Here is a 112,555-nt window from a genome sequence, read left to right as displayed (position 1 = left end):
GGGCGTGCGGCGTCCGGTCGACTTCACGGTGGCACCGGATGAAGACATTTACTTCGCGTTCGAAACGCACCGGGCGAAGGTGAAGCAGCGCACCGGCAAGGATGTCAGCTGCCTGCTGGTGGACGAGGCGCAGTTCCTGACGGAGAGCCAGGTCGATGACCTGCTGCGGATCGCCATCCAGGAGGGTGTTCCGGTGATCGCCTACGGCATCCGCACCGACTTCCAGACGGTTGCCTTCCCCGGAAGCCGACGGCTGCTCGAGGTGTCCCACTCCCTGGAAGAGCTGAAGACGATCTGCCGTTGCGGTCGTAAGGCGGTCTTCAACGCCCGCACCATTGACGGTCAGTTCGTCTTCGATGGCGACCAGGTGGCGATCGACGGTGTGCACGTGGGTTACGAATCATTGTGCGGAGCCTGCTATCTGGAGGAGAGCAACGGCGTGCTGAACAATGGTCGCCGGGCGAAAGCAGATTTCGTCTACGACTCGGCTCCCGACCCGGACTTCACCTGATGCGGGTACTCCTCACCGGTGGCGCCGGCTACATCGGCAGCCACACGGCGGTGGAGCTGGTCGCCGCCGGGCACACACCGATCATCGTCGACAACCTGGTCAACGCAAGCGAAGAGGCCGTTCGCCGAGTCCGTGAGTTGACTGGTTTCGACGTGCCGTTCCACCGGGTAGACCTCCGCGATGAGGCCGGCATTCGCTCGGTCTTCGAGACCGAGCGCCCCGAAGCCGTCATTCATTTGGCCGGGTTGAAGGCCGTCGGCGAGTCGGTCGCCAACCCGCTCGACTACTACCGCGTCAACCTGGAATCGACCCTCATGCTCGCGACAGTGATGAGGGACTACGGCGTGCGCAAGATTGTGTTCAGTTCGACCGCGACAGCGTACGGAACGAAGGTCGAACCTCCGTTCGTGGAATCAAACCCGGGCGGTCAGGACATCTCCCACCCCTACGGCAAGACCAAGTACATGATCGAACAGATCCTGCAGGACCTGTCGGTGGCAGATGACAACCTCGAGGTCAGCCTACTGCGCTACTTCAACCCCATTGGCGCCCATCCAAGCGGGCGCATCGGAGAAGACCCGGCCCAGAAGCCGAACAACCTGGCGCCGTTCATCCTCCAGGTCGCTGTCGGGCGACGGGACCGCGTGCAGGTATTCGGCAACGACTATCCAACCCCCGATGGCACAGGACTACGGGATTACATTCACGTCATGGACCTCGCCGCCGGGCATGTGGCAGCACTGGAGCACCTGTCACCCGGAGCCCACCTCTACAATCTGGGATCGGGTACCGCGACATCCGTTCTCGAACTCATCGCCGCCTACAGTCGCGCCGTCGGCCGCGAGCTCCCGTTCGAGATCGTGGATCGTCGCCCGGGCGACGATCCCGCAACCTATGCGGATGTCTCCCTCGCCAGGCGCGAACTCGGCTGGTCTGCGACCCGAACCATCGACGACGCCTGCGTCGACTCCTGGAACTGGCAATCGTCGAACCCGCACGGCTACGAAAAGCGCTGATGGGCACCCGCTTTCCGGACGCCAACTACTTCATCGCGTCGAGCCGTCTTCGCCCCGGGATGGACGGCGGCTACACCGTCTCCACGCTGCGCCGCGCGCAGCAATTCGCCGAGCACGCCGGGGTGAACCCGGTGCTGCTGACTTTCGACTTCTGGCCAGACTACGACCGGGTGGTCGAAGAGTTCACGGCCATCGGGTTGATGAGCGAAGACACCGTGGTGCGCAACCTGCTGCAGGATGCGCGCGAGATGCCGTCCTTCCTGCGTGAACGCGCGGCCACCAGCGAGATTCCAGCATCCGAAGCCGGGAATGTGGTGCTCGGCGAGCCCGAACTCGACTCGCAGGGGAGGCCCTGGCGGGTTATCGCGACGGATGCGCAAAGCGGCACCATCGTTCACACCGACTTCCTTGATGTGCGCGGTCGCATCGTGCTGCGGGTGCCCTACGTCACCGGACGCGCCGACTGGCACCAGGCCCCCATCCGCATCGTCGTCTTCGGTGAGGACGGGAACCCGGCCGGCTCCCTCGACGGTTTCGGCGAGCTGTACCGCACCTGGATGCAGCATGTGATCGACACCAGCCCGAGTGGTCGGCCATCCGTGGTGGTGTGCGAGTCGCGGCAGGTGGGGGAGTTGCTCGTCGACCTCCCGGCCGACGAACTGCGGATCGTGCACACGGTGCACAACGCGCACACCTCCGCCCCGTACCAATGGGACTCCCCGGTCGACGGCCTGTGGGCCAGCTGGTTCGACGTGATCCACCGGTTCGAGGCCGTCATCTGGCTGACCGAGACGCAGCGGCGCGCGGTCGAACGGCGTTTCGGCGCGCGAGACAACTTCTGGGTGGTGCCGCACGCCGTCGACGTCGAGGCGCGCCCGGAGGTTCAGCGCGATCCCCACCTGGCTGTGATGATCGGCCGGCTGGTGCCGCTCAAACGGCTGGATCACGCCCTCAGAGCGCTTCACACGGTGTTGCAGGCGAACCCGGACGCTCGCCTCGCCCTCTACGGCGAAGGCCCGGATGAGCCGCGGTTGCGGGCGCTCGCCGAAGAGCTGGGCATTCAGGAGTCCGTCGAATTCCGCGGGCACCAGCCGAACGCTGCCGACGCGCTGAACGAGGCCGCCGCGCTGGTCCTCACCGGAACCTACGAGGGCCAGCCGCTGGTGATCCTGGAGGCCCTGGCCCGCGGATGCCCGGTGGTGGCCTACGACGTCAACTATGGTCCGTCCGACATGCTGGTAGACGGCGAGAACGGCATCCTGGTGCCGAACGCCGACGTCGACGCGCTGGCCGGTGCCATCGGGTCCGTGCTCGGGGACCCGGAGCGGGGGGCCGCGCTGTCGGTCGGCGCACTGGCATCCGCGCCCCGACACACGCCGGAGCACTCGATGCGGCGGATGGCGGAGTTGTTCTCGGCAGTCGTGTCGCACCCGCGTCGCCGTTGAGGCCGCGTCTGGGAATGGACGGCTTGCTCCTCAGCTCAGACATTGAGCGATTGGGGCGGACGAAAAGCGTGTCCGCCCCAATCACTCAAAACTCGGCGCCCCGCAACCCATCCACACCCAGCCGCCTGCTCGCGCACACACGTCGAGTTGCTCCCAGACGAGCAACATAGACTTGTGCGGTGATACTCGAAGGTTTAATCGCTGCCCTTTCGCGCGCCCAAACGTTCGAGGATTCCCTTTCCTACTCGTCGCGTGACGCGGACTTCTCCCTGGTCGAGGGCTTGCGAGCGCCGCTCCTCGCGGGGTTGCTCGGCCGGAGGGCGAAGGCGAAGGCGCTGCTCGCGATCGTCGCGACCGGCCGCGAATCCGAGTCGCTGCGGGAAGCATTGGCGTGCGTCGCACCCACCGCCGAGGTCATCGAGTTCCCGGCCTGGGAGACCCTTCCGCACGAGCGCCTGAGCCCCAGCACCGAGACGGTCGGCAAGCGCATCGATGCGCTGCGCCGCCTGCAAGCGTGGTCGGAACGCGAAGCGGTCGAGCCGCAGCATCCGGTCATCGTCGTGGCGAGTGTGCGCGCCGCGCTGCAGCCACTGGCCGACAACCTGACTTCGCTCCAGCCGATCAGGCTGATCGCCGGCGGGCGGGGCTACAACCTGGCAGAGTTGTCCGCCCAGCTGGTCGACCTCGCCTATACGCGAGTCGACATGGTCACCCGCCGTGGCGAGTTCGCTGTGCGCGGCGGCATTCTCGACGTGTTCTCTCCGATCGCCGAGCACCCGGTGCGGGCCGACTTCTTCGGCGACGAAGTGGAGAGCATGCGGTTCTTCTCCGTCTCCGACCAGCGCAGCATCGGCGACGACCTGCCCCAGCTCGACCTGCCGGCCTGCCGCGAGATGCTGCTCAGCCCGCAGGTGCGGCAGCGTGCCCGCGAGATGCAGCACGAATTCCCGAGCCTGTCGCAGCTGCTGACCAAGATCGCGGAGGGCATCCCGGTCGACGGCATGGAGTCCCTCGCGCCTGCGCTGGTCGACCGGCTGGTTCCGATCACGCACTACCTGCCGGCGGATGCGGCCATCGCGGTCGTTGCACCTGAGCGGGTGGCGAGTCGGGCCCTCAGCCTGGTGGAGACCAACCGGGAGTTCCTCGGTGCCGCCTGGAACGCGGCGACCGCCGGCGCCGAGGCGCCGATCGACCTGGACGCCGGCGACTTCCTGTCGGTGAGCGCGCTGAAGGACGCGGCGGGAGACCGCGCCTGGTGGACCCTCAGCTCCTTCGACTCCGGTGCCGCTGACGACGACGACTACATCCGCATCGATGCGACCACCGTGCCGAGCTTCACCGGTCACGCCGACGGTGCCATCGAGCACGTCGCCCAGCGGCTGTCCGAAGGCTGGACAGTCGCCGTTACGGCGCAGGGCACCGGCCTGGTCGAGCGCGCAGCTGAGGCGTTGAGCGAACGAGGGCTGGCTGCCCGAAACGTCGAAGCGTTCCCCGCGCAGGTGGATGCCGGCGTCGCGTACCTGCTGCAGGCATCCGTTGAATCCGGCTTCGAGTCTGCCGAGCTGAAACTGGCCGTGCTCAGCGAGTCGGAGTTCTACGGACGCGCGGTCGGTCACGATGCGCGGCAGGTGAAGAAGCTGGCATCCCGCCGCCGCAACGTCGTCGACCCGCTGCAGCTGAAGGCCGGCGACTTCATCGTTCACCAGACCCACGGCATCGGAAAATTCGTGGAACTGGTGCGCCGCGAAGTGAGTTCGGGCGGGCGGAATCCGGTCAAGACCGAACGCGAATTCCTGCTGATCGAATACGCGCCGTCCAAGCGCGGCTACCCGGGTGACAAGCTGTACGTGCCCACGGACCAGCTCGACCTGATCTCGCGGTACGTGGGCGGCGAGGCGCCGGCCCTCAGCAAGATGGGCGGCAGCGACTGGGCGGCGGCGAAGGGTCGCGCCCGCAAGGCGGTGCGCGACATCGCGGTCGAACTGGTCAAGCTGTACTCGGCGCGGATGGCGAGCAAGGGCCACGCCTTCGGGCCGGACACCCCGTGGCAGCGCGAACTGGAGGAAGCCTTCCCGTTTGCCGAGACCCATGACCAGTTGACCACCATCGACGAGGTGAAGGCCGACATGGAGCGGCCGATCCCGATGGACCGGCTCATCTCGGGAGACGTCGGCTACGGCAAGACGGAGGTCGCGGTTCGCGCAGCGTTCAAGGCGATCCAGGATGGCAAGCAGGTGGTCATGCTGGTGCCGACGACACTGTTGGTGAAGCAGCACCTCGAGACCTTCTCCGAGCGGTTCGCCGGCTTCCCGGTGCACCTGCGCGGGCTCAGCCGGTTCAACACCGAGAAGGAGTCGAAGGAGGTCATCGACGGGCTGGCGGATGGCACGGTGGACGTGGTCATCGGAACCCACCGGCTGCTGTCGAAGGGCATCGTCATCAAGAACCTCGGCCTGGTGATCATCGACGAGGAGCAGCGCTTCGGTGTCGAGCACAAGGACGCCCTCAAGAAGCTGAAGACCAACGTCGACATCCTGGCGATGAGTGCCACGCCGATCCCGCGCACGCTGGAGATGGCGGTCACCGGCATCCGTGAGATGTCCACGCTGGCGACACCACCGGAGGACCGGCATCCGATCCTCACCTTCGTCGGGCCGTACAACGAGAAGCAGGTCGGTGCGGCCATCCGGCGGGAGCTGCTGCGCGAAGGGCAGGTCTTCTTCGTGCACAACCGGGTGTCGAGCATCAACCGTGTGGCCGCCCAGATCGCGGAGCTGGTTCCGGAGGCGCGCATCGCGGTGGCCCACGGAAAGCTGCCGGAGGGTGTGCTCGAGCAGGTGATGGTCGACTTCTGGGAGCGCAAATTCGATGTCCTGGTGAGCACCACCATCATCGAGACGGGGCTGGACGTCACCAACGCGAACACGCTCATCATCGACCGGGCAGACAAGTACGGGCTGTCGCAGCTGCACCAGTTGCGCGGCCGAGTCGGGCGTGGGCGCGAGCGCGCGTACGCGTACTTCCTGTACGACGGCGACAAGCCGCTCGGTGAGGTGGCGCACGACCGGCTGGCAACGATTGCCGCGAACAACGAGCTGGGCGCCGGCATGCAGGTGGCGTTGAAGGACCTGGAGATCCGCGGCGCGGGCAACCTGCTCGGCGGAGAGCAGTCCGGCCACATCGCCGGTGTCGGCTTCGACCTGTACCTGCGGATGATCGGCGAGGCGGTCAGCACGTTCCGCGGCGAGGTGGCGGAGGGGCAGACCGAGCTGCGGCTGGAGCTCCCGGTCGACGCCCGAATTCCCGAGCAGTATGTCGACAGCGAACGATTGCGCCTGGAGGCGTATCAGAAACTGTCAACGGCGTCATCGCCGGCGGCAGCCCCGGATGCCATCGACCACGTTCTCGAGGAACTCACCGACCGCTACGGCGAGCCACCGCAGCAGGTGCTCAACCTGCTGGCCGTGTCCCGCCTTCGCCTGCTCGCCCAGAAGTGCGGGCTGAGCGAAGTGATCGCAGTCGGACCGAACCTGCGCGTAGTCGGTGCCGAACTGCCAGACTCCCGACAGGTGCGGCTGAAGCGGATGTTCGCCGGAGCCCGCTACCTGGCCCAGACTCGTTCGGTGCTGGTGCCGCTTCCGTCACTGCACGGCGAGCGGCTGGAGGATTCGGCGCTGATCGCCTGGGCCGGTGAATTGCTGACCGCGATCTTCGAGCCTGCGCCGGCATCCGTCGTCGTCGCTCCCGTCGACTAACGTCGCGCTGGTGGCGATCGTTATCGCGCTGCCCGTGCTGTCGTTCGGTGTGCTCCAACGGTGACGCGGTGCACGCGGTAGACGACCACCGGAATCAGCACGAGCGAGCGCAGGTCGATGAGCGCGTGCAGCAGTACAGCGATCAGGATGCTGCCGGTCGCCAGGAAGACGGCCATCAGCAGCGTGCCGATCACCAGTGACCCGATCACGCCCCAGACGCCCTGGTAGATGTGCAGGAGCCCGAAGAGGGCGATGCTCGCGGCGACCGCAACGGCGGCGTTGCCCGTTGCGGCGAAAATGAGCACCGGGAAGGCCAGCCGGAACAGCAGCTCCTCGACCACGCCGGCATTCACCGACAGCAGGGCGCCGTAGCGCAGCTCCATCCGGTTGCGGGGCAGGAGCGCGGCGATGTCGCCGATCGCCGGCACCTCGTCGCTGTGGCGGGCCAGGTAGATGCCGACGACACTGCCGACGATGAGAGTGACCGTGAGGCCAATGGCCAGGCCGGGGATGAGCCCGCCGGTGTCGGAGACCAGGTGCCCGAACTCCACGATACTGGGCAGCGCGTAGAACTCGTCGAAGAACAGCGGGATGTGCTGCCAGACCAGCACCGTCACCACCAGCGCGCTGCCGCCGAAGACCAGGAACGACTCGAACACCCACTTGCGGTAGAGCGCCTGGCGACGCTTCGTCGTGCGGTAGCGCTTGAACCTGCCGTACTCGCGGCGGTCCTTCCGAATCGCGCGCACCATCAGCCAGGCCAGCAGCACCGCCAGCACGGCCGCGGCGATGGCGGGAGTGGCGGCGAGGCTGGGGGAGAGCACGCTCCATTCTTTCAGCCCGGGCAGGCCGGCTCCGACGCCCACCTGCGTCACATTGCCGGGTCCATGACGTTCAAGCGGCAACGTGCCGCGGTTTGCAGCCACCGAACGGATGGAATGATGGATGCCATGACTGACACTGCACACCCCAGGCTTGAGGAACTGATCGCGGTGCTGCACAAGCTGCGGGCACCCGGCGGATGCGCGTGGGACCGTGAGCAGACGCACGAATCCCTGGTTAAGTACCTGGTCGAGGAGACCTACGAGCTGATCGACGCGATCGAGAGCGGCAACCGCGACGAGATGATCGAGGAACTCGGCGACGTGCTCTACCAGGTCATCTTCCACTCCGATATTGCCGCACACACCCCGGGCGAGGACTTCACGCTTGAGGATGTCGCGGCCCACATGACGAAGAAGATGATCGGCAGGCATCCGCACGTCTTCGGCGATGAGACGGTGCAGGCCGAGATGAACATCCGGTCGGCGGATGATGTGGTCGCCGCCTGGGATGGGCTGAAGGCCTCAGAGAAGCCGGCGCGAACCAGCGTGCTCGACGGGATTCCGCAGGGCATGCCGGCGCTGGCGCTCGCCGACAAGGTGGTCGGCCGGGCCGAGAAGCTGGGCGTTCTCGACGCGGATGCCGGGGCATCCGTTCCGGTGGCGTCTGAAGACGAACTGGGCGGACTGTTGCTGGCGATCGTCGCATCCGCCCGCAGCCAGGGGCTCGATGCAGAGCGAGCGCTGCGTAGGACGCTGCGCGGGTTGCAGGACGAGATTCGTGAAGCAGAAACTGGCGACCCGTTCGACGCCGGGGTGATCGGGACGGTCGGCTGATTAAAGTGAGGTGCCCTCTCCAACCCGAATGGAGAGGGCACCCAGCCCGGGCCTCATTTTGCTGGAAATTTCACAACAAACGTCTGGCCCCGGCTCTGGCCGGCGATTTACCCGATCACCGGCCATGTTTGAATGAAAGGACGGCGACGTTCTTTCAGGGATTGTGTGCCAGTTCGACTCGGACACGTCAACGAGAGCGGTGCGGCGCGAAGCAAGAATAACATAACGACCGTTAGTGCAAACGACCGTTATGGCGCGCTCACCGGGAGTCCTGAGCATTGGGCGTATGCGACGCATCCTGCGAGAAGGTACCGTCTAGCCATGACGAATTCCACCTTCGACCAACTACTCGCGGACCAGATCGGCAATGAGTTTGAGGCATCTCAGCAGTACATCGCCATCGCCGTCTGGTACGACAACCGCGACCTGCCGCAGCTCGCCAAGCACTTCTACCAGCAGTCGCTGGAGGAGCGGAATCACGCGATGATGCTGGTTCAGTACCGCCTCGACCGCGACATGGGCATCGTCATTCCGGCGGTTCCCGCGGTGCGCAACGACTTCGCCTCGGAGCGTGAGCCGATCGCTCTCGCCCTCGAGCAGGAGAAGCGCGTCACCGCGCAGATCGAGGGCCTGTTCGCTGCGGCCCGCGCGGAGAACGACGCGTTGGGCGAGCAGTTCATGCTCTGGTTCCTGAAGGAGCAGGTCGAAGAGGTCGCCTCCATGGCGACGCTCCTCACCATCATCGAGCGCGCCGGCAACCTGTTCGACGTCGAGAACTACCTGGTGCGCGAGAACGTCGGCAACGGCGGAATGGAAGCGGATGCGCCGCAGGCTGCCGGCGGAGCAATCTAGCCCGTCCAGCATCCGCCCCAACTGGGGTCGCGGCCCAAGGCCTTTCGTGATGAAATATCACGCCCTTGGGCGAACGACTGTTATGTTGATCGCGTGACCCGAGAAGCGGATACCTTGCGCAAGCCTGCGCTGCTTGCCCAGATCCTGGACTACCTGCTGGACAAGCCGCTGGCGACGCTGTCGTTCCGCACGCTCGCCCAGGCGCTCGACGTGAGCACCTTCACGCTCGTCTACCATTTCGGGTCACGTGCCGAATTGCTGAGCGACATAGTGGCTGCAATCGCGGAGAGCGAGCAGGACATCGAGCCGGCACTTCGCGAGGACTACGGCACGGTTGACGCCTACTTCAAGAGGCTGGAGCGATCGTGGGAGTGGTCGGTGGAGCCCCGCAATCAGAAACTTCAGCGGCTGCAGTTCGAGGCCTCCATGATGGAGGTGCTGGATCCCGATCACACCTTCTCCCGAGAGTTGCATGCGGACTGGCTGGCGATCAGCACCCAAGCGCTACGCAGCCTGGGTCTGAGCGAAGCGGATGCCGAATTGGAATCGCGGCTGCTCATCGACACCGTCTTCGGCATCCAGTACGACCTGGTGGTCAACCAGGATGTGGAGCGGGCCACCGCCGCGTTCCGCCACATGATGGCTGCCGTTCGTACCAGGGTCGACGTACTGCTTGCGCAGCCGGGCTCCTCGGCCTGACCATACGTTGCGGCAGTTCGTCTTCGATGACGCCGCTTGCAACAGGCTCATCGAAGACAAGTGACGTCATCGTCGGTGCCAGGCAGGACCAGCTGGACCAGCGAACGACCGAGCTAGAAGATCTCCGCAACACAACAACGCAGCGACCCGCCGGCCACCTCGATGCCGTCCAACTCCACTGACTCGACGCGGAAGCCGGCATCCGCCAGGTCGGCGCGGTGCTGGTCGGTGAGTGCAGCATCCGCACCGGCACTCATCCAAACCACGTCAGGGCTAAGGGAGATCGAGTTCCCGACGAACGCCAGGTGCTCCTCCGGCTCCAGGATGATCGTGTGCGGCGCATACAGCGACGCAATCGCATCCACCACGGCCGGGTCGGCGAACGCGTGCGGACCGATGATCACAGCACGCCCTGCCAGCACAGTCAGCACGACGTTCGTGTGGTACTCCTCCGGAGAGAGGTCGAACATCAGCGTCGCACGCAGGCCGAGCGCCTCATGCATGAGCCGGGCACCCTCCTCGTCGCAACGCTCCGACAGACCGACGAGACCGATACCGCGCGCCCGGTCCACCACGAGAGCACCGGTGAGTTCGCACGCGTGCGGCTGAGTCGACAGGTCGACCTCCTGGTAGCCCAGCACATCGCCGAAGAAGTCACGGATGTCCGTACGATCCGCCTCGGCGCGCCGCACCGGGTGATGCATTCGACCCACGACGTAACGACCGGCCGCCGTCGCAAACACGTTGTTCGGGAACACCGCATCGGGCGTCACCGGGTCACCGGCGAAGGTGATGGTCGGGATCACCGCAGTCAGGGCACGGTGCAACTCGCGATGCTGGCGAGCCGCGCGTGCCGGGTCATAGGCATCCGCCTCGGCCATGTAGCGGTTGTCCTCGGCGGACTCATCGGTACGGACAAAACCGTCGGGGGAGACCAGGAACGCGGCGCGGGCAGTCGCCGGACCGAAGTCGGTGTCGAGTGTGCGGGCGAACTCAAGGAACGCCGCAGAATCGCGGGTAATCACACCGCTGATCATAGAGAGCCGAACGCGCGAAAAAGTGATGATCGAAGCAACAATCTTGCGTCAATCGTCCCGGCGACGACCCCCTCGGCCCGCAACCCAGCAGAACGGGTGTCAGAAGGCGCATCCGGAGTCGCGGTGGACCGGCCCGCCGCACCTGCCAGAATGGGCTCATGGCCTCCCCGGTAAACCCGCCTCGCGGCATGCGCGACTTCCTGCCAGCAGACAAAGAACGACGCGAACGGGTGCTGGGCGTCATCCGGGACGTCTACCGCGCCCACGGCTTCGACGAGATCGAGACCCCGGTCATGGAGGACTCCTCACGACTGCACGCCGGCCTTGGCGGCGACAACGAGAAACTGGCGTTCGGTGTGCTGAAGCGAGGTTTGACTCCCGAAGACCTCCATGCTGCGACGGATGCCCTGCAATTGGCCGACCTGGGGCTCCGGTTCGACCTCACCGTGCCGCTCGCCCGGTTCTACGCCACCCACCGTGCGGAGCTCCCCAGCGTGTTCCGCTCCATCCAGATCGGCTCGGTCTGGCGGGCGGAACGACCGCAGAAGGGGCGCTTCCGGCAGTTCGTGCAGTGCGACATCGACATAATCGGCGAGGCGGGACCGCTGGCGGAAGTCGAGCTGATCACGGCGACCCAGGCGGCACTGACCGCGCTTGGACTCGGCGACTGCAGCATCCGCATCAACGACCGCCGCATCCTCACCGGGCTTCTGAACCACTGGGCGGTGCCGACCGACCTGCAGGAGCGCGCGCTCATCACCATCGACAAGCTGGACAAGATCGGGGCAGGCGGGGTCGCCGCGGAACTGGCCGAGCTCGGCATCAACACCGACGGGCTCTCCGACGCGCTCGAGGTCGGTGGCTGGGACTTGTTGGAGGGCGAACTCGAGTGGCTCGACCGTGACGCCTACCGGCAATTGCTGGACCTGCGCGCAGCCGTTCCCGGCTCAACGCTAGAGTTCGACCCCACCCTGGTGCGGGGTATGGGCTACTACACCGGCACCATTTTCGAGGTCGCGCATCCGTCGCTCGGCTACTCGCTCGGTGGAGGTGGCCGCTATGACGGCATGATCGGGCGATTCCTCGGAACGGATGTTCCCGCCACCGGCTTCTCGCTCGGCTTCGAGCGCCTGGTCGACCTGGTCACGCTCGACTCGACGGAAGACGTTGCGTCGATAGCCCTCCTGCACGACCGCGACGCCGACCCCGCCGCCCTGGTCGCGCTGAAGCAGTCGCTGATCGCCGACGGCAAGCGCGTGCGCCTGGAGCCGCGCGTCAAGAACCTGCGGGTTCTGCTCGACCAGCTGGCAGCATCCGGCTACACCCACTTCGCAACCGTGACGGATGCCACCACCCCCGCCGCCCTCGAACTCAAGCCCCTCGGCTCCTAGAAGTGCCCGTTCCGGAGAGATCCCGTTCCGCGGGGCACATCTGTCCGGAACGGGCACTATTGCACCCGGATAGGATTGGGGCATCCACCCCCACTGCGTTGAAGGAGAACTCCTGTGTCGTTGATCGAGGCCGTCGAAGCTCGCGAAATCCTGGACTCCCGGGGTAACCCGACCGTCGAAGTCGAGGTACTGCTCGAAGACGGCACGGTTTCCCGCGCCGCCGTCCCCTCCGGGGCCTCCACCGGGGCGTTCGAAGCGTACGAGCTGCGCGACGGCGACAAGAAGCGCTACCTCGGCAAAGGCGTGCAGAAAGCGGTCGACGCGGTCATCGACGTGATCGGCCCGGAGCTCGAAGGCTTCGACGCCGCCGACCAGCGACTGGTGGATGCTGCGCTGATCGAACTGGACGGCACAGACAACAAGAAGGCACTCGGCGCCAACGCCATCCTCGGGGTGAGCCTGGCGGTGGCGAAAGCCGCGGCCGACTCCGCCGACCTCCCGCTGTTCCGCTACCTCGGCGGACCGAACGCCCACACCCTCCCAGTGCCGATGCTCAATGTCATCAACGGTGGATCGCACGCCGACAGCAACGTCGACATCCAGGAGTTCATGATCCTGCCGATCGGTGCCGAGACGTTTAGCGAAGGTCTGCGCTGGGGCGTCGAGACGTACCACGCCCTGAAGAGCATCCTGCACGGCAAGGGGCTCAGTACGGGGCTCGGCGACGAGGGCGGCTTCGCCCCGAACCTTGGCAGCAACCGCGATGCGCTCGACCTGCTGGTCGAGGCGATCACCAAGGCCGGTTTCACGGTCGGTACCGACATCGCGCTCGGCCTCGACGTTGCCGCGACCGAGTTCTTCGAGAAGGGCAAGTACACCTTCGAGGGCAAGCAGCTCACGGCTGCCGACCTCAGCGCATACTACGCCGACCTGGTCGCGTCGTACCCGCTCGTCTCGATCGAGGACCCGCTGGCGGAGGACGACTGGGAGGGTTGGGCTCAGCTGACCAGCGAGCTCGGCGACAAGACGCAGATCGTCGGTGACGACCTCTTCGTCACCAACCCCGAGCGCCTGGCGACGGGCATCGAGAAGGGTGCGGCCAACTCGATCCTGGTGAAGGTCAACCAGATCGGCACGCTTTCTGAGACCCTGGATGCGGTTCGGCTGGCCCAGCGCAGCGGCTATACCGCGATCCTGTCCCACCGTTCTGGTGAGACGGAGGACACCACCATCGCCGACCTCGCCGTCGCCACCGACTGCGGCCAGATCAAGACCGGTGCACCGGCACGTTCTGAGCGGGTGGCCAAGTACAACCAGCTGCTGCGCATCGAGGAGGAACTCGACGCTGCCGCGGTCTACGCGGGACGCAGCGCCTTCCCGCGCTTCAAGGGCTGACGTTCGGTTTCAGCTTGCCCAGACCACCTGAGCCTGCCGAAGCCTCGCACCACATCTCGGCAAGCTCGATTGGTCACTTCGACAAGCTCAGTGCAACGCTCGACAAGCTCGACCCGCTGTCCTGCGGTCGTCAGCCGGGTAAGGGGCGGGTCAGCGGCGGTCTCCCGGCTGCCGCAAGTTAGGCTTTTCGCATGACCAGGCGGCCGCGTACCCAGAAGGTTGCCGTCGCCATGCCCGCACCCGGGGCGAGCGCGAACTGGCTGCGTGGCATCCGCCTGTCCGGTTTCACGATCATGACCCTCGCCATCATCGTGTTGTTCATCGTGGTGCTGGCACCGTCGCTGCGCATCTGGGTCGACCAGCGGCAGGAGATCGCTGCCCTCGAGGCGCAGGTGCAGGCTGCGGAGGACGCACTCGACGAGCTCGAAGACCAGCGCGCCCGCTGGGATGACCCCAGCTACGTCGAAACCCAGGCCCGCGAACGTCTCTACTACGTGAAGCCGGGGGAGTTCAGCTACCTGGTGATCGATGACGGCGCGACCGTCGTCACCCCGAACGGTGTTCCGATCAGCGACGAGCTGCAGACGACCGAGGTGGACTGGGTGAAGACCATGCTGTCGTCGGTTCTCACAGCCGGGCTGACCGAGGCTGCTCCGGATGAGATCATCGCCCCGGTCATCCAGGGTGCGCAGTGAGAATAGAACCAGAGAGAACAAGAACGCCGAGACAGGACTTTTCGTGACCACGCCACCCTTCGACGCTCCGACGGATGCCGACATCGCCACAGTGTCGCACCAGCTGGGCCGTCCCGCGCGCAACGTGATCGGTATCGCGGCGCGCTGTGTGTGCGGCGCCCCGACGGTCGTTGCCACGAAGCCGCGCCTCGACGACGGAACACCGTTCCCGACCCTCTACTACTTGAGCCACCCGGCGGCGACTGCAGCCGTCTCCACCCTGGAGGCGACGGGGGTGATGCCTGAGCTGGCTGCACTGCTCGAGGGCGAAACGGCGGTGGCGTACGAGGCCGCGCACCAGGCGTACCTCGCCGACCGCGCCAGCATCGAGGATGTTGCGGAGATCGCCGGCATCTCCGCCGGCGGAATGCCCAGCCGGGTCAAGTGCCTGCACGCGCTGGTCGGGCACTCCCTCGCGGCCGGCCCCGGGGTGAACCCGATCGGCGACCTCGCGCTCGAGCGTTGCGCCTGGTCACCGAGCGTCTGCGAGTGCGCCGACTATTCGGCGAAGGCAAAAGGCCATTCAACAGCTGAGCCGGACAGCAGCGCCGGATGATGAGGCGTTGGCTGGCAGCGCTGGCCTCGTTGGGCATCGTCGCCTCGGTGCTGGTGATTGCCTCCCCGGCGGCGGCCGACTCCATCCGCGACCGCCAATACTGGCTGGACCAGTACGGCATCAGCCAGGCGTGGAACACCACCCGGGGTGCCGGCGTCACGGTCGCGGTGATCGACACCGGTATCGACGGAAGCCACCCGGACCTGACCGGTCAGGTCATTGCCGGAACGGATGTCTCGGGCGTCGGGGCAGCGAACGGCCAGACCCCGGTCGGCGAGTCCAGCAACCACGGGACCATGGTTGCCTCACTGCTCGCCGGGCACGGTCACGGCAACGGGGCCGGCGTCATCGGCGTCGCGCCGGAGGCGAAGTTGCTGGCGATCTCGATGGGGTTCGGTGCGGGAAACGTCAGCTCTGACGACCAGATCGCGACGGCGGTGCGGTGGGCGGTCGACAACGGTGCGGATGTCATCAACATGTCCCTCACCCGCAACACGCTGGAGTGGCCGGAGAGCTGGGACGACGCGTTCCTCTACGCGATGCAGCACGACGTTGTGATCGTCGCGGCCGCCGGCAACCGGGGGAGTGGTACGACGCAGGTCGGCGCCCCGGCCACCATGCCCGGCGTGCTGACGGTTGCCGGTGTCGACCGGAACGGTTCGGCCAGCTTCGACGCATCATCCCAGGGGATCACCATCTCGGTTGCGGCGCCGAGCGAGGAACTGGTGGGTGCCGTGCCGGGTGGCGAGTACGTGCTGTGGAACGGGACCAGTGGGGCGACCCCGCTGGTGGCCGGCCTGGTCGCCCTGGTGCGCTCGGCGCATCCGGAGCTGGATGCCGGCAACGTGATCAACCGCATCACCGCCACCGCGACGCAGGTCGGCGGCGAAAAAGTGAGCCCGATCTACGGGCACGGCCGCATCAATGCCGCCGCCGCCGTGCTTGCCAATGTCGCGCCGGTCACTGACAACCCTGCCGACCAGTTGGAGGAATGGATCCGCCTCTACCGGCGCGCAGACTCGCAGCCTTCCGACGTGCCCACGGAAACCGTCACTCCCACGCCGACGCCCGCCCCGGCTCCGATTGCCGGGCCGGAGAATCCGCTGGGCACGCTGCTGCCGACGGTGGATTCGCTGAGGACGGTTGGCGTGCCGCTCCTGGTCTACGGCACCTTCGGGGGGCTGCTGACGGCATCCGCTGTGGCCGCCGTTCGCTCGTTCAGGCGGGTTCGCGACAGGCGGTAAGCTATAGGTCGTGCCTAAAATCCTGATTGTCGGCGGCGGCTATGCCGGTTTCTACACTGCCCTGAAGCTTGACAAGTGGCTTCGCCGCGGTGAAGCGGAAGTCACGGTGGTCGACCCTCTGCCCTACATGACCTACCAGCCGTTCCTCCCTGAGGTGGCTGCCGGGTCGATCGAGCCGCGTCACGCCGTGGTTCCGCTGCGCAGGCACCTCTCGAAGTCGGCCGAGGTCGTGACCGCGAAGGTCACCGCGATCGACCACGCCAACAAGACGGCGACCATCACCCCCGAGGTGGGCAAGCCGTGGCAGCAGCAGTACGACGTGATCGTCGTGACCGCAGGCGCTGTGAGCCGCACCTTCCCGATTCCGGGTGTCGCCGACGAGGCGATCGGCCTCAAGAACATCGAGGAGGCCGTCGAGATCCGCGACCGCATCCTCACCAACTTCCAGAAGGCATCCAACCTCCCGGCCGGCCCCGAGCGTGACCGCCTGCTCACCTTCGTGGTGGTCGGTGGCGGATTCGCAGGTATCGAGGCGATCGGCGAGATGCGCAGCCTGGCCAGTTCACTGCTGCGCTACTACCCGACGCTGTCGTTCGACGACACGCACTTCCACCTCATCGAGGCCATGGGGCGCATCATGCCGGAGGTGTCGCTGGAGACCAGCCACTGGGTGATCAAGAACCTCGAGTCGCGCGGTGTTGACGTGCACCTCGAAACGCAGCTCACGTCCGCCGTCGACGGTGTCATCGAAATGTCGACCGGTGAATCGTTCGAGTCGGACACTATCGTCTGGACCGCAGGCGTCATGGCCAACCCGGTCGTGCGCAACACGGATCTTCCGGTGGAGGAGCGTGGGCGCCTGCGCGTCGGCACCGACCTGCGCGTCGTGACCGAAGACGGCGAGGTGGTTCCGGATGCCTGGGGCGCCGGTGATGTCAGCGCGGTACCCGACCTGTCGGGTGGCGGCGTTGGCGGCTTCTGCGTTCCCAACGCCCAGCACGCGGTGCGCCAGGGCAAGCTGATGGCCAAGAACATTGTGGCCACCCTCCGCGGCGACGAGCCCAAGGACTACTTCCACAAGAACCAGGGTGCCGTTGCCGGCATCGGCCTGGGTGAGGGTGTCTTCCAGGCTGGCAACCTGGCCATCAAGGGCCTGATCGCCTGGCTCATGCACCGCGGTTACCACGGCCTGGCCATCCCCACCTGGGAGCGCAAGATCCGCGTCTTCGTGGTCTGGTTCCTCAACTTCTTCCTGCGCCGCGACATCGTCTCCCTGGAGGCTCGCCGCTATCCGCGTGCCTCCTTCGAGGAGTTCGCCGCGCGTCCGAAGGCGGCGTCGGCCAAGAAGGCGGCACCCGCGGGGCCGGCGGCATCCGCCAAGGAGAAGGTTTCGGCCGGCAGGTAGCAGCCGTAGTCTGAGCCGCTGTAGTCTGCAACTGCTGTAAGTCCAGGCCGCTGTAGTCTGCAGCTGCCGTAATCTGCAGGGCAGGCTGGTCGCGGGCCCCCATAGCCCAATTGGCAGAGGCAGACGACTTAAAATCGTCCAAGTGTGGGTTCGAGTCCCACTGGGGGTACTCGCACGGAGCACTGGCTCGGTGTACTCGCTCGGCGCCGCAGTGTCAGACGCGGGACACTTCGACGTAGTTGGTCCAGGCCCAGACGGCCACGCACACTGCAGCGAACCCGATGACGGTCAGCAGCGTTGCGAGCATCGGGAAGGTCGGCTGGATGCCGCCCAACAGTACGGCTGCGGCTACCGTGCCGACCACGAGTGTGGCGGCGAACCACGCCTTCGGCGACCACTCGAGCACCACCCGGCCGGGTAGTGCGCCGATCGGGAGCATGAGGATCAGCGCGGATCCGAGTCCGGCAAGGCTCACGGTCGCCAACATTTCGTAGAGAACGGATGCCCAGAATCCTTCGACTGTGCCCATCAGGCTGTGCAACGGCCACGCCACCATTGCCAGCGCAAGCACCCCACCCACCTGGGCGAGGTTGACGAGGGCACGCGGTCTGGCCGGTACCGAGAGCGCGAAGCCGACGCCGATCAGCACGCCGCCGACCAGCGGCGTTTCCATTCCGGTGACGCGGGCCAGCACGGTGGCGATTGCTGCGATGAGCAGGAGGAGCGGGAGGAACCGCAGCCGGCCGGTCACCCCCTGGCCGCGGGAGGCGAATCTCGTGGCGATCGCGACACCGACGACGTTGAGGATTGCCAGCCCCGCGCCGACGGCGAAGAGCAGCCTCAGGTAGCGCACCTCTCCGTTGAGCCCCTGGGCGAGCACGATCAGCCCGGCCGTGGCGGCGAGCGGCACGGCTCCCATCAGCCACGGATTGCGTGGAACCGGCTCTTCAGCGACCACTGCTCCCCGATTGCGTCCGGCGAACTGCGGTTTGCGGAAGGTGAACCTTCCGCGGAGCGTAGTTGCCAGCAGGCGGAGGGGCAGGGCGATGAGCCCGATGAAGGCGATGGCGAGCAGTGGCGCCCACAACCAATTGCCAGTTGTGACCGTCTCCTGCGGGGTGGGGAGGCGCGACCCGAAACCGGTCGACGTGCCCCAATTGGTCAATGCCTCTCTGGCCGTTGGCCCCTCCCCACCCGGCCCCGGGAAGATGGGGCGGTCGAGCCAGGGAAGGGTTCCGGAATCCGCCCGCTCGTCAGGGGTTTGTGACGGTGTGGGCGTGGGAGCCGGCTCTTCCGGGACCACCGGTGCAGACGGGGGGCGGATGGGTGCCGGCGGCGGGATCACCGGGGCCGGGGTCGCGGTGGGCGGCCCCGGGTTCACCACGATGGTCACCTGACTGCTCGGGTTCGAAGTCCTGCCGAAACCACCCATCATCGTGGTCTGTTCTGCCTGGACGTCGTATTCTCCCGGGCCGCCAGCGATGGTGCAGATCCATTTGCCGTTGGGGGCAACCAGGGCATTACAACTCTGAGCTGCCCCGTTCACGAACAGCGTGATGGCCGATCCCGGATATCCCGTACCGGAGGCGACACCGCGTGTCTCCTGGGGGGATGTCGGAGTCAGGGTGGGCGGGCCCAGTACGTGCACGGTCACCGTCGCCTGGCTGGTGCTGTCGTCGGCGAGGGTTTCGGTCGCTGTGAGGGTGAGGTCTGACCCGTTGGGAAGAGTCCCGGAGCAGCCCCAGTCGGTGCTCGCCGGATCGGTCACCGGCATGCTGCAGAAGGTGTTCCCGCCGGCGGTCACGACAACGCTGCTTCCAGCGGACTTCTTCCCGCTGACGGTGGCTGCGTTGCTCGGCAGGAAGTCGTCATCGGCATGCGAGGTGATGGTCACAGCGGATGCAGGCTGGAGCTCTTCCGGAGGCGGGGTGGCTGACGGTGTGGACGTCGGTGGAGGGGTCTCGTCGGCCCATGCCGCGGACGCGCCCACTCCACCGAAGGCGACCGTGAGGGCCAGGGTGGCCATGAGCATCCGGGCACTGCGAAGTCTGGCGTGACGTCTGCGGCGGCAAACGGGACGCGCTGACCTGGCTGCTGTGTGAAGGGACACTGGCATTCAATCTAATGAGCGAAACTGACAGCAGCCAGCGATAGTGCCGCTGGGCGGCGAATATCCATCTAAAGGATGAGGAATCGATACGTAGGGGTCAACCGCCGAGGTTCGCCAGTGCCAGTGCCGCGATCTGCGTCAGGCCGGCGATTCCGGCCTCCTTGTTCCCGTGCACGGTGATCCAGGTGCCATTCGACAACACATCGACGAAGCAGACATTCTCGTCCGTCGCGCATCCGGAGTAGGCCTGGTCGCCCATGCCGCCCAGCGGCGTCGCCGGGTTGCGGTCGGGTCGCGGTTTCGCCCAGGCGGCGTCCCACGCCCACTCCGCGTCGGGCAGTGCCGCGGCACCGACCGGCATGGCCTGGACTGACGAGTACGAGTTGCTCCACGAGCATGCGAGGCCTCCGCTGAGCCCCTCGTTCAGGATGATCGGCATCGACAGTGGGTAGTCCCTCTCAGCGATGCCCTCCATACCGAGCGCAGTGTTGATCTCTTCGGCGGTCAACCAGTCGCCGCAGGCCGTCGGCAATGTCGTGGTCGCGGACCAGGTCGCCTCCACCGGGTCGGCAGCGGCTACCGAGTCGGTCAGGATGCGGATGATCGGGGCGGCGTCTTCCAGGGCGTCCAGGTTCATCACTTCCGCGTGCAGCCAGTTCGCTCCGACCAACACGTCATATGTGCAGGAGCGGTAGTTCGCACTTCCGTCGCAATCGGCGAACCCGGCATCGCCGTGCCCGGCGAACGGCTGGCTCCACGACGCGAGTTCGGACTGCTGGGCTTGCCACGCCTGTGCGGCACCGGGCAGCACGGTCACGATCAGGTAGCGCGCGTAGTCGCCCTGCGGTGCGGCGTCATCGCCCCAATAGCATTCGAGCGCTCCCGCCTGCGCGATTCCGAGTTGACTGAGCGCCCAGGAACCGCCCGGCACCCGCACCGGGTCGGTGCCCGGCTCCACCGAACCGAGGGCCTCCTGCACGGCCGTCAGTTCGATCAGCTCTTCGCAGCCCATGGAAAGGAGTGGAACCGGGCCGATGGCAGTCTCGGCAGCAGTCTCGCCATCCGGTATCGACGGCGGGCCTTCGGTGGGTGCGGATGCGCATCCGGCCAGCAGCAGGCATCCGAGCACCAGCGCGGCACCCGGAAAGTTCACGGTTCTCATCGGCTGTCTCATGATCAGACGACGGATGCGAGCGGCCGGCCGGTTGACAGCACAACCCGTGCCACGCCATTATGAACCAACTCGGTCGACCGTCTTGGACGACTGACCCAGTTTGCTCGCACCGACCTAATTCGCACCAACCTAATTCGCACCGACCTAATTCGCACCGCCGCGACGAAGGGAAGCCATGGCACGCGTGTCATCCGCCGACCGGCGCGCTGCGCTCGTGCAAGCCGCCTTGAGGGTGATCGACCGCGACGGCGTGCACGCCGCCAGCACCCGTGCCATCGTCGCCGAGGCCGGCATGCCGCTCGCGAGCTTCCACTATGCCTTCCGGTCTCGGGACGAGCTGATTCGCGAGGTCGTGGCATCCGTCGTCGAAGGGGAGAAGGCCGCCGCCGTCGACTCCCTCGAGCCCGGAGCCGACCTCGGCACCACGGTGCGCGCCGGTCTTCAGGCCTACTTCGACCTGGTGGTCGCGCGGCCGGCCCACGAGCAGGCGATGTTCGAACTGTTCCACTACAGCCTTCGCACCGACGACCTGGCCGACCTCCCGCGGGCCCAGTACGCGAGCTACCACGCCACCGTTCGCGAGGTGCTAGAGGTGGGAGCGCAGCTCACCGGGATGCGCTGGGCCATACCGGTCGACGATGTCGCCCGGCTCGTCGTCGTCTTCACCGACGGCGTGACCCTCGCCTGGCTGGCCGATCGGGACGCGGATGCCGCCTCCCGCACCCTGGACCTCGCCGCAACCGCCATCACCGCCCTCGCCGTACCCGACCGCAAGGAGACCCCATGATGACCGTCAACGTTGACGTCGCACCGGCCCCGTTCGCTGAACCGACCAGGGCAGTGACAGGCGGGTGGATCGCCCTGTTCGCGACCGCCTGGCTCGGAATCTGGATGGCACAGCTCACCCCGGTGCAGTTGCTGTTGCCGGTGCAGGTCGAGGCGCAGCTCGGCTCCAACTATTGGGTGGACAACGTCGTGGCGTTCGGCATCATCTCCGGAATCGCCGGGCTGTGTGCGCTGGTCGCCTACCCGCTCACCGGCGCGCTGTCCGACCGCACCGTGTCCCGGTTCGGAAGGCGCCGGCCCTGGATTCTCGGGGGAGCGCTGCTGTTCGCCTTCGCCCTGCTCGCCCTCGGCACCCAGAAGTCCATGTTCGGCATCGGGCTGTTCTGGTCGCTCGCGCTGATCGGGTTCTGCATGCTGACGGCGGCGCTCACCGCCACCATCTCCGACCAGGTTCCGGTGAACCAGCGTGGCTTCATCTCCGGCTGGATCTCCGCACCTCAAGCGGTCGGCACCATCCTGGGGCTGATCCTGGTCACCGAGCTCTTCGTCGGGCAGTTTCTCGGGTACGCGGTCATGGCGGCCCTCCTGGTGCTGCTGGTTCTCCCATTCCTGCTGAGGATCAAGGACGAAGTGCTCCCGCTGGAGTACCGCACCGCGCTCACCCTCCGCACCCTGATCCAGGGGTTCTGGATCAGCCCGACCCGGTTCCCCGACTTCGGCTGGACCCTCGCGAGCCGCATCCTGGTCAACTTCGGCAACGCGTTCGGCACCTCCCTGCTGCTCTACTTCCTCGCCTACGGGCTCGACCTGGGAATAGCGGATGCCGAGGGCAGCCTGATCGTGCTGACCCTGATCTACATGGTGTTCGTCATCGCGTCGTCGCTCATCTTCGGCCGGCTCAGCGACAAGCTCGGGCGGCGCAAGATGTTCGTCTTCCTCGCCGGAGCCCTGCAGGCGGTCGCCGCCCTGCTGCTCGCCCTGGTGCCTGACCTCACCGTCGCCATGGTGGCCGCCGGCATCCTGGGCCTCGGCTACGGCACCTTCCTGTCGGTCGACCAGGCGCTGGCCACCCAGGTGCTGCCGGATGCGCAGAGTCGCGGCAAGGACCTCGGGATCATGAACATCGCATCCGCCGTGCCTCAAGCCATCGCGCCGCTGCTGGGTGCATTCATCGTTGCCGCGTTGGCCGGCTTCCAGGGGCTGTTCCTGCTGGCCGGCGCTGTCGCGCTGCTCGGGGCCCTCGCCGTGCTCCCGATCAAGGGCGTGCGCTGATGTCGTTCCCACTCGAACGCCCAACAGCGACACCGTGGGAGCGTCCGGCCGACTATTGGCCGGCGCTGGAGGCGGCCACCACTGAGCTGGATCCGCCGTTCGGGGTGATCTCGCTCGCCGCGCTCGCCCACAACGCCCACTCGATGCTCGACCGGGCGAGCGGAACCACCATCCGGGTCGCCAGCAAGTCGGTGCGGGTGCGGCAGGTCCTTGACGCGGTGCTCGCTCTGCCCGGTTACCGCGGCGTGCTCGCCTACACGCTCCCGGAGGCGCTCTGGCTGGCGGGAGGGAGCATCGCCGACGTGGTTGTCGGCTACCCGACCGCCGACCGCACTGCCATCGCTGCGCTGGCCCGCGACGAGACCCTCGCGTCCAGGGTCACCCTCATGGTCGACTCGCTCGACCAGCTCGACCTCATCGACTCCGTGATCGCGCCGAACGCACGCAACCCGATCCGCGTCTGCCTCGAGCTCGACGCATCCTGGAACTCGCGCCTGCTCGGTCACGTCGGCACCTGGCGGTCCCCGGTGCACTCGGCAGCGGATGCCCGTGCGCTCGCCTCCCGGATCGTGACGCGTCCCGGTTTCTCCCTGGTCGGGATGATGGCGTATGAGGGGCAGGTCGCCGGGCTGGCCGATAGCCCCGCGGGCAAGCCGGTGATGGGTGCTGCCGTCCGCTGGATCCAGCGTCAATCGGTTCGCGAACTGGCCGAGCGTCGTGCGCTTGCCGTGGCCGCCGTACGGGAGCTTGCACAGCTCGAGTTCGTCAACGGCGGAGGAACCGGCTCGCTGGAGACCACCAGCGCCGAGGAGGCGGTGACCGAGATCGCGGCCGGAAGCGGACTGTTCGGTCCGCACCTCTTCGACAACTACACGCGCTTTCGCCCGGCACCAGCGGCCGCTTTCGCGCTCCCGGTGGTGCGGAAGCCGGCGCCTGACAAGGCGACCATTCTCGGGGGAGGCTGGATCGCATCCGGGCCGCCGGCATCCGACCGTTTGCCCCGCCCGGTATGGCCGGAGGGCCTCCGCCTGGTGGCGAGGGAGATGGCCGGCGAGGTACAGACGCCGGTGATCGGTGATGCTGCCGCCCGACTGCAGGTCGGCGACCGGGTCTGGTGGCGCCACACCAAGGCCGGGGAACTGTCCGAGCACCTGAACGAGTTCGCGCTGGTCGATGGTGGCGAGGTTGTCGCCAAGCTGCCAACCTACCGCGGTGAAGGGAAGGCATTCGCATGACGACGACCGGGATCACCGCGACGCCGGGCACGCGCTGGCAGAACTGGGGCCGCAGCGAGAGCATTGTGCCGCAGTACGTCGTCCAGCCGACGAACGTCGGCGAGGTGCAGGCCGCCATCCTCTTCGCACGCGACCTCGGCCTGCCGGTGAAAGCGGTCGGTGCCGGGCACAGTTTCACGTCCATCGCCGCAGCACCCGGCCTGCAACTCGATCTCGCAGGGCTCGACGGCCTGCTCGACGTCGACGCGGCGACCGGTCGCGTCAGGATCGCTGCCGGCACCAACCTGCACCAGCTGCCTGCCCTGCTCGCCCCGCACCGGCTCGCCATGGAGAACCTGGGCGACATCGACACGCAGACCATCGCCGGGGCGACCTCCACCGGTACCCACGGAACCGGGGCCGGCTTCCGCGGGCTGGCCGCGCAACTCGTCGCAGTCACCCTGGTGACGGCGGATGGCTCGGTGCTCACGGTCAGCGAGACGGAGAACGCCGAGCTGCTCCCGGCGGTGCGGCTCAGCCTCGGGGCGCTCGGCGTGATCGTGGACGTGACGGTGCAGTGCGTGCCCGCCTTCCTGCTGCACGCCGTCGAGAAGCCGGAACCACTGGCATCCGTCGTCGACAACTTCGAGGCCCGCGCCGCTGCGGTCGACCACTTCGAGTTCTACTGGTTCCCGCACACCGAGACGGTGCTGACCAAGACCAACACCCGGTTGCCGACGGATGCTGTGCGCCAGCCGCTGGGGGCGACCCGCCGCTGGGTGGACGACCGCCTGCTCGCCAACGGGGTCTTCGCCGTGACCTGCTCAGTGGGGCGGGCAGTCCCGTTCTCCGTGCCGGCCATCAACCGGGTAGCGACACGGCTCACCGGCAACCGCGAGTTCACCGACCTGTCGACGTCGGTGTTCACCACCCAGCGCAGCGTGCGGTTCCGTGAGATGGAGTACGCGCTGCCGCTGGCCGCCGTCCCGCAGGCTGTGCGGGACATCCGCCAACTGATCAGCAGTCGCGGCTGGAAGGTCTCGTTCCCGATCGAGGTGCGCGCCGCGGCATCCGACAACCTGTGGATGTCGACCGCCTACGGCCGTGCGACCGGGTACATTGCGGTGCACCGGTATTGGCGCGAGGACTACCGGGAGTACTTCGCCGCGGTGGAGCGGATCATGCGGCAGTTCGGCGGCAGGCCGCACTGGGGGAAGATCCACACGCTGAACTCGACGACGCTCGGGGAGCTGTATCCGCACCACCGCGACTTCGTCACCCTGCGGGATCGCCTCGACCCCGATCGCGTCTTCGCCAACCCGCACCTGGCCCGCATCCTCGGCCCCTCATAGTGCCCGTTCCGGATGGATGTGCCCGTTCTGCCGGGCACATCCATCCGGAACGGGCACTATGAGGGCTAGGGGGTGCGGCGGCGCAGCGTGATCGACCCGAGCACGACGGCCCCCACCGCGAACGCCGCGATGATGAGCAGCTTGCCGCCGATATACGCGTCATCCTCGCTGCCGCGCGACACGGCATTGAGCGCGTCGATTGCGTGCGATAACGGGAGCCAATCGGAGATGGCATACAGCACATCCGGCATCTGATCGCGGGGGAGGAACACGCCGCCCAGTAACACCTGGGGGAACACCAGCGCCGGCATGAACTGCACCACCTGGAACTCGGTCTGCGCGAACGCGCTCGCCAGCAGGCCGAGCGTGGTGCCGAGCACGGCATCCGCCAGAGCGACCGCCAGCAGCAACCAGAGCGACCCTTCGATCTCGAGGCCGCACACCCAGACGGCGAATCCGACGGCGATCGAAGCCTGCAGGATGGCGAGCAGGCCGAACGCCAGCGTGTAGCCGAGGATGAAGTCGAGCTTGCCGAGCGGCAGTGCGAGCAACCGTTCCAGCGTGCCGTTCCGCCGCTCTCGAAGCGTCGAGATGCTGGTGATCAGGAACATGATGATGAACGGGAACAGTGCGAGCATCGCCGGGCCTACCTGCGCGAACACCGGGGTGTCGTCGAACAGCCAGGCCATCAGCCCGATCAGCAGGCTGGGGACCACCAGCAGCAACATGACGGTGCGCGGGTCGTGGCGGATCTGCCCGAGCACGCGCCCGGCGGTGGCGAATGTTCGGATGACGTTCATGATGCCTCCTCCTGGCTGGCCGCCGCGTGCTTCGGATGGCTCCTGATCAGGGCGAGGAACGCCCCCTCGGCGTCGGCCGCCCCGGTCTTGTCGCGCAGGCCGTCGAGTGTGTCGTCGGCGAGGATGTCCCCGTCACGCATGAGGAGCAGGCGGTCGCAGCGCGTCGCCTCGTCCATGACGTGGCTGGACACCAGCAGTGTTGCACCCTGCTCGGCCAGCCGGTGGAAGATGGTCCACAGCTCGACCCGCAACACCGGGTCGAGACCGACGGTGGGCTCATCGAGCACGAGCAATTCAGGGGAGCCGAGCAGCGCCCCGGCGAGGGAGGCGCGACTGCGCTCTCCTCCGGAGAGCGTCGCCACCAACTGGTTCGCCTGCGGAGTAAGGTCGGTCGCCTCGATCACGCGGTCGACATCCGCCCGGTCCGAGCCGAGGATCGAGCTGAAGTAGGCGACGTTCTGGCGCACGGTGAGGTCGTCATACAGACTCACCTCCTGGGTCATGTACCCGACGCGATGCCGCAGCGACGCCTCGCCGGCGGGTGAGCCGAGCACCGTCACCCGGCCGGTCACCGCGCGCTGCACCCCGACGATGGCGCGCATCAGGGTGGTCTTCCCACAGCCGCTGGGGCCGAGCAGGCCGACCAAGCTTCCGCGCGGGACGCGCACGTCGATGCCGTGAAGCACCTCATTCTTCCCGCGGCGAACCCGAAGCCCCTGAATGTCGACGGCCGCATCCACTGAATTCATCATGCGATGAATTATTCTGCGTGACCAGCCGGATTGTCAATGGAAAGGTCGCCCGGGTACCCCGTGAGGTGCCACTGGATCACCGGTCCGACCCGTCTGGCCACCTCGTCGACCGACTCGGATGCCAGCGGCTCGGCCCTGACCCCGTACCGCACCACCATGAGGCCCACGATCTGGGTGGCCGCGAGGGTGGCCCGAAGCTCGCCGTCCGGAACGCCGAGCCCCTCCGCGATGCGGTGGAACACCTCCCGGAACAGGAACTGCCGCAGCATGGTGGCGGCGAAGTCGTGGCCGAGGGCGGTGCGGATGAGCCCGATCACCCGGTCGCGGGTCTTGGGTGCCTCCATGGTCGACAACAGCATCCGCACCAGGCTGTCGCCGACCTGGTCGCGCGGGCCCTGGAGAATTTGCGAGACGATCTTGTCGGGCCGGATGGGCGCCTGAACCGTCTCGGTGAAAAGCTCGGCCTTGTCTGCGAAGTAATGGTGAACCAGTGCCGCGTCGACGCCGGCCCGACGGGCGATACCGCGGAAAGACGTGGCGTCGTAGCCGTGGTCGATGAACTCCCTGCTCGCGGCCGCAACGATCTCGGCACGCGAATCAGTGCCGCCACCCCGCCTACCGCGGGGACGGGCCGGCTTCGCACCATCTTTCTCCACCGCCACGCTGCGAGCCTAGCTTCTGCCGAGGGCGCGGATGCTTTCACAGTCGAATAGCGGTTCAGGCTCGTTATAGTTATTCTCAGCGTGCAGCGAAGCGCGCCCACCCGAAGCAGGTCCGTGCAGCGCACGGGGAACGCAGCACAGAGGAGCTTTCAGTAATGGAACTACTAATCGTCGTAGGCATCATCGTCCTACTCGTCGTGATTGTCGGCGTGTACCTGTGGACGACGTACAACGGACTGGTCACCCTGAATGTGCGAGTGGATGAAGCGTGGAGCGACATCACGGTGCAGCTGAAGCGGCGTGCTGACCTGATCCCCAACCTGATCGAGACCGTCAAGGGTTATGCGGCGCACGAGAAGGGCGTCTTCGAGGCAGTGACCAAGGCGCGCGCCGAGTCGCTCACCGCGGGCACACCGGCCGAGGCCGGCGTCGCCGAGAACCATATGCAGCAGGCCCTCAAGAGCATTTTCGCCGTCGCTGAGGCGTACCCCCAACTGCAGGCCAGCCAGAACTACCTGCAGCTGCAGGGCGAGCTGGTCGACACCGAAGACAAGATCCAGGCATCCCGCCGGTTCTACAACGGTGGAGTGCGCGAGCTGAACACGAAGATCAAGGTCTTCCCGAACACCCTGTTCGTTCGCGGCCTCGGCTTCTCGGAGCGCGAGTTCTTCGAGGTCTCCGACTCTGCGGCCATCGCCGAGCCGCCCCGCGTGCAGTTTTGATTGAATCCCCAGAATAAATAAGCACAGTTCAATCAGATTGAGTAGCCGCCAGCGGCGTATCGAAATCTTCGATGCGAGATAGGTTCACCCGATGTATAGCGCCATAGCCAAGAACAAGCGCAACACGATCTTCATCATCCTGCTGTTCGTGGTGATCATCGGCGTTCTCGGCTGGGCGGCATCCGTCATGCTCGGTGGCGACCCCTGGTTCATCACCATCGGGACCATCATCGGCGCCGGCGTCTACGCGCTCATCCAGTACTTCGCCGCCGGCCGCCAGGCTGTGGCGATGAGTGGTGCGAAGCAGATCCAGAAGGCGGACAACCCGCGCCTGTACCGGACCGTCGAGAACCTCGCCATCACCACCGGCATGCCGATGCCGAAGGTGTACATCATCGATGACCCGGCACCGAATGCGTTCGCCACCGGACGTGACCCGGAGCACGCCATCGTCGCGGCCACCACCGGTCTGCTCGACCTGATGACCGACTCCGAACTGGAAGGCGTGATGGCCCACGAGATGGGCCACGTCAAGAACTACGACATCCGCGTGACCATGATCGTGTTCGGCCTGGTCGTGGCGATCGGTTTGATTGCCGACATCCTGCTGCGGATGATGTGGTTCGGCGGCGGCAACCGCAATAACAACAACAGCAATCCGATCATGCTGGTCCTCGGCCTCGCCGCAATGATCATTGCACCGCTGGTCGCCACCGTGGTGCAGGCCTCGGTGTCGAGGCAGCGCGAGTACCTGGCGGATGCGACAGGGGCCTTGACCACGCGGCATCCTGAAGCGCTGGCCAGCGCCCTGCACAAGCTCGGCGAGTACGGGCGGCCGATGAAGCGGCAGAACTCCACCATGGCCCACATGTGGATCAGCGACCCGACGAAGCCGGGCATCATCGACAGGATGTTCAGCACGCACCCGCCGCTGCCCGATCGCATCCGTCGCCTGCTGGACAACGCGCCCAAGTTTTAGCCAGCTCGGTGTTCCAGCAGTATCAGTCGGGCAGCAGCGCCCGCTGGCCGAGTTCGGCGGCGACCGCACCGGCGAGGTCGCCCCGCGCCATCACCTCGACCCGCTCGAGTCCCTGCCAGGCGGCGATTTCCCGCAGCAGCGGTGCCAGGCGGGCCGCAGCGTCCGCCGGGGCATCCGGCTCCGTCCAGGAGGCCTGCACTCGTAACACGCTGTTCTGCCGATCGCTCTTCAGGTCGATGCGACCGACCAGCCGGTCATCGATGAGGAGCGGCAGCACGTAGTAGCCGTAGACCCGTTTCGGTTGCGGTGTGTAGACCTCGATGCGGTAGCGGAAGCCGAACATCCGTTCTGCCCGGGCTCGCTCCCACACCACCGGGTCGAACGGGGACAGCAGTGCGGTCGCCTCGATGCGGCGAGGGATTCGCGCGTCCCGATGCAACCAGGCACGCGCCGGGCGACCGGCTCGCTCCCACCCTCGAACGGTGACCGGCAACAGGATGCCAGCGTCCTCCAGCTCCTGCAGGGCAGGCAGGGCGTCCCTGGACTTCAGACGGAAGTAGTCGCCGAAGTCGCTCGCGGTCCCGATGCCGTGCGCGCGTGCGGCATGCTCGACCAGGCGCCTGACCGCATCCGCCCTCAGCACCTGAGTGTTCAGCACACGCGTCGGCAGAACCTGCTCTGGCAGGGCATAGGTGCGCTCGAAGCGGGTGCGGCCACCGCTCACCAGCTCGCCCCAGGCAAACAGCACCTCGAGGCCACGCTTCACATCAGACCATCCCCACCATGGGCCACTGCGCTTGTTGGCGTCGTGCTCGATCGCTCTGGCCGGTAACGGACCCTTGTCAGCAAGCTCGGCCTTGAGCCAGCCGATCATCTGACGGTTGTCGTGTGCCCAGTGGCTGTCGTCGTCGGCAATGCGCTGCCGATAGTCGTCCATCCGCCAGCGCATGAGCGGCCAGTTGTCGACGGGGATCACCGCGGCCTCGTGCGCCCAATACTCGATGTACGGACTCTTCTTCGTGAAGGTCAACCGGTCGAGGGTGGCCTTGTCGTAGGCACCGAGCCTGGCGAACGCCGGCAGGTAGTGGCTCCGCTCGAACACGTTGACCGAGTCGAGCTGCAATAGCCCGAGCCGCTCGATCAGGCTGTTCAACTGGCGGGTGCCCGGCTGGGGCGGGCGCGGTCGGCCCAGGCCTTGGGCGCCCAGCGCGATGCGCCGCGCCTGTGCTGCGGAAATTGTCTCGTGCATCACCTCCGAGAATAGCGAGGGGTGCCGACAATGGGGCTATCGTGGCCGACGGTCGGGGCGACCGTCGCGCTGGCGTCGCGGAAAGGCCAGAAATGGCCTTCCCCTGAGCTCCAGCGCGCTGTATATGCCTGTCTCGGTATGCCGGGCACGTTTAGACTGAACCGGTGCTGATAGGCAGAAGGAGAAGCGAGGCTCGCGCTGCGCGCCAGTCTGCCCCGGAAGAGCTGGTGCCCCGCGGGATGCTCATCGCCGGCGCCTGGTCCTGGCGGATCCTGGCGATTGCCGGCGTCGCAGTATTGTTCGTGTACCTGGTCATCCAGCTGCGCCTCATCCTCATCCCCCTTCTCGTGTCGCTTCTCCTGGCCGCGTTGCTGGTTCCGCTGGTGCAATTCCTGCAGCGCCACCGCTGGCCGAAGTGGCTCGCCGTTACCGTCACCGAACTCGGCCTGATCGGCATCGTCACCGGACTCGTCTACCTGGTGGTGTGGCAGGTCCGCACCGGCATTCCCGATCTCCAGGAGCAGTCGCTTCAGGCCTGGGATGATTTCAAGCAATTCCTTCTCGAGTCACCACTGCATCTGACCGGCGAGCAGCTCAACGCCTACGGCGACCAGCTCTGGGAGGCGATCCAGCGCGACAGCGAGGTGTGGATCAGTGGCGCCCTGTCTTTCGGCTCGACCGCGGGGCACCTGCTCGCCGGCGTTCTCCTCGTCCTGTTCATTACACTCTTCATGCTCATCGACGGCGACCGCATCTGGGCCTGGATCGTCCGCCTGCTCCCTCGCCGGGCACGGCCGGCCATCAGCGGCTCGGGCGACGCCGGCTGGCGCACCCTGACCCAGTTCGTGAAGGTGCAGATCTTTGTTGCGGCGGTGGATGCGGTCGGCATCGGTATCGGGGCCTTCTTCCTGGGGCTTCCCCTGGTCATCCCGATCTCTATTGCCGTCTTCCTGGGGTCGTTCATCCCGATCGTCGGCGCCGTGTTCACCGGGGCGCTTGCGGTCTTCGTTGCTCTCGTCTACAAGGACCTGTTCATCGCGCTTCTCATGCTGGCGATCGTGCTCGTGGTGCAGCAGGTTGAGAGCCACGTACTGCAGCCGTTGGTGATGGGCAACGCCGTGAAGGTGCATCCGGTCGCCGTCGTTCTCGCCGTCGCGGCTGGCAGCTACATCGCCGGGATTCCGGGCGCGCTGTTCGCCGTGCCGTTCGTGGCCACCCTGAACGCGATGGTCCTGTACATCGCGCGGGGAACCTGGCGATCGGATGCGCCGCCGATCCGCAAGGTCGTCATCACCACGAGGGATGGCGATCGCCATGCTTGATGAGCGGATGCCGGAGCGCCCGGTCGTGGCCGGACCCACCCTGCCCGAGTTCGAGGCTGCCCGGGTGCGGGTGGCACAGGTCGCCAAGGTGACCCCTATGGAGAGTTCGCAGTTCCTCTCCGAGGTGGCGGGCGTGCCGGTCTTCCTCAAGTGCGAGAACCTCCAGCGCACCGGCTCGTACAAGATCCGCGGCGCCTACAACCGCATCTCCCAGCTGACTGGCGAGGAGCGCGAGCGCGGGGTCGTCGCGGCGTCGGCCGGAAACCATGCCCAGGGTGTAGCGCTGGCGGCACGCGAGCTCGGCATCAAGGCGACCATCTTCATGCCGGTGGGTGTCGCCCTGCCCAAGCTGCAGGCGACGAAACACTACGGCGCGGAGGTCGTGCTGCGCGGCCACAGTGTCACTGAGCCGCTGCGGGCGGCCGCCGAGTTCGCCCAGTCGAGCGGTGCCGTTCTCATCCCGCCGTTCGACCACGCAGATGTCGTCGCGGGGCAGGGGACACTCGGGCTGGAAATCCTCGACCAGCTTCCGACGGTGAAGACCCTGGTCGTGCCGATCGGTGGCGGCGGGCTCCTCTCCGGGGTTGCCAGCGCGGTCAAGCAGAAGCTCGCCCAGACCGGACGTACCGTGCGCATCGTCGGCGTGCAGGCAGAAGGCGCCGCCCCATACCCACCGTCGCTCGCGAACGGCGTCCCGACCGAGGTCAAGCTGCACCCCACCATTGCCGACGGTATCGCCGTGGCAAAGCCGGGCATCCTGAACTTCGACATCATCAAGCACATGGTCGATGACGTCGTCACGGTCAGCGATGACGACATCGCCCGGGCACTGCTGATCCTGTTGGAGCGCGCCAAGCTGGTGGTCGAGCCGGCCGGTGCCGCGGGCGTCGCCGCAATCCTCAGCGGACAGGTGAAGGCGGACGGTGACACGGTTGTCATCCTCAGCGGCGGGAACATCGACCCGCAGATGATGGAGCGGGTGATCTCGCTGGGGCTGGCGGCATCCGATCGCCACCTGAAGATCAGGATCAAGCTCCCCGACCGCCCCGGCCAGTTGGCGCGCGTCGCCGAACTGGTATCGGAGGCGAACGCGAACGTGGTCGAGGTGCTGCACACCCGTCGTGGGCGCAACTCGTTGATCAGCCAGGTCGAGATCGAACTGAGTGTCGAGACGCGCGGATCCGAGCACGCCCAGCGGGTGCTGGAACGGCTTCAGGAAGCGGGCTACGACCCGCGCGTCGACACCTAGGGAGAGCTACACGCGGTAAGGCTTGACCGCGATGATCTCGACCTTGATCTCTTTGCCGTTCGGCGCGATGTAGGTGGTCTTGTCCCCGACCTTCAGCCCCATGATGGCTTCGCCCAGCGGGCTGCCCTCGCTCCAGACGTCGAGGTCGTCGTCGTCGTTCTCGTCGACGATCTCGCGGCTGCCGATCAGGAACACCTCTTTGTCGCCCTGGATCTTGGCGGTGATCACGGTTCCGGATGCGACGACATCCGAGTTCTCGGGGGCGTCGCCAACCTTGGCGTGGCGCAGCAGCTCGGTGAGGACGCGGATGCGGGCTTCGATCTTGCCCTGCTCCTCCTTGGCGGCGTGGTAGCCACCGTTCTCCTTCAGGTCACCCTCTTCACGGGCCGCCTCGATCTTTTTCGCAATCTCAGAACGGCCTTGGCCGGTGAGGCGCTCAAGCTCGGCAGTGCGACGTTCGAAGGCCTCGGTGGTCAACCAGGTTTCGGTGAGCTCTTGAGACATAGTGCACTCCTAAAAGAAAAGGGACCGTCTGCGCTGGTTGCGGTACGGTCCACGGGCCTGTACGAAGACAGGATAAACAAATGAGACCGGCCCATTGGCCGATCTCCGGATCGAATACGTCAGTCTAGGGCAGCCAACACCGGTAGATCAAGCCGGTGACGCCCAACTGCGTCGTGCGTACCATGTCGGTGAACGCCTGCGTGTAGCTGTCTGAGGCGGCAATATCGACCACTTTCCAGCCGACGATGTTGTGGCTCTCGTTCTGCACCTGGAGTGCGCACCTGGCGCTGGTGCCTGGCGGCATGCTGACGTCGTAGCTGATGCTCACCGTGCGGTCGTCGATCACCTTGTGGCCGATGTCGCGCGAGCCGATGGTGTCGCCAGTGCCGTCGAATGCGACCCACACCACCCAGGCGGTGAACACGAGCACGAAGGCGATTGCCCCGACCCAGGCGATGGTGCGGTCGCGGCGGCTCTTCTGCCTGGTGCGCCCGTAGCGCGCGTCCAGGCCGCCGTCGCCTGCCGGGGCGGCGGATGTCGTCGGGTGGCCCGTCACTGTCGTCTCGTCCCTCTACTCTTGTATCAAGGCTATTCGCATTGGAGGACCTCAGGTGACACTGCGTTTGCTTGCCGTGCACGCGCATCCGGACGACGAGTCGAGCAAGGGTGCCGCAACCTACGCCTACTATGCCGCGCGCGGCGTCGAGGTGATGGTCGTCTCCTGCACCGGTGGCGAGCGCGGCGATGTGCTGAACGAGGGGCTGGCCAATCGCGCTGCGGCCGACCGCGACATGGGTGGTTTTCGTCGCGGTGAGATGGCAACGGCACAGGATGCCATGGGCATCCAGCACCGTTGGCTCGGCTACTTCGATTCCGGGCTTCCTGACGAGGGCGACCCGCTGCCGCCGGATTGCTTCGCCCTGATCCCGCTCGAGCACTCTGCCGCACCGCTGGTGAAGGTGATTCGCGAGTTCCGGCCGCAGGTGCTGGTGACCTACGACGAGAACGGCGGCTATCCGCACCCCGACCACATCCGCACGCATGAGGTGTCGGTGGAGGCGTTCGCCGCGGCTGCCGACCCGAGTCGCTACCCCGAGGCGGGGCCGGCCTGGCGGGTGTCGAAGCTGTACTACGACCGCATCTTCAGCACCAGGCGCATGGAAGCCATGTATGAGGCTCTGGTCGCCCACGACCCGCAGTCGCCGCTGATCGCCGAGTTCGAGGAGATGCGGGGCTGGATGCGAGACCGGCCGTACCTGGCGACGACGCAGGTGCCGTGCGGCGACTTCTTCGAGCATCGCGACCGCGCCCTCCGCGCCCATGCCAGCCAGGTGTCCCCGGACAGCTCGTTCTTCTTCTGGCCGAACGACCTGCAGCGGAAGGCGTGGCCGTTTGAGGACTACGAACTGGTGACAACACTGGTGGAGTCGCCCATACCCGAAAACGATCTCTTCGCCGGGATCACTGACCCCGAGAATGGCACGGTATGACCTTGCTCAACAGCTTTTTCGCGCTCCTGCCGACGTCGGTCCTCTGGGCGGAGGAGAAGCCGAAGTTCGACCCGAACTCGGTGACCCCGGGCGTGATCGGCTTCGTGGCGACGTTCCTCGTCATCGCGCTGGTCGTGCTGCTGGTGACCGACATGGTGCGGCGGATCCGGCGCACCCAGTACCGTGCGGAGGTCAACGAGAGGCTGGATGCCGAGGCCGCCGCCCTGTTCGACCAGGAGAATGGCACGCAGGACCGCCCCACCGATGGGCCGGACGCCGATACACCCGAACGTTGACGCTTGTTGTCGTCGATGACGCCGCAATAAACAGGCTCATCGAAGACGAGCACCGTCATCGTGGAAGCGGGCTCAAGAGAGTACCGGCGGGTTGGTGGCGACCAGCAGGATCGCCGTCCAGTGGCAGAGGAACGCCAGCAGTGTCAGCGTGTGGAAGATCTCGTGGAACCCGAACTTTCCGGGGAACGGGTTCGGGCGCTTCAGGCCGTAGAACACCGCGCCGAGCGTGTAGCAGAGCCCACCGGCGATGATCAGCGTCATCATCAGCGGGTTGGCGTTGAAGAAGTCGACGATGAACATGACGGCTGCCCAGCCGAGCAGCACGTACAACGGCACGTAGAGCCAGCGCGGTGCCCCGATCCAGAACACGCGGAAACCGATGCCGACCAGGGCGCCGCCCCACACCAGGCACAGCAGCAGCACGGCTTTCTCCTGCGGGAGGCTGAGCACGGTGATCGGGGTGTACGAGCCGGCGATCAGCAGGAAGATGTTGGCGTGGTCGAGGCGCTTGAGGACGCGCCGCGATCTGTCGCTCCAGTTGACCCGGTGGTAGAGCGCGGAAACCCCGAACAGCAGGAGGGAAGACGCGACGAAGATCGCCGAGCTCACCTTGGCGGCAGCGCCATCCGCCAGCATGATGAGCACGGCGCCGAGCACGATGGCGATCGGGAAGGTGCCGGCGTGGATCCAGCCGCGCCAAGTCGGTTTCGCCTCCGCATGCGCCACCTCGTCTTCAACGAGCGGAACGTTCGGCAGGTCGCTGCCCGGCTCCGTGCTGACCGAGTCGTTTCCGGTGCGTGCGTCCCCAGCTGCCATGGGTGCGATCCTATTCCAGCGGGGTGCGGAATGTGCTGCACACCGCCCGGCCCGGGAGTGGACTAGCGTAGGCCTGTGCGAAAGCAGGAAGTTCCGTCAGGCCGCGGCATCCTCTATGGCCTGTACCAGAATCGTATCCGTCGGTGGTTGAGCAAGCAGGAGCTCCCCAGGCACGTGGCGATGATCCTCGACGGCAATCGTCGCTGGGCCAGGCAGCGTTCGCTGGACACTGCCGCGCACGGTCATCGCGCCGGGGCGGCGAAGTTCCGCGAATTCCTGGTCTGGTGCGATGACCTCGATATCTCGGTCGCCACCCTGTACCTGCTGTCCACCGACAACCTCACCGGCCGCACCACCGACGAGCTCGACGGATTGTTCGAGATCATCGCCGACCTCGCCGAAGACCTCTCGCACTACCGCGACTGGAAGGTGCAGCACGTGGGTTCCACGGAGGGGCTTCCCGAGCCGCTGGTGCACGTGCTCGAGTCGGCGCAGCGCCGGACGGTCGGCAACAAGGGCCTTCACGTGAACCTGGCTGTCGGCTACGGCGGGCGCCGGGAGATCGCGGATGCGATGCGCAGCATCGTAAATGAGCACGAGCAGAAGGGTGGCACCCTCGATGCCCTGGCTGAGGTGCTCACCCCGGAGATGATCGCCGAGCACCTGTACACCGGCGGCCAGCCGGACCCCGACCTGGTCATCCGCACGTCGGGTGAACAGCGGCTGAGCGACTTCATGCTCTGGCAGAGCGCTCACAGCGAGTTCTACTTCGTCGAGGCACTGGGCCCTGACCTGCGTGAGGTGGACTTCCTGCGCGCGCTGCGCGCGTATGCCACCCGCGAGCGGCGGTTCGGCGGATGATCGGCTCCCGCACGATTGACGACTACATCGGCGGGTTCTCTGACGAACCCGGCTACCTCGACTTCGCCCGTTTCGGCCCGCTCGGCAACGCCGTCATCGCGGAGCAGCACGCGCAGACGGAGGCGTTGAGCCGCGCGAGGTTCGGAAGCCTCGATGTGGCGTTCAACCAGGATTCCCGGGTGCGGGTGGCCGTGGCCCGCCTGATCGGCTTCCCCGAGACCCAAGTGTCATTCCAGCCCAACACCAGCAGCGGGCTGGTCCACGCCATGTTCGGGTTGAGCGGCGTTGTCGCCATGTCTCCCGCCGAGTTCCCGAGCCTTCCGTATGCGGCGACCAGGGCATCCGACGCCCTTGGGCGCCTCGAGATCCGCTGGCTGGAGACCGAGTACGGCCGCGTCACGCCCGGAACGGTGCGCGACCAGCTGAGCGATGACGTGACCGCGGTCGCGGTGAGCCTGGTCGATTTCCGCACCGGCTACCTGGCCGACCTCGAAGGCATCCGGCAGGTGATCGGCGACCGGATGTTGATTGTCGACGCCGTGCAGGGTTTCACGGTCACCGAGGCTGCCTGGGCGGTGGCGGATGTCGTCGTCTCCGGTGGTCAGAAGTGGGCTCGCGCCGGCCACGGCACTGGTTTCCTCGCGCTCAGCGAGCGAGCGGCCGAGCAGCTGGATCCGGTGCTCTCCGGGTGGGTCGCCGACGATGGCGATATGCCACTCGATGAGGTTCGTGACGTGGTTCGCGGGGCGGCGGCGTTCCGGATCACCCACCCGAGCCCGCGCGACCAGGCCTGTTTCGCCGCGGCGCTGGAGGAGGTCGCCGCGGTGGGGGTCGATACGATCAGCGCGGCGGTGGCCGCCGGTGTGGATCAGGTGATCGCCCTCGCAGACGAGTTCGCCATTCCGGTCGTCTCGCCGCGGAGCGCCGCCGAGCGTGCCGGGATCGTGGTGCTCGCGCCGGACAACGACCATTCGACGGTGCTGAGCGCGTCACTGTACAACCACGGTGTGACGGTCACTGCGCGTTCCGGCACGGTCCGCCTGAGTGTGCACGCCAGCACCGACGACGAGACGCTGCAATTGCTGCGCAGCGCATTCGCCAGCTACCTCAGCGCGGCCAGCGCCTGATGCGCGTGCCCCCAAAAGGGGAGTGCTCGCTGATTCTGGCGTGTCGCTGCTGGGCTGTCCGCGGCCTGCACGTAGTTTCAAGTCATCAGGTATGGCGCCTGGTCGAAGCGGCCACATAAGCTCGTTTCGCGTTGATTGTGGCCCTTTGCAAACTGTTACCGCGGCCTGAGTGCCCCGGGGATGGAGCGCACGTGACCGAGTCAGCAATCCAGAAGCAGAAGTCGCCCAAGGCGTCGTCACCGGCCAAGCAGGCCGAGCGCACCTATGTGCTGGACACCTCCGTTCTGCTTTCCGATCCGCGCGCGATCTTCCGGTTCGCCGAACATGCCGTGGTGCTGCCGGTGGTGGTCATCAGCGAACTCGAGGCGAAACGCCACGACCCCGAGATCGGGTACTTCGCCCGACAGGCCCTGCGAAATCTCGACGAGCTGCGGGTGAAGCACGAGCGTCTCGACTTCCCGATCTCCGTCGGCAGTGGAGGGTCGCTGCGGGTCGAGCTCAACCACTCCAGCATGGCGGTGCTTCCGTCCGGCCTGCAGTTGGGCGACAACGATTCGCGCATCCTCGCCGTCGCACTCAACCTCTCCAACGACGGCCTGGCCGTCACCGTGGTCTCGAAGGACCTCCCGCTTCGCGTGAAGGCGGCGTCGATCGGGCTGGCAGCGGAGGAGTATAAGGCTGAGCAGGCTCCGGACTCCGGATGGTCGGGGATGGCGGAGATCGACCTCGGCTCCGACCAGATGGCCTCCCTGTACGAGGATGAGAAGCTCAGCACCCGCGCCGTGGGGGACCTGCCGATCAACACCGGGCTGGTCATCCACTCCGACCGCGGCTCCGCCCTCGGGCGGGTCACCGCTCGCGGCGAGTTGCGGCTGGTGCGCGGCGACCGCGACATCTTCGGCCTGCACGGGCGCTCCGCCGAGCAACGGCTCGCCATCGACCTGCTGCTCGACCCGGAGCTCGGAATCGTTTCGCTCGGTGGGCGGGCCGGAACGGGCAAGTCGGCGTTGGCGCTCTGCGCCGGCCTGGACGCCGTGCTGGAACGCCAGCAGCACCGCAAGATCATGGTGTTCCGTCCGCTGTACGCGGTCGGCGGCCAGGAACTCGGGTTCCTCCCCGGGGACGCCGGCGAGAAGATGAACCCGTGGGCGCAGGCAGTGTTCGACACCCTCGGCTCCGTGGTCTCGCAGAACGTGCTCGACGAGGTGATCGACCGGGGACTTCTCGAGGTGCTGCCGCTCACGCACATCCGTGGTCGCTCCCTGCACGATGCCTTCGTTATCGTCGACGAGGCGCAGTCGCTGGAGCGGAACGTGCTGCTCACGGTGCTCAGCCGGATCGGCCAGAACTCGCGGGTGGTGCTCACCCACGATGTCGCCCAGCGCGACAACCTCCGCGTGGGACGCCATGACGGTGTCGCCTCAGTGATCGAAACCCTCAAGGGCCACTCGCTGTTCGGACACGTCACCCTCACCCGCTCGGAGCGGAGTGCGATCGCCGCCCTGGTGACCGAAATGCTGGAGTCCAACGAATTGGCCTGACCGATTGGGCGCAAAACGTGCCGCGGGGCGCAGCGCACCCCGCGGCACCGCCTAGTCTCGATGTGTGGGGTTCTGGGCAGTGGTGATCGCGAGCGTCGTGTTCGTGTTCCTCTGGGGACTGTTCTCGCCGCGCAGCCAGTGGAAGGTGCTCGCAGCGTGGAGCTACCGCAACCCCCAGGCGGACGAGCCGAGCTCGTTCGCGTTCGCTGTCCAACGAGTGATTTCCGGCATCGGCGTCATCTTCTTCGGCGCTATCGGTGCCGTCGGCGTCGTGCAGTACCTGGCGGAGCTTCCACCGCCACGGCCACCGCTCACCGCCCTGCAGCAGATGTGGGGCGTCGCGCCGGAGCCGCAGGTGGTCAACCGCATCGTCGTGGCCGAGGATGCGGTTCCCGCCGGACTGGTGGAGGCACCGATCGGCGGATACCAGCTGGTCGAGAACGAGGAGCACCAGCCCCGCTACCTGCACCTGCTGAAGCGTTTCGAGCCCGGCGACTTTGCCCGAAGCGGCATGGTCGGCGTTACACCGGGGGAGGACTTCCCGGCGTTGGACAGCGCAGAACTGGTGGTCAACATCCGCACCTGGGGCGACTGCATTCCGCGTGATGCCGTGGTTATTGAAACCGAGACGACCGTGCAGGTCGGCTTCTACGTGGGGATGTCGAACCGGCAGGACGACATCCCGGTCGATCACCTGGCGTGTGACCGACCGGCATTCGTGCAGAACTCACTGCTGATGCCGATCGACCTGGCCGCGGAGGTTGGCGACCGGGAAGTGCAGACCCTCGATGGGACGCCGATCCCCGAGGTGAAGGAAATCCGCCAGTAGCGCGACGAAGTCGTGGGTTGAGTGCTCGCGCAGCGAGCGTAGTTCCCCTGAGTAGGTCGCTTAGCGACCGTATCGAAGGGTCGAAACCAGCCGGCGTATCGAGACTTACGCCTTCGGCGGCACCGTCATGCTGAGCACGTCAAGGTAGGTGTCGAGTTGCTCTTCGGAGACTTCGCCGCGCTCGACGAAGCCGAGGTCGATGACCGACTCGCGGATGGTGATCCCCTTGGCGACCGCGTTCTTGGCCACCTTGGCCGCTGCCTCGTAGCCGATCACCCGGTTGAGCGGGGTCACGATCGAGGGGGAGGATTCCGCCAGTGCGCGAGCGCGCTCCACGTTGGCTACCAGCCCGTTGACCGTCTTGTCGGCCAGCACGCGCGACGAGTTGGCCAGCAGGCGGATCGACTCGAGCAGCGCGGTACCCATCACCGGGATGGCGACGTTCAACTCGAACGAGCCGGATGCTCCGCCCCAGGCGATGGTGGCGTCGTTGCCGATGACACGGGCACACACCATGGCGACCGCTTCCGGAACGACCGGGTTGACCTTGCCCGGCATGATCGAAGAGCCGGGCTGCAGGTCGGGAATGGCGATCTCAGCGAGACCGGTGTTGGGGCCGGAACCCATCCAGCGCAGGTCGTTGACGATCTTGGTGAGGCTGACGGCGAGCACGCGAAGGGCACCGGATGCCTCCACCAGCCCGTCACGTGCGCCTTGCGCCTCGAAGTGGTCGCGTGCCTCGGTGATCGGCAGGCCGGAGTCCGAGGCCAGCAACTCGATGACCCGCTGGGAGAAGCCGGCCGGGGTGTTGATGCCGGTGCCGACCGCGGTCCCGCCCAGCGGAACCTCGGCAACCCGGGGGATCGACGACTGCACACGCTCGATGCCGTAGCGCACCTGGGCGGCGTAGCCGGCGAATTCCTGGCCGAGGGTGACCGGGGTGGCGTCCATCAGGTGCGTGCGGCCGGCCTTGACGACCGTCTTCCATTCGTCGGCCTTCGCCTCGAGCTCGCCTGCCAGGTGGTCGAGGGCCGGTACGAGATCGTTCAGCAGTGCACCGGTGACTGCCAGGTGAACCGATGTCGGGAACACGTCGTTCGACGACTGGGACGCGTTGACGTGGTCGTTCGGGTGCACGTTCTCACCGGCGATGCGGGTGGCGAGCGTGGAGAGCACCTCGTTCATGTTCATGTTCGACGAGGTGCCGCTACCGGTCTGGTAGACGTCGATGGGGAACTGGTCGTGGTGCTCGCCCGAGATGATGGTGTCTGCGGCGGCGACGATCGCATCCGCCAGCTTCTGCTCCAGCTTGCCGAGCTCGGCATTGGCGACGGCAGCGGAGCGCTTGATCCGCGCGAGCGCCACGATCTGGGCGGGCTCGAGGCCTGCGCCGGAGATCGGGAAATTCTCCACCGCGCGCTGGGTCTGCGCGCTGTAGAGCGCATTCGCGGGAACGCGTACCTCTCCCATGGTGTCGTGTTCGATGCGGTATTCGGGGGTGCTGCTCACGGCGCTGCGCTCTCTTCTATCAAGACGGATGTGGGGTTGGGGGCTTCGATGTCTCCGACGACGACGTCAGGCACCACCACTCCTTCGAGCAGGCGGTAGTTCGCGCCCACGATAGCCAGCGTACCCGCGGCCACGGCGGCGCTGATCAGCTCGGAGCCGGTGAGCATGTCGGCGACGGTATCGCGCAGGTGCTCGCGGCCGACTTCGAGCGGGTCGATTGGGGCGCCCTCCACCAGTCGTCCTTTCACCCGCGTCACCGCTGGGGCGATGCAGTCGACGAGCCTGCGGATGTGCGGGGGCAGTGATGGGGGATCCGGCTGGCTCAACTGCACAGCGGCAGCGACGGCGCCACACTCGTCGTGCCCGAGTACGACGATCAACGGCACGTGCAACAGCTCGACGGCGTACTCCAGTGAACCGAGCGCGGAGTCAGAGATGACCTGGCCGGCGTTGCGGATGACGAACAGGTCGCCCAGCCCCTTGTCGAAGATGATTTCTGCGGCCAGTCGCGAGTCGCTGCACCCGAAGAGGGCGGCGTGCGGGAACTGTTGCATGAGCTTGCTGCGCCGGTCGACGTCTTGACGCGGATGCCGCGGCTCACCTGCGACGAAACGCTGGTTGCCCTCCACCATCTCTTCCCAGGCTCTTGCCGGGGTGGTTGGTCCCATGACGGTTCTTTCGATCACTGCTCGCCTTCCTTCAATTCAGCCGACACGGATGCCGCCAGGGTTTCGAACTCGCCAGTCGGCGCGGTTCCGAAGAGGACTACCGTGCTCTCGCCGTGCTCTGTCGTCATGACGTACGCCAGGTTTCCCGGGTCGTCTCGTGCGTCGCGGTTGTCGTAGAGCAGCCAGGTGATTCCGTCGATCGTTGCTTCACCCGTCACCCGCGCAAACTCGAGTTGTGCGGCCAGCCATGTCTCATTGGCGTCGATGCCCTGGCGAATCCCGATGAACTGGGTGCTCGGGGTGATCAGGCCGATGTACCAGCTGGTCACGCCTGACGAGGTTTTCAACTCTGCCGAGTTGGCGGCCCAGGCGTCCGGCAGCTCAGGCCTGAGCAGGGGTGCCGAGACGGTCGGCTGGGCCTGCTCCGCGGCCGCCGCGTAATCGATTGGCTCCCGCGGTTCGGGGTCGGGCCGCACCACAACGAGCACGATCAGGAGCACGACCACCAGGCAGACGATGAGTGCGGCAACCAGGTTCAGTGCGGTCTGGTTCGAGCGGTGCAGCCGGGACCTCTCGGCCTTCCGGTCCGCCGTCTCCTGCGGGGTCTCCGGGCGACCCAGTTCTGCGACGATCGGCCTCTCGGGCGCTCGGTCATTCCCTCGGGACATTACTGCCCGCTGGCGGCGCTGCGTGCCGCATCCAGCCGGGCCTTCGCCCCGATGAGCCACTCCTCGCAGCGTTTCGCAAGTGCCTCACCCCGCTCCCACAACGCGAGCGACTGCTCGAGAGTCGACGAACCCTGCTCCAGCTCTGCCACAACGCGAACAAGCTCGTCTCGCGCCTGTTCGTAGCTGAGGGTTTCTACGTCTACCGGGTTCGCTGCCACCCCTCCACTGTACCGCGCCGCCCTAGACGGATTCGCTGCGCGCCTCAACGGTGGAATGCACTGAACCGTCGGCAAGGGTGAGGAGCAGACGGGTGCCGCCCGGGGCATCCGCTTGCCGTCTGAGCACGCTGCCATCGGGGAGTTGGGCGATCGAATAGCCGCGATTCAGGGTGCCCTGTGGTGACAGTGCCCTCAGCTGGGATCGGAGGTCGTCGACCCGTGCGACCGACCGCTCGATCATCAGGTCGATGAGTTCCTGCCCGCGGCCCACGTAGCGCGAGAGCTCCTCCGCGCGCGAGTCCACCAGCCAGGCGCTCCCGGCCAGCACCGGGCGGGAGCGCAGCTGCTCCAGCCGGTCGATCTCGGTGGAGATCATCCCTGTCATCCGCGTGCCGATCCTGGCTCGGGCCTGGCGCACGTTGTTCAGCTCTTCCGCGACATCGGGCACGACTCGTTTCGCGGCATCCGTGGGGGTGGACGCCCGCAGGTCGGCGACATCGTCGAGCAGTGGCCGGTCGGCCTCGTGCCCGATCGCGCTCACCAGTGGGGTCACTGCCTCTGCCGCCGCGCGAACGAGCGCCTCATCGCTGAAGACCAGCAGGTTCTGGAAGTCGCCCCCGCCTCGGGCGACAATGATCACCTCGACGTCCGGGTCGGCATCCAGTCGGCGGATGGCGGCGATCACCTCGCCGACGGCACGGTCGCCCTGCACAGACGCGTACGCCATCCGGAACTCGACCGCGGGCCAGCGCAGTTGTGCGTTGCGGAGTACGTCTTTCTCCGCGTCGGAGTCCTTCCCCGTGACCAGGCCGATCACGGCAGGGAGGAAGGGCAGGGCGCGCTTGCGACCGGAATCGAACAGGCCCTCCGCCTTGAGTTTCTGCCGCAGGCGTTCCAGTCGTTCCAGCAGGTCGCCGAGGCCGACATGGCGCATCTCGAACACCTGCATGGTGAGGGTTCCGCCCTTGACCCAGTAGTTGGGTTTCACCAGCGCGACGACACGGTCACCCTGTTTCAGGTCGGCGGGCAGTTTGGCCCGCACCGACGACCACACGGTGAAGCCGACCGTCGCGTCAGCCTCGAGGTCTTTGAGCTTGCCGTAGATGTTGCCGCCGGAGACCCCCCATTGGGCGATCTCGCCCTCCACCCAGACAGAGCCCAGGCGGTCGATCCAGCCCTTGATCTTGGCCGACAGCAGGGCGACCGGCCATGGCGTGTCAACCGTGGGCGGGGCATCCGTGTTCGTCATCTGCTGGCTCCCTGCCTCGTGGAAATGTGCTGCCGACGTTCGTGCCCAGCACTCGACCAGCCGGGTCAGCCTAGAATCGGGTATGTGAGCAACATCACCAACGGCGCTCTCGCAGTGCACGTCGAGACGCCCCGAATTCCGGCCGTGCGAAACAGGCTAACGGATACCCCCGTCGCCGGGCACAAGCGTGTGCTCCTTGCCGCGCCCCGCGGCTACTGTGCAGGAGTGGACCGCGCGGTCATCGCCGTCGAGAAAGCGCTCGAGCACTACGGGGCGCCGGTGTACGTGCGCAAGCAGATCGTGCACAACATCCACGTCGTGTCGACGCTGGAGAAGAAGGGTGCCATCTTCGTCGATGATGTCGAGGAGGTGCCGCGCGGCTCGCACGTGGTCTTCTCCGCCCACGGGGTTTCGCCAGCCGTTGTCCAGGGAGCTGCAGATCGCGACCTGCAGGCCATCGACGCGACCTGCCCCCTGGTCACCAAGGTTCACCGGGAAGCGGTGAGATTCGCCAGGAACGACTACCAGATCCTGCTCATCGGCCACGCCGGTCATGAAGAGGTCGAAGGCACCATGGGGCACGCCCCGGAACGCACGACCCTGGTCAACAGTCCGGATGATGTCGATACCATCGTGGTCACAGACCCGGACAACCTGGTCTGGCTCTCCCAGACCACGCTGAGCGTCGACGAGACCATGGAGACGGTTCGCCGACTTCGCGAGCGCTTCCCCAACCTGCAGGATCCGCCCAGCGATGACATCTGCTACGCCACCCAGAACCGGCAGGTGGCGATCAAGAAGGTGGCCGCCGAGGCCGACCTGGTGATCGTGGTCGGTTCCGCCAACAGTTCCAACACGGTTCGCCTGGTGGATGTCGCTCTGGAGAACGGTGCGAAGGCCGCCTACCGGGTCGACTATGCCAGCGAGATCCAGCAGGAGTGGCTCGACGGCGTCGCCACGGTCGGGGTGACCTCCGGGGCATCCGTTCCCGAGGTTCTGGTGCAGGAAGTCCTGGCCGACCTCGCCGACGCCGGCTACACGGATGTCTCGCCGGTCGTCACCGCGGAGGAGGACCTCATGTTCTCGCTGCCGAAGGAACTGCGCAAGGACGTGAACGGCAACCAGGACGAACGCGCCCTCGGCGGCCGGAACCGCAAGCTCGACTGGCAGCTCCAGTAATGGCCGGCGCCGCCGAAACGCCCCGCCCCCGCGCGCAGTACGGCGAGTACGCGACTCCGGAGGAGCAGCAGCGTGCACGCGGTCTGCCCGAGCCGTCGAGCGAGGCCGTTCAGCCGCGGCCTGCCGAAGCGGCAGCACCCGCACCCGCCCCGGTTTGGGACAGCGACTCGCGAGGCGCCGAGCCTGCCGCGCGCCCGGCCGCTACCGGCTCCGCGCACCCGGTGGACCGTGTCGTGACCCTGGTACTCCTCGCCGTCGGGCTGTTCCTGGTACTGAACAGCATCCCCGGCTACCTGGCGATGCCCGAGGCCATGCAAACCGTTTACGACCAATTGGGTGCCGGAACCTACCCCGCAGCGGATGTTGCGGCCAGCCTGGGCATAACCGCCCTGGTGGTGCAGGTGGTTATCTGGGTCGCCACCGCGGCATCCGCCTGGTTCGCCATGAAGCGGGGACGTTTGGCGTGGTGGATCGCGCTCCTCGGGGGAGTTCTGGCCTTCATCGCCATGATGGTCATCGTGTCGGTCGCCCTGTTCGCCGACCCGGGCTTCATCGACAACGTTTCGTCGGAGAACCTGCCGCAGAGCTCGTTCTGATTCCTGCTCACAGCGTGGCTCGTCGCGCCCCGGCGTCCAGCCCGTAGCCTCGCAGTGTGCGCCTGCATGTACCACCACGAGACGTTGCGTCGTTGGTCATCCTGCGTGCCATCACGAAGGCCGGGTGGGCTGCTGCGGCGGTGCTGCTGGTGGCCACGGTCGTGCTGGTGGCGGACGAATTCACGAACCGGGGCCTCGGCCTGGCGGTGATCGCGCCGATCGGGTTCATCTCGGCCCAGCTTGCCGCGCTGATCCTGCTGTTCCTGCGGCCCCGGCCGCGCACCGCGATCATCTACGTGGTGACCAGCGTTGTAGGCATCGCCGGATACCAATGGGCCCTGCTCACGGCCGACCCCACGATCGGGGAGACGTACCAATACCTCCTCAACCGCCCGATCGTCGCGCTCTGCGTCATCGGGGCCGTCACGGCCAGGCCGATCGGCGGCATCCAGTGGACGACCGGCGCGTTGCTGGCAGGAGAGGCGACGAGCGCCCTGGTGCAGCTCGCCCTCGGTCTTCGCGTCGAATTGGGTATCGGACCGCTGCTGGCCGCCCTCCTGATCGTCATCCTGATGCTGTGGCTTCGGCGCAGTGCCACCAACCAGGCGGCGCGGATGCCGGACGGCCGCAGCATCGACGAGGAGACGAAGCGGCTCGACGAGGAGCGCGACGCTGAGGCGAGGGCCGCGGCGATCGTCCACGACACCGTGCTGAGCGACCTGGCCGCGATCGTCCACGGCCGGGTGGTGCTCACCGCCCATGACCGCAGGCACCTGCGTGACAACATCCAGCGGCTCACCTCGGCGATGGCGGGTACCACCGAGCCGACGGCGTCCGGCCGGGTCGATCTCGAGCTGCTCGGTGTGGTGAGCGACCTGCGGTGGCGGGGCCTCACTGTCGAGATCAGTGGTTCCGGTTCCGCCCTGTCGTTGCTGGATGCGCCCAGCCGTTCCGCCGCCCTCAGTGCGATCAGCGCAGCCCTGGAGAACGTGCTCGTGCATGCCGGCACCACGTCGGCCGACGTGTTCATCGACGACAACGCCGACGAGGTGATGATCATGGTCGTCGACCAGGGCAACGGCTTCGAAACGGATGCTGTCGGTGACGACCGCCTGGGCCTGCGGCTCTCGATCGTGAAGCGTATCGAGGACTCCGGCGGGCGAGCGACCCTGTGGTCCAGGCCGGGTATTGGAACGTCGGTGCTGCTGTCACTGCCGAAAACGCCACCGGGCAGTCAAGGAATACCGAGCAGTGAAGGAACACCGAGCAGTCAGGGAACACGGGACAGTCATGGCATCTGACCGGCCGCTGCTGACCACCATCACTCGATCGCCGCAATCGGTGGATCCCCTCAGCTGGTTCATCAGGCCATTCCTCCCGGTGACGTTCGCGCTGGCGATGGCGGTCTCCGGTGGCGTCTTCGTCCTCGGCACCGCGCAGGAGTTCGATAGTCCGGTGCTTCAGCTCACCGCCGTGCTGTGCTTTGTGCTGGCCTGCCTGACGATCCATCGTCCGGCGAAGCCCAGGCTGAATCCGTTCCTGATTCGACATGCCGCGTTGCCGCTGGCGCTGGCGTGGCTGGGTGTTGTCACTTCCGGGCTGGGGGTGGGCTCTGGCGATGTCGGGCGGTGGTGGGCGCCGCTCGGGATGGCGCTGGTGTTGGCTGCCCTGGCGCCCTTCAACTCCGCTGTGCTTCTGACCGTATTCGGCCTGCTGAGCACAGTGGTCTGCTCCGTTGTAGGGGTGATGGCCTTCCATCCGAGCGCCGACGCCAAGTCGCTGGTCTCGATCGTCGTGATCGCCGCGCTGGTTCCGGTGCAGGCCACGACCGCGACCGCGATGTTCAGCGCGTTCGTCGTCGAACGGGTGGTGCGCTGGTCGACGTTGCCGATCCAGGCCGAACTGTCGACCAATCGCACGCTCGATTTCTCGCAGTGGAATGCCGGCCGCGGTGAGTTGAAGCTGCTCAGCGACCGGGTGATCCCGTTCCTCGAACAGATGGCGCACGACGGGTTCATCGCCGCGCGTGACCGTACCCTCGCCGCGGAGTTGGGCCGGGAGGTTCGAGACGCGTTGCTGGAGACAGTGGACCACAGTTGGCTGGAGTCGCTCGCCTCAGAGCACGGGCTGCGGGTGGTGGATCCGGGCAATCGTGCGGGTCGCCTGACCCAGGCGCAGCGTGGCGCCGTGCGAAGTCTCATCGTTGCCGTGCTCGACAGTGCGGCACTCATTCCGGACACGCTGTCCATCGAGCTTCGTGACAGCCCCGAGGGTGGGGTCGCCGTCGGGTTGACCATGCGCCTGGACTTGCCGGAAGGCAAGCGGATGATGTTGCTGGCTCCGTATTACCTCACCCTGCGCGCAACGGTCGATGACCTGACCTGGGATGATCGCGACGAGCTGAGCATGCGATTCCGGATTCCCGCGCCGGATCGCAACCAGGACTAGCCGATCGACTTGCCAGCGGAGCCCAGCTGGGTGGCTGCCTCGACGACGCGCGCGGCCATCGCCGTCTCGGCCTTCTTGCCCCAGGAGCGCGGGTCGTAGACCTTCTTGTTGCCGACCTCGCCGTCGACTTTCAGCACCGAGTCGTAGTTCGTGAACATGGTGTCAGCGATGTTGCGTGTGAAGGCGTACTGGGTGTCGGTGTCGACGTTCATCTTGACAACGCCGTTGGCGACCGCGGTGGCGATCTCCTGGTCACTCGATCCTGACCCGCCGTGGAAGACCAGGTCGAGGGGCCGCGGGTCGGTGCCGTACTTGGCGGCCAGCCCATCCTGGATCTCCTGCAGCAGCTCCGGGCGCAGCTTGACGTTGCCCGGCTTGTAGACGCCGTGCACGTTGCCGAAGGTGAGTGCAGCCATGTAGCGGCCGTTCTCTCCGAAGCCGAGCGCCTCGACGGTGGCGATCGCGTCTTCGAGAGTCGTGTACAGGTGCTCGTTGATGTCGTGGCTGACGCCGTCTTCCTCGCCGCCGACCACGCCGATCTCCACCTCGAGGATCGAGTGGATGGCCTTCATTCGGGGGAGAAGGGTCTTTGCAATCTCCAGGTTCTCGTCGAGGGGAACCGCTGAGCCGTCCCACATGTGCGACTGGAAGATGGGTCCACGCCCCGCCTTCACCTCAGCCTCGGAGGCTTCGATGAGGGGGATGACGAAACCGTCGAGGGCGTCCTTCGGGCAGTGGTCGGTGTGCAGCGCAACCGTGACGCCATAGTTCTTGGCGGCCTCCGTAGCGAACGCCGCGAAGGCGAGGGCGCCGGATGCCCGCGCCTTGACGCTCTGCCCGGCGAAGTAGTCTGCACCGCCGGTGGAGACCTGGATGATGCCGTCTGATCCGGCCTCGGCCAGGCCCTGCAGGGTGGCGTTCACGGTCTGCGACGACGACACGTTGATCGCGGGGTATGCAAAGCCTTCACGCTTGGCCTTGTCCAGCATTTCGGCGTACTGCTCGGGGGTTGCGATGGGCATGTCGTCTCCTCTGGCGGTTCTTCTCGTACTTCGTGCGGGGGCTTGTGGTCAGTCTACCGAGAGGCCGGGCCAGTGTGACGGAGCCGCCCGCCGATAGGATTGAGCCCGGATGCCCCGGCTTTCGGGAGTGCATCCCCGCCCGGCCAACCTCCAACGAAGGACGACTCGTGGTCACCACTGACACCGCATCCATGTACCTGCAACCCGACCGCAACCTGGCGATGGAGTTGGTGCGAGCGACGGAGGCTGCCGCCATCCGCGCCTACCCGTTCATCGGTCGCGGTGACAAGAATGCTGCCGACAAGGCGGCGGTGGATGCCATGCGCAAGTTCCTGGGAACCGTCGACTTCGACGGGGTGGTCGTCATCGGTGAGGGCGAGAAGGACAAGGCGCCGATGCTCTACAACGGCGAGCACGTCGGCAACGGCCACGGCCCGTCGTGCGATATCGCCGTTGACCCGATCGATGGCACGTCGCTCACTGCGGCCGGCCGGCAGAACGCGATCTCGATGATCTCGGTCTCCGATCGCGGCTCGATGCTGGACGCGTCATCCGTCTTCTACATGGACAAGCTGGTGACCGGTCCGGAGGGCGTAGGAGTGGTCGACATCCGCAAGCCGATCGGTGAGAACCTGCGGGCGCTGGCCAAGGCGTCGGGCAAGGATGTGACCGACCTTCGCGTCGCCGTGCTCGACCGGCCGCGCCACGCGCAATTGATCGACGACATTCGCGCGGCCGGCGCTGGGACCAGGCTCATGCTCGACGGCGACGTGGCCGGCGGGATCAACGCCGCCCGCTACGAGAGCCGCATCGACATGTGTGTCGGCATCGGCGGCAGCCCGGAGGGTGTTGCCACTGCTGCGGCGCTGAAAGCGTTGGGCGGGTTCTTCCAGGGCAGGCTGGCGCCTGGCTCAGATGAGGAGAAGCAGCGCGGGATTGACGCCGGGCTCAAGTTCGACCACGTGTATGAGGCCAACGACCTGGTCAGCGGCGACAACACGTTCTTCGTCGCCACCGGGGTGACGGATGGCGAGATGGTTGCCGGCGTGCGACGCAAGGGCCCGATCATCCGCACCGAGAGTATTGTGCTGCGCTCTCGTTCCGGCACGATCCGTCGCGTCTCGGCGGATCACCTCATCGAGAAGTGGCTCGACGAGTAGCCGCTATTCTCGCCCGGCGAACGCTTCGTCGTCGAGCAGCTGGCCGTCGGTCATTTGATCATCGAAGGCGCTGTTGAGTTCCGTCAGTTCGCGCAACTCGTGTAGTTCAAGCGGCTCGTTGGATTCCGTCGAGCCGTTAGAGTCGCCATCCTCCGTCATCTCAGCCGACGTCAGTTTGCGCGGGGTGTCGTGAATAGCGGCGGGTTCGGTCATGAGCGCGATCTTGGTTTCGTCGATCCCTGGGAACTGCCGGGCAGTCACCAGCACGCGAGTCTCCAGCGAGTTGGCGAACTTGTTGTAACTGTCAACAGTGCGCTCGATGGCCTTGCGCATTCCCTCAGCGTGTCCGGCGAGGGTTCCCAGACGCTGATAGAGCGTGTTACCTAGATCGAAGAGCTTCTTGGCTTCGTCGGTCACGGCCTGCTGCTGCCACGTGAAGGCGACTGTCTTCAGCACCGCCCACAGATTCACCGGCGAGGCCAGAGCGACGCGCTTGCTGAACGCGTACTCGAGGAGGGAAGGATCGGCCTCCAGCGCCGAAGACAGTAGCGACTCACTGGGGATGAAGGCGATGACGAACTCAGGGCTCGCATCCAGTCCCTCCCAGTAGGTCTTCTTGGCCAGGGCATCGATGTGGCTCCGCACGGCTTTCACATGGCGATCGATGAGTGCCGTCCGCCGAGATCCCTCTTCGCCGGTAGCGGAGAGCGGAATTTGGCTGGCCTCGATGTAGTGCTCGAGAGGCACTTTCGCGTCGATCGCGATGGATTTGCGACCAGGAAGCCTGATCACCATGTCGGGCCGTCCCGCCCCGGCATCGGTGGAGATGCTCGTCTGGGTGTCGAAGTCCACATACTGGGCCAGCCCGGCCGCCTCAACCACCCGGCGCAGCTGCGTCTCCCCCCAGACACCGCGTGTGCTGTTGGATCGGAGGGCGCTTGCAAGTGATTCGGTAGTTGCACGCAATTGCTCGTCGGACACTTGCGCCTGTTTCAACTGCTCGGCAATCGAGCCGTACTGGGTCGCTCGATCCTTCTCCAACTCGGTCACCTTGTGCTGCATGGTGCGAAGACTTTCCTGCACGGGCGTGAGGGCCTGGAGTACTTTGCTTTCTGCGCGCTCCCGCTCGGTCAGGGCCACCTGCTCAGCTCGCTGACGCTCGATCAGGCCACGGTTCTGTTCCTGTAGCTCGGCCAGCCGCTCCCGAAGGCTCGATTCGGTCGCCTGCACGGCAGAGAGTTCCGCAGCGAGCTCCGACCTGGCGGCTTGTTCGAGTGCCCGAACCTCGCTGAGCGCGACCTGGTGGCGTGCTTCGAGCACCGCCGGGTCGACGCCATCGACTGCTGTCTTGCGGCTTCGGGCGACGAGCATGCCGATGATGCCGCCGAGGGCGACGCCGACGAAAAGGCCGATGAGCAGTGCGATGAACGGGTCCATGCATCCAGTGTCGCAGCGACCGCAGACATCCCGTCGCGCACGCGCCGCCCGCGCGGGGAGTGAGGCTAGCCGAGCGCCATCGCGCGAGCATCCGCCGCCGCAGCGCCGATCGCGCCGACCCTCAGACCGAGGATGGTGGCGAGGTGCTCCAGTGAGTCGGCCGCGTGCCGCCGTGCCGCGTGCACCATGATCGCCGCGCAGGCCTCGGAGTCGGCGAGCGCGTCGTGGTGGTTGAAGTCCTCGAAACCGGCGGCCATGGCGGCGACCGGCAGTCGGTAGGAGTCCAGGTGGTACGTCTTGCGGGCGACCTGGAGGCTGCACAGGTAGTTGAAGTTGGGGGTCTCGATGAAGCTCGCGGCGCACGCTCCGGAGATCACTCCCATGTCGAATCCGGCGTTGTGGGCGACCAGGTGGTCGCCGTCGGCGAAGGCGACCAGGTCGGGAAGTTGTTCGCTCCAGAGCAGGGCGTCCGCGACATCCGCCGCCATGATGCCGTGGATGCGCGTATTCCATTCGGTGAACGCGTCGTGACCGAGCGGCGGGCGGATGAACCAGCTCGCCTTGTCAACGACGGCACCATCGCGCACTTTCACCAGGCCGACCGAGCACGCCGAGGCGCTGGAGGAGTTGGCTGTCTCGAAGTCGATCGCGGTGAAGTTCAGTGCCATGCGTCGCATCGTCTCACGCACATCCGACGCCAGATCGGAGCGCGCCCGGTCTGTTGCGAAACGGGACGACCTCGAACTGGTCGCCGCGCCGGCGTCGCGGATCGCGTTCCACCGCGCACGGTACCCTTGACTCTCGTGGCTCTCACTATCGCAATCGTCGGACTCCCCAATGTGGGCAAGTCCACCCTCTTCAACGCCCTGACCAAGAACTCGGTGCTCGCCGCGAACTACCCGTTCGCGACGATCGAGCCGAACGTCGGCGTGGTGAACCTTCCCGACCCGCGACTGGGGAAGCTGGCTGAGATCTTCGGGAGTGAGCGCATCCTGCCCGCCCCGGTCTCGTTCGTCGACATCGCCGGAATCGTCAAGGGCGCGAGTGTGGGCGAGGGACTCGGCAACAAGTTCCTGGCGAACATCCGTGAGGCGGATGCGATCGCTCAGGTCATCCGCGGATTCAGCGATGCGGATGTGGTTCACGTCGATGGCGAGGTCAACCCGGCCAGCGACATGGAGACCATCAACACCGAGCTCATCCTCGCCGACCTGCAGACCCTCGAGAAGGCGGTCGAGCGGTATGAGAAAGAGGTCAAGACGAAGCGGGCAGAGCCGATCGTGCTGGAGACCGCGAAGGCTGCCGTCGCCTGGCTGAACGACGGGCATCCGCTCTCCTCGAATTCGAAGCTCGACCTGGAGCCGATTCGTGAGTTAGGGCTGCTCACCGCGAAGCCGTTCATCTACGTGTTCAACGTCGATGAGGACGTTCTCGGCAACTCCGCCAAGCTCGCGGCGCTCGCCGCTCTGGTGTCGCCGGCGAAGGCCGTGTTCCTGGACGCGAAGCTCGAGTCCGAGCTGATCGAGCTGGATGAGGCGGATGCTGCGGAGCTGCTGGCCAGCACCGGCCAGGAGGAGAGCGGTCTCGACCAGCTCGCCCGCATCGGGTTCGACACCCTTGGCCTGCAGACCTACCTGACCGCCGGCCCGAAAGAGTCGCGGGCATGGACGATCCCGAAGGGGGCCAAGGCGCCGCAGGCGGCGGGTGTCATCCACACCGACTTCGAGAAGGGCTTCATCAAAGCCGAGGTGATCGGCTTCGACGACCTGGTCACGACCGGCTCCATTGCGGAGGCGCGCGCCAAGGGCAAGGCCCGCGTCGAGGGCAAGGACTACGTCATGCAGGACGGCGACGTGGTGGAGTTCCGCTTCAATGTCTGACGCGCTGCCGGCCTGCCCTGAATGCCAGGAGGCGTTCACCTACGAGCAGGGTGCGCTGCTGGTGTGCCCCATGTGCGGCCACGAGTGGACCTCCGGCTCGGCTCCGGACGAGAGTGCGTCCGACGCGAGTCAGATCAAGGATTCCGTCGGTAATGTGCTCGCTGATGGTGACACCATCACGATTGCCAAGGATCTCAAGGTCAAAGGCGCGGGCGGCGGCGTCGTAAAGGTCGGCACGAAAGTGCGCGGCATCCGGCTCATCGAGGATGGCGTGGGCGACCACGACATTGACGCCACCGTTCCCGGGTTTGGGCGGATGCAATTGAAGTCCAGCGTGGTGAAAAAGGTTCTCTGAGCGGTCGGCGCTGGCATCGCGCGTGCTCATAGGGCTTCCTTCCGAGCAACCCTCAGACGAGAGATCCCAGATCGAGCGCGTAGTGCACTGTTTCCTGCTCGGCGCCGTTCTGCAAAACGGATGCTGGGCGCCCGGCGATTTCGACGAACCCCGACCGTTCCAACACCCTCCGAGATCCGACATTGGTGAGTGTGGTCATAGCTGTGATCATCTCTAGTCCGTAGTCCCGGGCAAAAACGGTCGCGAGTTTCACTGCGCGGCCAGCGTGGCCGACGCCGGTGGCTTTCTGTGCGATGCGGTAGCCAAGTGAGGCGGACCTGTGCGTGGCGTCCACCAGATTCACCCGGCCGACTAGTTGGTTGGATTCGTCGCGGACGACGAAGAAGAATGACCCTTCCGCCGATTGTTCGTCCAAGAGCGCCTGATTGCGCGTTTGGAATTGCGTGAAGTAGTCGTCCCCGCGGTCAGGTACCCACTCAGCGAAGTAGTCGCGATTCTCTCGCTCGAATTGGAGAAGTTCGGCGAGGGCTACCGTGTCCAGCATTTCTATCGTCGTCTTGGCTTGGGATTCGGCTCGCACGTCAGCATGCTATCTCGCGTCGAGAGGATGACTAGCTGGGGGATCCATCATGATTACTCGGCGCCGTAGCTCAGTCGAGTTTCGCTTCAACGTGTAGTCAGGTTCCGGTTCAATGGGGTGCATACAGCGCCGGTGCGGGAAACGCCGCAGATGAGATCAGCAAGCGGCTCGTTGCGGTGAAGGCAGCGAACGCCGTCACCACGTCGGCCGGTGCTGCCGCGGCACGAGCCGTGGCGCCGGCCTCCTGTCACGTGGCATCCTCGGCATGACGATCCGGGAGATCCAAGCGCAGATCAGCGCGCCGTCGCCCGGGCAGCGTTGATGCGGCTCGAGAGAGTCGGCGCATAGACTGGATGTCGGCAGGGATGGGGTAGACGTGCGGATCATAATTGGGGCTCCCGGCAATGGTGCGGCGTTGAAAGACGAGCTGAAGTCGCTGCTCGAGGCAGACCCCCGAGTCAGTGGCGTGGTGGACCTATCGACCGCGGAAATCACCTATCCCGACGTGTCTTTCCAGGTGGCAGAGGCCATCCGCGACGGGAAGGCCGACCGAGGGCTCCTCGTCTGCGGCACCGGCGTCGGTTCGGCGATCGCAGCGAGCAAGGTGGCCGGTGTGCGGGCAGCCACGGCTCATGACCTGATAACGGTCCGAGGTGCGGTCGAGAACTACGACGCCCAGGTGCTGTGCATGGGTCAGAACGTGATCGCCCCCGCGGCGGCCAAAGCCCTGGTGGATCTGTGGCTGGATCTGCGCCACGACCCGTCGAGCGCCTATGGCCAGAAACTCGCAGAGATCACCGCCTACGAATCGCGCTGAAGGAGCCACTGGCATTAAGAAGGCTGCCCCTGGTTCTTCCCCGCCCAGGGGTCGTAGTCGACCTCGAGTTCCGCCTGTTCCGGCCGCTCGTCTTCGGGCACGTGCTGCAGGTTCACTCGGATGCGATACCAGAGCGAACTGGAGCCGCGCATCCCGTCGACCAGCACGTCGGCCGGCTCCAGCAACTTCACGACCTTCGGGTGTTTCGACTTCCACCGTTCAAGCGCCTCGAGAGCTTCCGGCTTGGTCTTCGCCCTGGCGATCTCGATGAGGGGCATCGTTGACGCCCGTCTTCCTGATCCGTCCGATGATTTCGGTGGTTTCTCGGCCGGGCCGAGGTCGTCGGCCAGGGCGAGCAGCGCATCCAGGCTGCCGACGGCGTCATCGATTCCGGATGCCGGGTCGCCCCGTTCCGCGAATCGCTCCAGGACAGTGCGCACGGTGAACTCCTCCGGCCGGCATTTCGGCATCTCCTCCCAGTCGAGCGGCGTCGACACGCGGGCATCCGGAAGCGGACGCACCGAGTAGGCGGATGCCACGGTGCGGTCCTTCGCGTTCTGATTGAAGTCGACGAAAACGCTTTCGCCGCGTTCTTCCTTCCACCACCTTGCGGTTGCCAGGCCTGGCGCTCGCCGTTCGACTTCTCTGGCGAGCGTTTCGGCGGCGAGGCGCACCTCCCGGTACTTCCAGCGAGGTTCGATTCGTGCGTAGATGTGGATGCCACGAGAGCCGGATGTCTTCGGCCAGCCGAGCAGGCCATGGTCAGTCAGCACGTCGCGGGCGATCATTGCCACATCCACGATCTGTCGCCAGTCGACGCCCGGCATGGGGTCGAGATCCACCCGGAGTTCGTCCGGGTGGTCGAGGTCGTCGGCGCGGACCGGATGCGGGTTGAGGTCAATGCATCCGAGGTTCACGACCCAGGCCAGCGCCGCGGCATCCCGCACGACAACCTCCTCGGCGGAGTTGCCCGATGCGTAGTGCAGTGTGGCGGTATCGATCCACTCTGGCCGCTTCTCGGGTGCGCGCTTCTGGAAGAACGCCTCCTCCTCAATGCCTTTTACGAAGCGCTTCAGCACCATCGGACGACCCGCGACACCTCGGAGAGCGCCGTCCGCGACGGCTAGGTAGTACTGCACAAGTTCGAGCTTCGTGATGCCCGGCTCAGGGAACACCACTTTGTCCGGGCTGGAGATCCGCACCTCGCGCCCATCGATCTCCAGCACCTCGGCCTTACTCGCAGTGGGGCTCATGCTCACAACGTAACCGTGTCAACGTTCGACCGACAGGTCTACGGCCACCCGTCCGATGATGCGCCGGAACGGTTCGCCGAGCCATTCCCAACGGGATGGGCGGGTCGTATGCTGGGCTCCCACAACTCCCGAACGATCTCCGAACAGAGAACGAGGAACAGCGAATGCCGGAGAAAACTACACCAGAACTGCTGGTGGATTTCATCATCACGCTCGATGGATACGCATCCGGCGAAGGCTGGCCAGGTTGGTGGGGGCTCCAGGGGCCGGAGTACCTGCGCTGGCTCGATGAGCAACCCGAGAACGAGTACACCATCCTGATGGGGGCGAATACCTATCGACAGATGTCTGGCTTCAGCGCACAACTCGACAAGGCGGATTCCGGGTTCACCTCGGAGGAGGAAGCCAGCATCGACGGCCTGGCCAAGTCTGACAAGGTGGTCTTCTCCTCCACCCTGCAGCCACCGTATGCCTGGCCCAACACGGAGGTCATTGGCGGAGATGCGGTGGATGCCGTCGCCGAGTTGAAACGGAGCGGCACCAAATCGTTGCGCACCATCGGCAGCCTGAGCTTGTGCCGCTCACTGATGGCGGCCGGGTTGGTGGACCGGTTCCGCGTGGTCCTCTTCCCCGTGATCACCGGCAAATCCGGGAGCGAACGGATTTATGACGGCTACCAGGATTACGCACTCGACCTCGTCGAGGCACGTACCTTCGACGGTCGGCTGCAGTTGCTCGAGTACGTGCCCACCCCGATCGACGGCCCGCCACTGACATCAACATCCTGATGCCATGAGGCAAGTGGCTATCATCGGAGTCCCCTTTGACGGTTACGGCCGCCCGGGGCATCAGGCCTCGGCCGCGCAGGCGATGAGGGACGCCGGCATTGCGGATGCCTGGTCTCCGCTGCGCGTGGTTTCGGATGAAGACGTGCTGCTTCCCGCGCAAACCTCCGAGCGCGGGAGGGACACCACCCTCATGAACGAGGCAGCCATCATTGCCATGACTCAGGACCTCTCTGTCCGGGTCGCTGAAGCCGTGGCATCCGGTGCTTTCGCCTGTGTGATCGGCGGCGATTGTTCTTCGTTGCTCGGCATCATGGCGGGGGCACGGGACCATCCGGGCGGAGTCGGGCTGGTGGCGTTCGACGGGCACGAGGACAGCATCCCGTTGGACGCTTCGGAGGATGGCGAAGCTGCCAACACGGAGATCGGACTGCTCCTGGGTGTGACTGGGAGATCCATGCAGGGTCCGCTACCTGCCTTGCTGCGAACCATTTCGCCAGAGAGTCTCGCCATCATCGGACCTCGAGATGACGCGTGGCGGCAGCGGTTCAATGTCGCCTCGGTCGCCGGTCTCGGTGCCTACGTTCGTGACGCATCCGCCGCGTCCTCGGATCCCAAACGGGTTTCGCGCGAAGCGGTCGCATCCGTCACCCACACGAATCGGAGCTGGTGGCTGCACATCGACCTCGATGTGCTCGATCCCGAATATTTCCCTGCTCAGGGGCTCCCCGACGTACCCGATGAGCCAGGCGGTCTCACTCCTGACCAACTTGGTACGGCCTTGGCATCCGCCGGCCAGCATCCCGGGCTCATCGGCCTCAGCATTGCCATCTACGACCCCGCCCAGGACGTTGACCAGACGTGTGTGCGCACGATCAACGCCTTGGTTAGCCAGTTCGCCCAGGCGCTGGCCGGGTGAAGCTAGCGTCGATCTCCTGAACAACACCTAGCAGTGCAATGTACCTAGAACTGTTAGGTATACACTGGACCTCCGAGGAGGTCCCATGAACATCGACAAAGACCTGGTCGCCGCCATGGCGACGCCGCTGGTGCTGGCGATCCTGGTGGAGGGCACCAGCTACGGCTATGCCATCCTCAAGCGCGTCCGCGAGCTGTCCGGGGGCGACCTGGAATGGACCGACGGCATGCTCTATCCGCTCCTCCACCGCTTGGAGCGACTGGGATACATCCGCGCCGAGTGGGGAGTCTCCCCTGAAGGACGCCGCCGTAAGTACTACGAGGTCACGGATGCCGGACGCGGCCAGCTAGCCGAGCAACGCAAGCAATGGGAGACCGCCAACCGAACCCTCGGCGGACTGTGGGGCATGGCCCCAACGACGGCAGGAGCACCAGCATGAGTACCCTCGAGGCCCAGATCGGCCAGTGGCGCGCCGCCATCCTGCGCGGGGGTGCCGTCGATGAGGCGGATGCCGATGAACTCGAGGGCCACCTGCGCGAGCAGATCGCCGACCTTGAGGCATCCGGCCTCGCCGACGATGAGGCGTTCCTGATCGCGGTCCGGCGCCTGGGGCAGGTAGACCTCATCACCGCCGAGTTCGCCCGCGAACACAGCGACCGGTTGTGGAAGCAACTGGCGATGACCCACCAGGCGGATGACCGGCCGCGTCCGGTGCTGCTGATGCTCGGGTTCGCGGTGCTGACCGCGGTACTCGTGCAGGTAGCGCGCATCCTGGCCGGCTTCCCGGAACAGAGCAGCCCCTGGTTCCTCCGCGACGTCAGCCTGTTCGTCCTGCCCGTGCTCGCCGCCTACTTCGCGTTAGTCAGGCGAATGTCGCTGTCGCGCTGCCTCGCGCTCGCCGGTGTCGTCGTCGTGCTGGCGCTCGCCGTCAACCTGTTCCCCTTCCCGCCAGGGTCGAGCACCGACCTGCTGGTGGCCATTCACCTCCCTGTCGTGCTCTGGTTCGTGGTGGGCGCCGCCTACGTTGGTGGCGATATCCGATCATCCGCCGCCCGGATGAATTTCATCCGGTTCACCGGGGAGTGGCTGATCTACTACGCATTGATCGCCCTGGGTGGTGGGGTGCTCCTCGGCCTGACCGGCCTGGTGCTCTCGCCGATCGCACCCGACGCAGTAGAGGAGGTGTTCCTCTGGGTGCTGCCGTCCGGGGCCGCCGGCGCGGTGATCGTCGCAGCCTGGCTGGTCGAAGCGAAGAAGAGCATCATCGAGAATCTCGCACCCGTGCTGACCGCGATCTTCACCCCACTGTTCGCTGTCATGCTGCTGGTGTCCGCCGTCGTCTACACGATCGGTGGGATTGGGCGCGAATTCGACCGCGACCTGCTGATCGTGTTCGACGTGCTGCTCCTCGTCGTGCTTGGTCTCGTCGTCTACGGCATCTCCGCGCGGGACCGCACCAAACAGGCCGGGCTGGCAGATGCCCTCCGCCTGGTCGCAGTCGGTGCTGCGATCATCCTGGACCTGCTCGTCCTCGCCTCGATGTTCGCCCGAATCGGCGAGTTCGGTTTCACACCCAACCGGGTTGCCGCTCTCGGACTGAACGTCCTACTGCTGGTGAACCTCGCCGTCGCGGCCTGGCTCATCGCGCGGATGCTGGCGGGCCGGTCCCCGGCGATCCGCCTCGAGCACTGGCAGACCGGTTACCTGCCCGTGTTCGCCGGGTGGGTCCTGCTGGTGGTGCTCGCCATGCCCCCACTGTTCGGCTTCGCCTGAAGACGGCGGATGGGACGGTGCTGGACGCGAGGTACCGCACGCTCCTACTGTTGGCATGACACCGAATGGGAGGCAGCGTGACGATCAAAGACCAGGGCGTTGAGCCAGGATCGGACCTCGACCTGGCCATTGAGCGTGCGCTTGAAGCCGCGAACCTCCGCGCCGGAGATTCGCTCGGCATCTCAACAGCAACCATCGTCGACGACTGGGAGCCGACCGCGGCGGAGGCCGGCGACATCGGCGCCGGGCTCGACGGCGACTGACTTCAACGATGACCAAGTTCGTCAACGATGATGCCGTTTGGATCGGGCTCATCATCGACAAACCCCGTCATCGTCGCAGGTAGTCAGCCGAGCATCCGCCGCATCAGGATTCGCGGGATGCCGCCGGAGACCGAGTCGGTGTCGGCCACCTTTGTGAAACCTGCCCGCTCGAACATGGCACGGGTGCCGACGAACGCCATCGTCATGTCGACCCGCTGGTCGCCGTTGTCCACCGGGTAGCTCTCGACGGCCGGAGCACCGCACGCACGCGCGTACTCGACCGCGCCGTCGATGAGCGCACTCGTGATTCCTCGCTTGCGGTACCCGGGCCGCACGCGCACGCACCAGATCGACCACACCGGCAGGCCATCGACCTGCGGGATCTTCCTCGAGTTCGCAATCGGATAGAGCTCAGCGCGCGGAGAAACGCCCGCCCACCCGGCCACCTCGCCGTCCAGGTAGGCGAGCACACCGGGAGCGTGGTCCCGAGCCGCGAGATCCCGAACCTTGTCTGCCCGCCCTGTGCCCGTGAGCTCCCGGTTCTCCTTCGAACTCAATCTCCAGGACAGGCACCAGCACACCGAAGACTCCGGTTTCTTCGGCGCGAACATGGTCGCCAGGTCGTCGAAATCGTGTGCTGGTTTCACCTGGATCGCCAATTCGCCTACCCTCTGCTGCCGGCTCTGCTACCGCGGTAGAGCACCTCGATGGGTGCCACGTCGACGAGCTCCCGCGCGCTCGCGGCGAGCTTCTCGTCGAGGGTGATGAGGGCATCCGCCTGAAGCTTCGTCACCGCGATGTACTCCGCGTCGAACGTCTCGGTCCAGCCTAGCTGGTCGGCGATTTTCCAGGCGACGCTCTGCAGCACCCGGTCGCCGAGCAGGCGGATGTTCATGGTCCTGATGCGCGCGAGCAGGCCCTGCGCCTCAGCTTCGGTCAGCTCACCGCGCATCGCCGCCTCGTGAAGCGCCGACAGTGCCTGCGACCGCAGAAGCGCCGGTGCGACGAGGTCGTGCTCGGCGGGGATAGTGACATCGTCCTGGGCTAACCGGATCGCCACGCCTGCATCGATGCCGTACCTGGTCATCCGCGACCTCCTCCTGTGCGGGTGCGCCTCAGTGTACGAGCACTGCGCATCCTGCAGGAAGCGCTCGAGGAGCACGGCCTCAGCCTCGGCTGAACGGCCGCGCCCCGCTAGGCTCGATGGGGCGCGATGCACCGTCGCGCTCCGGCCACGGACAGGGAGTTTGTGAGCGCAGAGTGAAGCTCTTTCGTCGCACGAAGCGGCGGCGCAGGATGACGCCGTTCGACGAGTCGACGCTGCCATCGGCGGCACCGGCAACCGTGGAGGAGTCCACCTCTGAGGGCCTGATGCTCGCCGAGTACGCGAGTCGCATGCGGGTGAAGAACGAGATCATCGTCGGCGTGCTCACCCGGCGCGACGCCTACAACTCCGGCGATTACGTCGGGGCGGCGGCGGATGCCCTGGAGCACCTGGCCTCGGAATTCGCGGGTGCCGCCGAGCGCATCTCCAAGGAGATCTCCTCGATCGCCCACCTGCGAGGCAGTGCCGTGCACGCCCACGACTATCGGTCGGGCGATGCGGCCAACCTTCGGCACCGCGAGGCCGTGCTCGACTCCCTGGTTGGCGCCCTCCGCACCCGCCGCGACGATGACGCGTATCTTCTCAACCTGGTCGAGTCGGCGCGGCAGGACGCCTGGAGCGACATCGCCCGTGCCATGGGGGACTCCCTGGACCGTTCGACCATCGTCGTCGACGAGAACTACCTGAAGGAACGTGCCAGGCGGATGCGCCAAGTCTCAAGGGACCTGGCCAGGCTGGCCGCCAACTCCGCCGAGTGAGCGCGATGCGATAGCGGATGCCGTGGATGGTTTGACGAAGTTCCGTACCGCCGTGCTCGAGTGGGCGGCAGGCGGCCCTGGGGCGCCCGGAGCCGAGGCGAGCGCGCGGGCCATCGCGGCCGACCTGCCCGTCCGTCTCGTCGTCCTGGTGGAGGGGGTCAGTGACCAGGTCGCGGTGGAAACCCTGGCAGGTCGCCGTGGCGTTGACCTCGCCGCGCGGGGGATCGCCGTTCTGCCTCTTGGCGGCGCCACGAGTGTTGGCAGGTTTCTCGACATCGTCGGTCCGCCGGGGCTGGGCATCGACCTGGCCGGGCTGTGTGATGTCGGCGAGGAGCGCCACTTCATCCGAGGCCTCGAGCGCCTGGGGCTGGGTAAGGGGCTTACGCGGGCCGACCTGCAGCAACTCGGGTTCTTCGTCTGCGATACAGACCTTGAAGACGAACTCATCCGCTGCCTCGGCGTCGACGCTGTGCAGAGGGTGATCGAAGAACAGGGCGACCTCAGGTCACTGCGCATCCTGCAACGGCAGCCGGCTCAGCGCGGGTGGACGGTCGACCAGCACCTTCGACGCTTCATGGGTTCCATCGGAGGACGGAAGGCGCGCTATGCGAGGGCCCTCATGACAGCACTCGGCGACAACCCTGCGCCGCGACCGCTGGAGCTACTCGTCGAACATCTCGGAAGCGGTGATCTTCCGCGAGGCGTCGGCCGCTAGCCGAGCGCCGCCGCGTCGAGCGCGAAAAGGTCCCGTGAGCCGGCGGTTGCCGCGCCCAGCAGACCGCCGCTCGCGGGAAGTAGTTGCTCGGCGTAGAACCGCGCCGTCACCAGCTTCTCCTCTGCCACCGCAGCGTCGCCGCTTGCGGCGCCCGCAACCGCGGCCTTGGCAAGCAGCCAGCCGCCCAGGCAGAGGCCCCACATCCGCAGGTAGGGCACTGATCCGGACAACACGGCGTCCGGATCCTGCATCCCGGTGCGCAGCATGTAGATCGTCGCGTTTTCGAGTGCGTCGAGCTGGGTGGCAAGTTCGGTGCGGATGCTCGAGAACTCGTCGCCGGCATCCGCCAACTCGCCGTCGATCTCGCGCATCTGGGCAATGAACTCACTGAAGGACGAGCCCATGCGCACGCCCAGCTTGCGACCGACCAGGTCTGCCGCCTGGATGCCGTTGGTGCCCTCGTAGATGGCGGCGATCCGCACGTCGCGGTAGTGCTGTGCGGCGCCGGTCTCCTCGACGAAGCCCATGCCGCCGTGGATCTGCAGCGCGATGGAGGTGAGCTCGTTGCCGAGGTCGGTGCCGAACGCCTTGCAGATCGGGGTGAGCAGGCCGACGATCTCGTCGGCGCGGGTGCGCTCCGCTTCGTCGGTGGCGTTGGTGCTGTGGTCGACATAGATGGCGTTGAGCAGCATGAGGTGGCGGAGCGCCGCCAGGTACGCCTTCTGGGTCATCAGCATCCGGCGCACGTCCGGGTGGTCGATGATCGCGGAGTCCTTGCCGGATGCGCCGATCGCCAGGCCCTGCCGGCGCTCCTGCGCGAACGCGAGCGACTGCTGGTAGGCGCGCTCACCAACGGCGAGACCCTGCATGCCGACGGAGAGCCGGGCACTGTTCATCATGACGAACATGATGCGCATGCCCTTGTTCTCTTCGCCGATCAGGTAACCGGTCGCATCCTCGTAGCTCATCACGCAGGTGGGGGAGCCGTGGATGCCCAGTTTCTCCTCAATGGAGAGGCACTCGACGGCGTTGCGCTCGCCGAGCGAGCCATCCTCGTTCACCAGGCGCTTCGGCACGATGAAGCAGGAGATGCCCTTCGTTCCGGCGGGTGCGCCGGGGGTGCGAGCCAACACCAGGTGAACGATCTGCTCACTCAGGTCGTGCTCGCCGAAGGTGATGAAGATCTTCTGGCCGGTGATCCTGTAGCTGCCGTCGTCCTGCGGCACGGCGCGGGTGGTGAGTGCGCCGACATCCGAACCGGCATGCGGCTCGGTCAGGTTCATGGTGCCGGTCCATTCGCCGGTGACCATCTTCGGCAGGTAGCGCTGCTTCTGCTCATCGTCACCGTAGTGGAGAAGCGCCTCGATCGCGCCCTGGGTGAGTAGCGGACACAACGCGAAGGCCATGTTGGCGGATGTCATCATCTCCTGGATGACGAGCCCCACCGTGCGCGGGAACCCGCCACCGCCGAACGCCTCAGGCAGCGGTACGCCGCCCCAGCCCGCATCGACGTAGCCCTGGTACGCGCTCTTGAACGAGTCCGGCGTCGTCACGGCGCCGTCCGGCTGGCGCTGCGCGCCCACCTGGTCGCCGTCGCGGTTGGTGGGGGCGACGACTTCCGACATGAAATCGGCGCACTCGGCGAGCACTTCGCGAACAGTGTCGAGGTCGGCGTGCTCGAACCCGGGAAGCTCGGCGACGCCGGGGTAGCCGACGACGTGCTCGAGGGAGAACAGGATGTCATTCATGGGGGGTCGGTAGTCAGTCACGCTCGCCAGCGTAGTGTCAGCCGCTGTCGGGTCTGAAGGGAGTTGTTCCGAACCTCAGCAGATGCACGCCACGGTCAGGTTTTTGTTGTGGATGATGCTGCACCGAGGACAATGGTTCCACCATGGCCGAACTCGCCCTCCCGATCGTGACCGAGCGCCTCGTCATCCGGGCGTTCAGCGTTGACGACACGGATGCTTATTACGCGTACCAGCAACTGCCGGAGGTGGCCCGCTACCTGTACCGGGCACCGCACACGCGTGACAAATGCCGGGAGGTCGTGGAGCAGGCGGCGACGCTCGCCTTCGAAGAAGACGGCCAGGTCCTCGCTCTGGCCATTGAGGGAGCGGATGATGGAGCCCTCCTCGGGGAGGCCGTGCTCAAGCTTGCCAACCGGGCTGCCGACCAGGGTGAGGTCGGCTACACGCTCGCACCATGGGCATCCGGTCGCGGGTACGCGACGGAGGCAGCGCGCGCGATGCTCCGGCTCGGCTTCGAGACGTATGGCTTCCACCGTATCTTCGCCCGCATCGACGAAGAGAACACCGGGTCAGCGCGGGTCGCGGAACGGCTCGGGATGAGACAGGAAGCGCGTCTGGTCGAAAGCGACCTGCGCGAGGGGCAACGGGCGACCGAACTCGTTTTTGCGATGCTCTGCTCGGAGTGGCGCGATGTTGTCGGACCAGCAGGACGAGGCGCCCTCGCGTAGGCTGTCCACATGGGCAAAGTCGCTGATGGCGTCCGCAAGTTCGCCAACAAAATGGGGAAGTCGCTTCACTGGCCTCGACGTAAGCCGACGGTACCGAAGAAGCAGATCGATCGCTGGGAGGACGAGGGCGGCTCGCTACCCCCCGAAGAGCTGGACCACCGGTAGTGCTTCCGCTGTTCCCGATTCCGGCGCCGCCGGGAACGCCGCCCTGGATCAACGTGGTCTTCGGCCTCGCCGCCATCACCGTGTTCGTGGTGATCGTCTGGCAGGCGGTGCGTTACTTCCGGGACCACCGCGACGACTGAACCCAGCGATAAGCCGGCGCCGTTCTTGCTAGGCTGAGCGGACAACCGAATACGGCCGCAAAGGCGATGCGGGAGAGCCTGACGAAGACAGTCGGGCACCGAAGGAGCAATTCTCTCCACCAATCTCTCAGGTACGCGTACCGCATCGATGAGGCCACTCTGAAAAGCGATTCGCTTCGCGAATCGGATTGAGCTCGTCGAAATCATTTGGCACTCGATTCGAGCAACGAAGGCAGAGTCCGCCCATGGTGAAAGCCGACCTACCGGTCGACGAAACTCTCAGGCTCCATGACAGAGGGAGAGTTCCCGCGTCGACGACGCCTATTTGGAGAACTCTTGACTGACAACGCCGTACCCGCCAGATTCAGCCCGCTGCACCAGGTGCACGTGGATGCCGGTGCCAGTTTCACCGACTTCGCCGGCTGGCAGATGCCCGTCCGCTACAGCAGCGAGTTGGAGGAGCACCACGCCGTTCGCAACACGGCCGGCCTCTTCGACCTCTCGCACATGGCTGAGATCATCGTCACCGGCGCGCAAGCCGCCGCCTTTCTCGATTACGCGCTCTGCGGCAAGATCTCTGCCATCGCGATCGGCCAGGCGAAGTACAGCCTCCTGCTGTCCGAAGAGGGTGGGATCATCGATGATGTCATCGTCTACCGCACCCACGAGAACCGCTACGGGGTGGTCGCCAACGCCGGCAACCGGTTCCAGGCCGCCGGGGCGCTGGCCAGCAGGTCGGCGAACTTCGATACCACGGTCGTGGATGAGAGCGACCAGCTCGCCCTCATCGCCGTGCAGGGCCCGGGCTCCCGGGCCATCCTGGAAGCCCTCCCCGGGCTCGAGCTGCCCAGCCCCCTCGCAGAGCTGAAGTACTACTGGAGCGTGCTCGGAGAGTACGACGGCGGTGAGGTGTTGGTGGCCCGCACCGGCTACACCGGCGAGGACGGCTTCGAGCTTTATGTGCTGGCGAGCCAGGCCGTCGCACTCTGGAACAACCTGATGACGGTCGGCGCCGATCACGGCCTGGTGCCTGCCGGGCTCGCCTGCCGCGACACTCTCCGCCTCGAGGCGGGCATGCCGCTGTACGGGCATGAACTGTCCGTCGACATCTTCCCGGCCCAGGCGGGTCTCGGCCGCGTCGTCGCGCTGAAGAAGGAAGGCGATTTCGTCGGTCGCGCCGCCAGCGAGATCGGCCCACCGGAGGGTGCCCGTGTTCTCGTCGGCCTCACCTCGGAGGGTCGTCGCGCCGGCAGGGCCGATTATCCGATCTTCGCAGGCGAGGCGGATGGCGACACTGAAGTCGGCATGATCACCAGTGGCGCCCTCAGCCCGACGCTCGGTCACCCCATTGCGATGGCCTACGTTGACCCGTCACTCACAGAACCCGGCACCGAATTGTTCATCGACGTACGCGGGAAGAGAATTCCGGCATCCGTCACCGCTCTCCCCTTCTACAAGCGAAAGGCCTCAGAATGACCGAGCTCAAATACACCGCGGACCACGAGTGGATCCGCGTCGAAGGCAATGTGCTGACCGTGGGAATCACCGCGTATGCCGCGGACAAGCTGGGTGAGATCGTCTTCGCTGAGCTCCCCGCCGTTGGTGCGAGCGTGGAAACCGGGAAGGTCGTCGCTGAAGTGGAGTCGACCAAGTCGGTCGGCGAGGTGTTCGCCCCCGTCTCCGGCACGATCACCGAGGTCAATAACGACGTCACCGACAACCCCGACTTCATCAACGACTCCCCGCTCGAGAAGGGCTGGTTGTTCAAGGTCGAGGTGGCCGACGTTGCCGTGCTCGAGGGTGACGGATTCCTCACCGTCGAGGCGTACAACGCACTGGTCGGCGAGTAATGGCCAAGGCCACACCCTCGAAGACCGCACCGCTGTTCGACCCGTCTTCTTTCGCGAGCCGGCACATCGGCACCGAGGCGGATGCCCAGAGGACGATGCTCGACGCGCTCGGCTATACCTCGACCGAGCAATTGGTGGAGGCGGCTGTACCCAGCTCCATCCGCGCCCAGAAGCTCGCCGAATCCTCCTTGCCGCCGGCAGCGACCGAGCGAGAGGCGCTCGCAGAGCTTCGTGCTTTCGCACGGCAGAACAAGGTCAACCGTTCCCTGATCGGTCTCGGCTACTACGACACGATCACGCCGGCAGTCATCAAGCGCAATGTGCTCGAGAACCCGAGCTGGTACACCGCCTACACGCCGTACCAGCCGGAGATCTCCCAGGGCCGCCTTGAGGCGCTGATCAATTTCCAGACCATGGTCTCCGACCTCACCGGGCTGACGACTGCCAATGCATCGATGCTGGACGAGGGCACCGCTGTCGTCGAAGGCATGCTGCTCGCCCGTCGGGCATCGAAGTCCGAGTCGAACGTCTTCATCGTCGACGCCGACTCCCTGCCGCAGACGAAGGCGCTGCTGTACAACCGCGCCGAGGCGGTGGGCATTGACCTGGTCGAGTTCCCCCTGGCGGACCTCGCCGAGAACCCGGGTGAGCTCCCCGCGGCCTTCGGTATCTTCGTGCAGTACCCCGGGTCTTCCGGCTGTGTCTGGAATCCGGCCAAGGTCATCGCCACAGCGAAGGATGCCGGCGCCGTCGCCGTCGTCGCGGCCGACCTGCTGGCACTCACTCTCATCCAGAGCCCCGGCGAGCTGGGAGCGGATGTCGCCGTCGGCACCAGCCAGCGCTTCGGCGTCCCCATGGGCTTCGGCGGCCCTCACGCCGGCTACATGGCGGTGCGTGCCGGCCTGGAGCGGCAGCTCCCCGGCCGTCTGGTCGGAGTGTCGAAGGATGCTGACGGGCACGCCGCCTACCGCCTCACCCTGCAGGTGCGCGAGCAGCACATCCGCCGGGAGAAGGCCACCAGCAACATCTGCACCGCGCAGGTGTTGCTCGCCATCATGGCGAGCATGTATGCCGTCTACCACGGGCCAGTCGGGCTGAAGCGCATCGCCGAAGAGACCACTCGCCGCGCCCGTTACCTCGCCGAGGCGGCAACCGACGGCGGTCATACGGTCGTCTGCGGCAACTACTTCGACACCGTGACCCTGGAGACCGACCGCGATGCCGACCGGCTGATCGCGGACGCCTACCGCGCCGGCTTCCTGATGCACAAGGTCGACGACAACCGCGTTCAGTTCTCCGTCGATGAGACCACCAGCGACGACGACGTGGCCGCCATCGCCAAGGTGCTCGGGGCGGAGCGTGAGTATGCCGCACGGGAGGAGATCAGCGCTTGGATCCCGGAGCGGATCCTGCGCACCTCCGACTACCTGACGCATCCGGTGTTCAACACGCACCGTTCAGAGACCAGCATGATGCGGTACCTCAAATACCTGGCCGACAAGGACTACGCGCTCGATCGCGGCATGATCCCGCTCGGCTCCTGCACCATGAAGCTCAACGCGGCCACCGAGATGGAATCCGTGACCTGGCCCGAGTTCGCTGGGCTGCACCCGTTCGCGCCTGAAGCGGATGCGACCGGTTACCTGGGCCTCATCGAACAGCTGCAGACGTGGCTGGCCGAGGTCACCGGGTACGACACGGTCTCGCTGCAGCCGAACGCCGGCAGCCAGGGCGAACTGGCCGGCCTGCTGGCGATCAGGGGTTACCACCGGGCCAATGGCGCCACCGAGCGAACGGTCTGCCTGATCCCGTCGAGCGCCCACGGCACCAACGCCGCCAGCGCGGTGCTGGCCGGCATGAAGGTCGTCGTCGTGGCGACCAACGAGCTGGGCAACGTCGACCTCGACGATCTGCACGCGAAGATCGAGCAGCACCGCGACCAGCTGTCCGCCCTGATGATCACCTACCCGTCCACCCACGGGGTGTACGAGCACGAGGTCACCGACATCTGCCAGGCGGTGCACGACGCCGGCGGGCAGGTCTACGTCGATGGGGCCAACCTCAACGCGTTGCTCGGCTACGCGCGGTTCGGCGAGTTCGGCGGCGACGTGTCACACCTCAACCTGCACAAGACGTTCTGCATCCCGCACGGTGGTGGTGGTCCCGGCGTCGGTCCGGTGGCGGCCAAGGCGCACCTGGCGCCCTACCTGCCGGGCCATCCGCTCGCGCAGCGCCCCAACCCGTTCCCGGTCCAGGGTCCGTCGCACAAGAATGCCGTCTCGGCCGCGCCGTACGGAAGCCCGGGCATCCTGCCGATCACCTGGGCGTACATCCGCATGATGGGGTCCGAGGGTCTCAAGCAAGCCACCGGTGCGGCCGTGCTCGCGGCGAACTATGTCGCTGTTCGGCTGCGCGACCACTTCCCGGTGCTCTACTCGGGTGATAACGGGCTGGTCGCCCACGAGTGCATCCTCGACCTCAGGCCGTTGACCGCAGCAACCGGCGTCACCGTCGACGATGTCGCCAAGCGGCTCATCGACTACGGGTTCCACGCACCGACGATGAGCTTCCCAGTGGTGGGAACTCTCATGGTGGAGCCGACCGAGAGCGAGGACCTCGTCGAGATCGACCGCTTCATCGACGCGATGATCGCGATCAAGGCGGAGGCGGATGCTGTGGCATCCGGAACCTGGCCGACCGACGACAACCCGCTGCGGAACGCGCCGCACACCGCACGCTCGGCGATTGTGGGGGAGTGGGAGCACTCGTACACCCGCGAACAGGCGGTCTACCCGCTGCCCGGCGTGCTGCGGAACAAGTACTGGCCGCCGGTGCGGCGCATCGACAATGCGTTCGGCGACCGCAACCTGGTCTGCTCCTGCCCGCCGCCCGAGGCCTTCGAGTAAGCCAATAGTGCCCGTTCCGGCGGATAGTGCCCCGCGGAACGGGAACTATCCGCCGGAACGGGAACTATCGCAGGGGAACAAGCGACCTGCAATCAGGCGAAGAGGGTGGGGAAAGCGGTGTACGCCCACGGGTATCCGATGAAGATGACGGCGTCGATCAGCACGTGCGCGATCACGAGCGGCAGCAGCCTGCCGTAACGGTCGTACAACCAGCCGAACAGGATGCCCATGGCCACGTTCCCGACGAACGCGCCGAACCCCTGGTACAGGTGGTAGGTGCCGCGGAGCAGCGCTGCGCTGAGGATGATCTGCCAGCGCCCCCAGCCGAGGTCCCTCAGGCGGGCGAACAGGTAGCCGACCACGATGACCTCTTCGGTGACCCCGGCGCGCACTGCGGACAGCAGCAGGATGGGGATCGTCCACCATGCAGCGTCGAGGGCCGTGGGTACCACGTTGACCGTCACCCCCCATGCGCGACCGCCGAAGTACAGGGCAAGCCCGGGCAGCCCGATCACGAGCGCCAGCCCCAGCGCCCAGAGCGCATCCTTCCCCGGGCGCCGGAAGTCGATCCCGAGTCGTCCCAGGTGCGGGCGCGAGGCACTCCAGAGCAGGTAGGCGATCAGGACGACGGGTACCAGGTCGAAGAAGATTGCGAGGAATTGGTAGATGAGGTCGAACACCGGGCGCTCGCTGAGCGACGGGTTCAGCGTCGCAGTTTGCTCCCGGAGTGCCTGCTCCCGCGTGAGCCGGTTGGCGATGGCAACGACGGAGTAGACAGCGGATGCTCCGAGTGACAGCCCGAGCACGATGGCGATCTCGACGCGGATCGTTCGAGGCGGCGCAGCCATCGCAGTCAGCGCAGTGGTCCCCGGGGCACGAATCACCACCCCATGCTACGCGGATGAGCAAGTGTTGCCCGGGTCACAAAGTGCGTCGGAGCGGCGTATAGTTGCAGCCGCACTCTCACAGCGCACGATTACGCACCTTCACACAAACTTTTGTCCACTTTTGTTGCCGCTCGGTAACTATTCGGCCAATTGATTTGGTGAGCGGGTTGGGCCCTGTTTAGGGTACAGATACACACATGACGAGACTCAATCCGGTCCCGCCATGTATTCCACTTGCACAGGAGGAAAATTGAAGAGATCACGCATTGGCGTTGGTGCCCTTGCGCTCGTGTCGGCAAGCGCACTCGCGCTCACCGGCTGCGCGCCTGGTGCCGATGAGCCTGCAGGCGGCGACAGCGCCGCCATCATCACGGCGAACGGCAGCGAGCCACAGCAGCTGCTGATTCCGACCAACACGACTGAGACCGGTGGTGGCAAGATCCTCACCTCGATCTTCGCCGGATTGGTGTCATACGACGAGAACGGCGACATCCACAACGAGGTCGCGGAGTCCCTGGAGTCTGACGACGCCCAGAACTGGACCGTCACCCTCGAAGAGGGCTGGGAGTTCACCAATGGCGAGCCCGTAACCTCCGAGTCATTCGTGAAGGCGTGGCAGTTCGGCGGACTCCTGAGCAACGCTCAGAGCTCCTCCTACTTCTTCGACAACATCGAGGGCTTCAGCTACGACGAAGAGTCTGAACTGACCGGCCTCGAGGTCGTCGACGAGAAGACCTTCACGGTCGCCTTGAAGACTCCTGAGGCAGACTTCCCGCTGCGTCTCGGTTACACGGCGTTCATGCCGCTGCCCGAGGCCGCCTGGGAAGACATGGATGCCTTCGGCGAGAACCCGATCGGCAACGGCCCGTACATGCTGGCCGAAGAGGGCGCGTGGGTTCACGACCAGGGTATCGACCTCATCACCAATCCTGACTACGACGGAAATCGCAAGCCGGTCAACGGTGGCCTGACCTTCACGTTCTACGCCACACAGGATGCTGCATACGCGGATGCCCAGGCTGGAAACCTTGACGTTCTCGATGCTGTCCCGGACTCCGCGTTCGAGACCTTCGAGGCCGACTTCGGTGACCGCGCTGTGAACCAGCCGGCAGCCATCTTCCAGGCGTTCAACATGCCGTACTACCTCGAGCACTGGAGTGGCGAGGAAGGCGAACTGCGTCGCGCCGCCATCTCGATGTCGATCGACCGCCAGGAGATCACTGACGTGATCTTCCAGGGCACCCGCACGCCGGCAACAGACTTCACGTCGCCGGTTATCGCTGGTCACTCCGATGACCTCGAGGGCTCTGAAGTCCTCGATTTCAACCCGGAAGAAGCCGTGGCACTGTGGGCTGAGGCCGACGCGATCTCACCGTTCGGTGACACCGTGTTCGACATCGCGTACAACGCCGACGGCGGCCACCAGGCCTGGGTCGACGCTGTTGCGAACAGCATCGCCAACACCCTGGGCATCCAGGCAGTCGGAAAGTCCTACCCCACGTTCGCCGCGTCACTGGACGACCGTGACAACAAGGTGCTGACCGGCGCGGTTCGTGCTGGATGGCAGGCGGACTACCCGTCGCTGTACAACTTCCTCGGCCCGCTCTACGTTGAGGGTGCCGGTTCCAACAAGGAAGGCTATGCAAGCGCCGAGTTCGAGGCACTGCTTGCCGAGGGCGCCAGTGCGCCTTCGGTCGAAGAGGCAACTGCCAAGTACCAGGAAGCACAGGAACTCCTGCTGAAGGACCTTCCGTCCATCCCGCTGTGGTACTCCAACGTGACCGGCGTGTCCGCCGAGACCGTTGACAACGTGGTATTCGGCTGGGACTCCGTCCCGCTGTACCACGCGATCACCAAGGAGTAGTCGTAACCGACTAACCCAGAAGGATCAACTCAATGTGTGATGTCCGGGGCATGGAAATGCCCCGGACATTACACTGAGTAGGCACACTTAGCGATTGTGATTTTTATGCTTATTCGTTCCAATGAGGGAACAACCTGATGCTGTGGTACACAGGCAGGCGCGTCCTCCAGATGATCCCCGTCTTCATCGGGGCGACATTCCTGATCTACGCCATGGTCTTCCTGCTACCGGGCGATCCGATCGCGGCACTCTACGGAGACCGCCCTCCGGCACCGGGCGTCATTGAACTTGTCCGGGCCGAATACAACCTGGACAAGCCGTTCATCATCCAGTACCTGCTTTACATCGGCGGACTGTTCCAGGGCGACTTCGGAACCACCTACTCGGGCCGGCCGGTCGCAGACGTTATGGCCCAGGCCTTCCCGATCACCTTCCGCCTGGCCATGCTGGCCCTCGCCTTCGAGGCGATCGCCGGCATCGTGGTCGGTCTCATCGCCGGACTCCGCAGGGGAAAGCTGTTCGACACCAGTGCCCTGGTGGTCAGCCTGCTGCTCATCTCGGTGCCGACCTTCGTCATCGGCTTCGTCGCACAACTCGTGTTCGGCGTCCAGCTGGGCTGGGCGCGAACCACCGTGAGTGGCGCCGCCCCGTGGAACGAACTCATCCTGCCCGCGCTGGTGCTGGCATCCGTCTCGTTCGCCTACATCGTGCGGTTGACCCGGGCAAGCGTCGCCGAGAACCTGAACGCCGACTTCGTTCGAACTGCGACAGCAAAGGGGCTGTCACGGCGCCGTGTGGTCACGGTGCACGTGCTGCGCAACTCGCTCGTGCCGGTCGTCACCTACCTCGGCGTCGATGTCGGGGCGCTCATGGTCGGCGCCATCGTGACGGAGGGCATCTTCAACATCAACGGTGTCGGTGGAACGGTCTACCGGGCAATCAACCTCGGTGAGGGGCCGACCGTCGTATCCTTCGTGGCCGTCATGGTCATCATCTTCGTGTTGGCCAACCTGCTCGTCGACCTGCTCTACGCCGCGCTCGACCCAAGGATCCGCTATGCCAAATAACACGCCGATAGCCAACAACAGAACCGCTGGGCGAACGCGCACCGGTCAGGAGCACTACATCGCCCCACTGGAGGAGACTCCGGTCGCGGCGATCGACAAGCTGGATGAGACCGGCAAGGCCCGCAGCACCTGGGCGGATGCCTGGGACTCGATGCGCCGTCGCCCCATGTTCTGGATCTCCTCGGTGATGATCCTGATCATCCTCGTCGTCGCAGCGTTCCCGTCCTGGTTCGCCTGGGCCCCGCCGAACTCGGAGTGCTTCCTGTCCAACAGCAACGGCGGGCCGCAGGCCGGCCATCCGCTGGGCTTCACCCGCCAGGGCTGCGACATCTACTCCCGCCTGATCTTCGGCACCCAGGCATCCGTCACGGTCGGTGTGCTGACCACAGTGCTGGTTTCCCTGTTCGGTGGAATCGTCGGCGCCCTCGCCGGGTTCTACGGTGGATTCTTCGACGCACTCGTCTCCCGCATCGGCGACATCTTCTTCGCGGTTCCCACCGTTCTCGGTGCCATCGTGTTGATGTCGGTACTTCCGGTTCGCAGCGCCGCGACCGTCGCCCTGGTGTTGTCGCTGTTCGCCTGGCCGCAGATCGCCAGGATCATGCGCGGAGCCGTGCTGACCGCGCGGAACTCCGACTATGTGACGGCATCCATCGCGCTCGGGGTCTCGAAGTTCAAGATCCTGATCCGCCACGTGATTCCGAACGCGATCGCCCCGGTGATCGTCATCGCCACCGTGTCCCTCGGAATCTTCATCGTCGCCGAGGCGACACTGTCATTCCTGGGTATCGGGTTGCCCACCAACGTCATGTCCTGGGGCAACGACATCAGTCAGGCACGCACGTCGCTGCGGACTGAGCCTCAGGTGCTGCTCTACCCGTCGGCCGCCCTGTCAATGACGGTGCTGTCGTTCCTCATGCTGGGCGACGTCGTGCGTGACGCCCTCGACCCGGAAGCGAGGGCACGCCGATGAGCCAGGCCACTACGGAGACTGTGAACCAGAACACTCTGAACGATAACGCTCCGCTGCTGCAGATCCGCGGCCTCGAGGTCGCCTTCGAAACCCAGCGGGGTTTGATTCCGGCAGTACGCGGCGTCGACCTGACGTTGTATGCGGGCCAGACCCTCGCCATCGTCGGGGAGTCCGGGTCCGGCAAGACGACGACGGCACAGGCGGTCATCGACCTGCTGCCGGGCACGGGAAAGGTCACGGCCGGGGAGATCCTGTTCGGGGGCCGCGACCTGACCAAGCTTTCGGCGAAGGCTATCCAGGATGTCCGTGGCAACCTGATTGGGTATGTCCCGCAAGACCCGATGTCGAACCTCAACCCGGTCTGGAGCATTGGTTTCCAGGTCGAGGAGGCGATCAAGGCCAACAACGTGGCCCAGGGCAAGGAGGCGCGCAAGCGCACCATCCAGGTACTGCAGGAGGCCGGGCTCAGCGATGCGGGAGACCGACTCAAGCAGTACCCGCACCAGTTCTCCGGCGGTATGCGCCAGCGGGTTCTCATTGGGATCGGCCTGTCGGCCAGGCCGAAGCTGCTGATCGCCGATGAGCCGACCTCAGCCCTCGACGTGACCGTGCAGCGCACCATCCTCGACCACCTGGGCACCCTCACGCGTGACTACGGCACCTCAGTACTGTTCATCACGCACGACCTCGGCCTGGCTGCCGAGCGGGCAGAACAGCTGGTCGTCATGTACAAGGGCAAGGTGGTGGAGTCCGGGCCCTCGCAGGAGATCCTGGCCAACCCGCGGCATCCGTACACCCAGCGTCTGGTCGCGGCAGCACCGAGCCTCGCCTCGCGGCGCATCCAGGCGGCGAAGACGGCAAAGCCCGAAGATGACGATGCAGCGATCTACTCCGGCGGCTCGATCGACGACAAGTTGATCGCCCGGGCGAGTGAGCGGGAGACTGCCGATACCGGAAACCTCATCTCCGTGAAGAACATCACGAAGAAGTACCGCATCCGCAAGCAGGGGTTCAAGTACGACGAGCTGCTCGCCGTCAACGACATCTCTTTCGACGTCAAGAAGGGCACCACCACCGCGCTGGTGGGGGAGTCCGGTTCCGGCAAGTCGACGGTGGCGAAGCTCATCCTGCAATTGGAGAGCATCACCAGCGGTTCGATCGCCTTCGACGGCAAGGACGTCGCGGGGTTGAAGGGCGCGGAGCTGCTGAAGTTCCGTCGCCGGGTTCAGCCGGTATTCCAGGACCCGTACGGATCGCTCGACCCGCAGTACAGCGTGGGCAACACCATCGCCGAGCCACTCGTGGCGCACGGCGTCGGCAATGCCAAGGAACGCTTCGCGCGGGTGACCGAACTGCTCGATCAGGTTTCGCTTCCTTCTGCCACCCGGTATCGGTACCCGAGCGAGCTGTCCGGTGGGCAGCGCCAACGCATCGCCATTGCGCGAGCGCTCGCGCTGAAGCCTGACGTGCTCGTGCTCGATGAGGCGGTATCCGCCCTGGACGTGCTGGTGCAGGGACAGATTCTCAACCTGCTCACCGAGCTGCAGACCGAACTTGACCTCACCTACCTGTTCATCACGCATGACCTCGCGGTGGTGCGTCTGGTGGCGGACAACGTCTGCGTCATGCAGCGCGGCAAGGTCGTCGAGGCCGCCACGACCGACGAAGTGTTCGACAACCCCCGCGAGCGTTACACGCAGGAGCTGCTCGAAGCCATCCCCGGCGGAAACTTCGTCTTCGGGCGGTAACCGTCGTTCTGAGTCCTGCCTCCCGTCCCATCCGCGTCGGCATGGTCGCCGCACTGGCGGCCATGCTGGCGCTGGCCGGCTGCACCCCGCTGTCCGAGGTGGTCGAGGGGACGTCGGTGACGGTCGCCGTCGACCAGGGAATGACGTCGTACAACCCGAATACCGGGTTCGGCAGTGCGACAGCGACCAATGCGAGCGTCTTCGCCGCGACCAACTCGTCGTTCGCCTCGTACGACGACGTGCCGAAATTGACCAAGGACACGTCGTTCGGCAGCTACGAGGTGGTGAGCACGGAGCCTCTGGTGGTCACCTACACGGTTGCCGACGGCATCCGCTGGTCTGACGGCACGCCCATCGATGCAGCCGACCTGCTGTTGGCCTGGGCCGCGAACTCGACCAGCCTGAACGACCCGGAGTTCGACCCGGCCGGGTTCATCGACCGGGACAGCGGCAGGTTCTCCGACGAGTTCCCGCGCGACGTGGTCTACTTCGACGGGTTCACCGGCAACGGGTTGCAACTGGTCACGCAGACCCCGGCCGTCGGCGAGGACGGCCGCTCGATCACCATGACCTTCGACGAGTACTTCGCCGACTGGGAACTGGTGTTCGACCTGGGGCTGCCGGCTCACGTGGTGGCCGGGAATGCCCTGCGGATCGACGAACCGCAGGAGGCGAAGGATGCGTTGCTTGCCGCTATCCAGGACGAAAACCGCGCGGATCTGGCGGCGATCTCCCGGTTCTGGAACTCCGGTTTCAACCTCTCAGAAGACGGGATAGACGAAGACCTGCTGGTGGGCAGCGGACCATACGTGATCAGCGCGGTAGAGCCGGGGGAGCAGGTGACACTCACCGCGAACCCGCAGTACCGGGGCGAGCAGTTGCCGCACTTCGAGGAAGTGATCGTCACCTTCATCAGCGACCCGCTGCAGGCGGTCACGGCGCTTGAGGCCGGCGAGGTCGACGTGATCGCGCCGCAGACGACCGCGGATGTGCTGACCGCCCTCGATGAGCTGGATGGCGCAGGGGTAGAGCACGGTTTCTCCGGCACCTGGGAGAGGCTCGATGTGCAATTCGCGCAGAGCAAGAACGGCTACGTCGAAAACCAACTGGTGCGCCAGGCGTTCCTGCACACGGTGCCGCGGGAACGCATCCTGGACACGCTCATCCGCCCGATCAGCCCGGATGCCGAACTCCGCGACTCCCACATCTTCCTGCCCGGCGCGAAGGGCTATACCGACGCGATCGAGGAGAACGGCTCGAGCGACTATGCCGATGTCGACATCGTTGAGGCGAAGCGGATGCTGGCCGAGGCAGCAAAGATCGCGCCCGCCCTGGCGACACCGACGGTGTGCCTGCTGTTCGACCCGGCAAACCCGCGGAGGGTGGCCGAGTTCCAGCTCATCCAGGAGTCGGCGGCGATGGCCGCCATCACCGTCACCAATTGCTCCAGCCCGGACTGGCGCAACCTGCTGGGAACTCCGCACAGCTACGACGCCTCCCTCTACGCACTACGGGAGACGAACCTCGCCGTTTCGGCCGCCCGGGCGAGTTTCGCCAGCGACTCGGAACTCAACAACAACGCCCGTTACGCGAATCCCGTCGCGGACTCCCTGCTGGCGGATGCCACGGCGCCGGCCAGTGCTGCAGAACGCCGGGACCTGCTGGTCGAACTCGATCGACAGCTCTGGGAGGACGCCGCAGGTCTCCCGCTCTACCAGTTCCCGACGCTGACCGTGACGAGCGGCCAGGTGGCCGGCGTCATTCGCTCGCCGTTCGCCGGAACAGCACTGTGGAACCCGTGGCGGTGGGAGCCGGTCCTGGCCGACTGATCGCATGGGAGCCGGCTGAACGGGCCCGGTTTCCGCGAAGAGTACACTTGACGTGTAAGGGCACCATTGACGTGACCTTTCTCACACTCCCCATTTCTGTGCAAGGACACTATCCCTATGGCAATTGCCACCCGTAACGACCTGCGAAATGTGGCTATCGTCGCCCACGTTGACCATGGCAAGACCACACTGGTCGACGCCATGCTCCGCCAGACGAACTCTTTCAGCGCCCACGAACACCTCGAAGAGCGCGCGATGGACTCCAACGACCTCGAGCGCGAGAAGGGCATCACGATTCTCGCCAAGAACACGGCGGTCTCGTACAACGGCATCCACGCCGGCGATTCTCCGATCACCATCAACGTGATCGACACCCCGGGCCACGCCGACTTCGGCGGCGAGGTCGAGCGTGGGCTGAGCATGGTCGACGGCGTCGTGCTCCTGGTCGACGCCAGTGAGGGCCCGCTGCCGCAGACCCGGTTCGTTCTGCGCAAGGCACTCGAGGCGAAGCTCCCGGTGATCCTCCTGGTCAACAAGACGGACCGGCCGGATGCCCGCATCGACGAGGTCGTCTCGGAAAGCCAGGACCTGCTCCTCGGCCTCGCCAGCGACATGGCCGACGACGTGCCCGACCTCGACCTCGACCTGATTCTCGACGTTCCGGTGGTGTACGCCTCCGGCCGCAACGGTGCCGCCAGCTGGAACAAGCCCGAGAACGGCTCCCTCCCCGACAATGACGACCTCGAGCCGCTCTTCGACGCCATCCTCAAGCACATTCCGGCGCCCACCTTCGATGACGAGCATCCGCTTCAGGCACACGTCACCAACCTCGACGCCTCGCCGTTCCTCGGCCGCCTCGCCCTCCTCCGTGTCTTCAACGGCACGATCAAGAAGGGCCAGACCGTCGCCTGGGTCAAGTACGACGGAAGCGTGAGCAACGTTCGCGTGACCGAGCTGCTGATCACCAAGGCACTCGACCGCTACCCGACCGACAGCGCCGGCCCCGGTGACATCGTCGCCGTTGCCGGTTTCGAGGACATCACCATCGGCGAGACCCTCGCCGACCCCAACGACGTGCGCCCGCTCCCGACCATCAAGGTCGACGACCCGGCTATCTCGATGACCATCGGAACCAACACCTCGCCGCTGATCGGCAAGGTCAAGGGCCACAAGCTGACCGCGAGAATGGTCAAGGATCGCCTCGACCGCGAGCTGGTCGGCAACGTCTCGCTCAAACTGGTCGACGTGGGCCGCCCGGACGCCTGGGAGGTGCAGGGCCGCGGCGAATTGGCACTGGCCATCCTGGTCGAGCAGATGCGCCGCGAAGGCTTCGAGCTGACCGTCGGCAAGCCGCAGGTTGTCGTCAAGCAGGTCAACGGCAAGGTCCACGAGCCGTACGAGCACCTGACGATCGATGCTCCGGAGGAGTACCTCGGCGCGATCACCCAGCTTCTCGCTGCTCGCAAGGGCCGCATGGAGGGCATGGCCAACCACGGCACCGGCTGGGTACGCATGGAGTTCATCGTTCCGTCGCGTGGCCTGATCGGCTTCCGCACCGAGTTCATGACCATCACCCGCGGCTCCGGCATCGCCAACGCCGTCTCGCACGGCTACGAGCAGTGGGCCGGCGAGATCGTGACGCGCACCAACGGCTCGATCGTCGCCGACCGCGCCGGCTCGGCAACGCCGTTCGCCATGGTCGCGCTGCAGGAGCGCATGTCGTTCTTCGTCGAACCCACCCAGGAGGTCTACGAGGGCATGGTGGTCGGCGAGAACTCCCGCGCCGACGACATGGACGTCAACATCACGAAGGAGAAGCAGCTGACCAACATGCGCCAGTCGACTTCCGACACCTTCGAGCGGATGACGCCGTCGCGCAAGCTGACCCTGGAGGAGTGCCTCGAGTTCGCCCGTGAAGACGAGTGCGTCGAGGTCACCCCGGAGTTCATCCGGATCCGCAAGGTGGAGCTGGATGCGAACGCCCGCGCCCGCAAGACCTCGCGCCTGAAGAAGCAGAACGCTTAGCAGCGCTAAGTCCCGTCAACCTTTTCGGGTGCGCGGAACGTCGCTAGAGTGTGACCACCCCTGCATATCCACGATCGGAGAGCCGTGATGAATCGCACCCTTGACGCCCATTCGCCGGTGCGCCGCAGGCGCGTCTGGGCTGCCGTCATCGCGGCATCCGTGTTGATCGCCCCAGCGGTCAGCGGATGCTCGTTCAACCCCCTCGAGTCGGCAATCGAAGGGGTCACCGGGGGCAACGTCGACGTCGGAGGTACTTCTGTGCCGGATGACTTCCCGTCCGAGATTCCTCTAATCGAGGGTGAAGTCGCCGCTGCGTTCGCTGTCGGAAAGGCACCGGAGAAGATCTGGAACGTCACCATCAAGGTGCCGGACGCATCCGCCCTGGACACGATCAAGACCCAGCTGGAGGGTGCCGGGTTCACCAATGACGTCGATGATGCAGCGGTCGGCGGAATCACCGGCGGCATGTACTCGAACGGCAACTACGCGGTGCTCGTCGTGGTCGCGGAAGACGGCAACGGCGGGTGGGCTGCCGCGTACACGGTGACGCCGGCCGTCGAATAGTCTTGCCGGATGCGCAGCATTTCCCGGCACGTACTGTTCGTGCATGCGCATCCGGATGATGAGACCATCGCCACCGGCGGAACCATCGCGACGCTGGTCGATGCCGGCATCGGCGTGACGGTGCTCACCTGCACCAGGGGTGAACGAGGCGAAGTGATCCCGCCGCACCTGGCACACCTCGAGGGTGATGGACCGAGCCTGGCCGAGCACCGTGTCGGCGAGCTGGCCGACGCGATGCGGGTGCTCGGCGTCACCGACCAGCGCTACCTGGGGGAGCCGGATGCCCGGCTTCTCGAACTGGAACCGCGCCGGTACCTCGACTCGGGCATGGTCTGGGGCGAGGCCGGGCCGGAACCGGTCACGGATCCCGATGAGGAGTCCCTCTGCGCGGCGCCGCTGGACGAAGTGGTGGGCGACATCGCATCCGTCATCGCCGACGTGCAGCCGAGCGCAGTGGTGAGCTATGACGCGAACGGCGGCTACGGGCATCCCGATCACGTGAGGGCGCACGACGCCGCCAGGGAGGCCGCCGCCGCCATGGCGGTCCCGTTCTTCCAGATCGAGTCGCCGGCCGCTGGGGCGCGGCCAGGAGGCTTCAGTGTCGACGTGACCGCCGTGCTCGACCGGAAGACCCGGGCGTTGCAGGCGCACCACACCCAGATCACGGTCGACGGCGGCCACTACGCGCTGTCGAGCGGCCCCAGCATGACGATACCGGCCGAGGAGTCGTACCGTCGGGTCGAGGCATCCGTGGTGCCGTTCAGGCAGCAGTCCCTGGGCTCGCGGGTGCTGGCCTGTGTCGTGTCGCTGGTGCTCGGCCTCGGCGTGGGACTGCTCGGCACCGTCACCCATCCGGCGACGATCACGGTGGCTGGTGCGGACCTGCCCACCGGCCTTGTTGCAGCGATGGTCGTGGTTGCCGCATTGATGGTGGGTTTGCGCCTGGTGTTCGGCAGCCGGGCCCCATCGACGTTCGCCGCACTCGGCCTGGTCGGGGTGCTGCTGGTTTTCGCCCAGCCCGGCCCCGGCGGTTCCGTCCTGATCCCGGCGAACGTGCCGGGCTACCTCTGGACGTTCGGCGTTCCGCTCATCGCGGCGCTGGTGATCGTGTGGCCCAGGCTCCACGTTCGGCCGGGCGGCTAAGCTGGGACTCCAGAGACCCGTTGTGGAAGGAACCTCCTCGTGACCTACGTCATTGCGCTGCCGTGCGTCGATGTCAAGGACCGTGCCTGTGTCGACGAGTGTCCGGTCGACTGCATTTACGAAGGCGACCGGATGCTGTACATCCATCCGGACGAATGCGTCGACTGCGGCGCGTGCGAACCGGTGTGCCCGGTCGAGGCGATCTTCTACGAAGACGACACCCCCGAGGTGTGGGCGGAGTATTACAAGGCGAACGTGGAGTTCTTCGACGACGTGGGCTCCCCGGGTGGGGCGGCCAAGGTGGGCATCATCCACAAGGACCATCCCATCGTCGCGGCACTGCCACCGCAGCTGACTCCCGCAACCCCCTGAGCTCTTCGTGGTGAGTAGCTAGTTCTGTGGGTTGAGTAGCTCGCTCAGCGAGCGTATCGAAACCATTAGAGGTTTGCCCCAACAACTGGTGGCATCCTTTGGCGGTTGCGTCGATGACCCTTTCCCCCAATTAGGCTGTAGAGGTGAACGACGCTGCCAACTCCTCTGCCGACAAGGCCACCCTCACGTTTCCCGGTGGCTCCGCCGACTTCCCCATCCTGAGGGGAACCGACGGGGCGGACAGTATCGACCTGTCGTCGCTGACCAGGCAGACCGGCTACACGGCACTGGACAACGGCTTTGTGAACACCGCTTCGACGAAGAGCGCGATCACCTTCATCGACGGGGAGAAGGGCATTCTGCGCTACCGCGGATACGCCATCGAAGACATCGCCAAGAAGTCGAGCTATCTCGAGTCGGCCTGGCTGCTGATCCACGGTGAGTTGCCCACAGCATCCGAGTTGGCGGAATTCGAAGAGAAGGTGCGTCGCCACACCCTGCTGCACGAAGACCTGCGTAGTTTCTTCTCCGCACTGCCGCACGACGCGCACCCGATGTCTGTGCTGTCCAGCGCGGTGTCTGCGCTCTCGACCTATTACGAGGACTCGCTCGACGTGCACGATCCGGAGCAGGTGGAGATTTCGACCATCCGCCTTCTCGCCAAGCTGCCGACCATTGCCGCGTACGCACACAAGAAGAGCCTCGGTCACGCGTTCCTGTATCCGGACAACAGCCTGAGCTTCTCCGAGAACTTCCTGAAGATGAACTTCGGCAACATGGCGGAACCGTACGAGGTCGACCCGATCCTCGCCTCCGCGCTCGACCGCTTGCTCATCCTGCACGAGGACCACGAGCAGAATGCGTCGACGTCCACCGTGCGCTTGGTGGGGTCGACCGAGGCGAACCTGTTCGCATCCGTTTCCGCCGGCATCAATGCCCTCTACGGTCCGCTGCACGGCGGGGCGAACGAGGCCGTGCTGACGATGCTGGCCAAGATCCGCGACTCCGGCGAGGGCGTCGAACGCTTCGTGGAGCGGGTGAAGAACAAGGAAGACGGTATCCGCCTGATGGGCTTCGGCCACCGGGTCTACAAGAACTTCGACCCGCGCGCGACCCTGGTGAAGGAGAGCGCGCACGAGGTGCTCGCCGCGCTCGGTATCAAGGACGACCTGCTCGACCTCGCGCAGGAGCTCGAAACAGTCGCACTCGCCGACGACTATTTCATTGAACGGAAGCTGTACCCCAACGTCGATTTCTACACCGGCGTGATCTACAAGGCCATGGGCTTCCCGACGCGGATGTTCACGGTCCTGTTCGCGATCGGCCGCCTTCCGGGCTGGATCGCCCATTGGCGCGAGATGAATGAGGATTCTACGACTAAGCTCGGCCGGCCTCAACAGCTTTATGTCGGTGCACCGGCAAGGGAGTGGCCGACCGGCCGCTAACCGGGCGTCCCCCGTTATGAGGTCGGTCTTGTACCCCAATTGTGGGCACAAATCGGCCTTCGGTCTTTCTGCGGATTGCGCGGACTGGCATAGTTGCACCACAGTTGTGCGCGGTTCGCCGCGCATGACGCTCCGCCGCCCCCGCGGAGGGCGCGTCTGGCCCGGCCCCCGCGGCCAGACGCGCCGCGCCTGCTTCTCGGCCTCCTGCTGCAGCGCTGTGCTTTCAGCGGAACGCTGCCGCATCCGTCCCCGCGATCCCCTGAAAACACCGCGCAGCGGCAGACTAGTGCAGCGCGGCGTTGAGCTCGGCACCCGAGCCGGAACGCGGGAGCACCTCGACGGCGCCCGTCTGCGAGTTGCGGCGGAAGAGCAGGTTCGGCACGCCGGACAGCGCCTCCGCCTTGACGGTGGTGCGGGCATCCCGCCCTTCTTGACCATCAGCACCGCCGATGACGACGACCTTCGTGCCGGCCGTCACGTACAGGCCGGCCTCGACGACCGAGTCGTCGCCGATCGAAATGCCGACGCCGGAGTTGGCGCCGAGCAGGGCGCGCGCCCCGATCGCCACCCGCTGCGTACCTCCGCCACTGAGCGTGCCCATGATGGATGCTCCGCCTCCGATGTCCGAGCCGTCACCGACCACGACACCCTGGGAGATGCGACCCTCCACCATGGAGGAGCCGAGCGTGCCGGCGTTGAAGTTGACGAAGCCCTCGTGCATCACCGTCGTGCCGGGAGAGAGATGCGCGCCGAGTCGCACGCGGGAGGCGTCGCCGATCCGCACACCGGCCGGGACGACGTAGTCGACCAGCCGCGGGAACTTGTCGACGCTGTGGGCGACGATCCCGGCGCGCTGCAGGGTCGGGCGCAGCCGCTCGAAGTCGGCGGCCAGCACCGGGCCGGCGTTCGTCCAGGCCACGTTCGCCAGCTGGCCGAACACCCCGTCCAGGTTGATGGTGTTCGGCTTCACCAGAAGGTGGCTGAGCAGGTGGAGCCGCAGGTAGGCATCCGGGGTGGAGGCTGGCGCCGTATCCAGGTCGATGTCGACGGTCACGAACTCGACGGTCACGTTTCGCCGATCATCCGCCCCCGTCAGGGAGTCCAGCGCGGCAGGTGCGATCCACGGGTCGATGGTCGTCGGCCGGGCGCCCAGTTGCGGAGCAGGAAACCAGGTGTCGAGCACTGTACCGTCGGCGGCGGTGGTGGCCAGTCCCTGGCCCCAGGCGGGTGAAGTCATGCCTCAAGGCTACCGACGAATAAACTCGGGGGATGTCTCCCACCGCGCCTCTCGACCTCGCCGGGTCATCCATCGACCTCACCCGTCAGCTGTGCGACATCGAGTCGGTGTCCGGCAACGAGACCGGGATAGCGGATGCGATTGAGGCCAGCCTTGCCGGATGCGCGCACCTGGAGGTCATCCGCGACGATGATGCGGTGATCGCCCGCACCAACCTGGGCCGGGCGCAGCGGGTGGTGATCGCCGGCCACATCGACACCGTTCCGCTCAACAACAACCTGCCGACGCGCTTCGAGACCATCGACGGCATCGACTACCTCTGGGGCCGCGGAACCGTGGACATGAAAGCCGGCGTCGCAGTGCAGCTGAAGCTCGCCGCCGAGCTGACGGCGCCATCCGTCGACGTGACCTGGATCTGGTACGACCACGAGGAGGTCGCCGAGTGGGAGAACGGCCTCGGCCGCGTCGCCCTGAACCGGCCCGACCTGATGCTGGGCGACTTCGCCATTCTGGGGGAGCCCACGCGGTCGGAGATCGAGGGCGGATGCAACGGCAACCTGCGCGTCGAGGTGCGCACCTTCGGCCTGCGGGCGCATTCGGCCAGGGCGTGGGTCGGGCACAACGCCATCCACGATGCGGCGCCGATCCTCGGGCTCCTGGCCGACTACCAGCCGCTGGAGGTGGAGGTCGACGGCCTCGTCTACCGCGAGGGGCTCAATGCGGTCGGCATCTCCGGGGGCATCGCCGGCAACATCATCCCGGACGAGTGCATGGTGCATATCAATTACCGTTTCGCCCCGAACAAGACGGCGGATGACGCCGAGCGCTACCTGCGGGAGGTTTTCGACGGCTACGACGTCACGGTCGTCGACAAGGCGGAGGGCGCGAGGCCGGGCCTCACAGCCCCGCTGGCGGCAGGATTCCTGGAAGCGGTCGGCGGGGAGGCCAAGCCGAAGTACGGGTGGACGGATGTCGCCCGCTTCTCTGCGCTGGGCGTCCCGGCGGTCAACTACGGCCCGGGCGACCCCCTGAAGGCACACGCCGATGACGAACGCGTCGAGCTGACCCAGATCACCGATTGCGAGCGCGGCCTGCGTGCCTGGCTGACCGCCTGACCGAGTTGCAATAGTGCCCGTTCCGGAGAGAAGTGCCCGGCGGAACAGGCACTTCTCTCCGGAACGGGCACTTTCGCGGGACCTGAGGTGCGGCAGCGGGTCCCTTAGGCTGGTCGCATGGTGAGCGACGGGCTGCTGAGACGGCCGGTCTCCCTCACCGTCTGGTACCGGCTCACCCCCTGGTGGGTGCGGGTGATCGCCATCTGGGTGGCGTCCCGCATCGTCACCACCGGCCTGCTGCTGTGGTTCGCCAGCCACCAGGCGAACAACGCCTGGACGGATGCCCAGCCGGACTACTTCTCGTTCGCCTCCCTCTGGGACGGCACCTGGTACTACGTCATCGCCGTCTCCGGGTACCCGTCGGAGTTGCCGGTCACCGCAGACGGGCACATCGCCGAGAACGCCTGGGCGTTCATGCCGGTCTACCCGATGTTCGTCCGTGGGCTGATGTTCGTGACCGGATTCTCCTGGCACGAGATGGCGGTGATCGTGTCGTTCGCCTTCTCGCTCGCGACCGCGATCGTCTTCTACAAACTGATGCGGCAGGTACTGCCTGAAGGCAACTCCCTCTTCGCGGTCGTGCTGCTCTGCGTCGCCCCGCTGACACCGATCACCCAGGTGGCGTATGCCGAGTCGATGCACGCGTTCCTGCTGACGGCCTCGCTCTACCTGCTGCTCAAGCGCCGGTACTGGACGCTGTTCCCTGTCGTCGCCATCATGGCGCTCACCCGTCCCACCGGACTGGCTTTCGCCCTCGCCCTCGCCCTGCACGTCGGGTATCGCTGGTTCACCCGGGATCGTGACCCGTTCCCGATGCGCCAGCGCTGGGCATCCGTCGGCCTCGCCTTCTTCAGCGGACTGATGGGGCTCGCCTGGCTGCTGATCGCCTGGGCGGTCACCGGCTCGCTCACCGCGTACACCGACACAGAACTGGCCTGGCGTGCACCATACATCGGCTACCGGGAGCTCATCCCGTTCACCGCGTGGCCGCAGGGGGCGGCATTCTGGTTCGGCGGCGCTCTCGGGCCGATCGTGCTGGGTATCGTCGCCGTCGGATTCATCCTGTTCATGGTCACCCCGTGGGTGCGCCGGCTCGGCTTCGACCTGCGGGCCTGGGTGATCAGCTACGTGCTGTACCTCGCAGCCGTGTTCTTCCCGCAATCCAGCACCTTCCGGCTGCTGATGCCGATCTTCCCGCTGCTGGGAGCGCTCGCCGTACCGCGGTCCCGAATCTTCCGGATCGCCCTGGTGATCGCCTCGGTTGCCGGCCAGGTGCTGTGGCTGCACTGGTGCTGGTGGGTCGACGGATACGACTGGACGCCGCCGTAAGCGGATACCAGAAATCATCACGATTTATGGGATTGGCTCGCATACGGGATAATGGAAGGACATCCACGAAAGGGGACCACTCATGGCGGCCATGAAACCGAGGACCGGCGACGGACCAATGGAGGCTGTTAAGGAGGGTCGGCTCATTATTGTGCGTGTTCCGCTCGAAGGCGGTGGCCGCCTGGTCGTGTCGGTGAACGACGCAGAGGCGAAAGAGCTTCACGACGCGCTCGCCGGAGTCGTCGCGGGCAGGTAACCCCCGAGCGATGCGGGGGTTAACCCCCGCCAGAATCGACTGCTGACCGGCTCACCCGGCTGGTACGGATGCCCGTACGGTGAACCTGTGAGAAATAAGCCAATCCGAAACCACGCTGCGTTCTTGTGGGCATCGACGATCGACCTCCTGATCGACTCGGTGCTCGCAACGCTGTGGTTCACCGTCATCATCACGCTGATCACCACCGGGATCTTCACCGTGCCGGCACTTGGCATCGGCATCATCCTGCTGCTCGCGGCCAGCGCGCTGACCAGGGCCAGCGGCTGGGTGGAACGGCACCGGGCGATGGCACTGTACGAGGTGACCATCGCGCCGCCGGTTCGCCGGCAGACCAGGCAGACCGGTGGCATCCGCTATGTGGCCCAGGCGTTCGTCGACCTCGTCGACCCGGTGACCTGGCGTACCGTGCTGCACCACTTCCTCAGCATGCTGCTCGGGTCGTTGATGGTCGCGCTGTGGGGGCTCGGCATCCGCCTGGTCACGATCACGGAGGGCGGCTTCGCCTGGCTCGTCGGACTGGCCTTCCTGGCCGTCCTGCTCGGCTACATCTACTGGGCCGGCCGGCTCGACCGGCGGATGTCGGTGGCGTTGCTCGGCCCCAGCTCCAACGCCGTGCTGCTCGAGAAGGTGGACACCCTCGCGGATGCCCGTCAGGGCGCTGTCGACGCGGCCAGTATCGAGCGTCAGCGCATCGAGCGCAATCTGCATGACGGCGTGCAACCGCAACTTGTCTCCGTCGCGCTCACCCTGGGCATGGCGCGCAGCAAGTTCGACTCCGATCCTGAAGCGGCCAAAGCACTCCTCGAGCAGGCACACACCGAGGCGAAGGCGTCGATCACCGAACTGCGCCAACTGGCCAGGGGCATCCACCCGGCCGTGCTCACCGATCGCGGGCTGGACGCCGCCCTGTCGGCCGTCGCCTCCCGCTGCCTGGTCCCCACCACCATCTCAGTCACCGTTCCCGGGCGTGCGGCGCCCGAGGCCGAGGCGGTCATCTACTTCGCCGTCGCTGAGGCGCTCACCAACGTCGCCAAGCATTCCGCGGCATCCGAGTGCACGGTCACCGTCGTGCAGGAGGGCGCGGATGCCGAGGACTGCCGGCTGATTGCCCGCATCCGCGACAACGGCGTCGGCGGTGCCCAGATTGGCGACGGTCTCGGCCAGGGTGGCCTGGCCGGCATGCGCGACCGAGTGCGAGCTGCCGGCGGAACCATGCTCATCGAGTCTCCGAACGGCGGACCGACCCTCATCACCGTGGAGGTACCATGCGCATCGTAATTGCCGAAGACTCCGTACTGCTGAAGGCGGGGATCGAGCGGCTGCTCAGCGACGCCGGCCACCAGGTAGTGGCCGCGGTGGAGAACGCGGAGGACTTGCTTCAGGCGGTCACCGAGTTCTCTCCAGATCTCGCGATCGTCGACGTGCGGATGCCGCCCACGTACACCGATGAGGGCATCCGGGCGGCGGTACTCATCCGCGCCCAGAGCTCCACCGTCGCGGTGCTGGTGCTCTCGCAGTACGTCGAGGAGCGCTACGCCGGTGAATTGATCGCCGACAACTCGAGCGGGCTCGGCTACCTGCTGAAGGATCGGGTGGCCGACGTCGACGAGTTTTTGGCAGCGGTCGCTGAGGTGGGCGCAGGTGGAACCGTTCTCGATCCAGAGGTGGTAGCCCAGATCGTCATCCGCTCCCGGCGGGGCGATGACCTGGGCGCGCTGACCACCCGGGAGCGAGGCGTGCTGCAGCTGATGGCTGAGGGACGCTCCAACAGTGCCATCGCCAAAGAACTGTTCATCGCCGAGGGCTCGGTCGAGAAGCACATCTCGGCCATCTTCGCCAAACTCGGCCTCCCGATCGAAGACAGCGGCAACCGCCGCGTGCTGGCGGTGCTGCGCTACCTGAACAGCCAGCCCGACCGCACCTGACCTACCCGAATCCCCAACTCACAGACCAAGGACAGAACATGACTACGCAAGACCAGACCGCGCCCTCCCCGGCACCCGCTCCCCGGCAGCCGAACACCCTCCGCACCGTGCTGCTGGTGGTCGGATCCATCGTGCTGGCGATCATCCTCGTCGGCACGGTTGCTCGGGTGGCGTTCTCACTGAACCGCGATGACACCTCCGGCACCTTCGCGGTCGAGGACGCCTTTGACACGGTCGAGCTCCGTACCAGCGCGGCCGACGTCAAGGTGCAGTACACCGACGTCGACGAGCCGCAGATCCGCTTCGACCAGGGCGGGACGAACCTGAGGCTCGACTACGAGGTCTCCGACGGCGTATTGAACGTTCGCGTCGGCCACCCCGGCTGGGGCTGGTGGGGCTGGGGCTTCGACGGCTGGGGCTGGAACGACGACGCGAAGGTGAACATCTCCCTCCCGGCCGCGATGGAACGCGACGGCATCCAACTGGCCATCGAGACCACCGCCGGCGACCTGAACCTGTCCGGCGACTACGGCGATGTGACGGTGGATTCGACGGCGGGCAACCTGCGGATGTCCGGGGCAACCGACGACCTGCAGATCTCCACGACGGCCGGCGACGTACGGCTGGACGATGTCGCGGTGAACGGGTCGTTCCGCAGTGAGAGCACCGCGGGCGACGGCACCTTCGAGTTCCGTTCGCTGCCCGACAGCATTGAGGTGACCTCCACTGCCGGTGACGTTCGGGTGGCGCTGCCGAGCGGCAGCTACCGCATCGAGACGGACACCACGGCCGGCGAGGTGCGGCAGAACGTGTCGAGCGACCAGAACTCCGACCGCGTCTACCGCTTCGAAACCACGGCCGGCAACATCGAGCTGAACGAGCGTTAGCCGCGGATGCGAGCTACTCAACCCGCAACTTCTGTGGGTTGAGTAGGTCGCGAAGCGACCATATCGAAACTGCGCGCCATCGGTGGCTAGCGCTTCACCAGCTGAAGCAGGCCGTCGCCGACCGGTGAGAGCGAGCTGAGCACGGCATCCGATGCCGCCACCTCGTTCAGCAGCGTGCGGAAGCCGGTGACCACGTCGTCGCGTTTCACCGGGTCGGCGACGCGGTCGCGCCACAGCACGTGCGGCACCAGCACGGTGCCGCCCGGCCGCGCGAGGCGAAGACCGTGTTCGACGTTCTCGATGACCGACAACGGGTCGGCATCGACCAGGACGAGGTCGTAGGACTGCTCGTTCATGCGCGGGAGAACATCGTGCGTGCGACCGGTGATCAGCCGGACGCGATTCGCGGGCACGCCGGCGTCGCCGAACGACTTGCGGGCAGCCTGCTGGAAGTCGGGCTCGATGTCGATGGAGGTCAGCGTGGCCTGCGGTGCTCCGGCGAACAGCCACAGCGCGCTGACCCCGACGCCGGTACCGATCTCGATCACATTGCCGGCTGCGGATGCGGCGGCCAGCACGGCAATTGCGGCACCTGTCGCAGGGGAGACCGCTTCGACCCCGAACTCGATCGACTGCGCGCGGGCAGCCGAGATGGCATCGCTCTCGGAGACGAACTCTTCGGCGTACTTCCAGGCGGATTCCTTGTCAGGCACGGGCAACTCCTTGTTCCCCTCAACGATAGAGGTGATGACCTGTCTTACCGGTTAGCATGAACGAGTGTTCGGCCTGACTATCGACAAGATCCTCCTGATCGGAGTCATTGCCGTCTTCCTGCTCGGCCCGGATCGGCTTCCGCACTACGCCGCGCAACTGGCGAGGCTGACCAGGTCGCTGCGCGACATGGCGAACGGCGCCAAAGACCGGATGCGCGACGAGCTCGGCCCCGACTTCGACGACGTCGACTGGAAGAAGCTGGACCCCCGGCAATACGACCCGAGGCGCATCATCCGCGAGGCCCTGGTCGATGAGCCGGAGCCGGTGGTGAGACCGGTGATCGAATCGGCGTACGCCAGGCGCAAGCGGCAGTTGGCCGAAGGCGCGCCGACCCCGTTCGACTCCGAGGCGACCTGACCGGTTCGGTCAGGCCGTCGTGGCGTGCTGCGGTTCCGGCTCGCTGTCGGCTTCGGCTTCTTCTACCGCTGTCGAGCCTGCGGCTGTCGGCTCAGCGTCGACCGGCGGCTGCGTGGCGGCCGTAGGCGCCGGGATGTCATCGACGCGCTCGGAGAAGTCCGGTGCTGCTGGTGTCGCCGGGGCGGCAGCCTGCGTCGGACGACGACGGCGGAAGAGCACCAGGTGCACGACGTTGAGCACCACGAGGGCGACCAGCGCGAGGCCGAAGTCGTGCATGATGACCGGCACCAGGCTCATTTCCACGGGAATGTTCCCGGTGAAGAACATCACCAGGTGTGCACCCATGACGGCGACGCTCGCGCCGACGCTGAGGCTCAGCCGGTAGTGGCGGCGGCGCCTGGCGAAGGCGAGGTGGATCAGCAGGATGGTTCCCGCCCAGATCGCGTAGTAGATGCCGCTCAGGGCCATCAGGCTGTCCATGCCGAGGAGGGCGGAGAACGCACCGATGATGACGGCCAAGGTGGCGGTTATCGTGACGACGGCTTCCAGTCCCGCGCGAACCAGCTTGCTCATGTCGGGTGTCCTTTCCTTCGGGCAGAAAGACTTGGGTGAGCAGAGTTTAACCGCGACGGAACAACTTAAGTGCGAAAAGCAGCGCGATCATTACCCCAGTTAGGGTCGCAAACTCTTTGCCGAACCTCGGCAATTGCACCAATCCAGTGGCCTCGGCGATGGTGCGTGAGTCGACGAAACGCAGCAGGCCTTCCGGTCCGTTGCGGCGTCCGAGACCCGACTGCTTCATTCCGCCCATCGGCGCATCGATGGAGGAGAAGCTGGCCCGGTAACCCTCGTTGATATTGACACTGCCGGCGGCGAGCGCTGATGCGACGCGTCGTGCCCGCTTCCTGGACGCACTGAAGACGGATGCGTTCAAACCGAAGTCGGAATCGTTCGCCGCAATGACGGCCTCCTCTTCGGTGTCGACGATCGTGATGGCGACCAGTGGCCCGAACGTCTCACCGCGTGCGCACTCCATGTCGTCGGTCACTCCGGTGAGCACCGTCGGCTGGAAGAACAGCGGCCCGAGGTCTGGGCGCGGCTTGCCGCCGGTGAGTACGGTCGCGCCCTTGGCGACGGCGTCGTCGATATGGCGATTCACGTTGTCCAGTTGGCTCGCCAGTGTGAGGGAGCCCACGTCTGTCGAGTGGTCGAACGCGCCCCCCTGCACGAGCGCGTCTGTTGCGGCAACGAACTCGCGGATGAAGGCATCCGCCACCGTGCGCTGAACGTAGATGCGCTCCATCGAGACGCACAGCTGGCCGAGGGCGGCGAAGCTCGCGTACACCGCGCTGCGGGCAGCCTTGCGAGGGTCGACGTCGTCCAGCACGATCATCGGGTTCTTACCGCCCAGCTCGAGCGATGCCCCGCGCAGGGCGGATGCTGCGCGCTCGGCAACCGAGCGACCGGTCGCCGTCGACCCGGTGAAGCAGACGTAGTCGGAGACATCGTTGACCGCAGTGCCGATGACGGCACCATCTCCCGTGACGACCGCCCAGACCCCCTCGGGCACCCCGGCCTCAATGAACGCGCGCCGGGAGGCCAGGATGGTGAGCGCACCCTGATGGTCGGCCTTCTGCACGACGGCGTTGCCCGCGGCGAGGGCGGGGATGACATCCATGACGGACAGGCTGAGGGGGAAGTTCCACGGGGTGATGACGCCGACCAGGCCCTTCGGCCGATAGCCGACCCTGGTCTGGATGACGAACGGGATGCCGGCGCGACGACGGCGAGTGCGCAGGGTTCCGCGCGCCTTCACCGCGTAGTAACGGGTCGCGTTCGCGGCCTGGAAGACCTCCTCGAAGGCCTGCCCGCGGGTCTTCCCCGTCTCGGACTGCACCGCATCCAGCAGCAGTTCGCGCCGCTCCAGCAGCAGGTCGTGCGCTTTCAGCAGCACCGCCCGGCGATGAGCGAAGCCGGCATGGTGCCACGCAAGCTGGGCGAGCCGGGCGCGCGCCGCGGCATCCTCGACATCGCGAACTGTGCTCAGTGGGAGGTCGTGCAGCACCTCACCGGTGAAGGGGGCGACGACGGATGCTGTTGTGCCGCTCGACGCCGTCAGGTCACGGTCGAGGTCATCGGCGATGGCAGGCGGGATAAGGGAACCGGACATGGTGCTCATCCTAGGTGCAGCGTGCCCCGGCGCTCCGGGAGCGTCGGCTCCGGCAGCTGCACGACGTGCGCTACGCTCACGAAATGGTCAATGCGGACCCCACCCTCGATCCGACCCGGCCGGCGCCCGAGCCGCTCACCCGGACCACTGTCGCGCGCTACGCGCTCGGCTCACTCGGCACCGGCGGTTTCGCCACACTGCCGGGGCTGGTGCTGGTGTTCTACCTGACGGACACCCTCGGGGTCGCGGCGCTGGCCGCCGGCCTCATCGTCACTGCCGCCAAGGTCTGGGATGTGGTGATCGACCCGATCCTGGGGAGTCGAAGCGATCACGCTCAGGCGACCACCGGCACTCGTCGCCGGGGAATGGTGCTCGGCTCGTTGCTGCTGCCGGTCTTCTTCATCCTGACCTTCGCCGTGCCTGCTGGGATCGGGCCGCTGCTCTCCGGCCTGTGGGTGCTGGTGGCGTTCCTGCTGACCGCGACGGCGTTCAGCCTGTTCCAGGTGCCGTACATCGCCCTCCCCGCCGAGATCGCCGTCGGGTACGACCAGCGCACCCGCCTGCTGACCTGGCGCGTCGTCGTGCTCACGGTCGCGATCCTGCTGTTCGGCGCCGGAGGTCCGGCCCTGCGCGACATCACGGCTGACGAGAACCTCGGCTACCTGCTGATGGCGGTCGTCGCCGGGCTTGCAATCGGTGCCGGGATGCTCGGCTCGAGTTTTTCCGCACCGAAGATCGGCGCTCCGGCCGGCGCCCCGGTGGCTCGCGCTTCCATCGCCGCGCAGTACGCGGATGGTGCACGCATCCTGAAGCGGAGCGCCGCCTTCCGCGCACTGCTGCTGACCTTCGTGCTTCAGGGGCTGGCGACCGGGATGATGCTGGCCGGTGCCCAATACGTTGCCAAGTACGTGCTGCACAGCCAAGGCGCTGTCACCTTCCTGTTCCTCGCGCTGATCGCGCCCGCAGTGTTCTTCGCACCGGTGTGGCAGGCCGTCTCGCGCAGGGCGGGCAAAGAGCGCGGGTTCGCCCTCGCATCCGCCGTGTTTGCTCTCGCTGCCCTGTCGATGACGGCACTGATCTGGGCGCCGGGGGAGTGGGTCTACCTGCCGGTCGCTGTTGCCGGGGCCGCCTACGCCGGCATGCAGTCGCTTCCGATGGCAATGCTGCCGGACGTCATCTCCCACGATGCCGCCAGCCACGGGGACGGCCAGGCCGGCATTTTCGGCGGGGTGTGGACGGCGGGCGAGACCACCGGGATGGCGCTCGGTGCGACTGCGCTAACCGTCGTGCTCGCCGTCACCGGGTACGTGGCGACGACCGGCAGCGAGTTGGTGGAGCAGCCCGCCGCTGCGGTCGCAGGCATTGTCGTGAGCTTCAGCGTGGTGCCGGCGGTGCTGATCGGCGGGAGCTTGCTGTCACTGGCACGCTATCGCTTGCGGCGAGCCGACATCGACGATTCGCGTTCTGTGGGTTGAGTAGGCCCGCCAGGGCCGTAGTTCCCCTGAGTGGGCGCTTAGCGCCCGTATCGAAGGGTCGAAACCGTCGGCGTGCAAGGTTTCGATACGCGCTGGCGCGCTACTCAACCCGCAGTACGGGCCTGATCACCGCAGCGTGAGCGGCAGCTTGCGCCCGGCCAGGCCCCGACCGCGGGTGGCCAGCTGGGCGGCGATCGCGTCGATGGCGACAGCCGCAGCATCCGTGGGCCGCTCGAGCACGACCGGCCGTCCGGAGTCGCCGCCCTCGCGTAACGCGACGCTCAGGGGAACCGAACCGAGTACCGGAACCCCGAGCCGCCTGGCAACCTCCTCGCCGCCGCCGGTGCCGAACAGGTCGAGCACCGTGCCGTCATCCTGAACCAGTCCGGCCATGTTCTCCACGATGCCGAGCACCTGCTGGCCAGTCTGCCGGGCGACCAGCCCGCTTCGTTCGGCGACCTCCGCGGCGGCCGCCTGCGGTGTCGTCACCACGATGACCTCGGCCTGCGGCAGCAGCTGGCCGACCGAGATCGCCACGTCCCCGGTGCCGGGAGGCAGGTCGAGCAGCAGCACGTCGAGGTCGCCGAAGTACACATCGGTCAGGAACTGCTCGATGGTGCGGTGCAGCATCGGCCCGCGCCACGACACCGCCGTGCGCTCCTCCACGAACATGCCGATCGAGATCACCTTCACCTCGTGGGCGATCGGCGGCAGGATCATCTCGCCCACCCGGGTGGGCTTCGCATCCGGTATGCCCAGGATGCCCGGAATCGAGAACCCGAAGACATCAGCGTCGATGAGTCCGACCTTCAGGCCCCGCGCCGCCAGCGCGACCGCCAGGTTGGCGGTGAGGGTGGACTTGCCGACACCACCCTTGCCGCTGGTGACCGTGAACACGTGGGTGAGCGAGTCCGGCCCGAACTGCATCACCCGGCCGGTGCCGCGGAGCTTCTCGGTGAGGGCGCGGCGCTCCTCCTTGGTCATGATGGTCACGTCGACCGCGGTGCTCGTGACGCCGGGCACGCCGGCGACCGCACCCAGGACGTCACGTTCGATGGTGTCCGCCGCGGGGCATCCGATGATCGTCAGCTTGATACCCACCGTGGCGGCGCCGTCTGCGCCGACCGCGATGGAGCCCACCATGTCGAGGTCGGTGATCGGCTTGCGGATCTCCGGGTCGATGACGCGGGTGAGGGCGCGGTGGATGAGCGTGGGTAGATCCTGGTCAGTCAACCCGATCAGGGTCCTTGTCGGCGTCATCCCTGTTCAGCTCTTCGAGCAGTGCCCGAAGTTCAGCGCGGATGAAGTCCTTGCTGGCGACATCCTTCATCGCCAGGCGCAGCGCCACCACCTCGCGGGCCAGGTACTCGGTGTCGTTCAGGTTGCGTTCGGCACGCTGGCGATCCTGTTCGATCTGCACCCGGTCGCGGTCGTCCTGCCGGTTCTGCGCGAGCAGGATCATCGGGGCCGCATACGACGCCTGAAGCGACAGGATGAGGGTGAGCAGCGTGTAGTTGAGCGCGCGCGGGTCGAACTGCGCCTCTTCGGGCGCCCACGTGTTGTAGGTCAGCCAGGCGACGCAGAACAGGGTCATGCCGACCAGGAACCACGGCGTGCCCATCCCGCGGGCGAACGCCTCCGAGAAGCGGCCCATGCGGTCCTTGCGCCCACCGAGGAACGGGACGAACGACGTCCTCAGGCCCTTGGGCGAATCCAGTCCTCGTTCAGTTCGGCGTGCCACTGACGTTCCTCCTTCCGGTGGGGATGATTATCGGCTGCGGGCGGGTGTCGGCTGAAACCGTCACAACGCCGGGTTCATCGTCGTGACTTCGCCAGTCGTCCGGCAGCAGATAATCGAGGACATCGTCAATTGTCACCACCCCGACCAGTCGGTGGTTCTCGTCGACGACCGGGACGGACACCAGGTCGTAGGTGGCGAGGATGCGCGCGACCTCGGCCGCTGAGGCGTCATCCTGGACCGGTTCGAGCTTGAGGTCGAGCAGCGTGCCCAGGCGTTCGTTCGGCGGGTACCGCAGCATCCGCTGGAAATGCACCATGCCGAGGAATCGGCCGGTCGGTGGCTCGTACGGCGGGAGGGTGACGCAGATAGCGGCGCCCAGCGCCGGCGCGGTCTCGTGGCGGCGGATCAGGGCGAGGCCCTCGGCCACCGTCGCGTCGGCGGAGACGATGATCGGGTCGGTGGTCATCAGGCCGCCGGCGGTGTCCGGCTCGTAGAGCAGCAGCATCCGCACGTCTTCGGCCTCTTTGGGCTGCATCAGCTCGAGCAGGGCCTCCCGGCGCTCCTGGGAAAGCTGGGCGATCAGGTCGGCCGCGTCATCCGGCTGCATCTGGTCGAGCACGTCGGCGGCGCGGTCGTCTTCGAGCTGGTTCAGGATGCCCACCTGCTCGATTTCGGGCATCTCCTCCAGGACGTCGGCCAGGCGCTCGTCGCTCAGCTCTTCTGCGACCTCCAGCATCCGCTGTTCCGGCAGGTCGAGCAGGGTGTTGGCGAGGTCGGCGGGAAGCAGGTCTTCGTAGGTGGCCAGCAGTTGGGCGGCCGACTGGGCCTCGCCACCTGCGGTGTCCTCCCGAACGGATGCCCACCGGGCGAACATGGTGTGGCCTTTCGCGAAGGGGGAGGCGCTGGTCTTGGGCCGGCGGAGGAACAGCTCGGACACCTGCCACTCGCCAGGGCCGTTCTGCTCGATGGCGACGTCCTCGATGGTGGCCGTGCCGGAGCCGTCGACCAGGCTCACCTTGCGGCCGAGAACCTCCGCGATCACGCGCACCTCGCCGCCGCGCTGCTCGAAACGGCGCAGGTTGATCAGGCCGGTCGTGATGATCTGGCCTGAGCCGATGCTGGTGACCCGTCCGATGGACAGGAACACGTGGCGGCGACCGGAAACCTCGACGATCAATCCGACAACGCGAGGCGACTGTTTGGCGCGGTAGACGACCAGGACATCGCGTACCCGGCCGACCTTGTCGCCGGCGGGGTCGAAAACGGAGCACCCGGCCAAGCGGGCGACGAAGACTCTGGTCGCGCTCACACTAACAACCCTAGCCGCCGCATGGGAGAATGGCCTGGTGAGCAACCAGAGTCCTTTTTCGCGTCGTGGTCAGGTATTTCCGAGCCTCCCCAAGGGTGAGGTGCTGGGAACCTACGACACCTACCTCGAGGCGCAGGCGGTCGTCGACCGGTTGTCGAAGGCCGAGTTCCCGGTCAAGCAGCTGGCGATCGTCGGCAACGACCTGAAGACGGTCGAACGGGTCACCGGCAAGCTGACCTATGCACGCGCGGCAGGGGCGGGTGCCGCCAGCGGCGCCTGGTTCGGCCTCTTCTTCGGGCTCATCCTGTTCCTGTTCACCAGCAACCCGAACTCCCTCGCGTTCGTCGGGGCTGCGGTGCTGATCGGTGCCGGTTTCGGAATGATCTTCGGCATCGTCAGCTACACGATGAGCCGTCGTCGCCGGGACTTCACCTCGATCCACCAGGTGCTGGCCAGCAACTATCAGATCATCATCGATCCGGGCCAGCTGGTGCGGGCGCAGGAACTGCTGGCCCGCCCGGCGCCCACCGAGTAGCCGGCCGCCACCGGGGCGGCTGTGCTTCAACTGAAGGAGCAACGATGAGCGACAACATCGAACCATCCGACCGCCAATACATGCGCAACTACAAGACGGCCAGCCCGGACCTGCTCAAGGCATACACCGACTTCAGCGGCGCGGTGTTCGCGGAGGATGGGCGCGAAATCCCCAAGAAGTACCGCGAGCTGATGGCCGTGTCCGTCTCGATCTCCATGCAGTGCCCGTACTGCATCGAAGCGCACACCAAGGCCGCGGTGAAGGCTGGCGCGACCGAGAAGGAGGTCGCCGAGGCCATCTGGGTCGCGTCGGCTATCGGCGCAGGGTCGTCGTACACGCACGGCAGGCAGGCGTTCAAGCTCGTGCCGCACGAACACTGAGCCGCCGCAAACACTGGGCCGCCGCAAGCTCTGAGTTTACTGAAGCGCTAGCATGAGTGCTAGCATGCTTGCATGGGTCAGGTCAGTTGGCGAGCAGCGGATGCACTTGTGGAGCGGGTGCAGAAGACGGCTGCCGCCCAAAAGCGCAGCATGAACGATTTCATCACGCAGGTTCTCGAGGTCGCTACGTCTCCCGACGCTGTGGATCCTGAGGAGGTCCGCCTGCGGGGGCGGTTGGAGCGCGCCGGGCTACTCGTCGTGCCAATGCACTGGGACCAGGTTGTTCCCAGCGCCGCGGAGGTCGAAGCCGCCCGTAAGGAGGCCGGCTCGGGTACTGCACTCTCCGACCTGGTCTCGCACGATCGCCGGTGAGTGTCTACGCCGACTCGTCGGCGCTGGTGAAGCTATACGCCGACGAAGAAGGTTCGGAGACCATCCGAGCCCGCACAGTGTTCGCTGTCTCCGAGATCGCGCGAGTCGAAGTGTGCGCCGCCTTCTGGCGTAAACATCGAATGGGAGAACTGTCACTCGGGTCGGTCGGCACCCTTGTGCGCCTGTTCGAGGGAGACTTCGCCGGACACGCCTTGACCGGCACAGTGCTTCTCCCGGTAGCCGTCACCAGTGACATCATCGTTGGTGCAACCCGACTGCTGGCCAGCACTGGGTTGCGCGCTTACGACGCGGTGCAACTCGCGAGCGCGCACGCAGCCAGAGACGCTGATCCCGAGTGCTCAGTATTTGCCGCTTTCGACGACCAATTGCGAACTGCTGCCGCGCAGAGCGGCTTCACGCTGCTGCCGTGAACGCAGCGCTCGCTCCCTTCCGACACCGCCGATCGGTGCTGGTCCTTGGGCCGAGGCTCGACAAGCTCGCCTGGTCACTTCGACAGGCTCAGTACAACGCTCGACAAGCTCGACCCGCCTAGGGGCTCGACCCGCCAAGAAGCGCGAACCGGTCAGCGCAGCCAGGCCTCCACGTCGTCGGCGGTGCGGGGAATGCCGACCGACAGGTTCTCGGCGCCATCCGCCGCCACCAGGATGTCGTCTTCGATGCGCACACCGATGCCGCGGTACTCCTCCGGCACGGTCAGGTCGTCGGGCTGGAAGTACAGCCCTGGCTCGATGGTGAACACCATTCCCTCTTCGACCACCCCGTCGATGTACAACTCGCGACGCGCCTGGGCGCAGTCGTGCACGTCGATGCCGAGGTGGTGGCTGGTACCGTGCACCATGTAGCGGCGGTGGTACTGGTTGTCCGGCTTGAGCGACTCCTCGGCCGACACCGGCAGGATGCCCCACTCGGCTGTCTTCTCCGCGATGACCCGCATCGCCTCAGCGTGCACTTCGCGGAACCGGATGCCAGGACGCACGATCGCGAACGCCGCATCCGCCGCCTCCAGCACGGCCTCGTAGATCTTCCGCTGGATCGGGGTGAAGGTTCCGCTGATGGGCAGTGTGCGGGTGATGTCTGCGGTGTAGTAGCTGTCGAGTTCGATGCCGGCGTCGAGCAGGATCATGTCACCGTCACGCACCGGTCCGTCGTTGCGGGTCCAGTGCAGCACGCAGGCGTTCGGCCCGCTCGCCGCAATCGTGTCGTAGCCGACCGTGTTGCCGTCGGCGCGTGCTCGCCGGTTGAAGGTGCCCTCAACGAGTCGCTCACCCCGCGGATGCGCGACGATGGCCGGCCGGTCGGCGATGACGTCGTCGAAGCCCTTCTTCGTGGCATCCACCGCCCGCCGCATCTGCTCGATCTCGTAGGTGTCCTTGACGAGACGGAGCTCGGAGAGGTTGCGGCTGAGCTCGGCATCGCCGGCGTGGTCGTCGAAGGAAGTGGTTTCCCTGTCGCTGGCGATGAGGCGAGCGCTGTCGACCTGCTCGGTCACGTTGCGGTCGGCGTCGCGCACGATGAGCGTGTTCAGATCGGTGGAGGAAAGTACGCTCTCCAGCTCTGCGACCCCCCGGGTGGCCAGGCCCAGGTCGCCGGCCACCTGAGCGAGCGACGGGCGGGCTCCGATCCAGAACTCACCGATCTCCGGGTTGGCGTAGAACTCCTCCGAGTCGCGACCGGCGCGCTCGCGGAAGTACACCGTCGCCTCGTGGCCATCGGCGCTCGGCTCCATCACGAGCACCGCACCTGGCTCGGAGTCCGAGCCCCAGCCGGTGAGGTGGGCGAAGCCGGAGTGCGCGCGGAACGGGTAATCGGTGTCGTTGGAGCGCACCTTCGCCGAGCCGGCCGGGATGATCAACCGCTGGCCGGTGTGAAGCGCGGACAGCTTTGCCCGCCGGTCGACCGCAAACCGGGCGTGTTCACGGGTCTCGGGGACGACGTCCGTTCGCTCGGCCCAATTCGATCCGATGTAGTCCTTGAACTGCTCGGACGCCGGGGTGGTGGACCGGTTCGAGGTGGCGCGGGGAGCTTCGGTGGGGAGGTCGGTGGAAGACATGCCTCTATTGTCCCCCTGATCGCTGGGCAATGTTCCACTCCTCTTTCTCGCCGGCAGTACGAGCGGATGGGGCTGGCCAGAAATGTGCATGCGCGTGCGAAAGCCATGGCGCGGATGCTCATCCAGCAGTTCCGCGACGCCGGCTGAACCGAAAGCTAGTCCCGCCTGGTCAGCTGGGCCACCACCGGCCGGTGGTCGCTGCCGTTGTCATCCAGCGACTGGATGACCTCCATGCCGCTCACGGTCCAATCGGATGTTGCCATCACGTGATCGATCGGCGCGCCCAGGATGGCGGGCAACCGGGTCGGCCACGTTCCCAGGGCGCCATTGCCGGTGACCATGGCAGCATCCGTGCACTCGCCCAACGTCTTGCCCGGTTCGGCGCCGAGGCCGGTCATGTGGTCGATGGTGGCGTTGAAGTCGCCGGCCATGATCACGTTGGGACCGCTGCAGAACCCGGCAAGCAGTTCGAGGTCGGTCCGCCAATTGTCGAACTGTTCGACCAGGGGTGCGACCGCGTGAACGGCCACGATGGTGGGGCCGTTGCCGTCGCGGGGAGTTGCGACGACCGTTGGCAGCACGGCAGTGGTCTCGGCGAGGCTGTCGTAGTCGTATTCGCCCAGGGCAGCACTGGTGAGCACCGACGTGGACCGGGCGGGGGAGATCTGGTCGTAGGCGAGTGTGTGTGCCCACATCGGGCTACCTCCCTCTCGCATCAGCACGGCCACTTGGGTCGCGTTCTCGAGGATCGTCTCGGGCAGCACCACGACGTCGGCCCCGGTGTCGAGTGCAAGTTCCGCAATGACCTCAGGGGTGGTAGCCGGACCGAGCGTGTTCCAGGACAGCACGGTGAGCTCCGCGCTGTCGGAAGCCTGGCCGCTCACCGGCTGGTCTCCTCCGAAGCCCCGCGTGGAGAGCACCGCGGCGTTGACCAGCACGAACGCGATCAACATCACCGCCAGGGATGCCGCCATACTGCGGAACCCGCGGCCGAGTGTCGCGCCCACCACCACAAGAAGCAGAAACCCTATTGCCACACAGGACGCCATGGCGCGAAACGAGACGGCATGCGCGACCAGCGGTGTTCGCTGCAGCCCGAGTAGTTGGGGCCAGGCCGCCACGAGCAGCACCGCAGCCACACCGAGGATGAACACTGCGGCAAGGAGACGACGAATCATGGCCTAGCAACCCTAACCGGTGAGCCCCCGAGCTTCCGCCTAGAGTTGCATCATGCCTGGAGCAATCGACCTTCACACTCACTCGAGTGTGTCGGACGGAACGGAAACGCCCGCGCAATTGGTGCGGGCCGCTCTCGCGGCGGGGCTCGGCACGATAGCGATCACCGATCACGACTCGACGGCGGGATGGCACGAGGCGGCGGCGGAAGCATCCGGAACCGGTCTCACGGTGATTCCCGGGATGGAGCTCAGCACCCGGTACGGCTGGCAGAGCGTTCACCTGCTCGCCTACCTGCTCGACCCGATGAACGCCGACCTGATTGCGGAGACGGCGCGGATTCGCGCGGCCAGGCTGTCCCGGGCGGAGAGCATCGTGGGGCGGATCGCAGCCGACTACGACCTCACCTGGGAGGACGTGCTCGCCCAGACAGCGAATGGGGCGACCGTCGGGCGGCCGCACATTGCGGATGCCCTGGTGGCCAAGGGGCACGTGCCGACGCGGAGCGCCGCGTTCGCGAGCATCCTGCACCCGAGCACTGGGTACTTCGAACCGCACTACGCACCCGACCCGCTGACGGCTGTCAAGCTGGTGCGGGCAGCCGGTGGCGTGCCGGTGCTCGCCCACCCGGCAACGCACGGGCGTTCAGGGGTGATCCCAGAGGGACGCCTGTCCCAGCTGGTGGACGCCGGGCTGTTCGGCCTGGAGATCGAGCATCGCGAGAACACCGAGGACGGCAAGAAGCGGCTGCGGCAACTGGCCGACCGGTTCGGCCTGGCCGTTACCGGATCGAGCGACTACCACGGCGCAGGCAAGCCGAACGTGCTCGGCGAGAACACCACATCGCCCGAGGTGCTGGAGCAGATCATCGCCGAGGGCACCGGTTCGCAGCCGTTCGCCTCGTAGGTAGTCCACGGGCGGCTGGGTGTGGATGGGTTGCGGGGTGTCGAGTTTTGAACGATTGGTGCAGCCACGCTTTTCGGCTGCACCAATCGTTCAATGTCTGAGCTGAGGAGCAAGCCGTCCATTCCCAGACGCAACCTGCTAGCGCTCGGCGTCGCGCCGGCGGTCACGCTCGGCGTCCGCCGCTGCAGCCTCGGCCGGGGTCGGCGCTGTGCCGCCGAGGTCCCGAGGCTGCCACCACTGGCCGGTGCCGTCGACCGGGTAGGCGCGCTGGCACTCGTCGGTCAGGTGCTGCAGTCCATCCCTGAGCACGCTGGTGGCCTCGCGGACATCCGCCCCAGGCTCCACGCGGATGGCCCCGCCGAACGCGAAGCTGACCGGCATGCCGAACCGCTCGCCGAACCGAATCTTGCGGTTCTTCGTCATCAGCCGGTGGCCACCCCAGATGGCGACCGGAACGATCGGGACGCCGGCTTCAGCAGCGAGGCGGACCGCCCCCGATTTCAGGTCGCGGACGGAGAAGGATGCGCTCACTCCGGCCTCCGGGAAGACCCCGATCAGCTCGCCGGAACGCAACGCGTCGACTGCTGCTCGGTACGCGTCAGCGCCCGCCTTCATGTCGACCGGGATGTGCCGCATTCCCCGCATCAACCAACCGACGACCGGCTTGTCGAACACGCTCTTCTTCGCCATGAAGCGGATGCGACGCTTGTTGTGCAGCCAGGTCGCCCACTCGACCAACGCGAAGTCGAGGTAGCCGAAATGCGTCATGGCGACGACCGCCCCGCCGGAGGCAGGAATGTTCTCCGCTCCGGTCACCACGCGCTTGACGCGCCAGAAGCCGAACAGCGCGCGCCCGGCCACAATCGCAGCGGTGTAGATGGGCTCGCGGCGGCGTTTCATGGTCGGGTCAATCGGTTACGCGGCTGGTGGTGGCGGCGTGTTTCCGGTGCTCGGGCGGCGGGTACGGTTGCGGCGACGGCGCGCGGGGCCGGCTCCGTCGTGGGTGCCCGAGCCCTCAGGACGCTCTCCGCCTTCCGAGCGGGGCGCATCCGCCGACCCGGTGCGGGTGCGGCTGCGCTGACGGCCACCCTCTGAGCGGCCGCCCTCTGGACGTCCGGCCTCCGGACGTCCACCGCGGTTGCTGTCGCGTCCGCCGCGGGACACACCAGCCGTGGCAGAACGCGGCTCGCGCTCGCGCGCTGGCCCGGCCGTCTTGAGGCGGCCCTTGGTTCCTTCCGGGATGTCCAGGTCGGTGAAGAGGTGCGGTGACGACGAGTAGGTCTCCACCGGCTCCGGCTGGCCGAAGTCGAGCGCCTTGTTGATCTGGACCCACTTGTGCAGGTCGTCCCAGTCGACGAAGGTGACCGCGATGCCGGTCTTCCCGGCGCGACCGGTGCGGCCTGCGCGGTGCAGGTAGGTGTCGTGGTCATCCGGAATGGTGTGGTTGATCACGTGGGTGACGTCGTTGACGTCGATACCGCGGGCCGCGACATCCGTTGCGATCAGGATGTCTTTCTTGCCGGCCTTGAAAGCGGCCATGGCGCGCTCGCGCTGCTCCTGGTTGAGGTCACCATGCACGGCGGCGGCGTTGAAGCCGCGGTCATTGAGCTCCTCCACCAGCTTGGCGGCGGCGCGCTTGGTGCGGGTGAAGACCACGGTCTTGCCTCGGCCCTCGGCCTGCAGGATGCGGGCGATGATCTCGTCCTTGTCCATGTTGTGGGCGCGGTAGATGACGTGCTTGATGTTCGCCTGCGTCAGGCCCTCATTGGGGTCGGTGGCGCGGATGTGGATCGGCTTGTTCATGAAGCGGCGCGCGAGGGCCACGATCGGCCCGGGCATGGTGGCCGAGAACAGCATGGTGTGGCGGGTCGGGGAGGTTTGGGCGAACAGCTTCTCGATGTCGGAGAGGAACCCGAGGTCGAGCATCTTGTCGGCCTCGTCGAGAACCATGACCTTCACGTCTTTCAGCGACAGCATCCGCTGGCTGGCGAGGTCAAGAAGACGACCCGGGGTGCCGACGACCACCTGGGCGCCGGCCTTGAGCTGCTCAACCTGGCCCTCGTACGCCTTGCCGCCGTAGATGGCCGCGACCTGGGTGCCACGGTTGGATGCGGCGAGGACGAGGTCTTCCGCAACCTGCACGCACAGCTCACGGGTCGGAACGACGACGAGCGCCTTCACGCCCGGTTCGGGGTTCAGCCCGAGGGACTGGAGGAGGGGGAGACCGAACCCGAGCGTCTTGCCGGTTCCGGTCTTCGCCTGGCCGATGATGTCCTGCCCGGCGAGCCCCATCGGAATGGTCTGAGTCTGGATCGGGAACGGCGAAAGGATGCCCTTGGTCGCCAATGCGTCGACCATGTCCTGTTCGATCCCCAGGTCGGAGAAGGAGCTGGATTCGACCGGTTCGTCCAGCGGCAGGTCGGCGGGAATGGTGGTTTCTGAAAAAGTCAAAGTGATTGTGCCCTGTCTAACAGCGAGTACGCCCGCTTTCACCTGGGGCGTAGAAGCCTCCACCAGAAATGGGAGGCGTTGCGGCCAGTTTAGTCGAAGTACCTGAATGAGCCGACATTAAAGGGGTACGGGCCTGCCCCGCTACGCTAGTGCACGTGTTCAAGCTATTCGGTCGGCCCAGAAAAGCGGTCGTTGCACCCAAGCTGAAACCGCGTGCGGCAGCGGCAACTGCGGTGGGAGTAAACCGGGTGGCGCTGGCCGAACTCACCCCGGTGCTCTCGCGTTACCTGGGCCAGGCGACCTGCCTGCAGCTCCTCAATTTCGAGAACCTGACCGGACTCATCGCTTCGGCGCCCACGTTGGAGAACAAGACCGCGCTGGCCAGGGTGGCCTCCCTGTCGCTGGAGAAGTACGAGGGACTGGTCACCGAGATCGAAGTCGCCGGGGGAACCGCCGCCGGCTACCTGGAGCCCTTCGCGCCGCGCATCGAGAGCTTCCAGCAGGCGACGCAGGGTGGTGACTGGTACGAGGGGCTGGTCACCAGCTACGTGACCGCCGGCATCCTGGACGACTTCTTCATCGCGCTGGCCGAGGGGCTTCCGGATGGCCCGGCCACGCGCATCCGCACCCTTCTGTCCGGCAATGAGGGTAGCCGCATCATCGTGGAGCAGTTGAGTGCTTCGACTGCCACCAACCCGCGACTCGCGTCCCGCCTGGCGTTGTGGGGGCGGAGGCTGGTCGGCGACACGCTGCTCATCGCTCGGTCGGCGCTGGCCGTTCCCGAGGACCAGCACCCGGATGAGGCCCGCCTCGAGCCGGTCTTCACCGAACTCATCGCAGCACACACCCGCCGGATGGATGACCTCGGGCTGACCGCCTAGCTCTTCAAGTCCCGGCGATTCAGCGCCACCACGGCAATCAGGACCAGCACTGCGGCCAGACCGTACAGCAAGGCCAGCCCGCCCCAGTCGGCGCCATTGGCCAGGGGGGATTCGCCGAATGCCCAGTGGTAGGGCGACCAGGTATGCAGCGCCTCAAGTTCTTCGCTCTGGTTCGCCACAGCGTTGATGGCGTAGCCGAGCACCGCAATGCCGGCGCCGGCGGCTGTGGCGTACAGGCGCCGCCCGGTCAGGGCACCGACGGCGACGGCGGTCGTTCCGGAGAGCAGGGTGAGCCCCACGATTGCTGCGGCGCCGGCGAAAGCGTTCACAGGCAAGATGTCCAGTTGTGCCGTTTCGTTCATCGCAATCACGAGCAGGGCGCTCAGCACGCCGAGCCACGCCAGGCGGATGACCAGGGCGGCACTGCGTTCAAGGACCACCTGGGTTCGGCTGACGCCATGGGCGAGGGTCAACTCAAGGGAGCCGGTCTCTTCGTCTCCGGCGACAGCGGCGGTGCCCCAGGACGTCGCGGCTATGGTCAGCAGCACAAAGCCGATCAGCCCATAAAAGGTGGACTGCGCATAGCCGGAACCGGTGGAGATCTGGTCGTAACCGAGCGCGTTCACCAGCTCTGGAGGAAGGCTGTTCAGCAGCTCCTGCATGTCCGGGTTGCCCCCGAGGGAGGGGAACAGCGGCAGGTACAGCATGATGGCCGCGACGACGCCGAGGCTCCAGGCGATCAGCGAACGCCACGTGTCGGCCAGGGTGCGCCGGAACAGGGGGAGGCTACTCATTGCCGGACTCCTCTTCCGTCGGCCCGTACAGGCGCAGGACCGACTCCTCCAGGTCCGGTTCCTCGACCACGAGGTCGTTAACGTGGAAACGGGCGACCGCCTTGATGAACGGGTCGATGTCGCCCTCGATGGTGGCGCTGACCCTGGCTCCGTCACCGTTCGTCACCCGCAGGTCGGTTACTCCGGCGAGCGGGGCGATGGCGGCGTGCACGGCTTGCGCCGTGGCATCCACCACCCCCACCCTCACCCGGCGGATGGCGGTCAATCGCAGTGATTCGACGTCGCTGACGCTGACAACCCGCCCGGCGCGGAGGATTGCCACGGTGTCTGCCGCCTGCTGGATCTCGCTGAGCACGTGCGAACTGAGGAACACGGTTTGGCCCTCGGCGCGTGCCTCCCGCAGCATGGCCAGGAACTCTTGCTGCACCAGCGGGTCGAGCCCGCTGGTCGGTTCGTCGAGGATCAGCAGCTTGGGTCGATGCATGAACGCCTGCACCAGGCCCAGCTTCTGTTTGTTGCCTTTCGACAGGGTGCGCACCTGGCGGCCGAGGTCGAGGCCGAGGCGGTCGGCCAGCGCGTCCACCGCCCGTGGTGCGACCGGCCCGCTGATGTCGGCGTAGTGGCGCAGTAACTGGCGACCGGTGACGCGTCCCTCCAGCCGCAGTTCGCCGGGAAGGAAGCCGATCTGGCGACGCATGGCGGGGCCGGCCCGCCGGGGGTCCTTCCCGAGTACCTGCGCCGACCCTGAGGTCGGGCGGATGATGTCGAGCAGCAACCGCATGGTCGTGGTCTTCCCGGCGCCGTTCGGCCCGATCACACCGAACACGGTGCCCTCCTCGACGGACAGGTCCAGCCCGTACAGGGCGGGATGCTTGCCGTAGTGCTTGGCCAGTTGGCTTGTCTCTATGGCGAGGCTCATGCCGTGTTCCCCTGTTCTGTGTTGTCTTCGGTGCTGTCGAATGCGGCACGCGCGGCGTTCAGGAAGGTGTCATCGGTGTAGAGGCCGTGAGTGTAGAGCTCGAGGGTGGGGACGGTCATCCGCTTGATGACCTGCCTGGGTTGTCCCTCAGCGCCGAGCACCCGGCCGATGTGGCGCTCGAGGAGGAGCGGCACGAGGCTCTGACTGGCGACGAGCACCGCGGTCATGCGAGGGTCACTGCTGGCGTGCATCCGCCCGAGTTCCACTTCGTCGCCGATCATCTTCTCGGTACGGTCGACGAGCAGGTCGAATAGCTGGTCGCCGAGCGCGGAACCGTCGGTCAACATCCGCGTCAGGTAGTCGAGTGTGACCCGGTGGGTGTCGACGTCGGCGAGCCAGCGCTGCATGGTGGAGGCCAGCGCGTCGCTGCTCTGGTCGGGGTCGAGGTCGGTGGTGCGTCCGAAGATCTCGGTGACCACGTGCTGGTCACACTCCTGACGGAGGTTCTCTTTGGACCCGAAGTGGTGGATGACCAGTCCGGGACTCACCTGGGTCTGAACGGCGATGGCGCGGATGCTCGTGGGAGTGTAGCCGTTGTGGCCGAATAGCTCGATGGCGGCATCCCGGATTCGCGACCGGGTGGTCGCATCCGCTGCCGGTATTGAACGCATGTTCAGAATACTAAACACTTGTTCAGCCTGCGTCAAGATGGTGTGTTTGCATCGCAATGCGGGGCAGGATTGAAGCATGATCCCGATGAAGACGCTCAACGACGGACACCAGCTGCCGGCCCTCGGTTTCGGCTCCTACAAGCTGCGCGGCGATGAGGGGATCGACGCGATCGTTTCGGCGCTGGAGACCGGTTACCGCCTGCTCGACACTGCGCTCAACTACGAGAACGAGCACGAGGTGGGGGAGGCTGTCAGGCGTTCGGGTATCCCTCGCGAGGAGATCTTTGTCACCACGAAGCTGCCCGGACGTCACCACGGTTTCGACGAGACGCTGCTCAGTTTCGAGGAGTCGCGGATGAACCTGGGGCTGGACTACGTCGACCTGTACCTGATTCACTGGCCGCTTCCCCGCGTTGACAAGTATGTGGAGACGTTTGGCGCGATGATCGAACTGCGGGAGGAGGGGCTGGTGCGTTCGGTGGGCGTCAGCAACTTCACCGAGGCGTTCCTGACCCGGGTCATTGATGAGACCGGGGTCACTCCGGCGGTCAACCAGATCGAACTGCACCCCCGCTTCCCGCAGGGCCATCTTCGCGAGTTCCACGCTCGGCACAACATTGTCACCGAGAGCTGGAGCCCTCTCGCCCGCGGTAACGATGTGCGGGAGGAGCCGGTTGTGACCGCGATCGCGGAAGCGCACGGGGTCACCCCGACGCAGGTGGTCTTGAGGTGGCACGTGCAGTTGGGGGCGGTGCCAATCCCGAAATCCTCGACGCCGGAACGGCAGCGGGAGAACTTCGATGTGTTCGGGTTCGAGCTGTCGCACGCCGAGATCGCGTCGATCTCGTCGCTCGAGTCGGGTCGCCTGTGGGATGGGGACCCGGAGACGAACGAGGAGTTCTGAGGTACCTCCCTCTCGCCCGTTGAGCTTGAGATGCACTGAGCTTGTCGAATTGTCGAAACCCGCCGTGTTGAACGGGGTCAATGCGCTCCGCTGGTTGAGCTCGTCGATACCCGGCCGCTGCTGGTTGAGCTCATCGGAACCCGGCCGCTGCTGGTTGAGCTTGCGGTGTACTGAGCTTGTCGAATTGTCGAAACCCGCCAAGACTGTCGAGGCCCGCGCGTTGTGGGGCAGAGTTCTACTCGGTGAGCGGGATGCGTTCTTGTTCTCGCCCGTCTCGGTCTTG

General features: G+C 66.2%; 111 protein-coding genes, 1 tRNA gene, 1 pseudogene and 1 riboswitch (1 of these 114 cut by a window edge). Of the genes and pseudogenes, 74 read left to right on the top strand and 39 right to left on the bottom strand.

Annotated elements, in window-relative coordinates; genetic code table 11:
* The 4 genes from ACX3PH_RS00565 to mfd form a co-directional block, all read left to right on the top strand.
* Positions 1 to 511 carry the 3' portion of a thymidine kinase gene (locus tag ACX3PH_RS00565; RefSeq protein WP_459088296.1) on the top strand. The gene continues 155 nt to the left of window position 1, outside the view, so the window shows 511 of its 666 coding nt (coding positions 156–666); the start codon falls outside the window, past its left edge; it ends in the stop codon at positions 509 to 511.
* Complete coding sequence (galE, locus tag ACX3PH_RS00560; protein ID WP_459088294.1) at positions 511 to 1,527, top strand: UDP-glucose 4-epimerase GalE; 1,017 nt, start codon at positions 511 to 513, stop codon at positions 1,525 to 1,527. Before ACX3PH_RS00565 ends, galE begins: the two co-directional genes overlap by 1 nt.
* A complete protein-coding gene (locus ACX3PH_RS00555) occupies positions 1,527 to 2,972 on the top strand; it encodes a glycosyltransferase (RefSeq protein WP_459088292.1) in 1,446 nt (481 codons plus the stop codon). Before galE ends, ACX3PH_RS00555 begins: the two co-directional genes overlap by 1 nt.
* 179 nt (positions 2,973 to 3,151) lie before the next feature.
* Positions 3,152 to 6,727: a transcription-repair coupling factor gene (gene mfd, locus ACX3PH_RS00550; RefSeq protein ID WP_459088290.1), complete on the top strand. Its 3,576-nt coding sequence runs from the start codon at positions 3,152 to 3,154 to the stop codon at positions 6,725 to 6,727.
* Between the two features lie 20 nt (positions 6,728 to 6,747).
* Here the strand turns inward: mfd and ACX3PH_RS00545 are convergent, their stop codons facing one another.
* Positions 6,748 to 7,653: a CPBP family intramembrane glutamic endopeptidase gene (locus ACX3PH_RS00545; protein ID WP_459088288.1), complete on the bottom strand. Its 906-nt coding sequence runs from the start codon at positions 7,651 to 7,653 to the stop codon at positions 6,748 to 6,750.
* Positions 7,654 to 7,677: 24 nt separating this feature from the next.
* Here ACX3PH_RS00545 and ACX3PH_RS00540 point away from each other — a divergent pair, with 24 nt between their 5' ends.
* From ACX3PH_RS00540 to ACX3PH_RS00530, 3 genes are all read left to right on the top strand, one after another.
* Positions 7,678 to 8,385: a MazG family protein gene (locus ACX3PH_RS00540; RefSeq protein ID WP_459088286.1), complete on the top strand. Its 708-nt coding sequence runs from the start codon at positions 7,678 to 7,680 to the stop codon at positions 8,383 to 8,385.
* Between the two features lie 321 nt (positions 8,386 to 8,706).
* Complete coding sequence (locus ACX3PH_RS00535; protein ID WP_459088284.1) at positions 8,707 to 9,237, top strand: ferritin; 531 nt, start codon at positions 8,707 to 8,709, stop codon at positions 9,235 to 9,237.
* Positions 9,238 to 9,330: 93 nt separating this feature from the next.
* The gene (locus tag ACX3PH_RS00530; protein ID WP_459088282.1) at positions 9,331 to 9,936 is read left to right on the top strand and encodes a TetR/AcrR family transcriptional regulator; all 606 of its coding nucleotides are present in this window, start codon (positions 9,331 to 9,333) and stop codon (positions 9,934 to 9,936) included.
* 113 nt (positions 9,937 to 10,049) lie between these two features.
* Here ACX3PH_RS00530 and ACX3PH_RS00525 read toward each other — a convergent pair whose 3' ends face one another.
* Complete coding sequence (locus ACX3PH_RS00525; protein WP_459088280.1) at positions 10,050 to 10,961, bottom strand: arginine deiminase-related protein; 912 nt, start codon at positions 10,959 to 10,961, stop codon at positions 10,050 to 10,052.
* Between the two features lie 170 nt (positions 10,962 to 11,131).
* Between ACX3PH_RS00525 and hisS the strand changes: the two genes are divergently transcribed.
* The 7 genes from hisS (at position 11,132) to ACX3PH_RS00490 (ending at position 17,867) form a co-directional block, all read left to right on the top strand.
* Positions 11,132 to 12,364, top strand: coding sequence for a histidine--tRNA ligase (gene hisS, locus ACX3PH_RS00520; RefSeq protein WP_459088278.1), 1,233 nt, complete (start codon positions 11,132 to 11,134; stop codon positions 12,362 to 12,364).
* 114 nt (positions 12,365 to 12,478) lie between these two features.
* On the top strand, positions 12,479 to 13,759 hold the full coding sequence (eno, locus tag ACX3PH_RS00515; RefSeq protein WP_459088276.1) for a phosphopyruvate hydratase: 1,281 nt from the start codon (positions 12,479 to 12,481) through the stop codon (positions 13,757 to 13,759).
* A 191-nt stretch (positions 13,760 to 13,950) separates the two neighbouring features.
* On the top strand, positions 13,951 to 14,454 hold the full coding sequence (locus tag ACX3PH_RS00510; RefSeq protein ID WP_459088274.1) for an FtsB family cell division protein: 504 nt from the start codon (positions 13,951 to 13,953) through the stop codon (positions 14,452 to 14,454).
* 43 nt (positions 14,455 to 14,497) lie between these two features.
* Positions 14,498 to 15,049 carry a DUF501 domain-containing protein gene (locus tag ACX3PH_RS00505; RefSeq protein ID WP_459088272.1) on the top strand — a complete coding sequence of 184 codons (552 nt, stop codon included), beginning with the start codon at positions 14,498 to 14,500 and terminating at the stop codon, positions 15,047 to 15,049.
* Positions 15,046 to 16,293: a S8 family peptidase gene (locus ACX3PH_RS00500; protein ID WP_459088270.1), complete on the top strand. Its 1,248-nt coding sequence runs from the start codon at positions 15,046 to 15,048 to the stop codon at positions 16,291 to 16,293. Before ACX3PH_RS00505 ends, ACX3PH_RS00500 begins: the two co-directional genes overlap by 4 nt.
* 10 nt (positions 16,294 to 16,303) lie before the next feature.
* Positions 16,304 to 17,698 (top strand): NAD(P)/FAD-dependent oxidoreductase, encoded by a 1,395-nt coding sequence (locus ACX3PH_RS00495; RefSeq protein ID WP_459088268.1) that lies wholly within the window; start codon positions 16,304 to 16,306, stop codon positions 17,696 to 17,698.
* Positions 17,699 to 17,793: 95 nt separating this feature from the next.
* A tRNA-Leu gene (locus tag ACX3PH_RS00490) sits at positions 17,794 to 17,867 on the top strand.
* Positions 17,868 to 17,912: 45 nt separating this feature from the next.
* On the opposite strand, the gene ACX3PH_RS00485 is transcribed toward ACX3PH_RS00490, so the two are convergent.
* Together ACX3PH_RS00485 and ACX3PH_RS00480 are read right to left on the bottom strand one after the other, a co-directional pair.
* Entirely contained in the window at positions 17,913 to 19,724 is a 1,812-nt protein-coding gene (locus tag ACX3PH_RS00485; RefSeq protein ID WP_459088266.1) for a hypothetical protein, read from the bottom strand.
* Positions 19,725 to 19,905: 181 nt separating this feature from the next.
* A complete protein-coding gene (locus ACX3PH_RS00480; RefSeq protein ID WP_459088264.1) occupies positions 19,906 to 20,970 on the bottom strand; it encodes a hypothetical protein in 1,065 nt (354 codons plus the stop codon).
* A 187-nt stretch (positions 20,971 to 21,157) separates the two neighbouring features.
* On the opposite strand from ACX3PH_RS00480, the gene ACX3PH_RS00475 reads away from it, so the two are divergent.
* The 4 genes from ACX3PH_RS00475 to ACX3PH_RS00460 are packed head-to-tail and all read left to right on the top strand — an operon-like array spanning position 21,158 to position 25,606.
* Positions 21,158 to 21,769 (top strand): TetR/AcrR family transcriptional regulator, encoded by a 612-nt coding sequence (locus ACX3PH_RS00475; RefSeq protein ID WP_459088262.1) that lies wholly within the window; start codon positions 21,158 to 21,160, stop codon positions 21,767 to 21,769.
* Positions 21,766 to 23,040: an MFS transporter gene (locus ACX3PH_RS00470; RefSeq protein WP_459088260.1), complete on the top strand. Its 1,275-nt coding sequence runs from the start codon at positions 21,766 to 21,768 to the stop codon at positions 23,038 to 23,040. Before ACX3PH_RS00475 ends, ACX3PH_RS00470 begins: the two co-directional genes overlap by 4 nt.
* Positions 23,040 to 24,275, top strand: a complete 1,236-nt coding sequence (locus ACX3PH_RS00465) for an amino acid deaminase/aldolase (protein ID WP_459088258.1) — start codon at positions 23,040 to 23,042, stop codon at positions 24,273 to 24,275. Before ACX3PH_RS00470 ends, ACX3PH_RS00465 begins: the two co-directional genes overlap by 1 nt.
* Entirely contained in the window at positions 24,272 to 25,606 is a 1,335-nt protein-coding gene (locus ACX3PH_RS00460; RefSeq protein WP_459088256.1) for a D-arabinono-1,4-lactone oxidase, read from the top strand. Before ACX3PH_RS00465 ends, ACX3PH_RS00460 begins: the two co-directional genes overlap by 4 nt.
* A gap of 65 nt (positions 25,607 to 25,671) precedes the next feature.
* Here the strand turns inward: ACX3PH_RS00460 and ACX3PH_RS00455 are convergent, their stop codons facing one another.
* The 3 genes and pseudogenes from ACX3PH_RS00455 to ACX3PH_RS00445 form a co-directional block, all read right to left on the bottom strand.
* Positions 25,672 to 26,406: an ABC transporter permease gene (locus ACX3PH_RS00455; protein ID WP_459088255.1), complete on the bottom strand. Its 735-nt coding sequence runs from the start codon at positions 26,404 to 26,406 to the stop codon at positions 25,672 to 25,674.
* A 256-nt stretch (positions 26,407 to 26,662) separates the two neighbouring features.
* Positions 26,663 to 27,155: pseudogene (locus tag ACX3PH_RS00450) on the bottom strand (ABC transporter ATP-binding protein); the annotation flags it as partial.
* An 11-nt stretch (positions 27,156 to 27,166) separates the two neighbouring features.
* Positions 27,167 to 27,820 carry a TetR/AcrR family transcriptional regulator gene (locus ACX3PH_RS00445; RefSeq protein WP_459088254.1) on the bottom strand — a complete coding sequence of 218 codons (654 nt, stop codon included), beginning with the start codon at positions 27,818 to 27,820 and terminating at the stop codon, positions 27,167 to 27,169.
* A 155-nt stretch (positions 27,821 to 27,975) separates the two neighbouring features.
* On the opposite strand from ACX3PH_RS00445, the gene ACX3PH_RS00440 reads away from it, so the two are divergent.
* Positions 27,976 to 28,542: a LemA family protein gene (locus tag ACX3PH_RS00440; RefSeq protein ID WP_459088253.1), complete on the top strand. Its 567-nt coding sequence runs from the start codon at positions 27,976 to 27,978 to the stop codon at positions 28,540 to 28,542.
* A gap of 91 nt (positions 28,543 to 28,633) precedes the next feature.
* Positions 28,634 to 29,521 carry a M48 family metalloprotease gene (locus tag ACX3PH_RS00435; RefSeq protein WP_459088252.1) on the top strand — a complete coding sequence of 296 codons (888 nt, stop codon included), beginning with the start codon at positions 28,634 to 28,636 and terminating at the stop codon, positions 29,519 to 29,521.
* Between the two features lie 22 nt (positions 29,522 to 29,543).
* Here ACX3PH_RS00435 and ACX3PH_RS00430 read toward each other — a convergent pair whose 3' ends face one another.
* Positions 29,544 to 30,770 carry a winged helix-turn-helix domain-containing protein gene (locus ACX3PH_RS00430; protein WP_459088250.1) on the bottom strand — a complete coding sequence of 409 codons (1,227 nt, stop codon included), beginning with the start codon at positions 30,768 to 30,770 and terminating at the stop codon, positions 29,544 to 29,546.
* A gap of 164 nt (positions 30,771 to 30,934) precedes the next feature.
* Here ACX3PH_RS00430 and ACX3PH_RS00425 point away from each other — a divergent pair, with 164 nt between their 5' ends.
* Together ACX3PH_RS00425 and ilvA are read left to right on the top strand one after the other, a co-directional pair.
* Complete coding sequence (locus ACX3PH_RS00425; RefSeq protein WP_459088248.1) at positions 30,935 to 32,092, top strand: AI-2E family transporter; 1,158 nt, start codon at positions 30,935 to 30,937, stop codon at positions 32,090 to 32,092.
* Positions 32,073 to 33,341, top strand: a complete 1,269-nt coding sequence (gene ilvA, locus ACX3PH_RS00420) for a threonine ammonia-lyase (RefSeq protein WP_459088246.1) — start codon at positions 32,073 to 32,075, stop codon at positions 33,339 to 33,341. Before ACX3PH_RS00425 ends, ilvA begins: the two co-directional genes overlap by 20 nt.
* Positions 33,342 to 33,347: 6 nt before the next feature.
* On the opposite strand, the gene greA is transcribed toward ilvA, so the two are convergent.
* Together greA and ACX3PH_RS00410 are read right to left on the bottom strand one after the other, a co-directional pair.
* The gene (gene greA / locus ACX3PH_RS00415) at positions 33,348 to 33,845 is read right to left on the bottom strand and encodes a transcription elongation factor GreA (RefSeq protein ID WP_459088244.1); all 498 of its coding nucleotides are present in this window, start codon (positions 33,843 to 33,845) and stop codon (positions 33,348 to 33,350) included.
* 124 nt (positions 33,846 to 33,969) lie between these two features.
* Positions 33,970 to 34,401: a DUF4307 domain-containing protein gene (locus tag ACX3PH_RS00410; protein ID WP_459088242.1), complete on the bottom strand. Its 432-nt coding sequence runs from the start codon at positions 34,399 to 34,401 to the stop codon at positions 33,970 to 33,972.
* A 55-nt stretch (positions 34,402 to 34,456) separates the two neighbouring features.
* On the opposite strand from ACX3PH_RS00410, the gene mca reads away from it, so the two are divergent.
* Both mca and ACX3PH_RS00400 read left to right on the top strand, forming a co-directional pair.
* Positions 34,457 to 35,335 carry a mycothiol conjugate amidase Mca gene (gene mca, locus ACX3PH_RS00405; RefSeq protein ID WP_459088240.1) on the top strand — a complete coding sequence of 293 codons (879 nt, stop codon included), beginning with the start codon at positions 34,457 to 34,459 and terminating at the stop codon, positions 35,333 to 35,335.
* Positions 35,332 to 35,631 (top strand): hypothetical protein, encoded by a 300-nt coding sequence (locus tag ACX3PH_RS00400; protein ID WP_459088238.1) that lies wholly within the window; start codon positions 35,332 to 35,334, stop codon positions 35,629 to 35,631. Before mca ends, ACX3PH_RS00400 begins: the two co-directional genes overlap by 4 nt.
* A gap of 72 nt (positions 35,632 to 35,703) precedes the next feature.
* Here ACX3PH_RS00400 and trhA read toward each other — a convergent pair whose 3' ends face one another.
* Positions 35,704 to 36,447 (bottom strand): PAQR family membrane homeostasis protein TrhA, encoded by a 744-nt coding sequence (gene trhA / locus ACX3PH_RS00395; RefSeq protein WP_459088236.1) that lies wholly within the window; start codon positions 36,445 to 36,447, stop codon positions 35,704 to 35,706.
* 75 nt (positions 36,448 to 36,522) lie between these two features.
* On the opposite strand from trhA, the gene ACX3PH_RS00390 reads away from it, so the two are divergent.
* The 4 genes from ACX3PH_RS00390 (at position 36,523) to ACX3PH_RS00375 (ending at position 40,805) form a co-directional block, all read left to right on the top strand.
* Entirely contained in the window at positions 36,523 to 37,308 is a 786-nt protein-coding gene (locus ACX3PH_RS00390) for an isoprenyl transferase (RefSeq protein ID WP_459088234.1), read from the top strand.
* Complete coding sequence (locus tag ACX3PH_RS00385; protein ID WP_459088232.1) at positions 37,305 to 38,435, top strand: aminotransferase class V-fold PLP-dependent enzyme; 1,131 nt, start codon at positions 37,305 to 37,307, stop codon at positions 38,433 to 38,435. Before ACX3PH_RS00390 ends, ACX3PH_RS00385 begins: the two co-directional genes overlap by 4 nt.
* Positions 38,436 to 38,641: 206 nt before the next feature.
* Entirely contained in the window at positions 38,642 to 39,976 is a 1,335-nt protein-coding gene (locus ACX3PH_RS00380; RefSeq protein WP_459089804.1) for a PhoH family protein, read from the top strand.
* Between the two features lie 64 nt (positions 39,977 to 40,040).
* Positions 40,041 to 40,805, top strand: coding sequence for a cytochrome c oxidase subunit II (locus tag ACX3PH_RS00375; RefSeq protein WP_459088230.1), 765 nt, complete (start codon positions 40,041 to 40,043; stop codon positions 40,803 to 40,805).
* 105 nt (positions 40,806 to 40,910) lie between these two features.
* On the opposite strand, the gene ACX3PH_RS00370 is transcribed toward ACX3PH_RS00375, so the two are convergent.
* The 5 genes from ACX3PH_RS00370 to xseA are packed head-to-tail and all read right to left on the bottom strand — an operon-like array spanning position 40,911 to position 45,117.
* Entirely contained in the window at positions 40,911 to 42,314 is a 1,404-nt protein-coding gene (locus ACX3PH_RS00370; protein ID WP_459088228.1) for a class II fumarate hydratase, read from the bottom strand.
* On the bottom strand, positions 42,311 to 42,982 hold the full coding sequence (locus ACX3PH_RS00365) for a carbonic anhydrase (protein ID WP_459089802.1): 672 nt from the start codon (positions 42,980 to 42,982) through the stop codon (positions 42,311 to 42,313). Before ACX3PH_RS00365 ends, ACX3PH_RS00370 begins: the two co-directional genes overlap by 4 nt.
* A gap of 14 nt (positions 42,983 to 42,996) precedes the next feature.
* A complete protein-coding gene (locus tag ACX3PH_RS00360) occupies positions 42,997 to 43,650 on the bottom strand; it encodes a DUF4245 domain-containing protein (RefSeq protein ID WP_459088226.1) in 654 nt (217 codons plus the stop codon).
* Positions 43,650 to 43,976, bottom strand: a complete 327-nt coding sequence (locus ACX3PH_RS00355) for an exodeoxyribonuclease VII small subunit (protein WP_459088224.1) — start codon at positions 43,974 to 43,976, stop codon at positions 43,650 to 43,652. The genes ACX3PH_RS00360 and ACX3PH_RS00355 overlap by 1 nt, the downstream gene beginning before the upstream one ends.
* Entirely contained in the window at positions 43,891 to 45,117 is a 1,227-nt protein-coding gene (gene xseA, locus ACX3PH_RS00350; RefSeq protein WP_459088222.1) for an exodeoxyribonuclease VII large subunit, read from the bottom strand. Before xseA ends, ACX3PH_RS00355 begins: the two co-directional genes overlap by 86 nt.
* A gap of 84 nt (positions 45,118 to 45,201) precedes the next feature.
* Between xseA and ACX3PH_RS00345 the strand changes: the two genes are divergently transcribed.
* The 4 genes from ACX3PH_RS00345 to ACX3PH_RS00330 are packed head-to-tail and all read left to right on the top strand — an operon-like array spanning position 45,202 to position 49,340.
* Positions 45,202 to 46,296 (top strand): 4-hydroxy-3-methylbut-2-enyl diphosphate reductase, encoded by a 1,095-nt coding sequence (locus ACX3PH_RS00345; RefSeq protein ID WP_459088220.1) that lies wholly within the window; start codon positions 45,202 to 45,204, stop codon positions 46,294 to 46,296.
* Positions 46,296 to 46,892 (top strand): DUF6264 family protein, encoded by a 597-nt coding sequence (locus ACX3PH_RS00340; RefSeq protein WP_459088218.1) that lies wholly within the window; start codon positions 46,296 to 46,298, stop codon positions 46,890 to 46,892. The genes ACX3PH_RS00345 and ACX3PH_RS00340 overlap by 1 nt, the downstream gene beginning before the upstream one ends.
* Positions 46,893 to 46,948: 56 nt before the next feature.
* Positions 46,949 to 48,193 carry an ATP-binding protein gene (locus ACX3PH_RS00335; RefSeq protein ID WP_459088216.1) on the top strand — a complete coding sequence of 415 codons (1,245 nt, stop codon included), beginning with the start codon at positions 46,949 to 46,951 and terminating at the stop codon, positions 48,191 to 48,193.
* On the top strand, positions 48,183 to 49,340 hold the full coding sequence (locus ACX3PH_RS00330; protein WP_459088214.1) for a hypothetical protein: 1,158 nt from the start codon (positions 48,183 to 48,185) through the stop codon (positions 49,338 to 49,340). Before ACX3PH_RS00335 ends, ACX3PH_RS00330 begins: the two co-directional genes overlap by 11 nt.
* On the opposite strand, the gene fbaA is transcribed toward ACX3PH_RS00330, so the two are convergent.
* Positions 49,337 to 50,362, bottom strand: coding sequence for a class II fructose-bisphosphate aldolase (fbaA, locus tag ACX3PH_RS00325; RefSeq protein WP_459088212.1), 1,026 nt, complete (start codon positions 50,360 to 50,362; stop codon positions 49,337 to 49,339). The two genes, ACX3PH_RS00330 and fbaA, sit on opposite strands and share 4 nt — an antisense overlap.
* A gap of 191 nt (positions 50,363 to 50,553) precedes the next feature.
* Here fbaA and glpX point away from each other — a divergent pair, with 191 nt between their 5' ends.
* Positions 50,554 to 51,522: a class II fructose-bisphosphatase gene (glpX, locus tag ACX3PH_RS00320; RefSeq protein ID WP_459089800.1), complete on the top strand. Its 969-nt coding sequence runs from the start codon at positions 50,554 to 50,556 to the stop codon at positions 51,520 to 51,522.
* 3 nt (positions 51,523 to 51,525) lie between these two features.
* On the opposite strand, the gene ACX3PH_RS00315 is transcribed toward glpX, so the two are convergent.
* Positions 51,526 to 52,959 (bottom strand): DNA recombination protein RmuC, encoded by a 1,434-nt coding sequence (locus ACX3PH_RS00315; RefSeq protein ID WP_459088210.1) that lies wholly within the window; start codon positions 52,957 to 52,959, stop codon positions 51,526 to 51,528.
* 65 nt (positions 52,960 to 53,024) lie between these two features.
* Positions 53,025 to 53,627 (bottom strand): exonuclease domain-containing protein, encoded by a 603-nt coding sequence (locus ACX3PH_RS00310; RefSeq protein WP_459088208.1) that lies wholly within the window; start codon positions 53,625 to 53,627, stop codon positions 53,025 to 53,027.
* Between the two features lie 135 nt (positions 53,628 to 53,762).
* On the opposite strand from ACX3PH_RS00310, the gene ychF reads away from it, so the two are divergent.
* Positions 53,763 to 54,839, top strand: coding sequence for a redox-regulated ATPase YchF (gene ychF / locus ACX3PH_RS00305; RefSeq protein WP_459088206.1), 1,077 nt, complete (start codon positions 53,763 to 53,765; stop codon positions 54,837 to 54,839).
* Positions 54,832 to 55,194 (top strand): zinc ribbon domain-containing protein YjdM, encoded by a 363-nt coding sequence (locus tag ACX3PH_RS00300; protein ID WP_459088204.1) that lies wholly within the window; start codon positions 54,832 to 54,834, stop codon positions 55,192 to 55,194. Before ychF ends, ACX3PH_RS00300 begins: the two co-directional genes overlap by 8 nt.
* Before the next feature lie 52 nt (positions 55,195 to 55,246).
* On the opposite strand, the gene ACX3PH_RS00295 is transcribed toward ACX3PH_RS00300, so the two are convergent.
* Positions 55,247 to 55,774, bottom strand: a complete 528-nt coding sequence (locus tag ACX3PH_RS00295) for a GNAT family N-acetyltransferase (RefSeq protein WP_459088202.1) — start codon at positions 55,772 to 55,774, stop codon at positions 55,247 to 55,249.
* A 376-nt stretch (positions 55,775 to 56,150) separates the two neighbouring features.
* Here ACX3PH_RS00295 and ACX3PH_RS00290 point away from each other — a divergent pair, with 376 nt between their 5' ends.
* Positions 56,151 to 56,591 carry an RpiB/LacA/LacB family sugar-phosphate isomerase gene (locus ACX3PH_RS00290; protein ID WP_459088200.1) on the top strand — a complete coding sequence of 147 codons (441 nt, stop codon included), beginning with the start codon at positions 56,151 to 56,153 and terminating at the stop codon, positions 56,589 to 56,591.
* 14 nt (positions 56,592 to 56,605) lie between these two features.
* On the opposite strand, the gene ligD is transcribed toward ACX3PH_RS00290, so the two are convergent.
* Positions 56,606 to 57,844 (bottom strand): non-homologous end-joining DNA ligase, encoded by a 1,239-nt coding sequence (ligD, locus tag ACX3PH_RS00285; RefSeq protein ID WP_459088198.1) that lies wholly within the window; start codon positions 57,842 to 57,844, stop codon positions 56,606 to 56,608.
* A 164-nt stretch (positions 57,845 to 58,008) separates the two neighbouring features.
* Between ligD and ACX3PH_RS00280 the strand changes: the two genes are divergently transcribed.
* The 5 genes from ACX3PH_RS00280 (at position 58,009) to ACX3PH_RS00260 (ending at position 61,584) form a co-directional block, all read left to right on the top strand.
* Complete coding sequence (locus tag ACX3PH_RS00280; RefSeq protein ID WP_459088196.1) at positions 58,009 to 58,632, top strand: dihydrofolate reductase family protein; 624 nt, start codon at positions 58,009 to 58,011, stop codon at positions 58,630 to 58,632.
* A 4-nt stretch (positions 58,633 to 58,636) separates the two neighbouring features.
* On the top strand, positions 58,637 to 59,548 hold the full coding sequence (locus ACX3PH_RS00275; protein WP_459088194.1) for an arginase family protein: 912 nt from the start codon (positions 58,637 to 58,639) through the stop codon (positions 59,546 to 59,548).
* 85 nt (positions 59,549 to 59,633) lie between these two features.
* Positions 59,634 to 59,987 (top strand): PadR family transcriptional regulator, encoded by a 354-nt coding sequence (locus ACX3PH_RS00270; RefSeq protein WP_459088192.1) that lies wholly within the window; start codon positions 59,634 to 59,636, stop codon positions 59,985 to 59,987.
* A complete protein-coding gene (locus ACX3PH_RS00265; protein ID WP_459088190.1) occupies positions 59,984 to 61,321 on the top strand; it encodes a permease prefix domain 1-containing protein in 1,338 nt (445 codons plus the stop codon). The genes ACX3PH_RS00270 and ACX3PH_RS00265 overlap by 4 nt, the downstream gene beginning before the upstream one ends.
* Positions 61,322 to 61,398: 77 nt before the next feature.
* A complete protein-coding gene (locus ACX3PH_RS00260; RefSeq protein ID WP_459088188.1) occupies positions 61,399 to 61,584 on the top strand; it encodes a hypothetical protein in 186 nt (61 codons plus the stop codon).
* An 83-nt stretch (positions 61,585 to 61,667) separates the two neighbouring features.
* On the opposite strand, the gene ACX3PH_RS00255 is transcribed toward ACX3PH_RS00260, so the two are convergent.
* Both ACX3PH_RS00255 and ACX3PH_RS00250 read right to left on the bottom strand, forming a co-directional pair.
* Positions 61,668 to 62,231 carry a GNAT family N-acetyltransferase gene (locus ACX3PH_RS00255; protein ID WP_459088186.1) on the bottom strand — a complete coding sequence of 188 codons (564 nt, stop codon included), beginning with the start codon at positions 62,229 to 62,231 and terminating at the stop codon, positions 61,668 to 61,670.
* A 17-nt stretch (positions 62,232 to 62,248) separates the two neighbouring features.
* The gene (locus ACX3PH_RS00250) at positions 62,249 to 62,671 is read right to left on the bottom strand and encodes a type II toxin-antitoxin system VapC family toxin (RefSeq protein ID WP_459088184.1); all 423 of its coding nucleotides are present in this window, start codon (positions 62,669 to 62,671) and stop codon (positions 62,249 to 62,251) included.
* A gap of 209 nt (positions 62,672 to 62,880) precedes the next feature.
* On the opposite strand from ACX3PH_RS00250, the gene ACX3PH_RS00245 reads away from it, so the two are divergent.
* Both ACX3PH_RS00245 and ACX3PH_RS00240 read left to right on the top strand, forming a co-directional pair.
* Positions 62,881 to 63,447, top strand: a complete 567-nt coding sequence (locus ACX3PH_RS00245) for a hypothetical protein (protein WP_459088182.1) — start codon at positions 62,881 to 62,883, stop codon at positions 63,445 to 63,447.
* A gap of 22 nt (positions 63,448 to 63,469) precedes the next feature.
* A complete protein-coding gene (locus ACX3PH_RS00240) occupies positions 63,470 to 64,162 on the top strand; it encodes a TOPRIM nucleotidyl transferase/hydrolase domain-containing protein (protein WP_459088180.1) in 693 nt (230 codons plus the stop codon).
* Here the strand turns inward: ACX3PH_RS00240 and ACX3PH_RS00235 are convergent.
* Positions 64,159 to 65,910, bottom strand: coding sequence for an acyl-CoA dehydrogenase (locus tag ACX3PH_RS00235; RefSeq protein ID WP_459088177.1), 1,752 nt, complete (start codon positions 65,908 to 65,910; stop codon positions 64,159 to 64,161). The two genes, ACX3PH_RS00240 and ACX3PH_RS00235, sit on opposite strands and share 4 nt — an antisense overlap.
* Before the next feature lie 143 nt (positions 65,911 to 66,053).
* On the opposite strand from ACX3PH_RS00235, the gene ACX3PH_RS00230 reads away from it, so the two are divergent.
* The 6 genes from ACX3PH_RS00230 (at position 66,054) to gcvP (ending at position 71,699) form a co-directional block, all read left to right on the top strand.
* A complete protein-coding gene (locus ACX3PH_RS00230; RefSeq protein ID WP_459088175.1) occupies positions 66,054 to 66,638 on the top strand; it encodes a GNAT family N-acetyltransferase in 585 nt (194 codons plus the stop codon).
* Positions 66,639 to 66,647: 9 nt separating this feature from the next.
* On the top strand, positions 66,648 to 66,803 hold the full coding sequence (locus ACX3PH_RS00225; protein ID WP_459088173.1) for a hypothetical protein: 156 nt from the start codon (positions 66,648 to 66,650) through the stop codon (positions 66,801 to 66,803).
* Positions 66,803 to 66,943: a hypothetical protein gene (locus tag ACX3PH_RS00220; protein ID WP_459088171.1), complete on the top strand. Its 141-nt coding sequence runs from the start codon at positions 66,803 to 66,805 to the stop codon at positions 66,941 to 66,943. Before ACX3PH_RS00225 ends, ACX3PH_RS00220 begins: the two co-directional genes overlap by 1 nt.
* A 59-nt stretch (positions 66,944 to 67,002) precedes the next feature.
* Positions 67,003 to 67,096, top strand: a riboswitch (glycine riboswitch).
* 183 nt (positions 67,097 to 67,279) lie between these two features.
* Entirely contained in the window at positions 67,280 to 68,419 is a 1,140-nt protein-coding gene (gcvT, locus tag ACX3PH_RS00215; protein WP_459088169.1) for a glycine cleavage system aminomethyltransferase GcvT, read from the top strand.
* Positions 68,416 to 68,793: a glycine cleavage system protein GcvH gene (gene gcvH / locus ACX3PH_RS00210; protein ID WP_459088167.1), complete on the top strand. Its 378-nt coding sequence runs from the start codon at positions 68,416 to 68,418 to the stop codon at positions 68,791 to 68,793. Before gcvT ends, gcvH begins: the two co-directional genes overlap by 4 nt.
* A complete protein-coding gene (gene gcvP, locus ACX3PH_RS00205; RefSeq protein ID WP_459088165.1) occupies positions 68,793 to 71,699 on the top strand; it encodes an aminomethyl-transferring glycine dehydrogenase in 2,907 nt (968 codons plus the stop codon). The genes gcvH and gcvP overlap by 1 nt, the downstream gene beginning before the upstream one ends.
* Positions 71,700 to 71,791: 92 nt before the next feature.
* On the opposite strand, the gene ACX3PH_RS00200 is transcribed toward gcvP, so the two are convergent.
* Positions 71,792 to 72,547, bottom strand: a complete 756-nt coding sequence (locus ACX3PH_RS00200) for a CPBP family intramembrane glutamic endopeptidase (protein ID WP_459089798.1) — start codon at positions 72,545 to 72,547, stop codon at positions 71,792 to 71,794.
* Between the two features lie 289 nt (positions 72,548 to 72,836).
* Here ACX3PH_RS00200 and ACX3PH_RS00195 point away from each other — a divergent pair, with 289 nt between their 5' ends.
* From ACX3PH_RS00195 to ACX3PH_RS00150, 10 genes are all read left to right on the top strand, one after another.
* A complete protein-coding gene (locus ACX3PH_RS00195; RefSeq protein ID WP_459088163.1) occupies positions 72,837 to 74,450 on the top strand; it encodes a peptide ABC transporter substrate-binding protein in 1,614 nt (537 codons plus the stop codon).
* Positions 74,451 to 74,587: 137 nt separating this feature from the next.
* Positions 74,588 to 75,517 carry an ABC transporter permease gene (locus ACX3PH_RS00190; RefSeq protein WP_459088161.1) on the top strand — a complete coding sequence of 310 codons (930 nt, stop codon included), beginning with the start codon at positions 74,588 to 74,590 and terminating at the stop codon, positions 75,515 to 75,517.
* Positions 75,507 to 76,490 (top strand): ABC transporter permease, encoded by a 984-nt coding sequence (locus ACX3PH_RS00185; protein WP_459088159.1) that lies wholly within the window; start codon positions 75,507 to 75,509, stop codon positions 76,488 to 76,490. The genes ACX3PH_RS00190 and ACX3PH_RS00185 overlap by 11 nt, the downstream gene beginning before the upstream one ends.
* Positions 76,487 to 78,238 (top strand): dipeptide ABC transporter ATP-binding protein, encoded by a 1,752-nt coding sequence (locus tag ACX3PH_RS00180; protein WP_459088157.1) that lies wholly within the window; start codon positions 76,487 to 76,489, stop codon positions 78,236 to 78,238. The genes ACX3PH_RS00185 and ACX3PH_RS00180 overlap by 4 nt, the downstream gene beginning before the upstream one ends.
* Positions 78,239 to 78,279: 41 nt before the next feature.
* Positions 78,280 to 80,067 (top strand): ABC transporter family substrate-binding protein, encoded by a 1,788-nt coding sequence (locus ACX3PH_RS00175; protein ID WP_459088155.1) that lies wholly within the window; start codon positions 78,280 to 78,282, stop codon positions 80,065 to 80,067.
* 117 nt (positions 80,068 to 80,184) lie between these two features.
* A complete protein-coding gene (typA, locus tag ACX3PH_RS00170; protein ID WP_459088153.1) occupies positions 80,185 to 82,092 on the top strand; it encodes a translational GTPase TypA in 1,908 nt (635 codons plus the stop codon).
* A gap of 87 nt (positions 82,093 to 82,179) precedes the next feature.
* A complete protein-coding gene (locus ACX3PH_RS00165) occupies positions 82,180 to 82,656 on the top strand; it encodes a hypothetical protein (protein WP_459088151.1) in 477 nt (158 codons plus the stop codon).
* A 9-nt stretch (positions 82,657 to 82,665) separates the two neighbouring features.
* Positions 82,666 to 83,799 (top strand): PIG-L family deacetylase, encoded by a 1,134-nt coding sequence (locus ACX3PH_RS00160; protein WP_459088149.1) that lies wholly within the window; start codon positions 82,666 to 82,668, stop codon positions 83,797 to 83,799.
* A 39-nt stretch (positions 83,800 to 83,838) separates the two neighbouring features.
* Complete coding sequence (gene fdxA, locus ACX3PH_RS00155; RefSeq protein ID WP_459088147.1) at positions 83,839 to 84,171, top strand: ferredoxin; 333 nt, start codon at positions 83,839 to 83,841, stop codon at positions 84,169 to 84,171.
* A gap of 143 nt (positions 84,172 to 84,314) precedes the next feature.
* Entirely contained in the window at positions 84,315 to 85,616 is a 1,302-nt protein-coding gene (locus tag ACX3PH_RS00150; RefSeq protein ID WP_459088145.1) for a citrate synthase, read from the top strand.
* Positions 85,617 to 85,899: 283 nt separating this feature from the next.
* On the opposite strand, the gene dapD is transcribed toward ACX3PH_RS00150, so the two are convergent.
* Positions 85,900 to 86,853: a 2,3,4,5-tetrahydropyridine-2,6-dicarboxylate N-succinyltransferase gene (dapD, locus tag ACX3PH_RS00145; protein ID WP_459088143.1), complete on the bottom strand. Its 954-nt coding sequence runs from the start codon at positions 86,851 to 86,853 to the stop codon at positions 85,900 to 85,902.
* A gap of 32 nt (positions 86,854 to 86,885) precedes the next feature.
* Here dapD and dapE point away from each other — a divergent pair, with 32 nt between their 5' ends.
* The 6 genes from dapE (at position 86,886) to ACX3PH_RS00115 (ending at position 92,386) form a co-directional block, all read left to right on the top strand.
* Positions 86,886 to 87,968, top strand: a complete 1,083-nt coding sequence (gene dapE / locus ACX3PH_RS00140) for a succinyl-diaminopimelate desuccinylase (protein ID WP_459088141.1) — start codon at positions 86,886 to 86,888, stop codon at positions 87,966 to 87,968.
* Positions 87,969 to 88,085: 117 nt separating this feature from the next.
* Positions 88,086 to 89,297, top strand: coding sequence for a hypothetical protein (locus ACX3PH_RS00135; RefSeq protein ID WP_459088139.1), 1,212 nt, complete (start codon positions 88,086 to 88,088; stop codon positions 89,295 to 89,297).
* Positions 89,298 to 89,379: 82 nt separating this feature from the next.
* Complete coding sequence (locus ACX3PH_RS00130; RefSeq protein ID WP_459088137.1) at positions 89,380 to 89,553, top strand: DUF3117 domain-containing protein; 174 nt, start codon at positions 89,380 to 89,382, stop codon at positions 89,551 to 89,553.
* Positions 89,554 to 89,640: 87 nt separating this feature from the next.
* A complete protein-coding gene (locus ACX3PH_RS00125; protein ID WP_459088135.1) occupies positions 89,641 to 90,852 on the top strand; it encodes a sensor histidine kinase in 1,212 nt (403 codons plus the stop codon).
* Complete coding sequence (locus ACX3PH_RS00120; RefSeq protein ID WP_459088133.1) at positions 90,840 to 91,499, top strand: LuxR C-terminal-related transcriptional regulator; 660 nt, start codon at positions 90,840 to 90,842, stop codon at positions 91,497 to 91,499. Before ACX3PH_RS00125 ends, ACX3PH_RS00120 begins: the two co-directional genes overlap by 13 nt.
* A 38-nt stretch (positions 91,500 to 91,537) precedes the next feature.
* Positions 91,538 to 92,386, top strand: coding sequence for a DUF4097 family beta strand repeat-containing protein (locus tag ACX3PH_RS00115; protein ID WP_459088131.1), 849 nt, complete (start codon positions 91,538 to 91,540; stop codon positions 92,384 to 92,386).
* An 86-nt stretch (positions 92,387 to 92,472) separates the two neighbouring features.
* Here the strand turns inward: ACX3PH_RS00115 and ACX3PH_RS00110 are convergent, their stop codons facing one another.
* Complete coding sequence (locus ACX3PH_RS00110; protein ID WP_459088129.1) at positions 92,473 to 93,099, bottom strand: O-methyltransferase; 627 nt, start codon at positions 93,097 to 93,099, stop codon at positions 92,473 to 92,475.
* A 64-nt stretch (positions 93,100 to 93,163) separates the two neighbouring features.
* On the opposite strand from ACX3PH_RS00110, the gene ACX3PH_RS00105 reads away from it, so the two are divergent.
* Positions 93,164 to 93,517 (top strand): sec-independent translocase, encoded by a 354-nt coding sequence (locus ACX3PH_RS00105; protein ID WP_459088127.1) that lies wholly within the window; start codon positions 93,164 to 93,166, stop codon positions 93,515 to 93,517.
* Positions 93,518 to 93,526: 9 nt separating this feature from the next.
* Here ACX3PH_RS00105 and ACX3PH_RS00100 read toward each other — a convergent pair whose 3' ends face one another.
* Together ACX3PH_RS00100 and ACX3PH_RS00095 are read right to left on the bottom strand one after the other, a co-directional pair.
* Complete coding sequence (locus ACX3PH_RS00100; protein ID WP_459088125.1) at positions 93,527 to 94,090, bottom strand: hypothetical protein; 564 nt, start codon at positions 94,088 to 94,090, stop codon at positions 93,527 to 93,529.
* Between the two features lie 46 nt (positions 94,091 to 94,136).
* The gene (locus tag ACX3PH_RS00095; RefSeq protein WP_459088123.1) at positions 94,137 to 95,687 is read right to left on the bottom strand and encodes a succinic semialdehyde dehydrogenase; all 1,551 of its coding nucleotides are present in this window, start codon (positions 95,685 to 95,687) and stop codon (positions 94,137 to 94,139) included.
* Positions 95,688 to 95,770: 83 nt separating this feature from the next.
* Here ACX3PH_RS00095 and ACX3PH_RS00090 point away from each other — a divergent pair, with 83 nt between their 5' ends.
* Positions 95,771 to 97,162: an MFS transporter gene (locus ACX3PH_RS00090; protein WP_459088121.1), complete on the top strand. Its 1,392-nt coding sequence runs from the start codon at positions 95,771 to 95,773 to the stop codon at positions 97,160 to 97,162.
* Positions 97,163 to 97,288: 126 nt separating this feature from the next.
* Here the strand turns inward: ACX3PH_RS00090 and ACX3PH_RS00085 are convergent, their stop codons facing one another.
* Genes ACX3PH_RS00085 through ACX3PH_RS00075 form a run of 3 tightly spaced genes read right to left on the bottom strand, consistent with a single transcriptional unit; the run spans position 97,289 to position 100,212 of the window.
* Positions 97,289 to 98,422 (bottom strand): Mrp/NBP35 family ATP-binding protein, encoded by a 1,134-nt coding sequence (locus ACX3PH_RS00085; protein WP_459088119.1) that lies wholly within the window; start codon positions 98,420 to 98,422, stop codon positions 97,289 to 97,291.
* A complete protein-coding gene (locus ACX3PH_RS00080; protein ID WP_459088117.1) occupies positions 98,388 to 98,903 on the bottom strand; it encodes a DUF1003 domain-containing protein in 516 nt (171 codons plus the stop codon). The genes ACX3PH_RS00085 and ACX3PH_RS00080 overlap by 35 nt, the downstream gene beginning before the upstream one ends.
* Positions 98,887 to 100,212 carry a magnesium transporter MgtE N-terminal domain-containing protein gene (locus ACX3PH_RS00075; RefSeq protein ID WP_459088115.1) on the bottom strand — a complete coding sequence of 442 codons (1,326 nt, stop codon included), beginning with the start codon at positions 100,210 to 100,212 and terminating at the stop codon, positions 98,887 to 98,889. Before ACX3PH_RS00075 ends, ACX3PH_RS00080 begins: the two co-directional genes overlap by 17 nt.
* 37 nt (positions 100,213 to 100,249) lie before the next feature.
* On the opposite strand from ACX3PH_RS00075, the gene ACX3PH_RS00070 reads away from it, so the two are divergent.
* The 4 genes from ACX3PH_RS00070 (at position 100,250) to ACX3PH_RS00055 (ending at position 101,930) form a co-directional block, all read left to right on the top strand.
* On the top strand, positions 100,250 to 100,747 hold the full coding sequence (locus ACX3PH_RS00070; protein WP_459088113.1) for a general stress protein: 498 nt from the start codon (positions 100,250 to 100,252) through the stop codon (positions 100,745 to 100,747).
* A gap of 44 nt (positions 100,748 to 100,791) precedes the next feature.
* Positions 100,792 to 101,127: a carboxymuconolactone decarboxylase family protein gene (locus tag ACX3PH_RS00065; RefSeq protein WP_459088111.1), complete on the top strand. Its 336-nt coding sequence runs from the start codon at positions 100,792 to 100,794 to the stop codon at positions 101,125 to 101,127.
* 72 nt (positions 101,128 to 101,199) lie between these two features.
* On the top strand, positions 101,200 to 101,499 hold the full coding sequence (locus tag ACX3PH_RS00060) for a hypothetical protein (RefSeq protein WP_459088109.1): 300 nt from the start codon (positions 101,200 to 101,202) through the stop codon (positions 101,497 to 101,499).
* Positions 101,496 to 101,930, top strand: coding sequence for a type II toxin-antitoxin system VapC family toxin (locus tag ACX3PH_RS00055; RefSeq protein WP_459088107.1), 435 nt, complete (start codon positions 101,496 to 101,498; stop codon positions 101,928 to 101,930). The genes ACX3PH_RS00060 and ACX3PH_RS00055 overlap by 4 nt, the downstream gene beginning before the upstream one ends.
* Positions 101,931 to 102,082: 152 nt before the next feature.
* On the opposite strand, the gene ACX3PH_RS00050 is transcribed toward ACX3PH_RS00055, so the two are convergent.
* Both ACX3PH_RS00050 and ACX3PH_RS00045 read right to left on the bottom strand, forming a co-directional pair.
* Positions 102,083 to 103,570 (bottom strand): aminopeptidase P family protein, encoded by a 1,488-nt coding sequence (locus tag ACX3PH_RS00050; RefSeq protein WP_459088105.1) that lies wholly within the window; start codon positions 103,568 to 103,570, stop codon positions 102,083 to 102,085.
* 155 nt (positions 103,571 to 103,725) lie between these two features.
* The gene (locus ACX3PH_RS00045) at positions 103,726 to 104,748 is read right to left on the bottom strand and encodes an endonuclease/exonuclease/phosphatase family protein (protein WP_459088103.1); all 1,023 of its coding nucleotides are present in this window, start codon (positions 104,746 to 104,748) and stop codon (positions 103,726 to 103,728) included.
* A gap of 52 nt (positions 104,749 to 104,800) precedes the next feature.
* Between ACX3PH_RS00045 and ACX3PH_RS00040 the strand changes: the two genes are divergently transcribed.
* Complete coding sequence (locus ACX3PH_RS00040; protein ID WP_459088101.1) at positions 104,801 to 105,652, top strand: PHP domain-containing protein; 852 nt, start codon at positions 104,801 to 104,803, stop codon at positions 105,650 to 105,652.
* A 138-nt stretch (positions 105,653 to 105,790) separates the two neighbouring features.
* Here the strand turns inward: ACX3PH_RS00040 and ACX3PH_RS00035 are convergent, their stop codons facing one another.
* On the bottom strand, positions 105,791 to 106,552 hold the full coding sequence (locus ACX3PH_RS00035) for a lysophospholipid acyltransferase family protein (RefSeq protein WP_459088099.1): 762 nt from the start codon (positions 106,550 to 106,552) through the stop codon (positions 105,791 to 105,793).
* Positions 106,553 to 106,567: 15 nt separating this feature from the next.
* On the bottom strand, positions 106,568 to 108,010 hold the full coding sequence (locus tag ACX3PH_RS00030; protein ID WP_459089796.1) for a DEAD/DEAH box helicase: 1,443 nt from the start codon (positions 108,008 to 108,010) through the stop codon (positions 106,568 to 106,570).
* Between the two features lie 248 nt (positions 108,011 to 108,258).
* On the opposite strand from ACX3PH_RS00030, the gene ACX3PH_RS00025 reads away from it, so the two are divergent.
* On the top strand, positions 108,259 to 108,984 hold the full coding sequence (locus ACX3PH_RS00025) for a ferritin-like fold-containing protein (protein WP_459088097.1): 726 nt from the start codon (positions 108,259 to 108,261) through the stop codon (positions 108,982 to 108,984).
* On the opposite strand, the gene ACX3PH_RS00020 is transcribed toward ACX3PH_RS00025, so the two are convergent.
* Genes ACX3PH_RS00020 through ACX3PH_RS00010 form a run of 3 tightly spaced genes read right to left on the bottom strand, consistent with a single transcriptional unit; the run spans position 108,981 to position 111,368 of the window.
* Positions 108,981 to 109,778 (bottom strand): ABC transporter permease subunit, encoded by a 798-nt coding sequence (locus ACX3PH_RS00020; RefSeq protein WP_459088095.1) that lies wholly within the window; start codon positions 109,776 to 109,778, stop codon positions 108,981 to 108,983. The two genes, ACX3PH_RS00025 and ACX3PH_RS00020, sit on opposite strands and share 4 nt — an antisense overlap.
* Positions 109,771 to 110,697 (bottom strand): ABC transporter ATP-binding protein, encoded by a 927-nt coding sequence (locus ACX3PH_RS00015; protein ID WP_459088093.1) that lies wholly within the window; start codon positions 110,695 to 110,697, stop codon positions 109,771 to 109,773. Before ACX3PH_RS00015 ends, ACX3PH_RS00020 begins: the two co-directional genes overlap by 8 nt.
* A complete protein-coding gene (locus ACX3PH_RS00010; protein ID WP_459088091.1) occupies positions 110,694 to 111,368 on the bottom strand; it encodes a TetR family transcriptional regulator in 675 nt (224 codons plus the stop codon). Before ACX3PH_RS00010 ends, ACX3PH_RS00015 begins: the two co-directional genes overlap by 4 nt.
* A 76-nt stretch (positions 111,369 to 111,444) precedes the next feature.
* Between ACX3PH_RS00010 and ACX3PH_RS00005 the strand changes: the two genes are divergently transcribed.
* A complete protein-coding gene (locus tag ACX3PH_RS00005; RefSeq protein WP_459088089.1) occupies positions 111,445 to 112,272 on the top strand; it encodes an aldo/keto reductase in 828 nt (275 codons plus the stop codon).
* The last annotated feature ends 283 nt before the right edge of the window (positions 112,273 to 112,555 follow it).

It is taken from the genome of Homoserinimonas sp. A520 (assembly GCF_054489245.1).
Note: the sequence above shows the minus strand (reverse complement) of the source record. Positions and strands in the feature narration are given on the sequence as shown.

Coding starts and splice junctions, on each gene's coding strand:
- galE (WP_459088294.1), top strand. CDS start 511: ATGCGGGTACTCCTCACCGGTGGCGCCGGCTACATCGGCAGCCACACG.
- ACX3PH_RS00555 (WP_459088292.1), top strand. CDS start 1,527: ATGGGCACCCGCTTTCCGGACGCCAACTACTTCATCGCGTCGAGCCGT.
- ACX3PH_RS00540 (WP_459088286.1), top strand. CDS start 7,678: ATGACTGACACTGCACACCCCAGGCTTGAGGAACTGATCGCGGTGCTG.
- ACX3PH_RS00535 (WP_459088284.1), top strand. CDS start 8,707: ATGACGAATTCCACCTTCGACCAACTACTCGCGGACCAGATCGGCAAT.
- hisS (WP_459088278.1), top strand. CDS start 11,132: ATGGCCTCCCCGGTAAACCCGCCTCGCGGCATGCGCGACTTCCTGCCA.
- ACX3PH_RS00510 (WP_459088274.1), top strand. CDS start 13,951: ATGACCAGGCGGCCGCGTACCCAGAAGGTTGCCGTCGCCATGCCCGCA.
- ACX3PH_RS00500 (WP_459088270.1), top strand. CDS start 15,046: ATGATGAGGCGTTGGCTGGCAGCGCTGGCCTCGTTGGGCATCGTCGCC.
- ACX3PH_RS00485 (WP_459088266.1), bottom strand. CDS start 19,724: ATGGCCACCCTGGCCCTCACGGTCGCCTTCGGTGGAGTGGGCGCGTCC.
- ACX3PH_RS00480 (WP_459088264.1), bottom strand. CDS start 20,970: ATGAGAACCGTGAACTTTCCGGGTGCCGCGCTGGTGCTCGGATGCCTG.
- ACX3PH_RS00475 (WP_459088262.1), top strand. CDS start 21,158: ATGGCACGCGTGTCATCCGCCGACCGGCGCGCTGCGCTCGTGCAAGCC.
- ACX3PH_RS00470 (WP_459088260.1), top strand. CDS start 21,766: ATGATGACCGTCAACGTTGACGTCGCACCGGCCCCGTTCGCTGAACCG.
- ACX3PH_RS00465 (WP_459088258.1), top strand. CDS start 23,040: ATGTCGTTCCCACTCGAACGCCCAACAGCGACACCGTGGGAGCGTCCG.
- ACX3PH_RS00460 (WP_459088256.1), top strand. CDS start 24,272: ATGACGACGACCGGGATCACCGCGACGCCGGGCACGCGCTGGCAGAAC.
- ACX3PH_RS00455 (WP_459088255.1), bottom strand. CDS start 26,406: ATGAACGTCATCCGAACATTCGCCACCGCCGGGCGCGTGCTCGGGCAG.
- ACX3PH_RS00440 (WP_459088253.1), top strand. CDS start 27,976: ATGGAACTACTAATCGTCGTAGGCATCATCGTCCTACTCGTCGTGATT.
- ACX3PH_RS00435 (WP_459088252.1), top strand. CDS start 28,634: ATGTATAGCGCCATAGCCAAGAACAAGCGCAACACGATCTTCATCATC.
- ACX3PH_RS00430 (WP_459088250.1), bottom strand. CDS start 30,770: ATGCACGAGACAATTTCCGCAGCACAGGCGCGGCGCATCGCGCTGGGC.
- ilvA (WP_459088246.1), top strand. CDS start 32,073: ATGGCGATCGCCATGCTTGATGAGCGGATGCCGGAGCGCCCGGTCGTG.
- greA (WP_459088244.1), bottom strand. CDS start 33,845: ATGTCTCAAGAGCTCACCGAAACCTGGTTGACCACCGAGGCCTTCGAA.
- ACX3PH_RS00400 (WP_459088238.1), top strand. CDS start 35,332: ATGACCTTGCTCAACAGCTTTTTCGCGCTCCTGCCGACGTCGGTCCTC.
- trhA (WP_459088236.1), bottom strand. CDS start 36,447: ATGGCAGCTGGGGACGCACGCACCGGAAACGACTCGGTCAGCACGGAG.
- ACX3PH_RS00385 (WP_459088232.1), top strand. CDS start 37,305: ATGATCGGCTCCCGCACGATTGACGACTACATCGGCGGGTTCTCTGAC.
- ACX3PH_RS00365 (WP_459089802.1), bottom strand. CDS start 42,982: ATGGGACCAACCACCCCGGCAAGAGCCTGGGAAGAGATGGTGGAGGGC.
- ACX3PH_RS00360 (WP_459088226.1), bottom strand. CDS start 43,650: ATGTCCCGAGGGAATGACCGAGCGCCCGAGAGGCCGATCGTCGCAGAA.
- ACX3PH_RS00355 (WP_459088224.1), bottom strand. CDS start 43,976: ATGCCCCGGGCGGCACCCGTCTGCTCCTCACCCTTGCCGACGGTTCAG.
- xseA (WP_459088222.1), bottom strand. CDS start 45,117: ATGACGAACACGGATGCCCCGCCCACGGTTGACACGCCATGGCCGGTC.
- ACX3PH_RS00340 (WP_459088218.1), top strand. CDS start 46,296: ATGGCCGGCGCCGCCGAAACGCCCCGCCCCCGCGCGCAGTACGGCGAG.
- ACX3PH_RS00330 (WP_459088214.1), top strand. CDS start 48,183: ATGGCATCTGACCGGCCGCTGCTGACCACCATCACTCGATCGCCGCAA.
- fbaA (WP_459088212.1), bottom strand. CDS start 50,362: ATGCCCATCGCAACCCCCGAGCAGTACGCCGAAATGCTGGACAAGGCC.
- glpX (WP_459089800.1), top strand. CDS start 50,554: ATGTACCTGCAACCCGACCGCAACCTGGCGATGGAGTTGGTGCGAGCG.
- ACX3PH_RS00315 (WP_459088210.1), bottom strand. CDS start 52,959: ATGGACCCGTTCATCGCACTGCTCATCGGCCTTTTCGTCGGCGTCGCC.
- ACX3PH_RS00310 (WP_459088208.1), bottom strand. CDS start 53,627: ATGGCACTGAACTTCACCGCGATCGACTTCGAGACAGCCAACTCCTCC.
- ACX3PH_RS00300 (WP_459088204.1), top strand. CDS start 54,832: ATGTCTGACGCGCTGCCGGCCTGCCCTGAATGCCAGGAGGCGTTCACC.
- ligD (WP_459088198.1), bottom strand. CDS start 57,844: ATGAGCCCCACTGCGAGTAAGGCCGAGGTGCTGGAGATCGATGGGCGC.
- ACX3PH_RS00280 (WP_459088196.1), top strand. CDS start 58,009: ATGCCGGAGAAAACTACACCAGAACTGCTGGTGGATTTCATCATCACG.
- ACX3PH_RS00275 (WP_459088194.1), top strand. CDS start 58,637: ATGAGGCAAGTGGCTATCATCGGAGTCCCCTTTGACGGTTACGGCCGC.
- ACX3PH_RS00270 (WP_459088192.1), top strand. CDS start 59,634: ATGAACATCGACAAAGACCTGGTCGCCGCCATGGCGACGCCGCTGGTG.
- ACX3PH_RS00265 (WP_459088190.1), top strand. CDS start 59,984: ATGAGTACCCTCGAGGCCCAGATCGGCCAGTGGCGCGCCGCCATCCTG.
- ACX3PH_RS00250 (WP_459088184.1), bottom strand. CDS start 62,671: ATGACCAGGTACGGCATCGATGCAGGCGTGGCGATCCGGTTAGCCCAG.
- ACX3PH_RS00245 (WP_459088182.1), top strand. CDS start 62,881: ATGACGCCGTTCGACGAGTCGACGCTGCCATCGGCGGCACCGGCAACC.
- ACX3PH_RS00235 (WP_459088177.1), bottom strand. CDS start 65,910: ATGAATGACATCCTGTTCTCCCTCGAGCACGTCGTCGGCTACCCCGGC.
- ACX3PH_RS00230 (WP_459088175.1), top strand. CDS start 66,054: ATGGCCGAACTCGCCCTCCCGATCGTGACCGAGCGCCTCGTCATCCGG.
- ACX3PH_RS00225 (WP_459088173.1), top strand. CDS start 66,648: ATGGGCAAAGTCGCTGATGGCGTCCGCAAGTTCGCCAACAAAATGGGG.
- gcvH (WP_459088167.1), top strand. CDS start 68,416: ATGACCGAGCTCAAATACACCGCGGACCACGAGTGGATCCGCGTCGAA.
- gcvP (WP_459088165.1), top strand. CDS start 68,793: ATGGCCAAGGCCACACCCTCGAAGACCGCACCGCTGTTCGACCCGTCT.
- ACX3PH_RS00200 (WP_459089798.1), bottom strand. CDS start 72,547: ATGGCTGCGCCGCCTCGAACGATCCGCGTCGAGATCGCCATCGTGCTC.
- ACX3PH_RS00190 (WP_459088161.1), top strand. CDS start 74,588: ATGCTGTGGTACACAGGCAGGCGCGTCCTCCAGATGATCCCCGTCTTC.
- ACX3PH_RS00185 (WP_459088159.1), top strand. CDS start 75,507: ATGCCAAATAACACGCCGATAGCCAACAACAGAACCGCTGGGCGAACG.
- ACX3PH_RS00180 (WP_459088157.1), top strand. CDS start 76,487: ATGAGCCAGGCCACTACGGAGACTGTGAACCAGAACACTCTGAACGAT.
- ACX3PH_RS00175 (WP_459088155.1), top strand. CDS start 78,280: ATGGTCGCCGCACTGGCGGCCATGCTGGCGCTGGCCGGCTGCACCCCG.
- typA (WP_459088153.1), top strand. CDS start 80,185: ATGGCAATTGCCACCCGTAACGACCTGCGAAATGTGGCTATCGTCGCC.
- ACX3PH_RS00165 (WP_459088151.1), top strand. CDS start 82,180: ATGAATCGCACCCTTGACGCCCATTCGCCGGTGCGCCGCAGGCGCGTC.
- ACX3PH_RS00160 (WP_459088149.1), top strand. CDS start 82,666: ATGCGCAGCATTTCCCGGCACGTACTGTTCGTGCATGCGCATCCGGAT.
- dapD (WP_459088143.1), bottom strand. CDS start 86,853: ATGACTTCACCCGCCTGGGGCCAGGGACTGGCCACCACCGCCGCCGAC.
- dapE (WP_459088141.1), top strand. CDS start 86,886: ATGTCTCCCACCGCGCCTCTCGACCTCGCCGGGTCATCCATCGACCTC.
- ACX3PH_RS00135 (WP_459088139.1), top strand. CDS start 88,086: ATGGTGAGCGACGGGCTGCTGAGACGGCCGGTCTCCCTCACCGTCTGG.
- ACX3PH_RS00130 (WP_459088137.1), top strand. CDS start 89,380: ATGGCGGCCATGAAACCGAGGACCGGCGACGGACCAATGGAGGCTGTT.
- ACX3PH_RS00120 (WP_459088133.1), top strand. CDS start 90,840: ATGCGCATCGTAATTGCCGAAGACTCCGTACTGCTGAAGGCGGGGATC.
- ACX3PH_RS00115 (WP_459088131.1), top strand. CDS start 91,538: ATGACTACGCAAGACCAGACCGCGCCCTCCCCGGCACCCGCTCCCCGG.
- ACX3PH_RS00100 (WP_459088125.1), bottom strand. CDS start 94,090: ATGAGCAAGCTGGTTCGCGCGGGACTGGAAGCCGTCGTCACGATAACC.
- ACX3PH_RS00095 (WP_459088123.1), bottom strand. CDS start 95,687: ATGTCCGGTTCCCTTATCCCGCCTGCCATCGCCGATGACCTCGACCGT.
- ACX3PH_RS00090 (WP_459088121.1), top strand. CDS start 95,771: ATGGTCAATGCGGACCCCACCCTCGATCCGACCCGGCCGGCGCCCGAG.
- ACX3PH_RS00085 (WP_459088119.1), bottom strand. CDS start 98,422: ATGACGCCGACAAGGACCCTGATCGGGTTGACTGACCAGGATCTACCC.
- ACX3PH_RS00065 (WP_459088111.1), top strand. CDS start 100,792: ATGAGCGACAACATCGAACCATCCGACCGCCAATACATGCGCAACTAC.
- ACX3PH_RS00060 (WP_459088109.1), top strand. CDS start 101,200: ATGGGTCAGGTCAGTTGGCGAGCAGCGGATGCACTTGTGGAGCGGGTG.
- ACX3PH_RS00050 (WP_459088105.1), bottom strand. CDS start 103,570: ATGTCTTCCACCGACCTCCCCACCGAAGCTCCCCGCGCCACCTCGAAC.
- ACX3PH_RS00045 (WP_459088103.1), bottom strand. CDS start 104,748: ATGATTCGTCGTCTCCTTGCCGCAGTGTTCATCCTCGGTGTGGCTGCG.
- ACX3PH_RS00040 (WP_459088101.1), top strand. CDS start 104,801: ATGCCTGGAGCAATCGACCTTCACACTCACTCGAGTGTGTCGGACGGA.
- ACX3PH_RS00035 (WP_459088099.1), bottom strand. CDS start 106,552: ATGAAACGCCGCCGCGAGCCCATCTACACCGCTGCGATTGTGGCCGGG.
- ACX3PH_RS00030 (WP_459089796.1), bottom strand. CDS start 108,010: ATGGTCGACGCATTGGCGACCAAGGGCATCCTTTCGCCGTTCCCGATC.
- ACX3PH_RS00020 (WP_459088095.1), bottom strand. CDS start 109,778: ATGAGTAGCCTCCCCCTGTTCCGGCGCACCCTGGCCGACACGTGGCGT.
- ACX3PH_RS00015 (WP_459088093.1), bottom strand. CDS start 110,697: ATGAGCCTCGCCATAGAGACAAGCCAACTGGCCAAGCACTACGGCAAG.
- ACX3PH_RS00010 (WP_459088091.1), bottom strand. CDS start 111,368: ATGCGTTCAATACCGGCAGCGGATGCGACCACCCGGTCGCGAATCCGG.
- ACX3PH_RS00005 (WP_459088089.1), top strand. CDS start 111,445: ATGATCCCGATGAAGACGCTCAACGACGGACACCAGCTGCCGGCCCTC.